The organism is Kitasatospora sp. MAA4 (assembly GCF_029893355.1).
Lineage (GTDB): Bacteria > Actinomycetota > Actinomycetes > Streptomycetales > Streptomycetaceae > Kitasatospora.
Window position 1 is genome coordinate 1 of sequence record NZ_JARZAI010000022.1, and the last position, 112,693, is coordinate 112,693.

The window sequence follows — 112,693 nt, forward strand, 5'->3', positions numbered from 1 at the left end:
GCCGGGGGGGGGGGGCGGGTGGCGGCGGGGCGGGGGCCCGTGGCGCCGGGGGCCCCCGGGGGGGGGGGGCCCGGGGGGCGGTGGGGGGCCGCCGAGACGGCGGCCGCCAACGACTGGTCCGACCTGGTGGTGCGTCCGCTCCTTGACGACCCGTTGGTCGGCCTGCTGCCGGCCGGGCACGGGCTCGCGGACCGCGACGAGCAGCGGCCGGTGGCGCTGGCCGAGCTGGCCGAGGAGCAGTGGATCGCGGGCTGCCCGCAGTGCCGCGGGCATCTGGTGGAGCTCTGTGCGGGGGCCGGGTTCGAGCCCCGGATCGACTTCGCGACCGACGACTACCCGGCGGTGGTCGGCCTGGTGGCGGCGGGGCTGGGGGTCGCGGTGCTCCCGCGGCTGGCGCTGGCGGCGGTCCGGTACGACGGGGTGGCGGCGGTCCCGGTGCACGCGGGGGCCGGCGGGTCCGCGGTCCGGGAGGTGGTCGCGCTGACCCTGCCGGATCTGGTCGAGGTGCCGGCGGTCGCGCTCATGCTCGACCGGCTCGCCGAGACGGCGGCCGGTCGCTGAGGGAGGGGGCTACTGCTGCTGGGGGAGTGGGCGTGGGAGCGGGAGCGGGAGAAACGTTTCTTCATCACTGACGGACGGTCAGTGGTACCTCGATCAGCCGGTTGCGCGAACGGCCCTGCAGCTCCTCGCGCTCGTCCTCGGTGAGGCCTCCCCACACGCCGTACGGCTCGCGGACCGCGAGTGCGTGCGCCGCGCACTCGGTGCGCACCGGGCACCGCATGCAGACCTCCTTGGCGCTCTGCTCGCGCGAACTGCGGGCGGCGCCGCGTTCGCCCTCGGGGTGGAAGAAGAGCGAACTGTCCACGCCGCGGCAGGCGGCGGAGAGCTGCCAGTCCCACAGGTCCGCGTTCGGGCCGGGGAGTCGGGAGAAATCTGCCATGGCTCATTCCCTTCGGCGAGGCATCGAGGCGTCGGGATGGACACCTGGAAATATGACTTACGAAGACCTACTGGACAAGTCACCCACAGACTTACACAACAGTCAATGATCGTACAAAAGCTGCGAAAACGGGCGTACGGGGCATGAGGTTTGATGACGCCGGTGTCGTGACCGGGCCCCGCGGCGCGTCGGGCGCGATGCGACGGCGGCTTCCCGATGCCGTACTCCGGCGTGCGCGTCGCGCGCCCACCGCGCGCCACGTGCGCAAAAGAGCGGCCGCCGACCCGCGATGCGACTGATCGGTAATGGGTCGGCCACGTACAGTGGTGGAGATGGCCCTGAAAGCCGTAACTCATTCGAGTGACGGTCGTTGGAAGTGCGGAGGCGGTTGGCGGGCGCAGGGAGACGGGAACGATCGCGGGGTGACCGGCGATCCGATCGGGTACCGGCGCCGAAGAGGCCGTGTCGGAGAGATTCGTACCAGCCAGGAGGCTCAACGTGACGCGGATCAGCTGCGGAGGACGGTCATGACATCCGTTCTCGTTTGCGACGATTCACCGCTCGCCCGGGAGGCGCTGCGCCGCGCGGTCGCGACCGTGCCCGGTGTCGACCGGGTGACCACGGCGACGAACGGTGAGGAGGTCCTCCGCCGCTGGGTGGCCGACCGCTCCGATCTCGTCCTGATGGACGTCCGGATGCCCGGACTCGGCGGGGTCGAGACGGTCCGCCGACTGCTGTCGGCCGACCCGGGCGCCCGCATCATCATGCTCACCGTCGCCGAGGACCTCGACGGCGTGGCGCTCGCGGTGGCCGCCGGGGCGCGCGGCTACCTGCACAAGGACGCCTCGCGCGCCGAGCTGCGGGCCACCGTCACGCAGGCGCTCGCGGACCCGACCTGGCGCCTGGCGCCCCGTCGGCTGCGCAGCCCGGACATGGGCGCGGCGCCCACCCTGACAGCGCGTGAGATCCAGGTGCTGGAGGGCATGAGCCACGGTCGGAGCAACGCGGAGATCGGTCGCGAGCTCTTCCTCTCCGAGGACACCGTGAAGACCCACGCCCGTCGGCTCTTCAAGAAGCTCGGCGCCTCGGACCGTGCGCACGCGGTGGCACTCGGCTTCCGCTGGGGCCTGGTCCGCTAAGACCGGAACGCCACGGCGCGCCCCTTTTCCTTCGCAACGGAGGGAGGGGCGTGCCGGGATATAGGCCGTTCCGGCCCACAGGCTGCACCATGGAGGGGTGGAACACCTCGGGGAGCAGCGGACAGGCACTGCGGCGGACCGTGCGGCCGCGATCGGGTGTACCCCGGTCGCCGGGGACGGGGGAGGTGAGACGGTGTCGGTCGTGGATAACGTTCAGGTGCACAACTCCGGACGCGGTGCGACGTTTTCCGCCGCGACCAGGCACCATGGACCGATGCGTGACGACGAGGTAGCCGACCCCGGCGAGGCAGACCCGAGCGGGGCCCTTCCCGAGGGTCCGGCCGGCGAACCGTCGTCCGGCGGTGGCCGAGGCCGCCGTCAGCGCACCTACACCGGCACGTCGCCGCTGGTCGCGGAGTTGGTGGGGGCCGCCGTGCGCGGCGAGGGTCCGGCCACTGACGCCCTGTTGGCCTACGTCCATCCGCTGGTGCTGCGCTACTGCCGAGGCCGGCTGGTCCGGCTGCCGGGCGGGGCCCGGCACCACGTGGACGACGTCGCCCAGGAGGTCTGCGTCGCCGTGCTCTGCGCGCTGCCCCGCTACCGCGACGAGGGCCGCCCGTTCGAGGCCTTCGTGTACAGCATCGCGGCGCACAAGATCGCCGATCTGCAGCGGGCCGCGATGCGCGGGCCCGGCTCGACGGTGATTCCTCCCGACGACCTGCCGGAGCTGCCCGACGAGGCGCTCGGCCCCGAGGAGCGGGCGCTGCTCAGCAGCGACGCCGCCTGGATGCGCGAGCTGCTCTCCAACCTGCCCGCCCGCCAGCGCGAGCTGGTGCTGCTGCGGATCGCCGCCGGGCTCTCCGCCGAGGAGACCGGCGAGGTGCTCGGGATGTCGCCGGGCGCGGTCCGGGTGGCCCAGCACCGGGCGCTCAGCCGCCTGCGGGCGCTCGCGGAGGAGTCCGCCTAAGCGTCGTCCCGTGGCCGGAATGGCTCACCTGGGGAGGTCGTTGTCAAGGGGGCGCGAGCTGACATTCCCGGTGCCAGTACCATGGGGTATCGGCGCCTGGACAGGTGGCCAAAGATTCGCACCCGAGCGCGGGATTTCCTTGGATGTTCCTCCAAGTGCGGTGCTTCTGGCGGCCTGGACCGGAGTCGGTGAGCGCGCGGGTTCGTCGGGCCGTCACCACGGCCGCCGACCGCCCGCACGGAGCGAGCAACGCGCCCTCCGACCCTCAGCAGGGCGCGACCAGATCGACACGGCCGGCCACGGGAAGGTGCCCCCCACATGTCTTACAACGCCGCAGGTGTACCCGAGAAGTTCGCCATGCTCGGGCTCACCTACGACGACGTCCTGCTGCTGCCCGGGGCCTCGTCGGTGCTGCCGAACCAGGTCGCGACCGCCTCGCGGGTGTCGCGCAACGTCCAGGTGAACATCCCGCTGCTCTCCGCGGCGATGGACAAGGTCACCGAGGCCCGGATGGCCATCGCGATGGCCCGCCAGGGCGGCGTCGGCGTGCTGCACCGCAACCTCTCCATCGAGGACCAGGCCAACCAGGTCGACCTGGTCAAGCGCTCCGAGTCCGGCATGGTCACCGACCCGATCACGGTGGGCCCGGAGACCACGCTCGGCGAGGCCGACGCGCTCTGCGCCAAGTTCCGGATCAGCGGTGTGCCGATCGCCGACGAGAGCGGCAAGCTGCTCGGCATCGTCACCAACCGCGACATGGCCTTCGAGTCGGACCGCAGCCGCAAGGTCCGCGAGATCATGACCCCGATGCCGCTGATCACCGGCAAGGTCGGCATCTCCGGCGAGGACGCCATCGGCCTGCTGCGCCGCCACAAGATCGAGAAGCTGCCGCTGGTCGACGACGAGGGCCGGATCAAGGGCCTGATCACCGTCAAGGACTTCGTCAAGGCGGAGAAGTACCCGATGGCCGCCAAGGACGCCGAGGGCCGGCTGCTGGTCGGCGCCGCCGTCGGTGCCAGCGCGGAGGCCTTCGACCGGGCGCAGGCGCTGGTCGAGGCCGGCGTGGACTTCCTGGTGGTGGACACCTCGCACGGCCACAACAGCAACGCGCTGGAGTGGATGGCGAAGATCAAGTCGGCCGTCCGGGTGGACGTCGTCGGCGGCAACGTCGCCACCCGGGACGGCGCGCAGGCGCTGATCGACGCCGGCGTGGACGGCGTCAAGGTCGGCGTCGGCCCGGGCTCGATCTGCACCACCCGCGTGGTGGCCGGCATCGGCGTCCCGCAGGTGACGGCGATCTACGAGGCGGCCGTGGCCTGTCGCGCGGCCGGCGTGCCGGTGATCGGCGACGGCGGCCTGCAGTACTCCGGCGACATCGGCAAGGCGCTGGCCGCCGGTGCCGACACCGTGATGCTGGGCAGCCTGCTGGCCGGCTGCGAGGAGTCGCCGGGCGAGCTGCTCTTCATCAACGGCAAGCAGTTCAAGTCCTACCGCGGCATGGGCTCGCTGGGCGCCATGCAGTCGCGCGGCCAGGGCCGCTCGTACTCCAAGGACCGCTACTTCCAGGCCGAGGTGGGCTCGGACGACAAGCTCGTCCCCGAGGGCATCGAGGGCCAGGTGCCCTACCGCGGCCCGCTCTCCGCGGTGCTGCACCAGCTGGTCGGCGGCCTGCGGCAGACCATGGGCTACGTGGGCGCGGCGACCGTGGCCGAGATGGAGAGCAAGGGCCGGTTCGTCCGGATCACCTCCGCCGGTCTCAAGGAGAGCCACCCGCACGACATCCAGATGACCGTCGAGGCGCCGAACTACCACAGCCGCTGATCGACCCGATCGACCCCGTGAAGGCCCGCCACCGTCCAGGTGGCGGGCCTTCGTGCGCAGCCGGGCCGGGCGTCCGGGATACTGGGGGGCGATTGTGAGCAGCAAGAAGCAGAGAGGCTCGAAGTGACTGAGATCGAGATCGGGCGAGGCAAGCGCGGCCGTCGGGCGTACTCCTTCGACGACATCGCCGTCGTCCCCAGCCGCCGGACCCGGGACCCGAAGGAGGTCTCGATCGCCTGGCAGATCGACGCCTACCGTTTCGAGCTGCCCTTCCTGGCGGCCCCGATGGACAGCGTGGTCTCGCCCGCGCAGGCCATCACCATCGGCAACCTGGGCGGCCTCGGGGTGCTCAACCTCGAAGGCCTGTGGACCCGTTACGAGGACCCGCAGTCGCTGCTGGACGAGATCGCCGAGATCCCCGACCAGGCCGTCGCCACCCGCCGGCTGCAGGAGATCTACGCCGCGCCGATCCAGGCCGACCTGATCGGCAAGCGGATCAAGGAGGTCCGCGACTCCGGTGTCGTCACCGCGGCCGCGCTCTCCCCGCAGCGCACCGCCGAGTTCTCCAAGGCGGTCGTGGACGCGGGCGTGGACGTCTTCGTGATCCGCGGCACCACGGTCTCCGCCGAGCACGTGTCGGGTGCGGCCGAGCCGCTGAACCTGAAGCAGTTCATCTACGAGCTGGACGTCCCGGTGATCGTCGGCGGCTGCGCCACCTACACCGCGGCGCTGCACCTGATGCGCACCGGCGCGGCCGGCGTGCTGGTCGGCTTCGGCGGCGGCGCGGCGCACACCACCCGCGCCGTGCTCGGCATCCAGGTGCCGATGGCGACCGCGGTCGCCGACGTGGCCGCGGCCCGCCGCGACTACATGGACGAGTCCGGCGGCCGCTACGTGCACGTGATCGCGGACGGCGGGGTCGGCTACAGCGGCGACATCGCCAAGGCCGTGGCCTGCGGCGCCGACGCCGTGATGATCGGTGCCGCGCTGGCGCGCGCCACCGACGCGCCCGGCCAGGGCTTCCACTGGGGCATGGAGGCCGTGCACGAGGAGGTGCCGCGCGGGAAGCGCGTCAACCTCGGCACGGTCGGCACGACCGAGGAGATCCTGACCGGTCCGTCGCACACCCCCGACGGCACGATGAACCTCTTCGGCGCGCTGCGCCGGGCGATGGCCACCACCGGCTACTCCGAGCTGAAGGAGTTCCAGCGCGTCGAGGTGACGGTCAGCCACCGCTGATGAGACGCTCCGAGTGGTGGGTCATCACTCGGGCGAACGGGTGCGAGGCCGGTGCGGTCGTCCATGGGGCGGCCGCACCGTCCTGCTTGTGGGGGCGGTTCGGGAACACGACATTCCGGCCAGAGGCGACAAACCCAGGGGCCGAGTGAACAAACGCCCCGGGTACAGGGGATGATGGAGGCTTGGCCGTCCAGGTGTCGTGTGAAAGACCCGACGGCCCGTCACCCGACCGGCAGCAGCACATGGGGGAACGCCCGAATGACCCAGCCGCAGGGCACTTCAGGACGAGTCCTGGCCGGCCGCTACCGGCTCGACTCGATCCTCGGCAGCGGAGGCATGGGGACCGTCTGGCGGGCCGAGGACGAGATGCTGGGCCGGATCGTCGCGGTGAAGGAACTGCGCATGCACGGCGGCGTCGACGACGACGAGAAGCACCGTCTGATCGTCCGTACGCTGCGCGAGGCCAAGGCCACCGCCCGGATCCGGCACGCCGCCGCCGTCACCGTCTTCGACGTGGTCGAGGAGGACGACCGGCCGTGGATCGTGATGGAACTTGTGGACGGCCGCTCGCTGGCCGAGGTGATCAAGGAGGACGGGCCGGTGGCGCCCGCCCGGGCCGCCGAGATCGCGCTCGACCTGCTCGGCGTGCTCGGCGCCGCGCACAGCCACGGGATCCTGCACCGCGACGTCAAGCCGTCCAACGTGCTGATCGGCGAGGACGGCCGGGTGGTGCTGACCGACTTCGGCATCGCCAGCGTGGAGGGGGACACCTCGGTCACCTCCACCGGGATGCTGGTCGGCGCGCCCTCGTACATCTCGCCGGAGCGCGCCCGCGGCCAGAAGCCCGGACCGCCGGCCGACCTCTGGTCGCTGGGCGGGACGCTCTACGCGATGGTCGAGGGCACCCCGCCGTACGACCGGGGCTCGGCGCTGGCCACGCTCACCGCGGTGATGACGGAGGAGCTGCCGCCGCCGGCCAACGCCGGTCCGCTGCGGGCGGTGATCGAGGGCCTGCTCGACAAGGACCCGGTGAAGCGGCTGGACGCCTCGACGACCCGGTCGATGCTGCGGCGGATCATCGCCGAGGCGACGGCCAAGGCGGAGTCGACCACGGTGCTGGCCCTGCCGGCGAAGGATGCTGAGAAGCCGTCAGCGCCCAAGGCTGCGGCTGTCGAGGTGAAGGCTGCCGCGGAGAAGCCGAAGGTGGAGAAGCCGAAGGCGGACAAGCCGGTTCCGGAGAAGCCGCGGAAGAAGGGCGTGCCCGGCCTGAGCACCGTCCGGGTGGGCAGCGCACTCGCCGCGGCGGACGCCGACCCGGCCCCCGCTCCCGCCCCCGCTGCCGTCCCGCCGGAGCTCGCCGAGACCGGGACCTGGTCACGCAGCGCGACGCTCGGACTCGGCACCCGCAGCCGGCGGCGCTGGCAGCTGCTGGCCGCGGTGCTGGCGGTGCTGCTGCTGATAGCCGGCGGCGTCTGGCTGGCGCAGGGCTCCGACGGCGCGGCCAACAGGACCGCCAAGGCCGCCACGCCGCCCTCTACCGCTCCCGCGACCACGGCCGGGGCGCCCGCCTCGGCCGCGTCCCAGGCGCCGCCGCCCGTCGCGCCGGCGACCTCCGCCGACCCCGCCGCGTCGCCCGCGGCCGGCTCGAGCCCGCCCGCCTCGCCGTCCGCGCCGCAGGCCGGGGCACAGGCCGGGTCGCCGACTCCGCCACCGACCCCGACGCCGGACGCCACGCCCGACGCTCCCGCGGGTTATCAGCTCTACAAGGACTCCTCGGGCTTCTCGATCCAGCTGCCCAGCTGGCTGGTCTTCGACGCCGGCGCCTCCAGCGCGACCAGCCATGTGTTCGACGGCAACGGCGTGCGGCTCCAGGTCGACTGGACCACCTCGCCCGGGCCCAGCGCGGTCGCCGCCTGGCAGCAGGAGGAGCCCTCGGTCCGCAACAGCGTCAGCAACTACCAGCGGGTCCAGCTCAAGGCGATCACCTACGGGCAGTGGAGCAACGCCTCCGACTGGGAGTGGACGTTCGGTTCGGGCACCCTGCGGCACTCACTCAACCGGGGCTTCGTCACCGGCAAGTACGGTTATGCGCTCTACTGGACGGCGAACGACAGCGACTGGAACTCGCCCGAGCTCAGCCAGGCCCGGGCGACCGGATTCGCCAGCTTCCAGCCCGCTCCCTAGCGAGAGGGGACAACCGTGCTCCCCAGCCCGGGACAGACGGTGGCAGGCCGCTACCAGGTGACGGACGGCCCGGAGCCGTCGGTCGCCCCGGGCGAGTGCCGGTACGCGTACGACGGCCGTACCGGCGGCCGGGTGCTCCTCGAGGGGCTTGAACTCCCCGAGGTGCTCGCCGTCGACCTCTACAAGACAGACGAACCGGCAGCCGACGGCCGCTGGCTGGACCCGGCGGGCATCCTCGCGGAGGTGGCGGCGGCGATCGCCGGCTGCCCCGAGCACCCGCGGTTGCGGCAGGCCTACGACGTGGTCGCGCAGGACGGCACGGTCTGGGTCGCCGGCGAGCTGCCGCCCGCCGTCCCGCTCGCGCAGCTGCTGGAGGACGGCCGGCTCCCGCCCTACCGGGTGGCCGAGCTGGCCTCGGACCTGGCGGGCGCGCTGCGGGCCGTGCACACCGAGGGCCGGGTGCACGGCAATCTCGGGATCGAGCAGGTAGTGGTCTGCGAGGACGGCGCCGCGCTGCTCGGCGGCCATGCGCTCGGCGTGGCGCAGGAGGCGCTGGCCCGGGCGCTCGGCGGCACCGACGGACGGCGCTGGACCCAGGCCCGCACCGAACTGGCCGGGGTCCGCGCCGAGCGCTGGCCGCCGGAGCTGCTCGGCGCGCCCGGTGTCGCCGGGGAGCCCGCCGACTGCTGGGCGCTGGGCGTGCTGGTGTACCGGCTGCTGACCGGCCGCGGGCCGTTCCCCGAGCAGAGCCCGACCGCGCTGTTCGCCGCGGTGCGGGCCGGCGTGCCGGACTCCACCGAGGGCTGCGGCTCGCTGCGGCCGCTGGTCGACCGGCTGCTCGCGACCGATCCGGCGCAGCGCCCGGACGCCGAGGGGATCCGGGTCTGGCTCACCGAGCTGCTGGCCACCGCCCCCGAGCCGTACCGGCCGGCGCCTTCGAGCCTGCCGGTGCTGCGCCCCTCCCGGCCGCTGACGATCCGCCGCCGGACATCGGCGCAGGTGGTGGCACCCGAGCACGCCGCCCGGCACGCCAGGACCGGCCCGGCCGCGCCGTCGCCCGTCCTGCTGGTCGGCGGGGTGCTGACGGCGATGCTGCTGGCGCTCGCCGCGCTGGTCCTGCTGGGTGGTTAGCGGGCGGACGGTCACGAGGGGATCACGTGGCCGGGTCGCGACGTCGACCGTTGGACAGGGCGCCTAATCTGTGGGGGAGACATTGTTCGCCCTGCTGGGTGGTTAGCGGGCGGACGGTCACGAGGGGATCACGTGGCCGGGTCGCGACGTCGACCGTTGGGCTGGGCGCCTAATCTGTGGGGGAGACATTGTTCGAACGGTGATCAGTCGCGTGGTGCACCGAAGAGGGGGAGCGGTCGCCATGAGTGGACAGGACCAGGTCGGGGCAGAGAGCGTGGCCGAGTCGGACGTATCCGTACCGGCTGCGCAGCCGTCCGCACGGCCGGCCGAACCCGCCGTCGAATCCACCCAGCGGATGCTGGCCGGCCGCTACGAGCTGGGGGAGCGGCTCGGCCGCGGCGGCATGGGGACGGTCTGGCGGGCCAAGGACCGGATGCTGGACCGCGAGGTGGCGGTCAAGGAGCTGACGGTCAGCCACCTCCCCGAGGAGGATCTGGCGATCCTGCAGTCCCGGATGAAGCAGGAGGCCCGGGCCGCGGCCCGGATCAAGCACCCTGGCGTGATCACCATTCACGACGTGCTGGAGCAGGACGGCCGGCCGTGGATCGTCATGGAGCTGGTCGACGGCCGCTCGCTGGCCGACGTGATCTCCCAGGACGGCACGCTCGCGCCGCGCGACGCCGCAGAGGTCGGCGCGCAGGTGCTCGCCGCGCTGCACCGCGGCCACCAGCTCGGCGTGCTGCACCGCGACGTCAAGCCCGCAAACGTCCTGCTGGAGCACGGCACCGGGCGGGCGGTGCTGCTGGACTTCGGCATCGCGGCCCTGGAGGGCTCCGGCGAGCTGACCCGGCCGGGCGACCTGGTCGGTTCGCCCGACTACCTGGCGCCCGAACGGGCCCAGGGCGAGCGTCCCGGTCCGGCCTCGGACATCTGGGGCCTGGGCGCCACGCTGTACGCGGCGGTGGAGGGCCAGTCCCCCTTCCGCCGCGACTCGCCGATCAGCACGTTGGCCGCGGTGGTCTCCGAGCCGCTGCCGGAGCCGAAGCGGGCGGGCGCGCTGGGACCGGTGCTGGCGGCGCTGCTGGCCCGGGAGGTGGCCGACCGGCCCAGTGCCGACGAGGCGCTGCGGATGCTGGCCGAGGTGACCGCCGGGCACACCATCGACATCAAGCGGACCCCCCGCGAGCAGCCGCGCACACCCACCCAGCAGGTGCCGGTGGTGGACCGCAACGTGGTCGAGGCCGCGCCGGGGCCGGTCGGCCCGCCGCCGCCCCGGCAGAGCGAGCTCTCCTCGACCGCGCCGACACAGGCCCGGCCCGCCGCCGAGCAGCCGGTCCGCCGCCGGCGGTCCGGCCTGCGGCTGGCGCTCGTCGGGCTGCTGGCCGCGGTGCTGGCCGGGACGGCCGCCTTCGTGGCGAACGGCGGTCTGAACCGGACCAGCACGCTCACGGCAGGTCCGCCGCCGTCCATCCCGGTCACCACGAGCAGCCCGACGGCCTCGGAGGACGTCACCGCCTCGCCCGTCCCGCTGGACTCCCCGCCGGCCGGCTACGTCTGGCAGCAGGACGAGCAGGGCTTCCGCTTCCTGCTGCCGACGACCGGCGGCACCTGGGGCCGCTCGATGCGCAACAACAACATCTACTACACCCCGGACGGCCAGCGGCACCTGATCCAGTTCGCTGTCACGGTGGGCGCGGGGGAGACGCCGCTGGCCCACCTGCAGTCCCTGGAGGGCGACAACATCCAGAAGTACAAGGACTACCACCGGGTGAGCATGGCGGCGACGCAGGTGCACGGCCACCCGGCGGCGAAGTGGGTGTGGACCTTCACCTGCCCCGCCTCGATGTGCACCAACGCCGGACCGCGCCAGGACTTCGAGGAGGAGTTCACGGACTCCGACGGCACCTCCTACGCGATGCTGTCCTCCGGGCCGCTGGGGGACGCCACGGTGACCGAGGCGCGCTTTATTGCTTTGCTCAACAACTTCACCGTTACGCACTAGTTTCCTGTTACCGACGGGTATCTAACCGTCGCTCCAGGGCCTAGGCTGCGCCCATGACGGACATCTCGGCAGAGAGCCGCGGCGGCGGCCGCAACCCTGTGGCCCCGGGCGCCGGCCGTACGGTCGCCTCGGCGGTCCCCCAGTCCCTGATCTCCCGGTTGGCCCGCGGGGTCACCGCGGGCGGTGTGGAGGGCCAGAACCCGGACACGGTGCAGACCACCGCGCCGCTGACCGGCGAGCTGCTGGCCACCCTGCCGCGGTCGACCCCGGCGGACGTCGAGACGGCGTTCGGGCTCGCCCGGCGCGCGCAGAAGGCCTGGGCGGCGCTGCCGCTGCGCCGGCGCGCGGCCGTCCTGCTGCGCTTCCACGACCTGCTGCTCAAGCGGCAGGACGAGGTGCTCGACCTGGTCCAGGCGGAGACCGGCAAGTCCCGGCTGCACGCCTTCGACGAGGTGCTCGCGGTCGTCATGGTGGCGCGCTACTACGGGCGGACCGCCCCCTCGCTGCTGCGCGACCGCCGCCGAGGCGGCGCCATCCCCGTCCTGACGCACACCATCGAGGCACGCCGGCCCAAGGGCGTGATCGGGCAGATCTCGCCGTGGAACTACCCGCTGGAGCTCTCCGTCGGCGACGCGCTGCCGGCCTTCGCGGCCGGCAACGGGGTGGTCAACAAGCCCGACACCCAGACCGCGCTGACCGCGCTCTGGGCCCGTGAGCTGCTGATCGAGGCCGGGCTGCCGGCCGACCTGTGGCAGATCGTGATCGGCGACGGACCGGTGATCGGCCCGGCCGTGGTCGAGCGGGCGGACTACGTCTCGTTCACCGGCTCCACCCGCACCGGCCGGGAGGTGGCGCAGCAGGCCGCGGCCCGCCTGGTCGGCGCCTCGCTGGAGCTGGGCGGCAAGAACGCCATGCTGGTGCTGGCAGACGCCGACCTGGACCGCGCGGTCGACGGCGCGGTGCGGGCCTGCTTCTCCTCCGCCGGGCAGCTCTGCGTCTCGGTCGAGCGGCTCTTCGTGCACCGCTCGGTGGCGGAGGTGTTCCTGGCGAAGTTCGCCGAGCGGACCCGGGCGATGCGGCTGGGCGGCGGCCTGGCGTACGGCGCGGAGATGGGCTCGCTGAGCTCCGAGCGGCAGCTGGAGGTGACCGTCCGGCACGTCGAGGAGGCGGTCAAGGCGGGCGCCACCGTGCTGGCCGGCGGGCAGGCGCGTCCGGAGCTCGGCCCGCTCTTCTTCGAGCCGACCATCCTGGACGGGGTCACCCCCGACATGGCGGTCTGCACCGAGGAGACCTTCGGCCCGGTGGTCTCGGTCTACCGGTTCGACACCGAGGACGAGGCCGTAACCGTCGCCAACTCGACGCCGTACGGCCTGAATTCGAGCGTCTGGACGAAGGACGGGCGGCGCGGGCGGGCGGTCGCGGCGCGACTGCGCACCGGCACCGTCAACGTCAACGAGGGCTATGCGGCCGCGTACGGCTCGGTGGCCTCGCCGATGGGCGGGATGGGAGACTCCGGGCTCGGCCGGCGGCACGGCGCCGAGGGCATCCTGCGCTACACCGAGGGCCAGACCATCGCCACTCAGCGGCTGATGCCGATCGCCCCCGCGTACGGCCTGGACGACGCGAAGTTCGCCATGCTGCTCAGCAAGGGGCTGCGGGCCATGAAGGCGCTCGGATTCAAGTGACCGCCGACGAGGGAGAGATGACGGCTGTGCCCGAGGACCACGCGCAGGACCCGGACGGCGGCTTCGACTACGACGTGATCGTGGTCGGGTCGGGCTTCGGCGGTTCGGTGGCCGCGCTGCGGCTGACCGAGAAGGGCTACCGGGTGGGCGTGCTGGAGGCCGGCCGGCGGTTCGCCGCGGACGAACTGCCCAGGAACTCCTGGGACGTGCGCAACTACCTGTGGGCGCCGGGCCTCGGGCTCTACGGCATCCAGCGGATCCACCTGCTGGCCAACGTGGTGGTGCTGGCCGGCGCCGGGGTCGGCGGCGGCTCGCTCAACTACGCCAACACCCTGTACGTCCCGCCGAAGGCCTTCTTCGAGGACCGGCAGTGGCAGCACATCACCAACTGGGAAGAGGAGTTGACCCCCTTCTACGACCAGGCGCAGCGGATGCTGGGGGTGCGGACGAACCCGACCACCACCCCGTCGGACGTCCACCTGAAGGCCGCCGCCGAGCGGATGGGCGTCGGCGACACCTTCCACCTCGCGCCGGTCGGGGTCTTCTTCGGAGACGGTCGGGACGCCGACGGCAGCGCGAAGGCCGCGCCGGGCACCGAGGTCGAGGACCCGTACTTCGGCGGTGCCGGGCCGCGCCGCAAGGCCTGCGTGGAGTGCGGCGAGTGCATGACGGGCTGCCGGCACGGCGCCAAGAACATGCTCACCGAGAACTACCTCTACCTGGCCGAGGCCAACGGCGCCGAGATCCACCCGCTCACCACGGTGGCCCGGATCCGCGAGCAGGGCGAGGGCTTTGCGGTGGACGTGCGGCGCACCAACGCCCGTTCCCGCAGCGCCGAGCAGGCCGGGGCGCGCACCCTGACCGCTGCCAGGGTGGTGGTCGCGGCCGGCACCTACGGGACCCAGACGCTGCTGCACACGATGCGCGAGCAGGGCCGGCTGCCCGGGATCTCGGCCAAGCTCGGCGAGCTCACCCGCACCAACTCCGAGGCCCTGGTGGGTGCGCAGACCACCGACCGGCGGTACGGCCGGCCGGTGGACTTCACCAAGGGCGTGGCGATCACCTCGTCCATCCACCCGGACGCGAACACCCACATCGAGCCGGTGCGCTACGGCAAGGGCTCGAACGCGATGGGCTTCCTGTCGATCATCCAGGTGCCGGGCGCCGGGCGCGGTCCGCGCTGGCTGCGGGCCGGTGTCACCGCGGTCAAGCAACCCACGGTGTTCGCCCGCTCGTTGAGCAACCGGAAGTGGTCCGAGCGGACCATCATCGGACTGGTGATGCAGTCGCTGGACAACTCCATCACCGTCTCGCTGAAGCAGAAGGGCTTCGGCAAGGGCAAGTTGACGTCGAGTCAGGGGCACGGAACGCCGAACCCGACCTGGATCCCGGCTGCCGAGGAGGGCGCCAAGGCGCTCGCCGCGGAGATCAACGGCTTCGCCGGCGGGACCGTCGGGGACGTCTTCGACATCCCGATGACCGCGCACTTCATCGGCGGCTGCCCGATCGCCGACAGCCCGCAGGACGGCGTGATCGACCCGTACCACCGCCTCTACGGCCACCCGGGGATCAGCGTGGTGGACGGCTCGGCGATCTCCGCCAACCTCGGGGTCAACCCCTCGCTGACGATCACCGCGCAGGCCGAGCGGGCGATGTCGATGTGGCCCAACAAGGGTGCGGTGGACCGGCGTCCGGCGCAGGGCGAGCCGTACCGCCGGGTGGCGGCGGTGGAGCCGGTGCGCGCGGCCGTGCCGGCCGGGGCGTTCGGGGAGCTGCGGCTGCCGCTGCTGGCCGTCCCGAAGGTGCCGAAGAAAAAGTAACAGCCAGGGTGATCAGGGTTGTTACAGAGTCGGCCGACAGGTGTTACAGCGTCGGCGGAGCACCGAGTCGGGCGCTTCCTACCGTAGGCGATGTCAACCCCCGGCCAGTCGGGCCGGGGTGACGATCTCTCGGAGGACTCCCCATGTCAGGTGCTACGACTGTCCGACGCGGCCTGTGTCTCGCGCTGGTCTCCCTCGGTGTCGCCGCCGCGGTGGCCGGCTCCGGGTCGGTCGCCTTCGCGGACGGCCCGAGCCCGACGCCCAGCGCTGCCGTCGCCCCGGCCGTCAGCACCCCGACCGCCAGCGCCTCGGCTTCCAGCGCGCCGAGCGTCGGCGGAAGTGTCGCGCCCGGTGTCGTCGCCAGCAGCACGCCCAGTGTCAAGCCGAGCGGCCCCGCCGCGACCCCCTCGGCCGGTGGCCAGGTGCGCGTGGTCCCCAAGGGTGGCGCGCAGACCGGTGAGGGCACCACCGGCAACTCCAGCACCACTTGGGCGGCCGGTGGCGCGCTGGCCGCCGTGGGCGTGGCCGGTGTCGGCATCGCCGTCGTGCGTCGCCGTGCCGGCGCACGCGGCTAGTACACGTCGCCGCCGGCGCCCCTCGTGGGTGCCGGCGGCGACGGCCGGACTGCTCGCGCTGGTACTGAGCGGGGTGGTGCTGGACCAGAGCCCTGCCAACCCCCCGGTGCGGATCAGCGCCGCAGCCCAGCTGCCCGCAGACGACCCGGCTTCCGCAGCAGAACCCCCGCCCTCCTCCCCGCCTCCCCCGGCGTCCGGTCCCGTCTCGCCGCCGGTGCGGCTCTCCGTCCCGCGGATCGGGGTGGACGCCCCGGTGGCCGCAGGCGGCCTGAACGCCGACGGCACCGTCGAGACCCCGCCGATGAACCAGCCGGGGCAGGTCGACTGGTACGGCAACGGTCCGGCGCCGGGCCAGGTCGGCCCGGCCGTGCTGCTCGGCCACATCAACACCACCAAGGGCCCGGCGGTCTTCGCGCGCCTGCTGGACCTGAGGCAGGGCGACCGGATCGACATCCGGCGCCAGGACGGCAGCACCGTCTCCTACCGGGTGCGCGGGCTCGGACAGTACGCGAAGACCGCGTTCCCGACCGCGCTGGTCTACGGCAACACCAGCACCCCGCAACTGCGCCTGATCACCTGCGGCGGGACGCTGGCGAGCAACGGGCACTACACCGACAACATCGTCGTCTACGCGGACCTGATCACCGGGTAGCCCAGGGGGCGCCGACGGGGGCGGGGGAGCCGGGCGTGCAGACTTTGATCCCTGCCCCGACCTGAAAGGCGCTCATCCGCGTGAGGACCTGGCCCAGCCGTGCCGCCCTGATCGCCGTGTCCGCCCTGCTGGCCGCAGCCGCCACGGGCTGCGCCGACGCCGGAGGGCTGCACGACTCCGGGCTGACCCCCGCGATCACCGCCCGGCCGTCCCCGTCGCTGCTCTGGCCGGCCGAGGCGCCGTCCTCCTCCTCGCCGTCCGCGACGGCGAAGAGCCAGCCGCCGCCCGTGCCGCTGCCCGGGATCACCGCGGCGAGCGACCGGATCGAGGACCTGCCGGTCCCCACCGTGCTGAAGCAGGACCCTTCGCTGCGCCCGGAGGAGCGCAGCGCGCTGGCCGACTGCGCGAGCTGCGTCCGGCCCGCGCAGTACCGCGATCTGACCGGGGACGGCCGCACCGAGCTGATCACCGCGGTGCTGCCCGGCGACCAGCAGGCCTATCTGCGCGTCTACACGCTGCACGACCGCCAGGTGCTGCAGATCCTGGACCTCGCGGTGCTGCCCGGCTTCACCGCGGACACCGTCGGTACCGACCTGGTGGTCCATCAGCAGACCAGCCAGGCGACCGAGATCATCAGCACCTACGCCTGGAACTCGGTGCGCCTGGCGTTCCAGGGCCAGCAGGTCGTGGCGACCGGTCCGGCCGCCGACGCCCCGCTCTGCACGCCCAACCGGACGGCGCCCTCGGCCACCCCGGAGCCGTCCGTGGGGTTCCTCCCACCGGGCCGGGTGCTGCCGCAGAAGAGCAGTGGGCCGGTCGCGCCGGTCGCGCCGGTCGCGCCGGTCGCGTCGGCCGTTCCGACGCCTGACCCGATGAGGACCCGATGAGCGCCCCCGTGCCCGGCACCCCGCGGATCCTGCTGGTGGAGGACGACGAGGTGATCCGGGAGGCCACCCAGATAGCGCTGGAGCGCTACGGCTTCCCGGTCGACACCGCCTGCGACGGCCTGGAGGCGCTGGAGCGGTTCCGCGAGCAGCCGCCGGACCTGCTGCTGCTCGACGTGATGCTGCCGCTGCTCGACGGGGTCGGGCTGTGCCGGCGGATCCGCGAGGAGAGCCAGCTGCCGATCCTGATGATGTCGGCGCGCACCGAGCCGATCGACGTGATCTCCGGCCTGGAGGCCGGCGCCGACGACTACATCGTCAAGCCCTTCGAGATCGCCGTCCTGGTGGCGCGGATCCGCACGGTGCTGCGGCGCACCGGGCTGCCCGCGCAGCCGGCGGCCCCCGTCGCGCGGACCCCCGCTACCGACGCCGTGCCGCGCAGCGTCCGGGAGATCGACGGCCTGGAGGTCGACACCGACGCGATGGAGGTCCGGGTCGCGGGCCGGCAGGTGCCGCTGACGCCGACCGAGCTGCGGCTGCTGCTGGAGTTCACGGCCGCGCCCGGCATCCTGCTGGAGCGCCAGACCCTGCTCGAACGGGTCTGGGACTACTCCTGGGGCGCGGACACCCGGGTGGTCGACGTCCATGTGCAGCGACTGCGGGCCAAGATCGGCGCGGACCGGATCGAGACCGTGCGCGGTTTCGGCTACAAGCTGCGGCAGCTGCGGTGAACCTGCGCCGCCAGATCGCCACCACCGTCGCGGTGGTCTCCATCCTGCTCGCACTCGCGGTCGGCCTGCTGGTCCATCAGGCCTCGGTCCGTCAGCACACCGAGCAGGCCCGCAAGTCGGCGATGACGGCGCTGGCCGCCGTGATCGCCAGCTACAACAAGAACGGCGAGCTGCCTGGCTGGAACTCCGAGGTCGACGACGCGCAGCTGCCCCCGCGGCTGCACCGGCTGGCCGAGGAGGGACACCAGGGCTCGATGCTCGGCCCGGGCCCGCACGGCATCGCCATGTGGGCGGCGGCCGGGGCCGGGGGCGGGACCGGTAGCCAGGTGTTCTCGGTCCGGGTGGACTTCGCCGACGACGAGCGGGCGATCGCCGACTTCGACCGCTCGATCCTGCTCTCCGCCGCGCTCGCGGTCGCCGTCACGGTGCTCGCGGGCGTGCTGGCCGCCGACCGGATCAGCAAGCGGCTGCGTACCGCGGCCCGCACCGCGCGGACCATCGCGCAGGGCGACCTGGACGCCCGGATCGGACCACTGGGCGGCGCGCGCGACGAGGTGGCGGAGCTGGCAGCCGCCGTCGACTCGATGTCGGCCGTGCTGCGCAGCAAGCTGCGGCACGAGCAGCGCTTCACCGCCGACGTGGCGCACGAGTTGCGCACCCCGCTGACCGGGCTGCTGACCGCCGCCGAGCTGCTCCCGCCCGGCCGGCCCACCGAGCTGGTGCGCAACCGGGTTCGGGTGCTGTGCAGCCTGACCGAGGACCTGCTGGAGGTCTCCCGGCTGGACGCGCGGGCCGAGTCGGCGGAGCTGTCGGTCGTGCCGCTCGGCGCGGTGGTCGCGCGGATCGTGTCGGGAGCGGGAGCGGGAGCGGGAGCGGGCGTCGGCGCTGAGCTGGTGGTCGAGCGGGACGCGCGGGTCAGCACCGACGTCCGCAGGCTCGACCGGATCCTCTCCAACCTCGTCGCCAATGCCCACCGGCACGGCGCCGGGCCGGTGCTGATCCGGGTCGACGCCACCACCGTGACCATCCGCGACCACGGGCCCGGCTACCCCGAGGACGTCCTGCGGGACGGCCCGCAGCGTTTCCGCACCGGGGCCCGCGAGCGCGGCCACGGGCACGGCCTGGGCCTGACCATCGCGCAGGGCCACGCCGAGGCGATCGGGATCGTGCTGCGGCTGAGCAACCACCCGGAGGGCGGCGCGGTGGCCGAGCTGCTGCTCCCGGACGCCGACGGCGGCAAGGCAAAGGGCCCCGCGGGGGAACGGGGCCCTTTGTCGCTCAGCACACGGCGTCAGGGCTGCGCCGGTGCTGGGGCGACGGCGCCGGGGGAAGAGCGCCGTCTATTCCGTTGGCTCTGATGGGGGCGCAGCGGGGCGCGCCTGATGGGCGCGGCGACCCGGGTCTGTTCACCGGCTGCTCACTGAGCGTGAGGTGATAATCGTTGCCAACGTCGGTGGACGGCGGCAACGAGCCGGATGGCCCGCCGGTCTGCCGAAGCCCCCGGTGAACCCCCCTGACAGCATCGTCCTTGACAGAGCACGTGATCTGCAACCGATTCGGCCGAGTTCGGCACAGTCCATTTTCCGCGGGCCCGCTCCTGACAGCTTGTCAGCACCTTGCGGGGTGACTCCCCGGGTCGACACGGAGTGTCACGTTCAGTAGCGCCCGGGCGGTGCGACGACGGTCCCGGGCGTCCCCGGAACCCCCGCCGCACCTCCTGGCGCAGTCGTGGGCCGGCGGCTGTCCCCTGCCGCCGGTCCACCGCACCCGCGCACGGTCCCACGGCGCGCCGAGCCCCCGGGCTGACCGGGAGCGGCGGAGCGCCACGCGCGCGAGTGGACTGGAAAACCTCCACATGTGGTCCTGCCGAGCCGTACGCGTCGAGAGCCCAGGCGCCGGGCCGGTGCGGCGCGGCTGGCTGCTGCGGCGCGTTCGTACGGTCGCTGGGTGCAACGAGCCCGCGCCGCCGCCGGACACGGCCGGGGCGCGCGGCAAGCGGGTGAAACCGGGCAGTACGTACCCCCGGTAGACTTCCAGATGACACCCCCACCCGTCACCCGCCACCACCCTTCCAGGGTCGCGCTGCGCGCGGCACCCCTGGACTCGCTGCCGGAAGGCCGTCCGTGTCCTCTGCTACCCCCGACCAGTCCGTACCGCCGGTCGACACCGTCCTGGTGGTCGACTTCGGCGCCCAGTACGCCCAGCTCATCGCCCGCCGGGTGCGTGAGGCACGGGTCTACAGCGAGGTCGTCCCGCACACCATGCCGGTGGCGGAGATCCTCGCCAAGAACCCGAAGGCGATCATCCTCTCCGGAGGTCCGTCCTCCGTCTACGCCGAGGGCGCGCCCTCGATCGAGCGGGAGATCTTCGAGTCCGGCATCCCGGTCTTCGGCATGTGCTACGGCTTCCAGCTGATGGCCGTGGCGCTCGGCGGCACCGTCGACAACAACGGCAGCCGCGAGTACGGCCGCACGCCGATGACCGTGACGCAGCCCGGCTCCTCCCTCTTCGAGGGCACCCCGGTCGACCAGTCGGTGTGGATGTCGCACGGCGACGCCTGCTCCGCCGCTCCGGCGGGCTTCACGGTCACCGCGAGCACCGAGGGCGTGCCGGTCGCCGCCTTCGAGGACGACGAGCGCAGGCTCTACGGCGTCCAGTACCACCCCGAGGTGATGCACAGCACCCACGGCCAGCAGGTGCTGGAGCACTTCCTGTACCGCGGCGCGGGCCTGGCACCGTCCTGGACCGCCGCCAACGTCGCCGAGGAGTCGATCGAGGCGGTCCGCGCCCAGATCGGCAACAAGCGCGTGATCTGCGGGCTGTCCGGCGGCGTGGACTCCGCGGTCGCGGCTGCTCTCGTCCAGAAGGCCGTCGGCGACCAGCTGACCTGTGTCTTCGTCGACCACGGGCTGCTGCGCAAGGGCGAGGCCGAGCAGGTCGAGAAGGACTTCGTGGCCGCCACCGGCGTCAAGCTCAAGGTGGTCGACGCCCAGCAGCGCTTCCTGGACGCGCTGGCCGGGGTCAGCGACCCCGAGGAGAAGCGCAAGATCATCGGCCGGGAGTTCATCCGGGTCTTCGAGCAGGCCGCCCGCGAGGTGGTCGAGGAGGCCGGCGCGACCGGCGAGCCGGTGGAGTTCCTGGTCCAGGGCACCCTGTACCCGGACGTGGTGGAGTCCGGCGGCGGCGCCGGCACCGCCAACATCAAGTCGCACCACAACGTCGGCGGGCTCCCCGACGACATGCAGTTCAAGCTCGTCGAGCCGCTGCGCCGGCTCTTCAAGGACGAGGTCCGGATGGTCGGCCTGGAGCTCGGCCTGCCCGGCGAGATCGTCTGGCGCCAGCCGTTCCCGGGCCCCGGCCTGGGCATCCGGATCGTCGGCGACGTGACGAAGGAGCGCCTGGACCTGCTCCGCGAGGCCGACGCGATCGCCCGCGCCGAGCTGTCCGCGGCGGGCCTGGACCGCGACATCTGGCAGTGCCCCGTGGTGCTGCTCGCCGACGTCCGCTCGGTGGGCGTGCAGGGTGACGGCCGCACCTACGGCCACCCGATCGTGCTGCGCCCGGTCTCCTCCGAGGACGCGATGACCGCCGACTGGTCGCGCGTGCCGTACGAGGTGCTGGCGAAGATCTCGACCCGGATCACCAACGAGGTCCCGGACGTCAACCGCGTCGTGCTCGACGTCACCAGCAAGCCCCCGGGCACCATCGAGTGGGAGTAGTCACTCGCCTCCCCACCGATTGAACGACCGCACCGCCATCCGCGTATCCGTGGGTGGCGGTGCGGCCGTTCGCGGCGGAATCCGGGTGAGGATCTGCCGTGCGGTGATCAGGATGCCGCCGAAACCGTCTCGGAACGGGCAGAATGCGGACCAGTCCCGTCGGAGCTGACGGGCCGTACGGGAAGGTGGCGACATGATGGAGGGGACCAAGGACCCGGTCGAGGCCGGAGGCTCCGCCTCGGCGCCATCCGCCGCGGGTCCGGGGCCGACCGGTCGCGCCGCCCGCTCGGCGCAGCGCAGGGCACTCGCCGGGCGCTACGCCCTGCTGCCACTGCGCCTCTTCCTGGGCGTCACCTTCGTCTACGCGGGCCTGGACAAGCTCGCCGACAGCCACTACCTGGCGGGCAAGAGCGACCCGCTCTCCTTCTACGCGCAGACCGTGGCGGCCAAGGGCGGCAGCCCGATCGGCTGGGCGCTGGAGCCGGCCCTGCACGCGCCGACCGTCTTCGGGCTGCTGATCGCCTTCGGCGAGCTCGCGGTCGGGCTCGGCACGCTCTTCGGGCTGATCGGCCGGGTGGCCGCGCTCGGCGGGGCCCTGCTCAGCCTGACGCTCTTCCTCACCATCAGCTGGAACGTCTCGCCCTACTACCTCGGCAACGACCTGCCCTACCTGCTGGCCTGGACGGCGCTGCTGCTGGCCGGCACCCCCTACCTGTCGGTGGACGGCTACCTGGCCCGGCGGGCCGAGCGCGACCGGGAACGCGGGCTGACCGAGGAGGCGGTGCGCCGGCGGACCGTGCTGGACAGCGGCATCGCCGCCGTCGCGCTCGGTGGCGGCGGGCTGCTGGCCGGGTCGCTGACCGCCACCTTCGTCCGCCGCAAGCCCAAGCCGGCCGGCACCCCGTCCCCCGCGCAGGGCGGTGCCAAGGTCTCGGTGGCCGTCGCGGACGTCCCGGTGGGCGGCTCGGCCACCGTCAAGGACCCGTCCAGCGGCGACGCCGTCTACATCGTCCAGCCGACCGCCGGGCAGTACTGCGGCCTCTCCTCGATCTGCACCCACGCCGGGTGCACCGTGGACCCGCCGAAGAACGGTCAGCTCTCCTGCCCCTGCCACGGCTCGCGCTTCGACGCCGGCACCGGCGCGGTGCTGAACGGACCGGCGGTCAAGCCGCTGCCGAAGTACACCGTCACCAAGGACGGCGACCGCCTCGACCTGGGCGCGGTCCAGTCCTAGCCGTGTCCTAACTGTGGTCCGGCGGTTCGGGTTCGCGGCCGCGGCGGGACATCGCGGCCACCGCGCCCGCCAGCCCCGCGCCGCCGAGCACGATGAAGGTGACCGGCAGGACGATCCGCCCGTTCACGTGGAAGCCGTTCAGTGAGGCCGCCAGGTAGAGCGCGCCGATCGCGGTGAAGAGCAGCCCCGCGACGAGCGAGAAGAGGTCGATCCGATGCCGCTTCATCACTGCTCCACCTGTACGTCGCCGAGGCCGACCTCGATGTCGAGGATGATCGTCCCCTTGGAGTGCTGTCCCTGCAACGGGCTCAGCAGAACGGTCCGGTCGGTGCCGAGCCCGCCGTCGAACGTGCGGTCCGGCAGGCTCATGTTGCCGACCATGCTGCGCACGGTCAGCATGACGTCCACGTCGGGCGGCAGGGTCACGTGCACGTCGCCGACGGCGAGTTTGGCCGTGGTGCTCACCGAGCCGCCGGCCGGGTCCACCGACCGCAGGTCCAGCGCCAGGTCGCCGGCTCCCAGGGAGTAGTCGTGGTGCAGGTCGGCCGCGCTGGCGGGTGTCCAACTGCGGTCGCCGAAAGCCGAGTTGACCGAGGTTCCAGAGTTGCCGAGGGCGGCCAGCAGCATGGTCAGCAGCAGCGCCGGAATCGCCAGCACCCGGGCCCGGCCGAACTTGGCGCCCAGCAGGACGGTCAGGCCCAGACCGACCAGCGCGACGGCCAGCACGGTGGAGAGCAGCACCGTGGTGCTGTGCCGGCCGAAGCCGCCGGACCAGACCAGGGCGGCGGCGCCCACCGAGAGCACCAGGCCGAGCGGGGCCAGGAAGGAGCGCGGCCGGTGGTGGACGTGGACCACCGGTGGTACGGGCGGCGCGGGCCGGGGGGCGTCGGACTTGCGCAGCGGGTCGCCGCTCGGCAGGTCGGACCGCTGCCACCAGGGCTGCGCGGCGGCCGGCCCCGGCGGCGGGTACGGGCCCTGGTACGGGTTGCGCTCGGGGTGCCGGGGGTCCCACAGGTAGCCGCTGGGCCCGGGCGGCGGGGTGTCCGACGCGGCGGCGCCGTCACTGCGGGCCTGCTGGGCGGTGGCCTGCGCGATGTCCTCCTTGACGAGGTTGATCCGCTCCCTGATCTCGTCCTTGATCTCCCCGCGGCGGGCCGTCCACTCGGTGTGGAAGTCCTGTCGCCAGGTCTTCCAGTCGGCCAGCGCGGACGGCGGTCCGGCTTCGCCGACGGGCGGCGCGGTCGGGCGGTCGTACGGTCCGCCCGGGCGCTCCGGCCGGCCCTGCCCGTAGGCCCGGCGGCGGCGCTCGGGGTCGTAGCGCACCGCGAGGAAGATCATCGCGCCGAGCAGCAGCAGCGGGAACGCGGAGTCGCCGCTGCCCATCCAGGAGAAGAAGACCCCGGTGCCGATCACGGTCAGCAGCACGGCGCCGATCGACTGCCCGTCCACCCGCCCGGTCAGCACCCGCTGGAGCTCGGTCCGGCTGTGCTTCTCCTGGGGGGACTCGATCGGGATGATCAGCCAGGCCAGGCCGTAGAGGAAGAGCCCGAGCCCGCCGGTGAGGCAGAGCACCGCGACGACCACCCGGAAGATCACCGGGTCGATGTCCAGGTGGCGGCCGAGCCCGCCGCAGACCCCGGCCAGCACGCGGTGCTGCTCGCTGCGGGTCAGCGGGGGGCGGCCGTCGTCGGCCTCCGGCTGGGCGGGGTCGCCCGGTCCGTCCTGTGCGGCCTGCTGGTCCTCCGCCGCGGTCTGCTCGTCCGTCATGGCTCCATCCTGCTGGCTGCCGCCGCCGGGCGGGAGCCGTGGGGGCCCTGTCCCGACCCTGATCTGTCCCTGAGAAGCGATCAGGGCCCTACCCTGATGCGCCGACGGGCGCGCGCGTGTGACCATCGGTGGCGTGGCAGTCCCCGGTACCGATCCGAACGCAGTGCCCCCGGTCTCCGACGGTGTGTCGGCGCCGGGCGGCGAGCCGACCCCGCAGCCCGGCAGGCCGCCCTACCGCAAGCTCTACCGCACCCCGCAGGGGCGGATGCTCGGCGGTGTGGCGCACGGCCTCGCGGTCCATCTCGGGCTGCCGCTGGCCTGGGTGCGGATCGCCTTCGTGCTGCTGTTCTTCGCCAACGGGATAGGCGGGCTGCTGTACGCGGCGTTCTGGTTCGTGGTGCCGATCGGCATCGGCGAGCCGGCCCGCGGCAGCGGACTGGGCGTCACCTATGTCTGGCTGAACGGCGCGTTCGTCCCGGCGGGCGCCTCCGGCGTGAGCCCCGAGCCGCTGCTCAAGGGCCGCCGCGGCCGGCTCGGACGGCTGCGCGACCTGCTCCAGCGCACCTTCCAGGGCGAGCCCGCCCCGGCCCCCGCCACGGACGGCACCGCGCCCTCCTCGGGCGCCGCCAGCCGGCAGAACCTCGGCCAGCTGGCCGCGCTGCTGATGCTGGTGATCGGCGTCATGGCGCTGCTGAACGCGCTGCACATCCAGTCCTCGCAGCCGTACGCCTGGCCGCTGCTGGCGATCGGCGTCGGGGTGGCGCTGGTCTGGCGGCAGGCCGACGACTCGCGCTGGCAGCGCTGGTTCGGCCTGGACGCCGGCAGCAAGCGCAGCAGTGCCTTCGTCCGGGTCGGCGCCGGTGTGCTGCTGGTGACGGTCGGCATCATCGGCTTCCTGGTGCTTCAGGGCGCCGGGTCCACGCTCGCCTCGGTGGTGGAGGCCTCGCTCGCGGTGCTGGCCGGGGTGCTGGTGCTGACCGGCCCGTACGCGCTGCGGATGTGGCAGGACCTGGGCGCCGAGCGGACCGCCCGGATCCGCGCCCAGGAGCGGGCCGAGATCGCCGCGCACGTGCACGACTCGGTGCTGCACACGCTGACCCTGATCCAGCGCAACGCCGAGGACTCCAAGGAGGTGCTGCGCCTGGCCCGGGCCCAGGAGCGCGAGCTGCGCCTCTGGCTCTACCGTCCCGAGGCCGCCGCGGAGGCCGCGCCCGACACCCTGGCCGAGCGGATCCGCGAGGTGGTCGCCGAGGTCGAGGACCGGCACGGGGTCCCGGTCGAGCTGGTCTGTGTCGGCGACTGCCCGATGGACGAGCGGATCTCCGCCCAGATCCAGGCCGCGAGGGAGGCCATGGTCAACGCGGCCAAGTACGGTGGCGGGGGACCGGTGCAGGTCTACGCCGAGGTGGAGGGGAGGACGGTGTCGGTGTTCGTACGCGATCACGGGCCCGGCTTCGACCCGGACACCGTGCCGGAGGACCGGATGGGCGTACGGGAGTCGATCATCGGCCGGATGAAGCGCAACGGGGGCATCGCACGCGTGCGCCCGGCGCCCGACGGCGGCACCGAGGTCGAGCTGGAGATGGAGAGAGCGGATGACTGATCCTGTGTCGACCGAGGGGGCCGCGGCCGGACGCGTGGCGCGGGTCGTGCTGGTGGACGACCACCGGATGTTCCGTACCGGGGTCCGGGCCGAGATCGGCCGGACCGAGGTCACCGGCATCGACGTGGTGGGGGAGGCCGACGACGTCGAGTCGGCGGTCCGGGTGGTCGCCGAGACCCGCCCGGACGTGGTGCTGCTCGACGTCCACCTGCCCGGCGGCGGCGGGGTGGAGGTGCTGCGCCGCTCGGTTGCCGTGATGGGCGAGCCCGGCGGCGTGAAGTTCCTCGCGCTCTCGGTCTCCGACGCGGCCGAGGACGTGATCGGCGTGATCCGCGGCGGGGCGCGCGGCTACGTCACCAAGACCATCACCGGCACCGATCTGGTCGACGCGATCTTCCGGATCGGCGACGGCGACGCGGTCTTCTCGCCCCGGCTGGCGGGTTTCGTGCTGGACGCGTTCGCCGCCACCGACACCCCGCCGGTGGACGAGGATCTCGACCGCCTCACCCAGCGCGAGCGCGAGGTGCTGCGCCTGATCGCCCGGGGCTACGCCTACAAGGAGATCGCCAAGCAGCTCTTCATCTCGGTGAAGACGGTCGAGAGCCACGTTTCGGCGGTGCTGCGCAAGCTCCAGCTGAGCAACCGGCACGAGCTGACCCGCTGGGCGACGGCCCGCCGCCTGGTCTGAGCCTGAAATGCCTGAGGCCGGCCCGGTGTCATCCGGGCCGGCCTCAGGCATTTGCAGACGGCTATGGGGCCTTGACCGCGGCCTCGGCCTGCTCGCCGGCGAACTTGGGCCCGGTCTGCGGCAGGCGGCGGTCCAGCATCTTGGCGACCTTCTTGCCGAGGTTCTGGCCGGGCATCTCGATCAGCTTGTAGGTGAGCTGGCTGAAGACCAGCACGCCGGCCAGGAAGATCAGCGCGGGGACGAACTTCGCGGCGCCGTGCTTGGCGAAGTGGACGTACTTCTCCAGCCAGAAGACGCTCCACAGCACCGGGATGTGCACCACGTAGACCGAGTAGCTGATCGCGCCGAGCCAGGTGAGCGGGCGCGGCCAGCGGCGGTTGCGCAGCAGCATGCCGAAGCCGAAGGTCAGCCAGGCGCCGAGGTAGGGAGCGGAGAAGCCGATCCACTCGCTGGTCCAGGTGCGGTTGAGGGCGTCCCCGTGGTTGTACAGGTAGCCGACCAGGAAGCCCGAGGTCAGCACGAAGCCGCAGGTGATCACGGCGACCATCGGGTCGATCTGCTTCTTCTCGGCCCGGAAGATCGCGGTGCCCGCGAACATCGTGGCCAGGATCATCATGCTCTCGAAGAACGTCGACCGGGCGTTGAGGAAGAGCAGCACCGCACCGAGTCCGCCGAGCACCATGGCGCCGATCCGGACCAGCTCCGGGCGGCCGGTGAACACGCAGAGCAGGCCGGTGGCCATCACCACGACGGTCGCCATGATCAGGTGCTGGGTGGTGGCGGTGTTGGTGGTGATCATCGCCGGGGTGACGAAGGCGCCGAGCAGCAGGGCCGCGCCTGCGAAGAAGACCGAGATCCCGGCGCTCTGCCGGTGCCAGCCCTTCACGAAGAGCGCACTCACGAAGAAGTAGAAGACCATCTCGTAGCAGAGCGTCCACATCGCACCCAGCGCGCTGGGGATGTTCAGCATCTCGTGCAGCAGTGTCAGGTTGGCGAGGTAGGACCGCAGCGGGTGGCTGGTGACCACGCCCGGCACCGCGGAGAAGTCCTTCGGCAGGATCAGCAGCGAGAGCGTGATGACGATCAGGAGCAGCGGGTAGATCCGGAAGACCCGGCCGACCCAGAAGCCCCGGACGTCACCGCGGCGCTCCAGCGAGGCCGGCACGATGTAGCCGCTGACCAGGAAGAAGAGCATCACGGCGTAGATGCCGAGGTCGAAGTGCTTCTCGATCCACGGGCCGGCCGGCGGGAACATGGCCAGCAGCCCGAAGTGGTGGACAGCGACCAGCAGGGCCGCAATCCCGCGCAGGGCGTCGAGCCAGCCGAGCCGGACTGCGGGCCGGGCGGCGCGGGCTGTCTGGGAGGCGCCGACGGACTGTTCGGCCGGCTGCTGTTCAATCACGGTCACACGCTGGAGGCTAACCTATGCACGGCTGCTTTTGGGTAAATACTCGGTATGCATGCCCGTACGGGCAACCGGGTGAGTTCTGGCTAGCATGGGCCGCTGGCGTTGCCCAGGCGCCGAGCCGTTTCGGACCAGTCCGACCCCGATCATTGGAAGGCCGACGGTAGTGGCACCCCTCCTGAAGAACAGAGAGCCCGCCGGTGCGTCCACGGTGGGCTCTTCTCCTGAGCACGACTCCAGCGGCGGCCGGCGCCTCCTCTCCCGGCTGAGCACCTCGGCCCGCTACGCCGCCCCCGCGCTGCTCGGCTACGTCGCCGTCCGGGCCATCGGCCTCGCCGTCCTGATGCTCTGGGAGGGCCAGCACGGGATGAGCAGCCTGAACCGGCTGAGCACGCTGTGGGACGCCTCCTGGTACCAGAACATCGCCCAGCACGGCTACGCGGGCACCGCGCCGCGGCCCGGTCCGTTCGGCCTCTACCAGCCGTACGCGTTCTTCCCGGTCTACCCGATGCTGATCCGGGTGGTCTGGTGGGTGGGCCCGCTGGCGGTGAACTACGCCGCGCTGCTGGTCGCCTGGATATCGGCTCTGGCGGCCGCCTGGGGCGTCTTCGCGGTGGGCGAGCGGCTCTACAACCGCCGCACGGGCGTGATCGCCGCGGTGCTGTGGGGCGTCACGCCGTACGCGGTGGTCGAGAGCATGGCCTACTCCGAGCTGGCGTTCAGCGCGCTGGCCGTCTGGGCGATGTACGCCGCGCTGACGCGGCGCTGGGTGTGGGCCGGCGTGCTGGCCTCGCTGGCCGGGCTGACCCGTCCGACCGGTGTCGCGGTGGCCGCCGCGATCGGGATCGGCGGGGTCGCCGCGCTGGCCGTCCAGTGGTGGCAGGACCGCCGCGGGGTGCTGCCGGAGGAGGAGCGGCTGGCCTGGTGGCGCCCGCTGCTCGGGGCGGCGATCGCGCCGCTCGGCTTCGTCGGCTTCATCGCCTGGGTCGGCTGGCAGAAGGGCAGCCCGAACGCCTACTTCAAGATCCAGGAGGCCTGGCAGTCGAAGTTCGACTTCGGTCACTCCACGCTGCACTCCTTTCGGGTGATGCTCACCGTCCCCGGCGCGGTGTGGATGACGGACGTGGTGGTCGCCGCGACGATCACCGTCTCGGTGCTGCTCTTCGTCATCTCGGTGCTCCAGCGCCAGCCGCTGACCCTGCTCGTCTACAGCGGCATGATCCTTCTTCTGGCGCTGGGAGATGCGGCATACTTCAACTCTCGTGCGCGATTCCTGATTCCGGCGTTCGCTCTGCTGTTTCCACTGGCGGGCAATCTGGCGCGGGCGCGCACTCGGGGGTTGGTGCCAACGGTCCTGGTGACCGCCGCGCTCTGCTCCGCCGCGTACGGCGGGTATGTGGTCTTCGTCTACACGAACTCGCCGTGACCATCTGACGAGAAAGCCGAGAGGGTCCGTCGCCATGAGCGTCAGTGCGAGAAGCAGCGCTGTCCCGACCGAGGCGCCCGGCGCCCACTCCGCTGGGCCCGCGCGCGGGTCGGTGGGCGCGCTGCTCGCCGTGGTGGCTCGGCTGGTCTGGCTCTGGCCCGCGTTGCTGACGCTCGGCCTCGCCGTGTACGGCGGCGGCCGTCCGCTGCTCTGGCCGGACGAGTTGGCCACCTGGGAGGCGGTCAACCGCAGTCCCGCGCAGATCTGGGGCATGCTGCACCACGTCGACGCGGTCGTCGGGTTGTACTACTTCCTTCTGCACTACTGGACGTCCGCCTTCGGGCACAGCCTGACGATGTTCCGGCTGCCCTCGGCGCTGGCCATGGCCGGCGCCGCGGCCTTCGTCGCGCTGATCGGCCGCAAGGTCTTCGGCAACCGCGCCGCGATCACCGCCGGGGTGCTCTTCGCGCTGACGCCGTCGGTCTCGCGCTACGGGCAGGAGGCGCGCGGGTACGCGTTCGTGGTGCTCGCCGCCGCGGCGGCGACCTTCCTGCTGCTGCGGGCGCTGGAGCGGCCGGGCGTGCTGCGCTGGGTGTTCTACAGCGTCGCGGTGGTGCTGACCGGTCTGTTCCACATGATCGCGCTGGTCTTCCTCGGCAGCCACGCGCTGATCGTCGCCTGGCGCTGGTGGACCCGGCGCGAGCGGCGGCTGCTGATCGGGTTCCCGCTGGCCGTCCTGGTGGCGCTGGCGGCGCTGGCACCGCTGGTGATCACCGGCCAGCGGCAGGTGGACCGGCAGCTCAACTGGATTCCCAAGCCCAAGATCACGGACGTCGGGAACAGTCTGTGGCCGGGCATGTTCGGCTCGACCGGTGTCGCGCTCTGCATCCTCGCGATGGCCGTGCTGCCGCTGGCCTGGGCGAAGGGACGGCGCGGGGCGGCCGAGCTGGGCCTGGTCGCGGTGCTGCCGATCCCCGCCATCGGGATCATCTCGATGGGCTCGACCTCGTACTTCCTGGACCGCTACCTGCTCTTCACCGTGCCGATCTGGGCGGTGCTGGCCGGCGCCGGGCTGGCCGCGCTGCGGCCCAGGGTGCTGCTGCCGGTCGGCCTGGCCGCGGTGGTGCTGCTCGGCTACCACGAGCAGAAGGCCGAGCGTGAGCCGTACGCCTTCGTGAACTGGGACGGCAAGGCCGCGGCGGCGGTGATCGCCCAGGGCTACCGGCCCGGGGACGGCATCGCGCCGGCACGCGGCGGCGCCATCCTGCAAGGGGTGCCCACCGCGATGGACTTCTACCTGCCGCAGAACGACAAGCTCAAGGACGTCTTCGTCGCGAAGAGTGCGCCCGAGGTGGACGACCTCTACCCGCTGATGTGCACCGACCCCGCCGCGTGCCTCGGGGACACCCCGCGGGTGTGGGTGGTGGCTCAGGGGACGCCGGGCCAGCAGTTCGGCACCTTCTCGCCGGCCGAGCTGGCGGCGCTCAAGGCGGCCTACCCGAAACAGACCGTGACGGCGGTGCCGGGCGCGACCGTGACGCTGATGGAGCGTTAGGTCGCTGGTAGCGGGCCGAAGCGGGCGCGGAGGTCCTCTTCGAGGGCGGCGGCCTGGTCGAGCCGTCCGGCCCCCTGCAGGACGGCCTGCGGGTCCTGCGCGGGGTCCAGGAGCAGCGGGGCGTAGCTCTGGCGGGGTGCCGCGGGTGTCGCCGCGGGCGTGACGGGTGGTCCCGTCCGGTCCGCCTCCTGGTCGAGCAGGTCGGCCCGGGTGGGGGCGGACGGCGCGGCGGCGCTGCTGACCACCGGCCCGGGCTCGGGAGCCGGCTCGGGGCGGCCCACCGCCGTGAGGTGGGTGAGCGAGACCGCGCCGGCCATCGTGACGCCGGCGACACCGGCCGCCGTGCGGGCGGCCCGGGTGACCCGCGGCGAGAACAGCGCAGGCCGGGAGCGGGGTTTGCGGTGCTTGCGGTGCGAGGCCATGACAGGGACGCTAGCCCGGCGACGTGCCGGGCGGGCGGGAGTTACGGCTCTGGCCGGAAGAATTCGGAAGCGACCGTTCCGGATGTCCCGATGTCGGTTTCGGTACGAACCCATGGCGTGCTGTGACCGTTGCGGCGAGAGTTCCGATCCGGCCTGTGCTGTCAGTGCCGGGTCATAGACTCGGAGGGCCATGAGTAGCCTCTTTGACGACCTCCCGCTCCCCGGCTTCGAGCTGAAGCCCTCCTTCGCGACGCCCGCGGACCACGCCGAGGAGCCTCCACCGGAGGACCACTACGGCCACGAGGGCGGCTACGAGGAGGAGATCCCGCACGATCTCTTCCAGACCGACTACGCCGCGGCTGCCGCCCGCGACGCCTACCACCGCAACGGCGCCCACCGGACGGTGGTCGACCCCGCCCAGCTGCTGGAGGGGATGAACGACCCGCAGCGCGAGGCGGTGCTGCACGCGGGCTCCCCGCTGCTCATCGTGGCCGGCGCCGGGTCGGGCAAGACCCGGGTGCTGACGCACCGGATCGCCTACCTGCTCGGCGCACGCGGAGTGCAGCCCGGCGAGATCCTGGCGATCACCTTCACCAACAAGGCGGCCGGCGAGATGCGCGAGCGCGTCGAGCAGCTGGTCGGGCCGCGCGCCCGGGCCATGTGGGTGTCGACGTTCCACAGCGCCTGCGTGCGGATCCTGCGCCGGGAGAGCAAGCGGCTCGGGTTCACCTCCAGCTTCTCGATCTACGACTCGGCGGACTCGCAGCGGCTGATGTCGCTGGTCTGCCGGGATCTGGACCTGGACCCCAAGCAGTTCCCGCCGAAGTCGTTCACGGCCAAGGTCTCCAACCTCAAGAACGAGCTGATCGACGAGGAGACCTACGCGGCGCAGGCCGCGAACCCGATGGAGCGCAAGCTCGCCGAGGCGTACGCGCTCTACCAGCGCCGCCTGCGGGAGGCCAACGCGCTCGACTTCGACGACATCATCATGACCACCGTCAACCTGCTGCAGGCCTTCCCCGACGCGGCCGAGCACTACCGGCGGCGGTTCCGGCACATCCTGGTCGACGAGTACCAGGACACCAACCACGCCCAGTACACCCTGGTGCGCGAGCTGAGCGGCGGCGCGGCCGGATCCGCGCCCAAGCGCACGGTGGACGGCGACTTCGTCAACCCGGCCGCGGCCGGCCTGGCGTCCGTGCCGCCCGCCGAGCTGTGCGTGGTGGGTGACGCGGACCAGTCGATCTACGCCTTCCGCGGCGCGACGATCCGCAACATCCTCCAGTTCGAGGAGGACTACCCCGACGCCGTGACGATCCTGCTGGAGCAGAACTACCGCTCCACGCAGACCATCCTCAGCGCCGCCAACGCCGTCATCGAGCGCAATACCAGCCGCCGCGAGAAGAAGCTCTGGACGGCCGGCGAGCACGGCGAGAAGGTCATCGGCTACGTCGCGGACGACGAGCACGGCGAGGCGCAGTTCATCGCCGAGGAGATCGACCGGCTCACCGACGCCGGCGACGCCCGCCCCGGCGATGTGGCGATCTTCTACCGGACGAACGCCCAGTCCCGGGTCTTCGAGGAGGTGTTCATCCGGGTCGGCCTGCCGTACAAGGTGGTCGGCGGGGTGCGCTTCTACGAGCGCAAGGAGGTCCGGGACGTCCTGGCCTACCTGCGGGTGCTCTCCAACCCCGAGGACACCGTGCCGCTGCGCCGGATCCTCAACGTGCCCAAGCGCGGGATCGGCGACCGCGCCGAGGCGATGATCGACGCGCTGTCGGCCCGTGAGCGGATCAGCTTCGCCCAGGCGCTGCTGCGCGTGGACGAGGCGTACGGGATGGCCGCGCGCTCGGCCAACGCGGTGCGCAAGTTCAACGAACTGCTCGCCGGGCTGCGCCAGATCGTGGAGTCCGGCGCCGGGCCGGCCGCCGTCCTGGAGGCCGTCCTGGAGGAGACCGGGTACCTGGCCGAACTCCAGTCCTCCACCGACCCGCAGGACGAGACCCGGGTGGAGAACCTCCAGGAACTCGCCTCGGTGGCCCTGGAGTACGAGCAGGACCCGGGCGAGCGCCCGGACGGCGAGGGCGAGGGCACTCCGCCGATCGGCTCGCTGGCCGACTTCCTGGAGCGGGTCGCGCTGGTGGCCGACTCCGACCAGATCCCGGACGACGAGGACGGGTCGGGCGTCATCACGATGATGACCCTGCACACCGCCAAGGGCCTGGAGTTCCCGGTGGTCTTCCTGACCGGCATGGAGGACGGGATCTTCCCGCACATGCGGGCGCTCAGCCAGGTCAAGGAGCTGGAGGAGGAGCGCCGACTCGCGTACGTCGGCCTGACTCGGGCGCGCGAGCGGCTCTACCTGACCCGCTCGGTGCTGCGCAGCGCCTGGGGCCAGCCCTCGTACAACCCGGCCTCGCGCTTCCTGGACGAGATCCCGGGCGAGCTGGTGCAGTGGAAGCGCACCGGCGCGGCCGCGATGCCGGGCTCGCGCGGGGTGGGCTCCGGCTCCTCGCGGGGGTCGTCGTCGTTCTCGTCGCCCTTGTCCTCGGCTTCGGCTTCGGCTTCGCCGAAGGCGGGTTGGGGCAAGTCGGCGCGCAAGGTCACCGAGCGCGAGGTGGTCGCACTCGCCGTCGGCGACCGGGTCAGCCACGACACCTTCGGGCTCGGCACGGTGGCCGGGACGGAAGGCGTCGGCGACAAGGCCAAGGCGACGATCGACTTCGGCAGCTCGGGCCGCAAGGTGCTGCTGCTGCGGTACGCGCCGGTCGAGAAGTTGTAGCTGGAGCCCCCCGGGGTTGTGATTTTCCCCTCCTCTTGAGGGGTGGCACCGTCCCGGGGCTCCAGTGACGCTAACCTCCCCTCAGGCTTGTTATCGGTGGTTAACGTGGAGGCAGTGATGGGTGTGTCAGGCCCGATCCGGGTCGTGGTCGCCAAGCCGGGGCTCGACGGTCACGACCGGGGCGCCAAGGTGATCGCGCGCGCCCTGCGGGACGCCGGTATGGAGGTGATCTACACCGGGCTGCACCAGACGCCCGAGCAGATCGTGGACACCGCCATCCAGGAGGACGCCGACGGCATCGGCCTGTCGATCCTCTCCGGCGCGCACATGACGCTCTGCGCCCGGGTGATCGCGCTGCTCAAGGAGCGCGACGCGGCGGACATCAAGGTGTTCTGCGGCGGCATCGTGCCGGACGAGGACATCATCGAGCTGAAGGCGATGGGGGTCGCGGACATCTTCACGCCCGGCACCCCGACCCGGGACGTGGTGGCCTGGGTCGAGGCCAACCTGCGCGCGGCGGGCTGATCGCTCTACGTCGGCTTCGGTCCTTCGGCCAGCTCGGCGAGCATCGCGGCGCGGAAGCGCAGTGTGCCCGCGAGCCGGCCGAAGGTCTCGGCCCACGCGCTGTCCGGCGTGGCGTCGGCGGCCAGCGCCTCGACGGCCGGTGCCGTCGCGGGCGAGAGCGAGCGCTCCGTCATGCCCAGCACCCCGCTGTGGCTCCACGGGTACGCCCCGGAGGTGGCCGCCCGCTCCAGGGCCGCGACCACCGCGGTGCTCAGCGGCGGCGTCCACGGTGTGGCGCAGGCGCCGAGCAGCTGGAAGGCGTCGCCCAGGCCGTGCGTCTGCAGGAACGCGGCCGTCCAGGCGGCCCGTTCGGCCGGCGGCAGGACGGCGAGCAGCTTGGCGGGCGAGCCCGCGGTCTGCGTCCGGTTCGTCCGTGCCGACCCGGTCCGGCGCGGGGCCGGGCCGAGCAGTGCGCGCGCCCAGGCGGCGTCCTGCTGCCGTACGGCGGCCCGGGCCCAGGCCTCCCGCAGGTCGTCGCGCCAGCCGTCGTCGCTCTCCTCGTTCTCCCCGCTCTCCTCTGTGGTGACCGGCAGGGCGAGCAGCTCGGCGTGGGTCAGGCCGAACCCCGTCGTCCAGCAGTCCAGCGGGGTGGCGGCCACCAACTCGCCGAGCCACCAGGCCCGCTCGCCGCGGCCGGTCGGCGACTTGGGTGCGATGCCGTCGCGCTGCATCGCTGCGTCGCAGGCGGTAGGCGGGCTGACCCGCAGCCGGCCGTCCACCAGCCGCACGGCCGACCGGGCCCGCTCGGCCATCCGCGCGCCCAGCGCCGAGCCGGGCAGGGTGGAGAGCAGCTCGGCGGCCGTGGTCCGGACGTTCTTGCTGCGGTCGCCGAGTGCGGCCTCCAGGAACGGTTCGTCGGCCTGCGAGAGGCCCTCCTGAAGGGCGTCCAGGAAGAGCAGCCGGTCCTCGGCGCGCTCGGTGGACCAGGTGCCGCGCAACAGCTCCAGACCGGCGGCCGGGTCGCTGCGGCGCAGCCGGGTCAGGTGGGTGACGCGCTCGGCGAACAGGCCCTCGTGCCAGGTCCGTTCCTCGCCGGCGCTCTGGTTCTCCGTCACCGTCCGCCGTACGTAGCTCCAGTCCGGGTTCTGCTCCGCCAGCCAGCGGCCGAGCGGGCCGGCCAGCGCCACGGCGTCGCCGCGCAGCTCGCTGCGCGCCCGCGCAGCGTCCAGCAGGGACGGGACCAGGGCGGGCGGCAGTCGGTACCCCGACTCCCGTGCGGTGGACAGCCACTGCGGCAGCAGCTCGGCCAGGTTGGCGAGCGCGCCGCTCGCTGCACTGGAGCTTGCTGCGCCCGCGGCCCGTCCGGAGAGCAGCACCGCGAGGCGGCGGGCCGCCGCGGCCGGCAGCGCCGGGCGCTCGTCCGGGTCGGCCGCTGCCTGGGCGGGCTGCGCGGCCCTGGCCGGCAGCAGCCCCGCCCGGCGCCGCACGGTGACCAGCGCGGCCAGCTCCAGCAGGGCCGCCGCCGGATCCGTCCGGTCCACCGCGCCGGCCGCCGCCGCCAGAGCCGGGGTGCCGGCGGCGGTCGGCAGCGGGCGGCGGTCGGTGCCGAGCAGCGCGGTGGTCCGCAGCTCCTCCCACAGGTCGCCTCGGATGTCCGTCACTGGCTCACTCCCGTCGCGCGACCGTTCTCGTCCCACACCGTGACCGGGGTGAACCCCCGGTGTCCGCACTCGCCGAAGACCGTCACCGGACGGCCCGCCGACACCGCCGCGAGCTTCCAGAGCCCCGGGCCGGGTGCGGTTTTGATGGTCAACGCCTCACTCCCGTCGGTCAGTTGCCAGCGTCCTTGGCCGGGCACCGGGATCACCGCGGTCAGCACGGTCGGCCAGGACTCCACCCACGGATCGTCCGCGACCGCCTCGCCGTACCCGGCCAGCGCCTGCGCCGGGGACACCCCGGGCGGCACGGCCTCGCCGGCGTCCGCCGGCGCGGGGGCGGTGTGCCTGGTCCCGAGTACGGCGCGCAGCGGTCGGGCGCCCGGGTGGAAGGCCAGCTCGGCCTCCAGCAACTGCCCGGTGGGCAGCGCGAGATCGGGCGCCTGGCCGGGTCGGCCGAAGGCCAGCAGCAGCGCCGGGCGGCCGGTCTTGGCCCCGCGCAGCCAGAGCCGGCGGGTGGTCAGCCGCTCGTCGGCGCTGTCGCGTACGCCGAGCACCAGCCAGCGGTCCCGTACGGTCGGACCGGCCAGCAACTCGGCGCTGTCGGTGCTGAATCCGACCCGCGCGCGGACGGTGGCGGCCAGCTCGGCAGGCAGCGCGTCGACCCGTTCGTAGGCGGTGGCCAGCAGGTGCAGCAGGGCGTACTCGGCGAGCAGCTCCTCGTCCTTCTGCTCCTCCAACTCCCTTACTCTGGACGCCAGCCCGGGAGCCTGGGCGTCCACCATCCGGGCCGCAACCTCCTCCCACGGGCTGGGCGCGGTGCTCAGGTCGGCCAGCCCGTGCCGTACCCGGTCGGCCAGTCGCAGCCGCAACTCCTGTGCCCCGGCGGCAACTCGGGACGCCCGCCGGTCGGCCCGCCGCCGCGTCGCCACCGGATCCGCCTCGACCCTGGGCGCCTGCTTCTGCGCGGCCCGCTCCTGGCGACCCGTCAACCACGCACCCGCCCACTCGGGCGGCTCGCCCCCGTCCGGCACCGCCTGCGCGCCGCCGCTCCACAGCAGCAGCAGCCCCAGCGCGTGCTTGCACGGGAACTTCCGGCTCGGGCAACTGCACTGGTACGCGGGCGTGGCAAGCTCCACCACCGTCCGGTACGGGGTACTCCCACTGCCCTTGCACGCCCCCCACAGCGCTGTCTCGTTGCACCCGGCCCCCGACCACGGCCCGGGCCCGGACAACTTCCCGGCCGCCTTCGACGACGCGGCGTCGGGGGAGAGGGACAGGACATGCTCGGTGCTCCAGCGTTCCTCCATGCCTCGAACGCTAGGCCGGGGGACTGACAGCGCACACGAATCCGTGTCCGTGCGTACGGAATGCGTCAAGATCGTCGGCAGCGGCAACCCGGTGGGCTGGAATAACCGTCAGTATGAGGGAACACATGGGGGAACGTTCATGGCACAGCTGCTCATCGAAGAGAACTTCCAGCACCTCGACGGCCAGGACGTCGAGTCGCTGATCGAGGCCCTCGCCGAGCTCGGCCTCCGTGCGGAGCCCACCCAGCCCCGCGCGGGGACCCGAGGTGGCGACTGGGCGCTGGTCCTGCACTGGCTCGGGGACGACATCGGGCAGATCGCCGAGGATGCTGTGGCGGCGGCGCTCGTCGTGGCGGTGACGGAGGTCATGGGCCAGGTGCACTCGGTGGGGCCTGGTGGGACCAGTGTGCAGGGCCGCACGCTGCCGGTCCGGATCGAAATCCGCGGGCGCGCGGGAGAGTTGATCAGGTCCATCGCGATGCCGGGTGCGGTGGCGAAGCCGGTGGCTGCGCCGTGGTGGCGGGCGCGGTCGGGCGTCAGCCCGGTCGGTGGCTGAGGGCGGCGGCCTGGCGTGCGCGTAGGACGTCGGCGATGCGTCGGCACCAGTCGCGGTTGTCCCGTTCGAAGGCGAGGCCGCGCAGGCAGGTGAGGTAGGGGCCGATCCGTTCGCCGTCGAGCAGGAACTCGTCCTCGGACTCATCGCCGCGCATCTGGTGCAGCAGGGCGCTGAACAGCTCGATCTTGGCCTCGGCGGCGGTCGCCCGCTCGCCGAGTTGCTCGATCAGCTGGCCGGAGTCGACGTGGTCGGCCCCCTGGACCTTGACCAGCAGGTCGTCGCGGATGAACGAGGGCTTCGAGGCGGCCGCCGTGAACTCCCGCAGCTCGGCGAGTCCGGCCTCGGTGGCCTGGAACACCCGCTTGTTGGGCCGGGTCTCCTGGACCACCTCCCGGCCCGCGACCAGGCCCTCGCGCTCCAGCTTGGTCAGCTCGGCGTACAGCTGCTGCGGCAGCGCGTGCCAGAAGTTGGCCACGCCGACGTCGAACGCCTTGGCCAGCTGGTAGCCGCTGCGCTCCTCGTCCAGGAGTGCGGCGAGTACGGCGTGTCGCAGGGCCATCGAGGCAGCCTCTTCCCATTTCGCGTTGGTAGCGGCATCATCCTAGTCAATTATCAGAATAGTCAGATTCTTGACTAGAAGGAGGAGTCGTGACGGATTCGACGACCGCCCAGCGCTTCCGCACAGCCGTGGAGACCCGCGACCTCGCCGCGCTGGACGACCTGTTCACCGAGGACGTCCGCTTCTACAGCCCGGTGAAGTTCGTCCCGTTCGAGGGAAAGGCGATGGTGGTCGGCCTGCTCGGCGTCCTCCTGGGCATCTTCGAGGACTTCCACTACATCGGGGACTTCGACGGCCGCGCCGAGACCAGCACGGACGGCTCCGAAGCCCCGTCGGCGATCCTGCTCTTCCGCACCACCGTGCAGGGCAAGGCGATCCACGGCATCGACATGCTGCAGTTCGACGAGGCGGGCCGGATCAAGGAGTTCACCGTGATGGTCCGCCCGCAGTCGGCCGTCCACGCCCTGGGCGAGGCGGTCCTGGCGGGCCTGGTCGCCGCCGGCCTGGTCCCGGCCGCCGAGCACTGAGGGGGTGCGGTCATTCCTGCGCGGTTACCACCCGGTCGGGGGCCCCCGACCGGGACCCGTCGGCGCCCGGGTCCGGAACCGGTCGCTGCGGCAGGGCCTGGTCGCAGTGCCTGATGTAGGAGCGCTGGACGTTCAGGAACTCGGTGTCGAGGTCGATCGGTTCGGTGACGGTCACCCCGTCCGGCCGGGCCACCTCCGCCTGCAGGGTGCCGGACGTCAGCCACGGAACGACGTAGGTGTAGACGGTGAGGGGCCGACCGTCGGGGCTGCTGATCTGTCCGACCCTGCTCAGCTCGGTGCGGACGCCGTCGCAGGTCAGGCTGTGCACCTCCTGGTTGGCGGCGATGAACACGGTCAGCCAGTCGCCCCCCGCCGCAGACCCGGAGAACACGGCCTCCAGCGCGGGCGCCGGGCCGGTCGGCAGATTCGGACTCGATGCGCAGCCGACGGTGGAGGGCGCCACGTCGTACGTCGCGTCACAGAGGGCCTGGGTGGTGGTCTGCCAGAGGAACGTCTCGTACGTGCCGCGCCAGTACGCCAGGATCGCGTCGCCGACCGGGATCTCCCCGCTGTCGACGACCATCTGTCGCATCAGCTGTTCGGGGATGACGGTCGGATCGCCCCACGGTGTGCGGTCAAGACCGGGCGCGGGTGCCGGGGTGCTGACGAGCGGAGCCGAGCCCGTCGTCCGAGCGGCCGGGTGCGCACTCGCGGGCAGTGCCAGGCATATCAACGCCAGCACGGCCGCGGCGATCCGGCCAGGCGCGCGCACCACTGAGCCTCGTTCCACGGTTCCCCCCGTCACCGTCCGACAGACTCGATGCTACGCCTGGCCGTCGGCCGTGCAAGGGATCTGACGACCCGGCGTTGTCAGTGGGGTGGGGCAGGGTGGTTGTTGCAGGTCGGGGGCGTTCGAAGGTGGCCCGCGGTCTGTCATCTGCGCCTGTTGTGGCCGACCTAGGAGCCGTCCTATGACCACCACCACTCCCGAGGTTCTCCGGCAGCATGCCGAGGACGCGTTTGCCGCCGAACTCGCCGCGCTGGCCGCGCAGGACGAGCGGCCGCGTCCGGAACGCTGGCGGTTGTCGCCGTGGGCCGTGGCCACCTATCTGCTCGGCGGCGAGCTGCCGGACGGCACGGTGATCACGCCCAAGTACGTCGGGCCGCGCCGGATCGTCGAGGTGGCGGTGACGACGCTGGCCACCGACCGGGCGCTGCTGCTGCTCGGGGTGCCGGGGACGGCGAAGACCTGGGTGTCCGAGCACTTGGCAGCCGCGATCAGTGGGGATTCCACGCTGCTCGTGCAGGGCACCGCCGGGACGCCCGAGGAGGCGGTCCGATACGGCTGGAACTACGCGCAGTTGCTCGCCCACGGGCCCAGCCGGGACGCCCTGGTCCCGTCTCCGGTGATGCGGGCGATGGCGGACGGGAAGATCGCCCGGGTCGAGGAGTTGACCCGCATTCCGGCCGACGTGCAGGACAGTCTGATCACCATCCTGTCCGAGAAGACGCTCCCCATACCGGAGTTGGGCAGCGAGACGCAGGCCGTCCGCGGTTTCAACCTGATCGCCACCGCCAACGACCGCGACCGCGGCGTCAACGAACTCTCCAGCGCGCTGCGCCGCCGGTTCAACACCGTGGTGCTGCCGCTGCCGGCCTCCCTGGACGAGGAGGTCGACATCGTCACCCGCCGGGTCGAGCAGCTCGGCCGCTCCCTCGACCTGCCCGAACTGCCGGGCGGCGCCGAGGAGATCCGCCGCGTGGTCACGGTCTTCCGCGAACTGCGCGACGGCATCACGGCGGACGGCCGCACCAAGGTCAAGTCGCCCACCGGCACGCTCTCCACCGCCGAGGCGATCTCGGTGGTCACCAACGGGCGGGCGCTGGCGGCCCACTTCGGCGACGGCGTGCTGCGCGCGGGGGACGTCGCGACCGGCATTCTCGGCGCGGTCGTCCGCGACCCGGTGGCCGACCAGGTGGTCTGGCGCGAGTACGTCGAGGGCGTGGTCCGCGAGCGGGACGGGTGGAAGGACTTCTACCGGGCCGCGCGCGAACTCTCCCGCTGAGACAGACCGGAGGGCAGGAGGAGGGCTGAGATGAGTGACAACGACGTGACCCTGCTGGGCATCCGGCACCACGGGCCCGGCTCGGCCCGCGCGGTGGAGGCCGCGCTGGCGCGGCTGCGGCCGGACGCGGTGCTGATCGAGGGGCCTGCCGAGGCCGATCCGATCATCGCTCTGGCGGCGGACAAGGAGATGGTCCCGCCGGTCGCGCTGCTCGCGCACGCCGTGGACGACCCGGCCCGGGCCGGCTTCTGGCCGTTCGCCTCCTTCTCCCCGGAGTGGGTGGCGATCCAGTACGGGCTGGCGCAGGAGCTGCCCGTCCGGTTCATCGACCTGCCGGCGGCGTACGGCTTCGCGCTGGCAACCGAAGGAAGTGAGCAAGGGGAACAGCGTCTGGATCCGATCGCCGTCCTCGCCGAGGCGGCCGGCCAGGACGACGCCGAGCGCTGGTGGGAGGACGTGGTCGAGCACCGCACCCCCGGCGCGGGCGACGACCCGCTCGCGCCGTTCGAGGCGCTGGCGGAGGCGATGACGGCACTGCGCGAGCAGCCGCCCGGCGCCCCGGCGCTCACCACCCGGCGCGACGACCTGCGCGAGGCGCACATGCGCCAGCAGATCCGTGCCGCCCGCCGCGCCGGACACCGCCGGATCGCCGTGGTCTGCGGCGCCTGGCACGTCCCGGCGCTGAGCGCGGCGCCCGCAGCGATGCCGACCGTCGCCGCCGACCGCGCGCTGCTCGCCACGCTGCCGAAGAAGCTGAAGACCGAGATCACCTGGGTCCCCTGGACGCACCGCAGGCTCGCCCAGCACACCGGCTACGGCGCCGGCATCGAGTCGCCCGGCTGGTACCACCACCTCTTCAGCACCCAGCGCGACGCGTCGGCCCGCTGGATGACCCGGGCCGCCGAGCTGCTGCGGGCCGAGGACCACCCGGTCTCCTCCGCGCACGTGATCGAGGCGGTTCGGCTCGCCGACACGCTGGCCGCCCTGCGCGGGCGGCCGATCCCCGGGCTGAGCGAGACGCTGGACGCCGTCCGTTCCGTCCTGTGCGACGGCTCCGACGTGGCGCTCGCGCTGGTCCACGACCGGCTGGTGGTCGGCGAGGCGCTCGGCGAGGTGCCGTCCGCCACCCCGACCGTGCCGTTGCAGCGGGACCTGACGCGGCTTCAGCGCAGCCTGCGGCTCAAGCCGGAGACGGAGACCCGCGAGCTGGTCCTGGACCTGCGCAAGGAGCTGGACGCGTCCCGCTCGCTGCTGCTGCACCGGCTGCTGCTGCTCGGCATCGGCTGGGGCACCGAGACCCGCTCCGCCGTCCAGTCGACCGGCACGTTCCGGGAGAGCTGGCAGCTGCGCTGGGACCCGGAGTACGCCGTCCGGGTGGTGGAGGCCGCGCAGTGGGGGACCACGGTGGAGCAGGCCGCCACCGGCAAGGTGGCCGAACTCGCCGCGAAGGCCGCCGAGCTGGCCGACCTCACCCGGTTGGCGGAGCACTGCCTGGTGGCCCGGCTGCCGGACGCGCTGCCCGCGGTGATGCGCGCGCTGGCCGACCGCGCGGCGCTGGACACCGACGCGGGGCACCTGGCCGAGGCGCTCCCGGCGCTGGTCCGGGCGCTGCGCTACGGGGACGTCCGGGGCACCGACAGCAGCGCGCTGGACGGCGTGGCGCGCGGGCTCGCCGAGCGGATCTGCGTCGGCCTGCCACCCGCCTGCACCGGGCTGGACGCGGACGGCGCGAGCGCGATGCGCACCCGCCTCGACGCGGTGCACGCCGCGGTGGGCCTGCTCGAACAGGGCACCGGAACGTCGGACTCGCTCGCTGACCGCTGGGCCGCCGCCCTCCAGTCGCTCGCCCGCCGTGAGCCCTCGTCCGGGCCGGCCACCGGCGTGCCGGGTCTGCTGCGCGGCCGGGCCGTCCGGCTGCTGCTGGACGACGCCCGGCTCGACTCGGCCGAGGCGGGCCGCCGGATGCGCCTGGTGCTCTCGACGGCCAGCGCCCCGGCCGACGCGGCCGGCTGGATCGAGGGCTTCCTCTCCGGCGGCGGGGCCCTGCTGCTGCACGACCCGCAGCTGCTGGAGATGCTCGACCAGTGGCTGACGGGCGTGTCGCCGGAGACCTTCACCGACGTCCTGCCGCTGCTGCGCCGGACCTTCTCGGCGCTGGAGGCAGGCGTCCGGCAGACCGTCGGCTCGCGGGTCGCCGCCGGTCCGCTCGGCGCCGCCGGCCCCGGGCAGTCGACGGGCCCGGCCGGCGAGGAGTCACTCGACGCCGACCGCGCCGATGCCGCGCTGCCGACCGTGGCCCTGCTGCTCGGCCTGCGCCTGCCCGAGGCCGTACCCCGCCCGCAGATCCCCCGCCAGCCCGACCGAGGGAGCAACCGATGAGCACGCCGACCGCCGACACCACCCCGGAGAGCGCCGAGCGCCTGCGCCGCTGGCGGCTGGTCCTGGGCGGCGAGGCCGACGGCACGGGCTGCCGGCTGACCGGTCAGGACGCCGGCATGGACCGCGCACTGGCCGCCCTCTATCGCGGTGCGCCGGAGCCCGGGCGCGCTGCGGCCCCCGGCAGCGCCCGCAGCGCCGGGCTGGGCGGCTCGGCCCCGCAGGTGGCCCGCTGGCTGGGCGACATCCGCACGTACTTCCCGACCTCGGTCGTCCAGCTGATGCAGCAGGACGCGATCTCCCGGCTCGGCCTGGACCGGCTGCTGCTCGAACCGGAGATGCTGGAGGCGGTGGAGCCGGATGTCCACCTGGTCGGCACGCTGCTCTCGCTCAAGCACGCGCTGCCCGAGACGACCCGGCAGACCGCGCGGATGGTGGTCGGCAAGGTGGTGGCCGAGCTGGAGCGCCGGCTCGCCGACCGGACCAGGGCCACCCTGGGCGGCGCGCTGGACCGCAGCGCCCGGGTGAACCGCCCGCGCCACCGCGACATCGACTGGGACCGGACGATCCGGGCCAACCTGAAGAACTACCTGCCCGAGGAGCGCACGATCGTCCCCGAGCACCTGGTCGGCTACGCCCGCGCCCAGCGTGCGGTGAAGAAGGACGTCATCCTCTGCATCGACCAGTCCGGGTCGATGGCCGCCTCGGTCGTCCACTCGGCGGTCTTCGGCGCGGTGCTCGCCTCGATGCGCAGCCTGGACACCCGGCTGGTCGTCTTCGACACCTCGGTGGTCGATCTGACGGAGCAACTGGCCGATCCGGTGGACGTCCTCTTCGCCACCCAGCTCGGCGGCGGCACCGACATCAACCGCGCGCTCGCCTACTGCCAGTCGAAGATCACCCGTCCGGCGGAAACCGTCGTCGTCCTGATCAGTGATCTCTACGAGGGCGGGATCCGCCACGAGATGCTGCGGCGGGTGGCCGCGATGAAGGCGGCGGGCGTGCAGTTCATCGCCCTGCTCGCGCTCTCCGACGAGGGCGCCCCGGCCTACGACCACGCGCACGCGGCCGCCCTGGCGGCACTCGGTGCACCGGCCTTCGCCTGCACCCCGGACGCCTTCCCGGACATCATGGCCGCCGCGATCGAGAAGCGTCCGCTGCCGGTCCCCGAGCGCCCCTGAGCACCAGCGCCCGACGGGGCGTGCGGCACGCCGCCGTACGCCCGTTGTGACGGTTCTCACCAAAGCGGAGCGGGCCCGCGGCGAATCACGCCCGCCGGTCGGGGATAACCTGCCAGACGGACGTGACGCGCGTGTTGATTGACGTGTGCGCCCGTGGCTGTGTGGGCCGCAAGGCCACAAACTCTGCGTACCCGCACCGCCCCGACGACCCGCAGCGAAGATCCTGCCGTGGCACGCTCGTAGAGACACAATCCGCGACCACGAACAAGGACGAACACACGTGGACCTGTTCGAGTACCAGGCGAGGGACCTCTTCGAAAAGCACGGCGTACCCGTGCTCGCCGGCGAGGTCATCGAGACCCCCGAGGCCGCCCGCGAGATCGCGACCCGCTTCGGCGGGCGTGCTGTCGTCAAGGCCCAGGTGAAGGTCGGTGGGCGAGGCAAGGCCGGTGGCGTGAAGCTCGCCTCGGACCCCGAGGACGCCGTCGCCAAGTCCGCCGCCATCCTCGGCATGGACATCAAGGGCCACACCGTTCACAAGGTGATGCTGGCCGCCACCGCGGACATCAAGGACGAGTACTACGTCTCGTTCCTGCTGGACCGCACCAACCGCACCTTCCTGGCGATGGCCAGCGTCGAGGGCGGCGTGGAGATCGAGGTCGTCGCCGAGGAGAACCCCGACGCGCTCGCCAAGATCCCGGTCGACGCCAACGAGGGCTGCACCCCGGAGAAGGCCCGCGAGATCGTCGCCGCGGCCAAGTTCCCGGCCGAGGTCGCCGACCAGGTGGCCGACGTCCTGGTCAGCCTGTGGAAGGTCTTCATCGCCGAGGACGCCCTCCTCGTCGAGGTCAACCCGCTGATCAAGTCCGGCGACGGCAAGATCATCGCGCTCGACGGCAAGGTCTCGCTGGACGAGAACGCCGAGTTCCGCCAGCCGGAGCACGAGGCGCTCGAGGACAAGGCCGCGGCCAACCCCCTCGAGGCGGCCGCCAAGGCCAAGGGCCTGAACTACGTCAAGCTCGACGGCGAGGTCGGCATCATCGGCAACGGCGCGGGTCTCGTGATGAGCACCCTCGACGTGGTCGCCTACGCCGGTGAGGCGCACGGCAACGTGAAGCCCGCCAACTTCCTCGACATCGGCGGCGGCGCGTCCGCCGAGGTGATGGCGAACGGCCTGGAGATCATCCTGGGCGACCCCGACGTCAAGTCGGTCTTCGTCAACGTCTTCGGCGGCATCACCGCGTGCGACGCGGTCGCCAACGGCATCGTCCAGGCGCTGGAGCTGCTCAAGGCCAAGGGCGACGAGGTCACCAAGCCGCTGGTCGTCCGCCTGGACGGCAACAACGCCGAGCTGGGTCGCAAGATCCTGACCGACGCCAACCACCCGCTCGTTGAGCAGGTGGACACCATGGACGGTGCCGCTGAGCGCGCCGCCGAGCTGGCGAACGCCAAGTAAGGAAGAGGGACTAACTAGCATGGCTATCTTCCTTACCAAGGACAGCAAGGTCATCGTCCAGGGCATGACCGGCTCCGAGGGCATGAAGCACACCCGCCGCATGCTCGCCTCCGGCACCCAGATCGTCGGCGGCGTGAACCCGCGCAAGGCCGGCACCACGGTCGACGTCGACGGCACCGAGGTCCCGGTCTTCGGCTCCGTCGCCGAGGCCATCGAGAAGACCGGCGCCGACGTCACGGTGATCTTCGTTCCGCCGAAGTTCACCAAGGACGCCGTCGTCGAGGCGATCGACGCCGAGATCGGCCTCGCGGTCGTCATCACCGAGGGTGTCCCGGTCCACGACTCGGCCGCCTTCTGGGCGTACGCCGGTGCCAAGGGCAACAAGACCCAGATCATCGGCCCGAACTGCCCCGGCCTGATCTCCCCCGGACAGTCCAACGCGGGCATCATCCCGGCGGACATCACCACCACCGGCCCGATCGGTCTGGTGTCGAAGTCCGGCACGCTGACCTACCAGCTCATGTACGAGCTGCGCGACCTCGGCTTCTCCTCGGCCGTGGGCATCGGCGGCGACCCGGTCATCGGCACCACGCACATCGACGCCCTCGCGGCGTTCGAGGCGGACCCGGAGACCAAGGTCATCGTGATGATCGGTGAGATCGGTGGCGACGCCGAGGAGCGTGCCGCGGCCTACATCGCCGAGCACGTCACCAAGCCGGTCGTCGGCTACGTCGCGGGCTTCACCGCCCCCGAGGGCAAGACCATGGGCCACGCCGGCGCCATCGTCTCGGGCTCCTCGGGCACCGCGTCCGCGAAGAAGGAGGCCCTTGAGGCCGCCGGCGTCAAGGTCGGCAAGACGCCGTCCGAGACCGCCCGCCTGGCGCGTGAGCTGATCGGCTCGCTCGGCCTGTAAGGCTCGAAAACGCCTCACCCCGGACCGGGTTCCCGGTCCGGGGTGAGGCGTTTCTGCGTTCAGTGCGCCGGACGGTACGGCGGCCAGGGTGCGGGCGGTGTGCTGCGGGCGGTGGTGGCGTGGCAGGGGCGCGGGAGGACCGGCAGGCAGCTGGCCAAGGCGGCGCCCGTCGGCGCCACCAGGGGCAGCGGTGCGTCGGCCGCCACCGTGGCCGGCGCCTGCGGGCTGGGAACGGCGCTGGGCGCGCCGCTGTCGGCCGGGCTCGTGAGCGCGGGGGAGGCGAGCACGGTGGAGGCGGGCGCGGACCCGCACCACGCGCTCCGCACACCGGGCCCGCCCGCTCCGCCGAACGCGGCGGGACCCGCGCTGCCGCTCCAGGCCCGGGTGCACACCGGCAGCGGGTGCGAGCGGGCGAAGAACGTCGACGGCCCGTTCCCGTCCAGCGAGGCCCCCACCGCGACCGCGGTGGCCAGCACCAGCAGCCCGCAGGCCACCGGCAGCGCCGCGGCGCGCAGCCGTCCGGTGGTCCGCACCAGGGCGGCGGCCGGCTGCGGGGGAGCCGGGCAGCCGCGCACCGCCGCCCGGTACAGCAGCCCGCCGAGCCGCCGCCCGAAGCCGGCCACCTGCGGATCGGCGCCGACCAGCTCGGGGACGCTGCGGGCCAGCTCGGCCCGGGCGGCCCGGACCCGGTCCTCGACGCCCGCCGTGGTGGACTGCACCTCGGCGGCCACCGCCGCGGGCGGTAGGCCCAGCGCGTCGTGCAGCACCAGGTCGCGGCGGCGCGGGCGGGAGAGCCGCAGCAGCGCCCTGAGCAGCGCCCGGTCACGCTCCGTCAGCTGTTCCTCGGACGCGTCGACCCGGATGCGCCGGTGCGGCAGGTGCCGGGCGCGGGTGCGTTGCGGGCCGACGCGGTGCCGGGGGGAGAGCGCGGCGTCGAACGCGCGGGCCCGCACCCAGGACTCCGGATCCGGCGCGGCGCAGACCTCGGGCCAGCGGTTCCAGGCGGAGCCGAAGGCCGCCCGGACGGCCTGCGCCGCGCTGCGCCGGCCCGCGGTGAGCAGGAACGTCTGCTGCACCAGGTCGTCGTGGCACTGCGCGTAGAGCGACTCGAAGCCCTCCCGGGTCGGCGGGAGGGCTTCGATCGCGGGCGGGGCCAGCAGCGCGGCGGCCTCGGCGCGGGTCCGCACCCCGAGCTTGCGCATCGCCCGGTGCAGATGGGTGCGCGCGGTGCTCGGCGCGACGTCCAGGGCCTCGGCGATGGCACGGGTGTCGTCACCGGCCACCAGTCGTGCGAGCGCCTGCGCCTCGCGCGGGGAGAGCAGTCGCAGTAGCCGCGAGGTTTCCGCGCCCGGCTGCGCACCTTCTCGAAAGTGACACATAAGCAGATAATCCGGGACACGGCGACCGCATGCTTCCTCACAGAGCAGGACGGGTGACGTTGGCACCATGAGGGACCATGACGCACCACCTGATGGACCGTCCGATCCCGCGCGGCGTCGGCTCGCTCAGTTCCGGCCCGGCGCTCGCGGGCTTCACCGCGGCGCTGGTCGGGCTTGCGACGACTGCCGCTCCCGTGCTCGTCCTCTGGGTCCTCTCGCCGTACCCGCAGGACACCGCGGGTGACGCGGGAAAACTGGTCGGCGGCGTCTGGCTGCTGGCCCACGGCGGGCCGCTGACCCGGGGTGCGGCCGAGGCGCCGCTCTCGCTGACACCGCTGCTCGCCACCGTGCTGATGGTCGTACTGGTGTACCGGGCGGGCGCGCGGGTGGTCCGGCGGACGGGGGCTCGCACCGGGGGCGTGCCGGCCGCGGTCTGCGCCGGCTACCTCGCGGTGGCGCTGCCGGTCGCCCTGGAGTGCTCGATGGCCGCCGCCGCCCTGCGCGCCCGGGTGCTGCCCGACCTGCTGGCGGTGGCCGCGCTGACGTACCTGTCCGCCGCCGCCGGGGCCCGGGCCGTCCCCGTCCCGCGCTGGTGGCCGGCCCAGGGGGCGCGGCTGCGGGCCTGGTCCGAGCGGTGGGCCGGACCGCTGCCCGACGGTGCCGAACTCGGCGCCGCCGTCCGGAGGTCCGTGGCGGGCGGCCTGCTGGCGCTGCTCGCCGGCAGTGCGCTGCTCTTCGCCCTCGCGGTGCTGCTGGGCTCGGACGGCACCGACCCGGTGGTCCGCGCGCTCACCGGCGGCAGCGTCTCCGGCGCGGCCGGCCTGCTGCTGACCTGCCTGCTCCTGGTGCCCAACGCGGTGGTCTGGTGCGCCTCGTACACCCTGGGCGCGGGCTTCCTGCTGGGGACGGGGACGGCGGTGGCGCCCGGGCGGGTGGTGCTCGGGGCGGTGCCGGACTTCCCGCTGTTCGCGCTGGTGCCGGACGCGGGCGCGGGTTGGCAGTACGCGGTGTTCGTGGTCCCGGTGCTGGCCGGCGCGGCCTGTGCCGGGCTGCTCGGCCGCGCCGCCGCCGGGTGCGCCGCGGGTCGCGCTCCGGGTGCGGACGAGGTGCCGGTGTCGGACCCGTGGGAACTCGGCGCGACCGCGCTGGCGGCCCTCGGGGCCGCGCTGGGCTCGGGCCTGCTGGTCGCGCTCGCCGCCTGGTTGGCGGGCGGCGAGCTCGGCGCGGGCCGGATGGCCGCGCTCGGACCGACGCCCTGGTGGGCGGGGGTGCTGGCGGCCGGGTGGTTCGCGGTGCTGACCGTGCCGGGTGCCCTCGGGGTGCGCTGGTGGCTGCTGCGCCCGGAGCGCGATCAGTTGGGGGAGCCGTGGCGCGACCGTTGGAGCGATCGGGCGGCCGGCTGGTGGCGGGCGGCGCGCGACGCCCCCGCCCTGCTCCGCCGTCGGCGCGGCGACGGCGGTGAGGGTGAGGGTGAGGGCGATGGTGTCGAAGAGAACTGACCGGCGATCAGTTCGGCGGGTTGGTGTACGAGACCAGCCACTGCGGTGCCAGGGTCGAGCAGCTCTGCTCGGCGGTGGTGGTCAACGCGTCGTTCAGGCAGGTGAAGTAGGGCTTGTAGGCGACGTTGAGCGCGAACGAGCCCATCACCAGCGCGACCGCGACACCACCGGTGAGCAGGCCGCCGAGCGCGGCCGGTGCCTGCGGACGGGTGCGCTGGCCGTACGGCCAGGCGACGGGGGCGCCGGCGTCCCCGGTGCTGGCGGTGCTGGTGGTGGTGGCGTCCGGGGCGGTCGCCGGGGCTGCGTCCTTGCCGGCCGCGCGGAGTGCGCTGACACCCCAGTACAGCGCCAGCACGCCGAGCAGCAGCGCGACGTACTGGATGCCGGCCAGCCCGCAGAACATGCTGGCCATGCCGCTCGCCAGCGCGTACCGCGAGCGGCGGTGCACCGGGTCGTTGGGGTCGAAGCGCGGCTGCTGCGGGGCCTGCGGGCGCTCCGGCCAGCCCGGGCCGCCGCCGCCCTGCCAGTTCGGGCTCCACGGGTGCGGCGGCGGCACCGGGGGCCGTCCCGGCTGTCCCTGCTCGCCACTTTCCTGACCGCCCTGCTCACCCTCGGCGCCGGGACGGCCCCCGGCCGCCGGCCTCTGCGGAATGCGCGGCCGCCACGGCTGGTCCGGGGCATCCTCCGGCGGCGGCGCGAAGGGGTTGCGCTCGTCGCTGTTCTTGCCGCTGCTCATGGTCGTCGGGGTCCTCATCGTTGTCGGGCGTCGGCAGGGCCGGGGTGGAGCTGCGGCGGGGTCGGCCCGACCCCGCCACCGGCGGGACGGTACTCCGCGCGCGGGGCACTGCCACCCATGATCTCGCAGGCCGCAGCTCGGCAGCGGGCGGCCTGCCGTTCGATGCGAAACCGCGTCCCGTGGCCCTGGACGCGCCCGGGATGCGCCCGGGAGGAGATCCCGCTCTCATCTCCCGGGATCTACGCGCGTGGAGCGGAATCCCAGGTGCGGGAGCTGTTCAACCAGCCGTTATCGTGGTGACGGTCAGCAGCTCCCCCAGGTTCCCCGGGGCCCGCAGCGCAGCGGGGTGTCCCGGCGTACCCGTCCGACCGCTCGACCTGCCGTCTGTCCGTAGTGGCCCCACCGCCGGTGGACGTACCAGCGGGCAGGCACCCCGACATACGGAGACTCGCGCAGTGGCCGCCGCTTCCACGCTCGCCTTCCCGCCTCCTTCCGATCGCCCGGCCCGGCTGGTGGTCCTGGTCTCCGGATCCGGCACCAACCTCCAGGCGCTGATCGACGCCGCCGCGGACCCCGCCTACGGCGCCGAGATCGTCGCGGTCGGGGCCGACCGCGGCGGCATCGCCGGCCTGGAGCGCGCCGAGCGCGCCGGCATCCCGAGCTTCGTCCACCGGGTCAAGGACTACCCCGGCCGCGCCGACTGGGACGCCGCGCTGACCGCCTCCGTCCAGGCGTACCAGCCCGACCTGGTGGTCACCGCCGGCTTCATGAAGATCCTCGGCGCCGGTTTCATGGCCGCGTACACCGGACGGATCGTCAACACCCACCCCGCCCTGCTGCCCGCCTTCCCCGGCGCCCACGGCGTCACCGACGCCCTCGCGTACGGGGTGAAGGTCACCGGCTGCACCGTCCACCTGGTCGACTCCGGCGTGGACACCGGGCCGATCATCGCGCAGGGCGTCGTGGAGGTCACCGACGCCGACCACGCCGATGGCGGCGACGCACTGCACGAACGCATCAAGGCTGTCGAGCGCACCCTGCTCGTCGACGTCGTGGGCCGCCTCGCCCGCGAAGGCCACCGTATTGAAGACCGAAAGGTATGGATTCCGGCATGAGCGCCGCCCCCAGCACCACTCCTCCCGTCTCCGAGAACGTCCGCCCGATCCGGCGCGCGCTGGTCAGCGTGTACGACAAGACCGGCCTGGAGGAGCTGGCCCAGGGCCTGCACGCCGCCGGGGTCGAGCTGGTCTCCACCGGCTCCACCGCCGCCCGGATCGCCGCCGCCGGCGTCCCGGTGACCGAGGTCTCCGAGCTCACCGGGTTCCCGGAGTGCCTGGACGGGCGCGTGAAGACGCTGCACCCCCGCGTGCACGCCGGTGTGCTCGCCGACCTGCGCCTGGAGTCGCACCGCGCGCAGCTGGCCGAGCTGGGCATCGAGCCGTTCGACCTGGTCGTGGTGAACCTCTACCCGTTCAAGGCCACCGTCGCCTCCGGCGCCACCCCGGACGAGTGCGTGGAGCAGATCGACATCGGCGGCCCGTCGATGGTGCGCGCTGCCGCCAAGAACCACCCCTCGGTCGCCGTCGTGGTCGACCCGGCCCGCTACGCCGACGTCCTGGCGGCCGTGAAGTCCGGCGGCTTCGACCTGCTGACCCGCAAGCGGCTGGCCGGCACGGCCTTCGCGCACACCGCCGCGTACGACGTCGCGGTGGCGCAGTGGTTCGAGACCTCGGGCTACACCGAGAGCGAGGAGGCCTTCCCGGCGTTCCTCGGCGCCACCTGGGAGCGCTCGAACGTCCTGCGCTACGGCGAGAACCCGCACCAGAGCGCGGCGCTGTACGTGGACGGCACCGGCGGCCTGGCCGGCGCCGAGCAGCTGCACGGCAAGGAGATGTCGTACAACAACTACGTCGACACCGACGCCGCCCGCCGTGCCGCCTACGACCACGACGGCCCGGCTGTGGCGATCATCAAGCACGCCAACCCGTGCGGCATCGCGACCGCTGACGACGTCGTCGAGGCGCACCGCAAGGCGCACGAGTGCGACCCGGTCTCGGCCTACGGCGGCGTGATCGCCGTCAACCGCCCGGTGACGGTCGCGCTGGCCGAGCAGATCGCGCCGATCTTCACCGAGGTCGTCGTCGCCCCCGCGTTCGAGGACGGCGCCGTCGAGGTGCTGGCCCGCAAGAAGAACCTCCGCGTGCTGCGCGCCCCCGAGGCGCCCTGCGAGCGGCGCGAGGCGCGCCGGATCAGCGGCGGCCTGCTGTTCCAGGAAGTCGACCGGATCGACGCTGAGGGCGACGACCCGGCCAACTGGACGCTGGCCACCGGCGAGGCCCTGTCGGAGACCGACCTCGCCGACCTGTCCTTCGCCTGGCGCGCCTGCCGTGCCGTCAAGTCCAACGCGATCCTGCTCGCCAAGGACGGCGCCTCGGTCGGCGTCGGCATGGGCCAGGTCAACCGCGTCGACTCGGCGAAGCTCGCGGTCGAGCGGGCCGGCGAGCGCGCGGTGGGGTCGTTCGCGGCCTCGGACGCGTTCTTCCCGTTCGCGGACGGCCTGCAGATCCTGATCGACGGCGGCGTCAAGGCCGTTGTCCAGCCGGGCGGTTCGATCCGTGACGAGGAGGTCGTCGCGGCTGCGGCGGCTGCCGGGGTGACGATGTACTTCACCGGGACGCGGCACTTCTTCCACTGAGACGAAAGGACAGGCACAGGTCCCGGAGACCTGTGCCTGTCCTGCTCTCACAGCTGATCGAATTCCCTTCCCGCCCCGGCAGTTGAGGTTCTACGATGGCTCGATGCCGTCGATCAAGCAGGTTCAGATCACCTTCGACTGCGCGGAACCTGAGCGCGTCGCCCGCTTCTGGCGCGAGGTGCTGGGGTACGAAGTACCGCCGGTGCCGGAGGGCTTCGCCACCTGGGCCGATTACGATCGCTCACTGCCGCCCGAGCACGAGGGCCCGGCGTACGCCTGGATCAACCCCGTGGATGGGGCCCCGCGACTGTTCTTCCAGCGCGTTCCCGAAGGCAAGGTCGTGAAGAACCGGCTGCACCTCGACGTGCGGGTCGGCACCGGACTCGTGGGCGAGGAGCGGCTGGCCGTGCTGGAGGCCGAGTGCGCACGGCTGATCGCGCTCGGCGCGGCGCGGGTGCAGCTGCTGCTTGCCGATGACGAGAACGAGTCGTGCCTGGTGATGCAGGACGTCGAGGGCAACGAGTTCTGCCTCGACTGAGCGGTCGCTGCTCGGGCTAGGACTCCGAGTCCGAACTGCCTTGTTCGATCTGCCGGATGAGCCGCTTGAGCTGGGTGACCTCGTCCTGCAGGGCGCGGCCGCCGGCGGGGGTGAGGGAGAGCCAGGTGCGGGCGCGTTTGCCCTCGTAGCCCTTCTCGATGCGGACCAGTTCGGCCTTCTCCAGGACGGCCAGGTGCTGGCTGAGGTTTCCGGCGGTGAGGCCGAGGGCCGTGCGCAGGAAGCCGAACTCGACCCTGCGCCCCTGGTGGGCGACGGTGAGGATGCCGAGACGGACGCGCTGGTGGACCACGTCGTCGAGGCCGTTGACGGGGTGCTGGTCGGCCGGGGGAGTCTGTTCGGTCTGCTTGCTCTGCTCGCTCTGCTTGCTCATGAGGAATCAGCGCGCCTTCCGGACAGCTCGGCCAGGCCGAAACCGAGGGCGCCGAGCAGGAGCAGCATGCCGGGGACACCGAAGCAGGGCAGCTCGGACCAGGGTGAGGTCACGGCGATCCCGGCCCACCCGGTGGTCAACGGCACCAGCTCGACGGCCAGGTACACCACGGTGAGCAGCAGCAGCGCGCGGTTCCGTTCCACCCAGGCCAGCACCAGCAGCGGGAGCCCGACGGCCATGGCGTTCCCGGCGAGTCGTTCGAGGAACATCGTCACCCCGGAGCCAGGGTCGAGGTGCAGGCCCCAGAAGTCGACCCGGCTGCCGGGCTGACCCGGCCCCTGGTGGAGGATCCAGAACGCGGTGGCCGTCGCCAGGCCGACCAGGGCGATCCCGGTGAGAACGTACGGCCGGACCGGGGTGCCCACTCCGCGGTTGCGGGAGCGGCGGATGTAGAAGTACGCCGTCGCGGCGTAGGCGAGGGCAAGCCCGACCGGCCAGTAGATCGGCGAGCCCTGCTTGATCAGGGTGCAGTCGCTGCCTGTCGCGGGGCCGCTCGCCGGGCAGGGGAGGGTCTCGACGTTGAAGGTTAAGCGGCTGACCAGGATGCCGCCCAGCGTGAGCGCGCCGAGCAGCAGGAGCGGGAACCAGGTCCCGCGTTGGGCCGAGCGGACTCGGCGGGTCAAGTCGCCGAGCCGGGCCAGGACTTCGTGGGGGGTGGCCGACGACGGCACCGATGCATCTGTCATGCCGTCAGCTTTGCATCGCAAACCAGTTGTGGCAAGAGACCGTGATGCCGAGGCCGCGCACCCGTGTCGTCCGACCCACGGGTGTCGCGGTTGCACCCGGAGGCGAGACATGCCTGTTAGGGCATGAATTCCGCACATGTGGTCGCTTCCTCTTACTTTGCAGAGATCGTGCGGACTACGCTGCGGATTCCGTCAAGACCGGATGTTCTGCAAGGATTCTCTGTCTCAAGAGTTGAGGAACAACGCCATGAGTGCTTCCCGTCGTGATCTGCTCAAGTGGGGTGTCGGAGTGGGCGGAGCTGCCGCTGTCGCGAGCCTCCTCAACTCGCCCTCCGCGCAGGCGAATCCCGCAGTCCCGTCCATGACGAGCTGGATGTCGGCGCTGTCCGGCAGTATCACGCTGAACAATCTCACCATTCCCGGCACCCACGATTCGTGCTGCGACGGTAACGGCAGCGGAGCGGCCTTCGCTAAGACGCAGGGGCTGGGAATCACCGACCAGCTCTTCGGCCTGGGTATCCGCTTCCTCGACATTCGCTGCAACGGGCTTCAGGGAACGGCGAGCCAGCTGGGTATCTACCACGACAAGTACTACCAGAACCTCCGACTCGAAGACGTCCTCAACCAGTGTCGTGCTTTTCTGTCGCAGCACCCCGGGGAGACGCTGATCATGCGTCTGCGCAACGAGTCGGCCGGTGGCCAGGCCCTCGCCCGGGAGGAGTTCAAGCGCCGCGTCAACTACTACTTCAATGAGCTGGGATTCCGCAGCCTGTTCTGGCTCAACCCCAACTCCGCCTCCACCTGGCCGACGCTCAGCGCCGCACGCGGCCGGATCGTGCTGCTCAACGACTTCGACGACAGCAACGAGTGGCAGCAGATCACCTGGGGCAGCGACACCTGGTTCCGCACCCAGGACAATTATCAGTACGGAAACCCGGACGATCGCGTCGGCCTGGCAGCGAAGGCCAAGGCCATCGTCGCGCAGTTCGACCAGGCGTTCCTCAACCCGGGCGCACAGCAGATGTACGTCAACTTCACCAGCTTCGCGGGTCACTTGGGCATCCCCTACACCAACGCCGAGCACCTGATGCCCGGGGTCCGCGCGTACCTGAGTGCGCGGACGAGCCAGCGGGCGCGTTTCGGCATCGTGCCGATGGACTTCCCGGACGCGTACTCGGACATCCCGACGATGCTGGTGCAGAAGAACTTCGTCTAGCAGTGGGGTAGGCCTGCTGGGCGGTTGGACGACTGACGGGCCGTGGGCATCGCCCACGGCCCGTCAGGTGTTTTACGCGACGAAGTGGTCGAACTCGCCGGCCCTGTCCGGCCTCCCGCCTCCGTTTGCCCCGCGCCACCGGATCGGGCACGCCGCCGGCCCCGGCCCGCTCACCGCCCGCCCGGGCCCGGCTCCGCCGGCGGTCCGCCCCGGCCGCCGAAGGTCAACCGTGAGAAGTCGCGCCCCTGGACCACGACGTTCTGGCGCCCACCCGAGACCTCGTTGTGCACCACCTCGTACCGGCCCTCGTCTCGGGGTGGAGCCAACTCATCTAGCAATGCGCGCAGTTCGGCCGCCGCACCTGGGTCCGCGGCCAGCAGGCGCCGCAGCCGGATCCGCCACTGCGCCTCCACGTCACGCGCCAGCCCGTTATCCCCGTCCGCCCGGGCCGTGGTCAACTCGGCTCGGGAGCTCTCAAGTTCACCGAGTACCGTCTCATTCTCATCGTCGCCCTCGGCACTGCGGCTCAAGAACCGGGCCATCCGGCCCCGCACTGCAGTCCAGGCATCCGACACCATCAGCCCTACCAGGGTCGTCGCCCCCGATGAGGCCAGCCCCACCAGTTCCGCTTCCACCACACCCACCCCGTCCCGTATGCCTGCCCCTGCTGCTAGCCGTAGTTCCTCGTCCAGGTGGTCAGCACGGGCCGGTAGCCCACCCGCGCCCACAGGGGTGCGGCGAGCGGGTTGTGCAGGCTGTGGTGGAGCAGCACGGCCTGCGCGCCACGTGCCCGGAGCTTCGCATGTGCGGCGGCGACCAGCGCCTGCCCCACCGACTTCCGCCTCGCCTCCGGTTCGACGAACAGCCGGGACAGGTACCCCGTGGGCTCCGTGGTGACCTGCTGTTCGATCCACGCGCCGTGCGGGAACGTCCCGTGCAGGAATCCGGCCGGTACGCCGTCGATCAGCGCGGTCAGCACGAAGGAGGGCTCGCCCGCCAGGGCACCGGCCAGCTCATCCGCCAGCAGGGTCCGGAGGGCCGCCCGCCGAGGCAGCACCCCTAGTTGGGTCTCGAACAGGTGCAGCCGCTCCGCCTGCCCGACAAGCCGCTCCAGGTCGTCCGGCCGGGCGGGACGTACAGTCGTTCCGCCCGGCGGATCCGTCCGCTGCGCCAGCCGCTTGAGGACCAGGGAGGTCAGCGGGGCGAAGCCGTGCCGGACGAGCGGAGCGGCGCAGGCTGTGTCCAGGCTGGGCCAAGTGAGCACCGTGGACCGGTCGGTGTCTAGCTGGGCATCCGGCCCAGCGCCGAGCTGGCTGAGCAGTCCGGCCAGTACCTCGTCGAAGGCCGCTGCGGGGTCCGGTCCGAAGACGCGTACCTGCAACACGTGGCGGCGCAGCGCACCCCAGAGGGCCTCGAACGTGTCCTTGCCGAATCGGTACTCTTCGATCCGGCCAGCCGCGACTGACCCGTTCCTGCTGGAGACGGCGAGTTCTTGGTCCTCCGCCAGCGGGGGCGCGGGGGCTATCCGGGGGTCGATCTGGGCCACTCTGCGGTCGTGACGTTCCATCAGAAGAGCGATGGGGTCGGCTCCGAGGCTGGCCGCGAGGCGCTTGTTCACGGGAACAGCCCCGCGATCCGCTCGCGCTGGGCCGTCGCGCGCGCGTCATCGAAGCCGCTCAGGACCGCCGCGGCCTCCGCGGCGCAGCCCGCGGCCCCCTCTCCGTCACCGGCACCGGACAGTGCCGGCGCCAGGTTGACCAGGGCATTGGCGAGGGCCCACTGATCCCGGGTGTCGCGGTAGGTGACGACGGCCATGCGGTGGAATCCGGCCGCCTCGGTGAAGCGGCCGAGGTCACGGTAGGCCTCGCCCGCGCAGTCGTGCGCCGCGGCCTCGCGGTTGCGGTCGCCGATCTGCCGCTGGGTCACGGCTGATTCCTGACAGGACACCAGGGCCTCGCCCGGCTCCCCAAGGGCGCGTTGGATCCGCGCGAGTTCCAGGAGCCAGAAGGCTCCCGCGGCCGTGAGTCGGTCCGTCCGAGCGATGTCGAGGGCTTGCCGGATGGTGGACAGGGCGGCCTCTGGCTCGCCCCGCTCCCGTTGCGTCATCGACAAGTAGAACAGGGCGTTCCCCTCGTTGGCCCGGTCGCCCGCCTCCTGGCAGAGCCGGACCGCCTCGGTGAGGTCCGCCGCCGCGGCATCAAGCTGCAGCCCGTCGAACCGGGTCATTCCCAGGTTGGACAGGAGCAGGGCCTCCCAGCGCAGATCCGCGAGGCCGCGGAAGATCTCCCGTCCTTCCTGGAACCGCGCCTCGGCGGTCGCAAGCCGACGGCGCCGCCAATCGACCAGGCCGAGGGCGTTGACGGCGATGCCCTCGCCGTAGCGGTCGCCGGTCTCCCTGCGCAGCCGCAGCGCCTCGCGGTGGTGCAGCTCGGCCTCGTCCAGCCGCTGCGACTGCAAGTACGCCTTGCCCAGGCTGTCGCGCATCTCCGCCTGCCCCTGCCGGTCGCCGATGGCGGTGGCTGAAGCGAGACCGGTTTCGGATACGGCGATCCATTCCTGGAACGGGTTGCGGTGCATGTAGACGTCGCGCAGCAGGGCGGCGATCCGCCACGCCACCTCGTGTTGGCCGCTGGCCGCGGCTGTGCGGACGGCGGACACCACGTTGGCCCGTTCCAGCTCGAACCACTGCAACGCCGCAGCGCGGTCCGTGAACTCCTCCACGACCACATCGGGATACGGCTCGGGCAGCGGGACGGGCCGCTCCAGCAGGGCCATGCGCGAGATCGCGCGGGCCAGGGCGAAGAGGTAGTGGCTCAGTATCCTCGCCAGGGCGCTGTCCCTGGCCTCCTCGCCCTCGTGCTGCGCCGCCTGCTGAGCGGCGTAGATTCGCAAGAGGTCGTGGAACTGGAACCGCCCGTACGCGGCCTGTTCGAGGACGTGCGCGCCCGTGAGGACGTCGAGCAACTGGCGGGCCACCGGGACAGTAGTGCCGGCGAGCGAGGCCGCAGCGGAGGCGCCGAACTCGGGGCCGGGGTGCAGACCCAACAGTCGGAACAGCCGCGCGGCTGGCTCCGACAGGGCTCGGTAGGACCAGGCGAAAACGGTCCGCACGGCGTCGGACTCGTCGTCCTCCTCGGCCGTCAGCGCATCCCACAGCGCCGACTCGTCCCGCAGGTCGGCGATCAGGTCGTTCAGGGGCATCAGTGGTCTGCTCGACGCGCGTTCGGCGGCGATCCGCAGGGCGAGCGGCAGCCGGGCGCACAGGCGGGCCAGCTCGGACAGGTCGGTGTCGGTGTCGGGCAGGGCACGGTACTCCGCCGTGACGGTGTGCAGCAGCCGCACCGCGTCCCGCTCGGAGAACACGTCCAGTGTGAGCCGGTGCGCGCCGTCCCTGGCGACCAGGCCAGAGAAGCGGTGCCGGCTGGTCACCAGCACCAGGCAGTCCGGGTTCCCAGGCAGCAGCGGCCGGACCTGGCTGACCGTCGCCGCGTTGTCCAGGATCACGAGCGCGCGCTGATCGGCCAGGAGCGACCGGAACAGTGCGGAGCGGTCCTCCAGGCGTGCCGGAATCGAGGACGGGGTGACGCCCAGGGCCCGCAGGAAGTGGTCGAGGGCCTGCTCCGCGGTGACCGGTTCGCCCGGGTCGTAGCCGCGCAGGTTCACGTAGAGCTGGCCGCCGGGGAACCGGTCGCGCACCCCGTGCGCCCAATGCAGGGCCAGCGAGGTCTTGCCCACGCCTGCGGTCCCGGTGATGACGTAGACCCCGTTGGCCCCCGAATCGCCGCCCCGCTCCGACCCTAGGACCGCGTCGAGCGCCTGGATCTCATTGTGGCGATTGACGAAGCTCCCCACGTCTCCGGGTAGTTGACGAGGGGGAGCGGGACGACCCGGGTCCGTCCCCTGGTGGAAGTGGACTCCGCCGTGCACGTTCCCGGCCTGCACCACGTCGTGCGCGGAGCCGGACAGGTCGGAATGGGACTCGAGGTGAGGGGGCTCGTCGGACGAGCGCGCCATCAGTGCTGCTCTTGCGCTGACAGGATCCCCTCGCGGGCGAGGTACTCCCCGATGCTCTCGCCCTTGCCGTAGAGCCCTTGCACGAACTCCCGGCAGCGAACGACCAGATCGCGCCCGGTATAGCGGACGCCACCCTCCTGGAGCCCGTTCTCGTCGTAGAGCAGGCGGTACATCACGTCATCGCCGAGCGTGATCAACTCGGGCAGTACGCCGCCCACTTCGTACGGGCGGACCCGCCCGGCGTCGATCACCCGGATGTGGTCGCCGAGTTCGTCCCGCATGAGCAGCACGCGCAGCGACCAGCGCATGTAATCGGTGAGCGGCTGCTCCACCACCCGGATCCGCCAGGTGTCGAACCCGTTGGCCCGCTGCTTGGCGTACTCCTGGGCGAGTACCTCGCGGCTGCTCTCCATCAGGGCCAGGGCCCCCGGCCAGTCTCCCCTGGAGAATGCGACCCAGCTGTCGTTCGTGGGCTCCTGGAATACCTGGAGGCGCTCCAGCTTCCAGAACCCCGGCTCACCGGTCCGCCAGAAGCGTTCATCGACGTCCGTCCAGTAGGCGTCGCCGATCAGCCGTTCACCCGGCGCGCCCGCCAGTTCCTCAAGCATCCGGGACGTCCATCCGTACCGCCCTGGCCATCCCCCGGGGGATCACCACGAGCCGCTCGTCCGCACCGACACTGACCCCACTGGGCAAGAGCCCGGCGTAGTTCTCGGTCAGGTCGCGCCCGATGACGACGACGTCCCCGTTGTCCAGCTCCCAAACGTCCGGGCAGCCGGTCTGGCCAGTGCTGCCGCTCTCTCCCGGTTCACGACCGCTGCCAGGATCCGTCGGCGCGATACCGAGTCGACGGACGAACGATGCCTGGGGGTCGGGACTCCAAACGCTCATAGTCACCCTCCGTGCCCAGTTGAACCCTTGGAGTGCCAGGCTAGCGCAACGGAGGTCTCGTGCCTACGGATTCGCCGCGCACGGGCGGCGCGGGCGCGAATCCTGGTCCGCCAACGCGCTAGCCGTGTTGTTCGGGGAGGTTGGTGCCGCGGCTGGCGCAGGGGCGTTGCAGCGTCCTGATGATCATGTGAGCCTGCGGCGCGCAGTGCTTCAGGGTGCTGAGGGCGGCCTGTCGCGGAAGCACCGAATCTCAGGTTGAACGGGGTGGCCTTCCCAAGTCACCTTGCCCTGCCGGAGTTTCGACGTGTTGTTCAGTCCGCCACCGTGTGTCTGGTCAAGCCACCCAGCCTGGCGGGTGTCGCGGCGGTGCTGCTGGCCAAGGACGTCACCACGCGCCGCCACGACCGCGAGACCGGCCGCGGCAGTAAGAAGACCTGCGTCACCAGGGTCCTCGCAGGGACGCGGCACTTCTTCCACTGATGCACCACCCCTGAGGGCCGCCGGGCGAAACCCGGCGGCCCTCAGGGCGTTTCTATGCGGGAGTTAGACGGCGAAGTGGTCGAACTCGCCGGCCTTGGCACCCTTGAGGAAGACCGCGAGGTTGGCCACGGTGGTGGTGACGACCTGGTCGGGGTCGTCGCTCTCGCGTACGAGGATGGTGTCGCCGTCGCGGGAGATCTCCAGGCAGTTGGCCTGATCGCTGCTGAACGACGACTTCTGCCAGTCGAGAGTAGTCATGTGTGCCTTCTCTAAAGGGTGTACAGGATGTGCTGAATCAGGCCCCAGGAGTCCCGTTCTGCGTGGACTCGTGAGGACGGACTCGAGTTCACTGGTGGAAGTGCCAACTCGGTGAGGCGATTGAACCGGCTGCGATAGACGGACACGGCAGCCGGATCAGCCAAGTAGACCGAACCGACTGGATGCTCCATCAGGACCGTGTCCAAGGCTGAGTGCTCCGCTGTCATCACCATGAAGGGCGTGTCGGTGGAGGCGTACTCCTGGCAGGTGAACGGCAGGATCTGAAGGGTGACTTGCGGAAGATCGCTTACTTCCAGGAGATGGAGTAGCTGCTCCCGCATGACCTGCTTTCCACCGTAGTGTTGATGTAGCGCGCTCTCGTGGATGACGGCATGAAGAGGTGTTGGATCGTGGGCTTCAAGAATTCTTTGACGGTCGATCCGGAAGCGCAAGGAATGTTCGCGGCTGCTGCTATTCGCCAGAATGACGCGGGCGTAGTCCGCGATCTGCAGTAGCCCGGGAATAAGCAGCGTCTCGTAACTGGCGAGGCTCCTGGTGTTATCCTCGGACTCCGCCAGATCGAGCGCGGATGGTGTGACGACGCCGTGGTAGGCCGTCCACCAGCCCTTCCCGGTGCGCCGACTCATCGTGGTCAGTGCCTCGCGGAACAGTGAGTCGCTGCAGCCGTAGAGGTCGAGCCAGGCGGTCAACCGTTCAAGGTTGATACCGAGACGACCGGCCTCTATATGACTCACTGCCGGTCCGCGAATGCCGATTCGCGCCCCGGCTTCAGGGGCGGACAGTCCCGCGTTCTCACGTAGTCGGCGCAGCTCGGCGCCCACGCGGCGCTGTCGCTCACTGATCTCGGTCCGCAGTCCCACGCCCTTCCTTTCGTTGCGCACGCAGTCTCGCGCGACTTGCTCCAGGCGCGCTACCTGCTTGATGGGCGTCAACCTTGCGAGCGGACGACCAGTCTAGGCGACTGTGCCAAGTAGGTTGCAACGTTGGCACTGTAGCCCTACTCTCGGTAGCACATCGCTTAGCCGACGGACCGTCAGTAATCGTCCCCGACAACCGAAGAGCACCTGCACGCCCACGCCCGGGCCTTGCTTCACGCTCACGGTGCCGGCCCCGACGCGAGCACCCCCCTATCCTGCGGAGCACCCATGTGCGTCCTCAAGCCCCCTGGGCAGATCCCCAGTTGGGACCTTCACCGCGAACTCCTCGGCAACACCCTGACCGCTGCCGGATGGCAGCGCGACGACCGGCGTGACGCCGAGACCGTCCTCTACGAACTGCTCGCCAACGCCTACCGCCACGGCGAGGGCACCCCGACCGTGGTCCTCGTCCTCCTCACGGCCCGCGCTCTGCGAGTCATCGTCGCCGACGAATCCCCCCGCGTTCCCGTTCCCCAACTCATCAGCAGCGAAGCCGAGTTCGAGCGGGGGCTGCTGATGGTCACCGGGCTGGCCGACGCCTGGGGCGTCGAGCGCCGGACGTACGGCAAGGCCGTGTGGGCGCACCTGAGCAAGGGGGCGGCCGCGTGAGCGACGCCTGGAAGCCCAACCGGCCCGGCGATGCCGAGACTCGCGCTCTGAGCGTGGATCAGGTGCGCGGCCTGCTCGACCAACTGCATGCCCTCGGCAAGCCGCTCGGTGTCGTCTTCCCCAGTGCGGAGACCGGCGGCCGGGCGATCGACGGAGACCTGCTGGTCGTCTTCGGCGGCGGCCCGGTCTCGACCGTCACCAACCTCCTCCATCTGCTGCGCGAGCACGTGCGCCGCGCCGACGAGTAGGGCTGACCTGCGTCACAGCCCGTACGCCGAAGGAGGGCCCCGGCCTGGATGGCTGGGGCCTCCGCCCGGGGGTTCCCAGTGGCCGCCCCACGAGTCCGTCGCGGTGCGTCGCAGCATCAGGGGGCGGCCGTTGCGCAGGGTGCATCGTCGGTGGCCGACCGGTCAGCGAGTCAACAGCTTCCGGACGGCGTCGCTGACGCCGGGTAGTTCGCTGCGGTCGGCCCAGGTGTGGTCGTCGTGCTCGGTGAGGGTGATCGGCTCGGCCTTCTCGACGGTGACCTCGAAGGTGAGTTGGCGGGTGAGGGCGCCGCTCTTGGAGGTGTAGTCGAACTGCCCGAGGTAGGCGGTGACCTGGTCGATCGTCAGGCCGGTCTCTTCCTCGGTCTCCCGCAGCAGCGCGTTCTCGAACTCCTCGCCGGGCTCGACCTTCCCGGAGGGCAGCTCCCACAGGCCCGGCATGAAGTCGTCGGCGGGCCGGCGGAGGAGCAGCACGCGGCCCCCGTCCGCAATGACCGCGGCGACGACGAATCGGGTGATCCCGGCCTCCTGGGCGTCGAAGAGCAGGCCGGGGGCGAAAGCGGGATCTGCGAAGGGGGACGTCACGGCAGCAGCTCCTTGTGGTGGTCGCTCACCTTGATGGCCGCGCGGACGTATTGCCCGGCCGGCGGACGATCCTCCTTGCGATGTCAGACGGTTGGCGTGATATTCCGAGCGGTGCTTGGGGTGTCTGACTATCCTGGCGGGCGTGGCCGGTAACGAGAACGATCTTGAAGTTCTGCGCGCTGCGGCGCTCCTGGACCCGGACGAGCATGAATATTGGGATGTCGTAGGTGAGTTCCAGCGCCGTGCGGATCGGTCGGCGTTCGAGGCCGCGGGCGTGGTGGCCCGGGCCGGGGACATGCGCGAGCGGATCATCGGCCTGAACGTTCTGGGTCAGCTCGGTGAGGGTGCCGAGCGCCCGTTCCTGGAGGAGACCCTGCCGATCGCCATCGAGGCCTGCGCCGACCGGCGGTCCGACGTGATCCAGGCAGGGGTGGTCGCGCTGGCTCATCTCGCCGACCGTCGAGGCCTTGCCGCCGTGTTGGGGCAGGAGGGGCACGACGACGAGGATGTGCGCCAGGCGGTGGCGTTCACGCTGCCGTCGGTCGCGGGAGATCCCGCCTGCCCGGAAGCCGTCGCCGCCTTGATTCGGCTCAGCGGCGATCGGTCGGACTATGTCCGTGACTGGGCGACTTTCGGTCTGGGGCTGGAATCGACGGGTGACGGCGAGCAGATCCGTCGCGCCCTGCTGGAGCGGGTGGGCGATCCCGACCCGGACGCGGCCGCGGAGGCGTTGCGCGGCCTGGCCCGGCGCGGTGATCGGCGCATGCTGGCGGCGCTGGGCGCGGCGCTGGAAGGCAGCGACCCCGCCGACAACGTCATCGAGGCCGCGTTCGAGTTGGCCGCGCCGGAGCTGCTTCCCGCCCTGCGCCGGCTCAAGCAGCGGGAGACGCTCGGCGACGACGCTGCGCAGACGTCGAGACTCGACGAGGCCATCACCGCGTGTTCCACCGCGGTACACAGCAGTGTCGGCCTGGATGCGACGCCTGGGGTGTCGGGTGCCGGACGTACGGCAGGGCCGTAGGGCTCTCTTCCAGCGGGTGACGAACGGCTCGGCTCCCGTCGTGGGAGCCGAGCCGTCAGGCGTGCCGGGGTGCGGGGGACTACTAGGCGCGGATCACCAGGCTGCTGACGATCTTGTCGGCCAGGGTCTGGCCCTTGTCGTCCCAGAGCGGCCAGAGGTAGCCGATGCCGCAGAGCGCGGAGTCGACGACGTGCGCCAGGCGGCGGACGAAGCACATGCCGAAGCCCAGCGGCTGGCCGTCGATCTCGCGGACCAGGCGGATGCCGACGGCCTTCTTGCCGATGGTCTGGCCGGTCTTGCCCTCACGGATCAGCTGCCAGATGCCGAGGATGAAGGTCAGCAGGGCGCCGACGCCGATGATCGCGAGGCCGGCTCCGGCGGAGCTGGAGGAGGAGTTGGCGCAGACCGTGAGGCCGGTGTCCGGGTCGACGGAGCAGCTCTTGACGGCGCTGAACAGCATCGAGAAGCCGATGGCGTAGCTGATGGTCAGCGGGATGAAGATGACCAGGCTGTCGATGATCGAGCCGCCGACGCGCGCACCCCAGCTGGCCAGCACCGGCGGGGCCGGGGCGTAGCCGCCGTACGGGGCCTGCGGCGGCACGCCGTAGCCGGCGGGCGGCTGCTGCGGGTAGCCGTAGCCCGGCTGCGGCTGCTGCGGCTGGCCGTACGGGTTCTGCTGCGGCGGGACGCCGTACGGGGCCTGCTGCGGCTGGCCGTAGGGGTTGTTGGGGTCGGGCGGGTAGGACACAGGTGCCTCCGGGCGGTGTGACGTACGGACTTCGGGACGGTGGGGACAGCGGGTGAGATTAGCGGAGCGCGCTGACGGTCAGACACCCAGGCGGTTCAGCTGCCACAGCCAGGCGGTGACGGCGGCTCCGGCGATCAGCGCGTTGCGGGTGCGCGGTGCCTGCCGCCACCACCAGGCGCCGCCGCCGAGCGGTGCGGTCAGCAGGGCGATCACGCCCACCACGGTGACCGGGTTGGCGGTCAGGGCGGCGAGCCAGTGGCCGTGGCCGGCCTCGATGAAGACGGTGGTGCTGCCGCAGGCGGGACACGGGATCCCGGTGAGCCGGCGCAGCGGGCAGAGTACCCCGGGGTCGTGCGCGTCGTGCAGTGCGGCGACCGCCAGTGCGGCGCCCGCCGCCAGGCCGCAGCGCAGCGCCGTACGGGCCAGCCGGCCGGCCGGCGTGGCCGTGGCCGGCGCGGCGCGGACCGGGGTGATCACGGGATCTGGCTGAAGGCGTTGGCGTAGAAGACCACCATGGCGATCAGGATCAGCGTGGCGACCGAGCCGATCACCACGCCGCCGATCGCCAGGCTGCGGCCGACGCCGGTCTTCCTGGCCCGGCCCAGCGCGCCGATGCCCAGGCCCAGGCTGACCGGTCCGAGCACGACGGCGAACGGGACGCACATGCCCAGGACGCTGACGAAGCCGAGCACCACCGAGGCGACGGCCAGGTTGTTGGGCGGCTGCACGGCGGCGGGGTAGGGCTGGTGCTGCTGCGGATAGCCGTAGGGGGCCTGCTGCGGGGGGTACGGCTGCTGACCGTACGTCGGGGCGGGCTGCTGCTGCGGGTAGCCGTAGGGGGCCTGCTGTCCGTAGCCGGTCTGCTGGCCGTACGGATCGTAGGGCCCCTGCGGCTGTTGGTACGGATTGCTCATGGTGCTCTTCCCCCGGGGTCGGACATGTGCTCGGGGCCTATCGTCGGGCGTCGCGCGGCGGGCTGTCCAGCCGCTGAGCATGCGTCGGGCGCAACTGTGGCGCAAACGCAACTGGATCCACACGTTCCGTTAAGGCTGGCGGGTGCGTGCGGGAGCAGTGCCGCCGATCCGGGAGGATAGGACCATGACTGCCCAGATTCTCGATGGCAAGGCCACCGCAGCCGCGATCAAGTCCGAACTCGCCGTCCGCGTGGCGGCCCTCAGGGAGCGGGGCATCGTCCCCGGCCTCGGTACCGTCCTGGTCGGCGACGACCCGGGCAGCCACTCCTACGTGCGCGGCAAGCACCGCGACTGCGCGCAGGTCGGGATCGCCTCGATCCAGCGCGAACTGCCCGCCACCGCAAGCCAGGCGGACGTCGAGGCCGTGGTCCGCGAGCTCAACGAGGACCCGTCCTGCACCGGCTACATCGTCCAGCTGCCGCTACCCAAGGGCCTGGACGCCAACCCGGTCCTGGAGCTGATGGACCCCGACAAGGACGCCGACGGCCTGCACCCCACCTCGCTGGGGCGGCTCGCGCTCGGCATCGAGGGCCCGCTGCCCTGCACCCCGTTCGGCATCGTCGAGCTGCTGCGCCGGCACGACGTGGAGCTCAACGGCGCCGACGTGGTGGTGGTCGGCCGCGGCGTGACGGTCGGCCGCTCGATCGGTCTGCTGCTCACCCGCAAGAGCGAGAACGCCACCGTGACGCTCTGCCACACCGGCACCCGCAACCTCTCCGAGCACCTGCGCCGGGCCGACATCATCGTCGCCGCGGCCGGTGTGCCGTACCTGGTCAAGGCCGAGGACGTCCGCCCGGGCGCGGCCGTGCTGGACGTCGGCGTCAGCCGGACCGAGAACGGCCTGGTCGGCGACGTGCACCCGGCGGTGGCCGAGGTGGCCGGCTGGCTGTCGCCCAACCCGGGTGGTGTCGGCCCGATGACCCGCGCCATGCTGCTCAACAACATCGTCGAGGCGGCCGAGCGCCAGGCCGCTCGCTAGTTCGAGGGACGCCCCATGAACGCGGTACGAGTGGGCCGGTCGCGCCGCCGGCCGGACAGGACCACGGGCACGCTGCCGCCGGAGGGCTCCGGCGCGGCCATGGACCGCGGGCACACGCTGCCGATACGGCAGTGGCCGATAACGCTGGTGCTCGCCGTGGTCGGGCTCGGCCTGGTCATCACGATCTACAGCGGCTTCCGGTACGGCCTGCTGACGATAGGGGCCGGGCTGGTGCTCGGCGCGGCGCTGCGCGCGCTGGTGCCGGAAGTCGGCCTGCTCGCGGTGCGCAGCCGCTTCACCGACGTGCTGGTCCTGCTGTTCCTGGGGACGGTGATCATCCTGCTCGCCCTGATCGCCCAGCCGGACCCGTGGTTGCAGGCCGACGTCCTGGAGAACCTCGGCAAGCTCATCGGCCGGCGCCACTGAGCAGGCCCCTCTGAGCAGTCCCGGAGCCCGTCCCTGCCGGGGGCGGGCTCCGGGTCTGTGACGTACCAGCCACCGAGGCGCGCGGTAAGTCCGGCTTCCTTGCGATAGCCTGACGCGGGGTCTCTCGATGTCGAGAGATCCTCCTCGGCTCCAGTGCGTCGGCCAGCCCTGTGTCGCTGCTGTGGAGCGTGGCACCTGGCGATCGCAGGAGTAGGAAAAATGACTCGCACCCCCGTCAACGTCACCGTCACCGGAGCGGCCGGCCAGATCGGCTATGCGCTGCTGTTCCGCATCGCCTCCGGCCACCTGCTCGGCGCGGACGTGCCGGTGAACCTCCGCCTGCTGGAGATCCCGCAGGGCCTCAAGGCCGCCGAGGGCGTCGCCATGGAGCTCGACGACTGCGCCTTCCCGCTGCTGCGTGACATCACCATCACGGACAACGCCGCCACCGCCTTCTCCGGCGCCAACGTCGCGCTGCTGGTCGGCGCCCGTCCGCGCACCGCGGGCATGGAGCGCGCGGACCTGCTGAGCGCCAACGGCGGCATCTTCGGCCCGCAGGGCAAGGCCATCAACGACAACGCCGCGGACGACATCAAGGTCCTGGTGGTCGGCAACCCGGCCAACACCAACGCCCTGATCGCCCAGCGCAACGCCCCCGACGTGCCGGCCGAGCGGTTCACCGCGATGACCCGCCTGGACCACAACCGCGCCATCGCGCAGCTCGCCAAGAAGTCCGGTGCCGCCGTCGCCGACATCACCAAGGCGATCATCTGGGGCAACCACTCCGCCAGCCAGTACCCGGACCTCTTCCACGCCCAGATCGCCGGCAAGAGCGCCTTCGAGGCGACCGGCAGCGACCTGGCCTGGGTCGAGAAGGACTTCATCCCGACCGTCGCCAAGCGCGGCGCGGCGATCATCGACGCCCGTGGCCTGTCCTCGGCCGCCTCGGCCGCGAACGCCGCCATCGACCACGTGCACACCTGGGTCAACGGCACCCCGGCCGGCGACTGGACCTCGATGGGCATCGTCTCGGACGGCTCGTACGGCGTGGAGCCGGGCATCATCTCGTCCTTCCCGGTCACCACCAAGGACGGCAAGTACGAGATCGTCCAGGGCCTGGAGATCTCCGACTTCTCGCGCGCCCGGATCGACGCCTCGGTCGCCGAGCTGGTCGAGGAGCGCGACGCGGTGCAGGCGCTCGGCCTGATCTGACAGCGACAGCGGCCGGCCACCTCCGACGGGAGGTGGTCGGCCGTGGCCGTTGGATACAGCCTCTAAACTCTCCGACCGTGAACGAAACCCTCGAAGACGCCGCGCTCGTCCTCGTCTTCATCGTCCTCGGTGGGCTGTTCAACATCGCCGAGATCTCGCTGATCTCGCTGCGTGAGGGCCAGATCCGCGCGCTCGCCGAGCGGGGCACCAAGCGGGCCTCGCGCGCCGCCCACCTGGCGGCCGACCCCAACCGGTTCCTGGCCGCCGTGCAGGTCGGGGTGACCTGCATGGGCTTCCTGTCGGCCGCCTTCGGCGCGGACACGCTGGCCGGCAAGCTCGCCCCGGTCTTCGTTCGGATGGGCCTCTCCAGCGGCGTGGCGGACGCCGTCGCGCTGGTCGGCCTCACCCTGCTGATCTCGTACATCTCGCTCGTCCTCGGCGAGCTGACCCCCAAGCGGATCGGCCTCCAGCGCACCGAGTCGATCGCGCTGCTCGCGGCGCCGGTGGTCGACGTGATGTCGGTGGCGCTGCGCCCGGTCATCTGGCTGCTCGGCCACTCCACCAACCTGATGGTCCGCCTCCTCGGCGGCGACCCCAAGGCGGGCCGCGGCAGCATGAGCTCCGAGGAGCTGCGCGGCCTGGTGGCCGCCAACACCGAGCTGGGCAGCGACGAACGGGCGCTGATCGCCGACGTCTTCGCGGCCGGCGAGCGCCAGGTGATCGAGGTGATGGTGCCGCGCACCGAGGTCACCTTCCTGGACGCCGACCAGCTGCTCACCGAGGTCCGCGAGGAGACCAGCTCCTCGCCGCACTCGCGCTACCCCGTGATCGAGGGCAGCTACGACGCGGTGGTCGGCTTCGTGCACGTCCGCGACCTCTACCGGGCGCTCGGCCAGCAGGCCGTCCGGGTCCGCGACATCACCCGCCCGGTGAAGCTGCTGCCCGCCACCAAGCGGGTGCTGGAGGCGATGAGCGAGATGCGCCGCGAGGGCCACCACCTGGCGATGATCGTCGACGAGTACGGCGGCACTGCGGGCATCGTCAGCCTGGAGGACCTGGTGGAGGAGGTGATCGGCGAGATCCGGGACGAGTACGACGCCCAGGAGACCACCACCACCCGGCAGTTGGCCGGCGGCGGGATGGAGGTCGACGGCCTGCTCAACCTGCCCGACTTCGCCGAGGAGGCCGGCGTCGCACTGCCCGAGGGCCCGTACGAGACGGTGGCCGGCTACGTGGTCGCCGAGCTCGGCGAGCTGCCGTCGGTGGGGGACATGGTGGTGACCGCCGAGGGCGTGGTGCTGACCGTCGCGGCGCTGGACGGGCGGCGGATCGACCGGGTCCGGGTCAGCGCCGTACGACTGGCAGAACCTCCAAACGAAGAGGTGTCCTGACCGCTCTCCGGAGCTGGAAGAATGGTGGGTATGGTCAACGCAGCGGTCAACGGTCCGGTGAAGGACCGCCCCCGGGTGCTCTCCGGCATCCAGCCCACCTCCGGCTCGTTCCACCTGGGCAACTACCTCGGCGCGGTACGCCAGTGGGTGGACCTCCAGGAGTCCAGCGACGCCTTCTACATGGTGGTCGACCTGCACGCGATCACCGTGCAGCAGGATCCCCGCACGCTCCGCGAGAACACCAGGATCTCCGTCGCGCAGCTGCTCGGCGCGGGCCTGGACCCGGAGCGCAGCACCCTCTTCATCCAGTCCCACGTGCCCGAGCACGCGCAGCTCGCCTGGGTGATGAACTGCCTCACCGGCTTCGGCGAGGCCGCCCGGATGACGCAGTTCAAGGACAAGTCCGCCAAGCAGGGCAGCGACCACACCTCGGTCGGCCTCTTCACCTACCCGATCCTGCAGATCGCCGACATCCTGCTCTACCAGGCCGACGCCGTGCCGGTCGGTGAGGACCAGCGCCAGCACCTGGAGCTCACCCGCGACCTGGCCGAGCGCTTCAACAGCCGCTACGAGCCCACCTTCACGCTGCCCAAGCCGTACATCCTCAAGGAGACCGCGAAGATCCTGGACCTCCAGGACCCGACGGCCAAGATGAGCAAGTCGGCCTCCTCGGCCAAGGGCCTGGTCAACCTGCTGGACGAGGCGAAGGTCAGCGCCAAGAAGATCAAGAGCGCGGTGACCGACACCGACACCGTGGTGAGCTACGACGAGGAGAAGAAGGCGGGCGTCTCCAACCTGCTGCGAATCCACTCGGCGCTCAGCGGGCAGAGCGTCGACCAGCTGGTGGCGCACTTCGAGGGCAAGATGTACGGCGCCCTGAAGACCGAGCTGGCCGAGGTCTTCAGCGAGTGGGTCGCGCCGTTCCAGGCACGCACCCAGGAGTACCTGGACGACCCGGCCGAGTTGGACCGGGTGCTCGCGGTGGGCGCCGAGAAGGCCCGCGCGGTGGCCTCCCAGACGCTGGCCACGGTCTACGACCGAATGGGGTTCCTGGCGCCGGCCGGCCTCCCGGCCGCCGAGCGCTGATGCCCCCCGCCCCCAGCACCGCCGATGGTGGCGGCCTCGCCGAGGCCGTCACCATCGGCGTGTCCGTCTCCGTTCCCGAGCCCTTCGGCTCGGCGATCCAGGACGCCCGGGCGGCGTACGGCGATCCGCTCGCGCGGGCGATACCCACGCACGTCACGCTGCTGCCGCCGACCGAGGTCCCGGCCGCCCGGCTGCCCGAGGTGCGCGCGCACCTGGCGGCGGTGGCCCGCGGCTACCGGTCCTTCCGGGTGCTGTTGCAGGGCGGCGGCAGCTTCCGCCCGGTCTCCCCGGTGGTGTTCGTCCGGGTCGAGGAGGGCGCCCAGGAGTGCCGGGAGCTGGAGGCGGCGATCCGCTCCGGGCCGCTGGCCCGCGAGCTGGCCTTCCCGTACCACCCGCACGTGACGGTGGCGCACGGGCTGAGCGAGGCGGTGCTGGACACCGCGTTCGCGGACGTCCGCAGTTTCCGGGCGTCCTTCGCGGTGCCCGGCTTCAGCCTCTCCCGGTTCTGCGCGGACGAGATCTGGCGCCCGTGGGAGACGTTCTCCTTCGGAGCCTGAGGAGCTTGAGGAACCTGATCGGGGCGCGGCCGGCGGCGAGCAGGCCCAGGCAGAGCGGGCCGACGAAGAGCGGCACCACGTTGTAGCGGAACAGCTCCGCCGGATTGGCCGCGATCAGCGTCAGTTGCAGCCCCAGCAGGATCCCGCCGAGCGCGAGCACGCCGCCGCGCCGCCGTCCGGCCGCGTACAGGGCCAGCGCCGCGTAGGCGAGGTAGCACCAGGTCGCGCCGCGCCAGAGCAGCCAGTCCAGCCGGCTGACCCTGCTCGCGGTGTGCAGCCAGATCCCGGCCTCGTGCAGCGTGCTGGAGAGCGGACGGCTGGCCAGCGCGGGCAGGTGCGGGCTGCCGACCATCTTCCCGTTCGGCGCCAGGTGCCCGGCGCCGAGGTCGGCGGCGGCGACCGGGGCGGTCCAGCCCCACAGGTCGGGCGAGCGGTCCAGCGGCGAGACGATCGTGCTGGCGCCGGACCGGGTGGGGTCGGAGAACGGCGCCCAGCCGATGTGCCCCCGGCAGATCCGGGCACCGATCACCAGGTCGGGCCTGGCTTCGAGCAGCGCCGTCCACAGCGCCAGCAGCTGCCCGTTCACCCGGTCGGCGGCGGCCCGGTCGAACGGCGCCGAGCTGTTGGTCAGCGCGTCGCCGGAGTGGCAGTTCGCACCCGCCTGCCAGGTGCTGAGCGGTGCCACCTCGGTCAGCAGCCGCTGGTCGGCCGCGCTGAAGAGGCCCGGCGCCTTCTGGTAGGCCACCGCGATGTCCGAGTAGTTGAGCGCGAAGACGGCGTTCGCGGGCGGCTGCCTGATGCCGACGGCGGGGTACAGCCAGAGCTGGCCGGCCAGCGGCACCAGCACGGCCGCCGCCGTCAGCACGGCGAGCGCTCTGCGCAGGCCGGGCAGGACGACCAGCAGGGCGACCCCGGCGATCAGGACCATCCCTTCGTTCGCGTTGCGGAACAGGCCGACGCCGAACAGGCCCACCCCCAGCACCATCAGGTCGAACCGGCGGCCGCCGGCCCCGCGGTGCGCCAGCAGCCGCGCCCCGGCCGCGAACACCAGCACCGCGCTGATGGTGAACGGCACGTCCTTCCAGACGAAGACCACGAAGGTCCCGGTCGGCGGCAGCGCGGCCACCGCGAGCGCCGCCCCCGCACTCCAGCGGGCGCGCACCCCCAGCCCGCGCAGCGCGACGCAGGCGTAGCCGAGGACGGCCGACATCGCGGTGGTCTGCAGCAGCGTGAGCAGCGCGAACCGCCCGGGCAGGTGCAGGGCCAGCCAGACCAGGCAGTCGTAGAGGACGGAGTGGTCCGAGGCCCAGTGCCCGGTGCTGACCTGCCAGGTGTACATCACCGAGTCGAAGCTGATCAGGCCCGGGTGGAAGGCGGCCCACCAGCACAGCCAGACCGCCTGCGTGCCGGCCATGACCGCCAGCGGCAGCCGCCACGGACGGGCGGGGACGAGCTTCGGCATGGCGCGCTCTCCGTGGCTGGCCCGACGGGCCCTCTCGGTGGGGTGGGTGATACGGTCGCACAGCCGTGCTATACGTCTAACGGAAGTTCCCGGGTGTGCGACCTTCGATGAGCTCTCTTGACCACGTGCCACAGCCGGACGGAGGCGGCCACGTCGGTGAGACCGTCGAATCGCCCCTGCCGGACACCGGCTGGCACCGGCTCTCGGCCGCGCTGGACGGCAGGCGGTGGGTCTGGCCGGCGCTGCTGGCGCTCGGCTACCTGGCGCAGCTCGCGGTCCGCCTGCTGCTGGCCCGCCCGCAGAGCTTCCCGGCGGTCATCCCGGACGAGCCCTCCTACCTGGTGCTCGCCCGCGCGCTGGGCGGCGGACCGGTCACCGAGATCCCGGTCGGCCACCTGCTGCCCGCGGGCTATCCGCTGCTGGCCGCCCCGGCGCTGGCCGTCACCGACAGCGCCGGCACCGGCTACCACCTGGTCCTGCTGACCAACGCCCTGGTCACCGCGCTGGTGCTGCCGCTGGGCTTCCTGCTGCTCCGCCGACTGCGGGTCCCGGCGCTGCCGGCCTACGGCTTCGCGACCGCGGCCGGACTGCTCTCGCCGGTGCTCTTCTACGGCCAGTTCGCGATGACCGACAGCGTCCTCGCCGTGGTGCTGCTCGGCTGGCTGCTGGCGCTGCACGGCCTGCTGGCCGAGGGCACGCTGCGCCGCCGGACACTGAGCGGAGTGCTGCTGGGCCTGCTGACGGGCTACGCCTACTCCCTGCACGACCGCGGCAGCGTGGTCATCGTGATCACCGCGCTGCTGCTGCTCGGCGTGCTGGCCCTGAAGTGGGCGCCGCGCCGGGCGACGCTGGCGGCACTCGCGGCGCTGGCCGTCGCGGCGGCGGGGGTGCAGCTGGTCAACGCCTACCTCGCGGCCAAGTTCCCCGGCAGCACCGCGGGCGACGTGAACAGCCTCTTCTTCGACTCGCTCACCAACCCGCACCTGCTGGGCCGCACGGTGGCCCGCAGCTTCGGCCAGACCTGGTACTTCGTGCTGTCCAGCTTCGGCCTGGGCGGCCTGGGCATCGTCAGCTGCGTGCTGGCGCTGTTCCGACCGGCCCTGCCGCGCGCCGCGCGGGTCAGCGCCGGAGCGCTGCTGGCGGTGCTCTTCGGGATCATCGTCGCCTCCGCGGTGACCCTGCCGGACGACGGCCGGATCGACGACTACGTCTACGCCCGCTACGCCGCGCCGCTGGTCGCGCCGATGTTCCTGGTCGGCGCCGCGGGTCTGTGCCTGCTGGGCGTCAGGGCGCTGCTGCTGCGCGCGGGCGCGGTGGTGCTGCTGGTGGCGCTCTGCGCTGGCGTGGTCACCGAGCTGGCCGGCCGCAAGCTGCGCACGGGCGGCTTCGAGCTCTGGGGCCTGCCCGACGTCTCCTTCCTGGCCGGGCACTGGACCTCGCTGCGGGTGTTCCGCTCGACCGCGGTCGGGCTGGCGATCCTCGTCGCGGTGGTGCTGCTGACCGTGCTGGCCCGCCGGGCGCTGCCGCTGCTCGCGGTGGCGCTGTCCGCCCTGGCCCTGGTCTCCAGCCTGGTGATCACCCAGCACGTGGTCCGGCCGTACGTCGCCGCGCACGAGTCCGACGCCGTCCGGATGACCCGGACCGGCCAGGTGCGGCCGGACGACAAGCTGGTGATGGACCAGAACCTCGGCTGGCCGATCCAGGCCGGCCAGATGTACGAGGTCAACCTCGGACGGGTGTGGACCGAGAACCTGTACGGCGGGCAGCTCCCGCCGGCCGGCGCCACCGTGGCGGTGCTGCCGGTGGACTGGCACAACCCCTCGCCGCAGGCCAGCTGGCCGCACGCGCCGGCCGGCTGGTCCGTCGTGGTGGACGACCACGCGCACGGCTACGTGGTCTGGCGCCCGACGAACTGACGTCACTGCGCGAGCATCCAGTCCACCACCCGGGCCGAGGCCTGCCCGTCGTCCTGGCCGCAGAACGTCCGGCGAAAGGCCCGGTAGCGCTGCGCGTAGCCCTCGGTGGCGGCGGGCAGGTCGCGCAGGGCGGCGATCAGCTGGTCGGAGGTCTCCAGCAGTGGACCCGGGGCGTGCTCCTCGAAGTCCAGGTAGAAGCCGCGCAGGTCGTCCCGGTAGTGCTCCAGGTCGTAGGTGAAGAAGAGCATCGGGCGGCCGGTGATGGCGAAGTCGAACAGGATCGAGGAGTAGTCGGTCACCAGCACGTCGGCGATCAGCAGCAGGTCGCGGACGTCCGGGTAGTCGCCGACGTTGTAGAGGAAGCCGTCGCCGGCGCCCGGCAGCGGGTCCTGGACGTGGGCGTGCGGGCGGACCAGCAGTACGTGGTCGGCGCCGAGCGCGCGGCGGGCGGCGTACAGGTCGATCCGCAGGTCGAGCCGGTAGCCGGTGCCGCCCCGGTGGTCGTCGCGCCAGGTCGGGGCGTAGAGCACCACCCGCTTGCCGGCCGGGATGCCCAGGCGCGCGCGGATCCGGGCGGCCTCGGCCGGGTCGCCGGTCACCAGTGAGTCGTCACGCGGGTAGCCGGACTCCAGCACCTCCCCGGCGAACCGGAAGGCCCGGCGCATGATCGGGGTGGCGAACGGGCTGGGGGAGAGCAGCACGCTCCAGTTCGGCGCCTCGCGGTCCAGCTGGTCGAGGTACCCGCTGTCGGCCAGCCAGGCGTTCTCGACGTCGTAGGCGATCCGCTTGAGCGGGCCGCCGTGCCAGGTCTGCACCACGGTCTGGCCCGCACGCCGGTGCAGGAAGTCCGGGAAGTGCGTGTTGCCCACCAGGTAGCGGCTGGTGCCCAGCGCCTCGTACCACTCGGGGCTGTACGCGCGCACGGTGCGCAGCCCGGGCGGCAGTTCGGCCTGTGCGTCGTCGACCACCCAGAGGTGCTCCAACGGCGCGCCGCGGCGCACCAGTTCCTCGTGGACGGCGCGCGGCGAGTCGGCGTAGCCGCGGCCGCCGAAGACGTCGTACAGCACGCACTGGCGCAGCGGGCGGCGGCGGGCCTCCCGGTAGTCCTCGGTGCGCAGCCGGGCCTGCGCCCAGCCGCTGCGTTCGGCGGGGGACAGCACCGGGTGCGAGTCCAGGATCAGGGTCTCGTGCCAACGGCGTTGCAGGGTGACGCTCTTGCCGCCGGCCCTGGCGGTCGCGGGCAGGTCGTCCAGGGCCTCGGGGGCGAGCGTGAGGTGCTGCTCCTCGCCGGGGCGGTCCACCGGGCGCAGCAGCAGGTCCCAGACCCCGCGCCGCAGCGGGAGCCGACCGCCGTAGGAGGTGGCGACGGTGCTGGGGACGGACAGCCGGAAGCGGCCGTCCGCGCCGCTGTGCACCGGGCGGTGGAACTCGGCGCTGCCGTCGGAGTGCCGCAGCACGAGTTCCAGCGGTTCGGGCGAGCGCCGGCCACGGCTGCCGGCGAGCTCGAAGCCGTCCGGGCCGGTGGTCACCCGGTCCACGATCGGGATCGGCCGCTGGTCGCAGAACTGCATCCGGCCGTCGGCCAACCGCTTGAGCCGCAGCACCCGTTCACCGCCCGGCAGCGGGTACTGGCCGGCGAGCTGCTGCCCGTCGACCACCGGGCGCACCGGCCGTCCGTCGGCCGTCGTCAGCTCGGCGTCCCAGTACCCGATGCCCTGGTGCCCCTCCAGGCGGGCGGCCGCGAGCTCGGTGAGCGGGACCCGGGTCGAGAACGAGCCGTCGCCGCACGGCCGGACGGGGCAGGCGAGTTCGGTGGGGGTCTGCCGGTGGTGCAGCCGCAGGAGGTCGAGCGCGACGTCGGGGTGGGCGTGGCCGGTGAGTTCCAGCTGGTCCCCGACGGCGCGGGCCGTGGTGATCCGCGCCCGTACGGTGGTCAGCCGCAGGTGCAGCTCGCCGTCGGTGAAGAAGGGCTCGGCCAGCACGTCGGGGGCCGGCCAACCGAGCGGCGGGTACTCGCCGGAGCCGCACCAGTGCGGGGCCAGCGTCCCGATGCGGCGCCGCAGGCCGCTCCAGAGCGTGGCCGTGACGGTCCATACGCCGTCCTGCCAGTGCTCGCCGTCGCGCAGCCGGCGCGGGTCGATGACGGCGGTGAAGCCGGACCAGTCGTGGTTGAGGAGCTGCTGACCGCTCTCCTCGGTGGCCTCGGGCAGCCGCAGCGGCCGGGTGAACACGCGGACCGGTCGCCGACCGTCGGCGCGGGTCAGGGTGAGCACGGTCAGCGCGCTGCCGCGCCGGGCGCAGCCGCGGTCCTGGCGGTGCGCGAAGCCGGTGAGGACGAGCTTGCCGTCCTGCCAGCGGGCTTCCCGGATCCCCATCCTGGTGGCATCCGGGAGGGCCCTCGCGGCGGGGGAGACCGTGCGGGTGCCGGCGGCGGCGAAGTCGATCTGGGCGGCGACAGGCATCAGGGGGAGGCCCTTCATGGCGGCAATCCACGGCTATCTCATACCGCCGTGCTTAACCCCGTCAATTGCCCTGAAGTGTCGCCGAAGTGTCGCCGAAGTGGCGCCGCACAAATGAAAACTGCTCTGCGATCCCGTGCAATGGCACGGAATCGCAGAGCAGTTCGGAAAAGCGGATCAGCGTTCGGTGTTGAGCAGTGCGTCGACCACCCGGGCGGCGGCCTGGCCGTCGTCCAGGTCGCAGTACGTGGCGCGGAAGCTCTCGTACTTCCCGGCGAACTCCGCGGTGCTGCTCTCGACCGAGCCCAGGGCGGCGACCAGCTCCTCGGAGGTCTCCAGCAGCGGGCCCGGGGCCTGCTCCTCGAAGTCGAACGTGAAGCCCCGCAGGTTGTCGCGGTAGTGCTCCAGGTCGTAGGTGAAGAACAGGATCGGCCGACCGGTGTTGGCGAAGTCGAACATCGCCGAGGAGTAGTCGGTGACCAGCACGTCGGCCACGAGCAGGAGTTCGGCCATGTCGGGGTAGGTGGAGACGTCCCAGACGTAGCCGTTGCCGGCGCCCGGCACCTGCCCGTGCACGATCGAGTGGGCCCGGACCAGCAGCACCTGGTCCTCGCCCAGCGCCTGCCGGGCGGCGTCCAGGTCGATCCGCAGGTCCAGCTGGTAGCCGTCCTGCGGGCGCTTGCGGTCCTCGCGGAAGGTCGGCGCGTAGAGCACCACCTGCTTGCCCTCCGGCAGACCGAGCCGCTCGCGCACCTGTGCGGCCTTCTTGTCCCGATCGGGGGAGAAGAGCACGTCGTTCCGCGGATATCCGGACTCGACGATTTCACCCGAATAGCGGAATGCGCGTCGCAGAACGGGCGTCGAGAACGTGTTCGGCGATACCAGGAGATCCCACACCGGAACCTCGCGGTCCAGCTGGTTGAGGTACTCGCTGTCGATGAACCAGATCTTTTCGAAATCGTGCCCGATTCGCTTCAGCGGCGTCCCGTGCCAGGTCTGCAGAATGATCTGCCCGGGCCGGCGGGTGACGAAGTTCGGCAGGTGCGTGCTGGTCACGATGTACTTCGAGGTGGCCATCGCCTCGTACCACTCCGGGCTCCACTGGCGCACCGGCTCGGCACTCTGCGGCAGGTCGGCCTGGAGGTCGTCCACCGTCCAGAGGTGCTCCAGCGGCAGACCGCGGCGCACCAGCTCCTTGTGCACGGCCCGCGGCGAGCCCGCGTAGTGGGCGCCGAGCGCCTCGTTGTAGAGCACCGTGTCGCGCAGCGGGCGCCGCTGGGCGGCCGGGTACGCGAACAGCCGCTGCTGGCGCTGGCGGTAGCCGCTGCGCTCCTCGGGCAGCAGGTCGGTGTGCGACTCCAGGGCGAGGGTGTCGTAGTAGCGACGCTGAAGGGTGATCAGCTTGCCGCGCGAGTCCACCTCCAGGGGCAGTGCCGGGTGGCACTCGGGGGCGAGTATGACCGCGGGCCAGGCGATCTCGGCGGAGCCGTTCTCGGGCCGGAAGAAGAGCTCCCAGGTGCCCTTGTGCAGCGGCACCGAGCCGGCGAACGAACCGGTCGGCACGGTCGGCAGCTCGACCTCGAACCGCCCGTCGCTGATCACCATCGGGTAGACGTGGTCCTCCTCGCGGAAGACGTGCCGCAGCACCAGCTCGTAGCGGTGCTCGCCGGGCAGCGGGTAGCGGCCCTTCAGCACGAACGAGTCCTTCAGACCCGCCTCCAGCTCGTCCACCACGGGCTGGAGCACCTGGTCGGCGAACTGCAGGTAGCCGTCGGTGTCCGGCTTGGAGGTGATCGAGCGCGCGGTGCCCAGCGGGGCCTCGGGCGACAGCGCCATGTCGAAGTGGGTCGGCGGCTGCCGGTCGTCCACCACGATCGGCACCACCGAGCCGTCGGCCAGCAGCAGCGAGGCGTCCCAGTGGTCGGAGGGGCGCTCGGCGGCGGCCGGGTCGAGCGCGGCCCAGGACTCGCGCACCGCGACCAGCTCGGCGACCGGGGCCGTCGCGCTGAACGGCACCGCCCGGCCGGCCGGGATGCCGAACTCGACCGGGAAGGTCAGCACGGTGTCGGACTCGGCGTGGTTCAGCCGCAGCCGCACGCCGGCCAGGTCGGAGACCGCCCGCACCGTCCCGGTGACCTGCACCTCGCCGTCCGCACCGCGCAGCTCGGTGACCTTGGCCCGCAGGGTCTCCACCCGCAGGTGCAGGAAGGTGTCCTTGAGGGTCGGGATCACCCGGACGTTGTCGTCCACCCAGTGCGAGGGGAAGCTCTGCGCGGAGTCGTGCCAGCCGCCGGAGATCCGGCCCTTGTAGAGGCCGGCCTTGCCTACACCGGCGATCAGCACCCGCCAGGTGCCGTCCTGCCACTGCCCGCGCCGCTTGAGCCTGGCCGGGTCGACGGCCGCGTGGAAGCCGGCCCAGTCGCAGCTGTAGAGGTCGTGCGGGGAGCTGGCGGTGGCCTCGGGGCGGTACTGCGCCTTGGTGGGGATCGCGAGCACGCGGCGGCCCTTGGCCTCGCGCAGCACGAGCACCTTGACCATGTCGTGCTTGTTCTCGGCGCCCAGGTGCTCGGGGAAGGCGTGCCCGGTGAGCTGGAACTTGCCGTCCTGCCAGGCCGACGCGTACACCCGGCTGCGCATCACCAGCGCGTTGTCCAGCCGCAGCACCTCGGCCGGCACGCTCTTGCGCCCGCCGCGCAGGAACGGGTAGTCGGCGTACGGGCGCAGCAGGCCGCGGGCCGGGGCGGCGCCGTTGCTGTCCTGCTCGAAGCGCAGCTGCTCGATGAACTCGTCCATCCGGTTCTGCAGCGTCAGGTGGTACTTCAGCCGCAGCGGCGCGCGCAGCTTGCGGACCGGCTCGGGGCCGATCGCCCGCAGCAGCCGGCTGACGCAGCTCTGGTAGGCGGCGCGGAACTCCTGGTCGCCCTCCAGGGTGTCCCAGAAGAACATCGGGATCTCCTCGACGAGGTTGTTCTCGTCGTAGGAGCGCAGGTACTCCTTGTACTTCGGGTCGGTCTGCTTCAGCAGCCAGGTCCGGACCAGCTCCATCGAGGTGACCCGGTCGATCAGCCCGCGCGGGTTGGTGCGCATCTGGGTGATCGACATCTCGCCGACCTCGCGCTCGCGCCAGTGGTAGATCGGCTCGGAGAGCACGTCCACGCTGCGCGCCATGTAGTGGTGCGGCACGCTGACCGGCGCGTCCTCGTACAGGATGCCCTCGGGGTAGATGATCCCGGCCGCGTCCCAGAAGGAGCGCCGGTAGACCTTGTTCCACGCCGTACGGTCGGTGACCAGCGCCGGGATCTCGGTGATGTGGGTCTGCAGCCGGGTTTCCTTGAACGGCTTGCGGTGCCCGCCCGACTGGTAGTGGCCCACCGCCCGGAAGCGCAGCACGTTGCCGGTGGCGAAGTCCGAGCCGGTCTTGTCGAGCGTGGTGATCATCAGCTCGTACGCGCTCGGCGGCAGGGTGTCGTCACTGTCCACGAAGGCGATGAACTCGGTGCCCTCGGTCAGGTGCAGCAGGCCGGTGTTGCGGGCCGCACCGAGGCCCGCGTTCTTCTTGCGGACCAGTCGGAAGCGGGAGTCCTTGGCCGCGAACGCCTCCGCGAGAGCCGCACTGCCGTCCTTGGAACCGTCGTCGACCATGATGCACTCAAGGTCACTCATGGTCTGGTCGGCGATCGACTCCAGGCACTCCTCCAGGTACCGCTCGACGTTGTAGATAGGGACAACGACAGAGAGACGGGGGGCCATCAGCTGTGCGGGCCTTTCATCGGGGACGGTCGACCGGCCTGCTGTTTCGACGCGCTACGCAGAGCAACGGGCAGGCGGTACGCGGCGATCCTACCCTCCGTCGATGAGCCATCCGGGGCGTCGCTATGCCCGGTTCCGGTCGGTTGAGCCCTCCAGGGGCAAAGCGGCTCGAACGGGACTCTTCGACACGCCGCAAGGGTAGTCGTCGCCCATGGGATTCCTGACCAGGCTGCCGCTGATCGGCCCGCTCGCGGGCGCCGCGCTGCGCAGCCGCCCGTACCGCACCTACGAGCACTTCACCGCGGCCAAGGGCAACCGGCTGGCCGGCGCCGTGACCTTCTTCGGCTTCCTGGCGCTCTTCCCGCTACTCACCGTCGCGCTGGCGATCGCGGTGGCGACGCTGACGACCACCCGGGTGGACGAGATCAAGCAGAAGATCGGCGACCAGGTCCCGGGCCTGGCCACCTCGCTCGGCCTCGACTCGCTGATCGCCAACGCCGGAGCCGTCGGCCTGGTCAGCGGCGTGCTGCTGCTGCTCTCCGGCCTCGGCTGGGTGAACACCATGCGCGGCTCGATCCGCGACATCTGGCAGCTGCCGCAGGAGGACGGCAACGTCTTCCTGCGCAAGGGCTGGGACTGCCTGGTGCTGGCCGGCCTCGGCCTGGTCTCGGCGCTCTCGCTGGCTGCCTCGGCGGTGGGCAGCCTGCTGGCCGGCAAGCTCGCCAGGGGCCTTGGGCTCGCCGACCACGGTCCCGCCCACTACCTGCTGGCCGCCGCGGGCTTCGTGATCGCGGTCGGCGCGGACATGCTGCTCTTCAGCTACCTGCTCGCCCCGTTCCCCCGGATCACCGACCAGCGCCGCCGCGAGGTGCTGATCGGTGCGCTGATCGGCTCGGTCGGGTTCGAACTGCTCAAACTGCTGCTCGCCTCCTACCTGGGCTCGGTGTCCGGGAAGAGTCTGTACGGAGCGTTCGGGGTGCCGATCGCACTGCTGCTGTGGATCAACTTCGTCTGCCGGCTGCTGATGTACTGCGTCTCCTGGACGGCGCTGGCCGATCCGGCGGCGGCCCGGGACCGGGCGCTGGCCAGTGCGGAGGCGGCCCGCCTGGTTGCTTTGGGTGCTCACACGAACGAGTGAGAGGTCGCCGTCAACCCTCTTCTCAGCCATCATCAGAGTGGTTAGGATCACGTCCGATCCGGGGCCCGGCACAGTCCCCGGCTGGCTCTTGCCAGCGGTGCCCGGGCACCGGCCTGCCGTAGGAGGCACCCGTGGTCACCCTTGACTCCCGCCCCGAAGTCCAGGCCGCACCGCAGAGCCCGGACGACGTCCCCGGCTGGTTCTGGCCGCTGGACCAGCAGCTCTTCGGCTGGCTGCTGGAACGCCAGACCGCCGCCGGCATGCGCGGCGACCTGCTGGAAATGGGCAGCTACCTGGGACGCAGCGCGATCCTGATCGGGCGCCACCGGCAACCGGGTGAGGCGTTCACGATCTGCGACCTGTTCGACTCCGACGCCCCGGACGGCGACAACGCCGCCGAGATGACGATGTCCTACCGCGAGACGCTCACCCGGGCCGCCTTCGAACGCAACTACCTGGCCTTCCACGCCGAGCTGCCCACCATCGTGCAGGCGCCGACCTCGGCGCTGGCCGGCGGCGTGCTGCCGGCGGGCAGCTGCCGCTTCGCCCACATCGACGCCTCCCACCTCTACGAGCACGTCGCCGGCGACATCCAGACCGCCCGGGCGGCGCTGGCCGACGGCGGCATCGTGGTGCTGGACGACTTCCGCTCGCCGCACACCCCCGGCGTCGCCGCCGCCACCTGGGAGGCCGTCTTCGCCCACGGGCTGCGCCCGATCTGCGTGACGCCGGAGAAGCTCTACGGCAGCTGGGCGGACCCGGAACCCCTGCAACGCGAGCTGCGCCTGCTGGACGGGGACGTCGACGGCTGCAACCTGGACGTCGACGTGATAGCCGGGCAGCCGGTGCTGCGGTTCTCCGGGCCCGGGGTGGCGCGGCTGATGCCCCCGAGCAGCTGCACCGCCCCGACGCCACCCGCCGCGCGCAGCACGGCCCGCAGCACGGCCCGCCGGCTGGCGCTGGACCTGCTGCCGCCGGTGGCCGCCCGGGCCGTGCGACGCGGCCTGCGCAGCGTCCGCGAGCACGCGGCGTAAACGCGCCGAAGGGCGGGGGCCCGAGCCCCCGCCCTTCTTCCTCTGCTTTCTCAGTCGCGGTGGCCGATCGCCGTCGCGCCGGCCGGGCCCGGCTCGCCGGCGCCGAGGGCGGTGGCGCCGCCGGTGGCGGGGACGGCCACGACCGTCCGGCGCGACCACCGCCGCCGCCGGGCCGCCACCCAGAGGCCCGCGGCCACCGCGCACCCGACCGCGGCACCGACGGCCGACCAGTTCCGGACCCCCTGCGCCGCCAACTCGCTCCGAGGCGGCCCGGCCTCCTTCTTGGGGGGTTCCAGCGCGGGCTTCGCCGCAGCGACGGCCGCCGGACTCGCCGGACTCGCCGGGGCCGCCGCGTCACCGCCGCCGCCCGTCTTCGGCTGCACCAGCACGCCGACCGGCGCCACCTTGTCCGCCGCCGCGAAGCCCCAGTCCAGCAGCGCCGCGGTCTCGTCGTACACCTTCATGTACGTCGCCGGATGCATCACGGCGACCAGCAGCGTCCGCCCGTCGCGCTCGGCCGCGCCGACGAAGGTGCTGCCCGCGTTGGTGGTGTAGCCGTTCTTGACGCCGAGCAGTCCCGGGTACTTCCCGAGCAGCCGGTCGGTGTTCTGGATGCCGAAGGTGGCGCGCTGCCCGGTGTTCTTGTCCACCGCCCCGGGGAACTGGGCGTCCCGGGTCGCGCAGTAGGAGCGGAAGTCGGGATTGCGCAGCCCGTCCCGGGCGAACAGCGTCAGGTCGTAGGCCGAGGTGAGCTGCCCGTCCTCGTCGTACCCGTCCGGCGAGACCACGTGGGTGTCGGCGGCGCCCAGCACCCCGGCCCGCTCCTGCATCTGGCGGACCGTCTGCTCGATGCCGCCGTTCATGTTCGCGAGCACGTGCACCGCGTCGTTGCCCGAGCTCAGGAAGACGCCGCGCCAGAGGTCCTCGACCTTGTAGTCCAGGTCCTCCTTGACGCCCACCAGGCTGCTGCCCGCCCCGAGCCCCGCCAGCTCGGACGGCGTCACCCGGTGCACGGTCGACCGGTCGAACTTGGGCAGGACGGTGTCGGCGAAGAGCATCTTGAGGGTGCTGGCGGGCGGCAGCCGCAGGTGCGGGTTGTACGCGGCCAGCACGTTGCCCGTCCCGGCGTCGGCGACCAGCCAGGACATCCCGGTCAGCCCGGTGGGCAGCCGGGGCGTCCCCCCGGTGGGGGTCACCTGCACCCCCTGCTGCCCCAGCCGTTCGCCGCCCACCACCGACCCGCCGGGCGGCGGCTCCGCGAGCGGCGCGGCCGACGCGAGCGGAGCCGCCGCGAGAGGGGCCGCGCACCACACCAGGGCGGCTGCCAGCGCGACGGCCCGTCGGCCAGAACCAGTACGACACATCAGGTGATCAGCTGAACGCACCTGGCGACCGTACCCACCCCGCCACCCCCGCCCCCGGGCTCGCCGCCCACGTCCCCCGAACGGGTACCGCCGCTTCCGCCACCCGGCCCCGCACCCATACTGGAACGCCAGCCCCGCCCGCCCCGCTAAGGAACGCCTGCCATGAAGCTCAGCCGCCGCACCTCCTGGTTCCTCACCGCCTTCGGCGTCTGGTCCGTCATCATCTGGACGACTTTCGTGAAGAACCTCTGGGCGGACTCCGCCGGCCAGGCCTTCACCAACCACGACCACGCGCACCCCACCGCCTTCTTCTGGATCCACCTCACCCTGGCCATCACCTCCTTCATCCTCGGCGCCATCGTCGGCCTCATCGGCCTCCGAGGCCTCGGCGGCCTGCGCGGCCTGCGGGGCGCGCCCGCTGCGGAGAAGAGCTGACAGCACTGTGCCCCGCCGGTCGTCGACCGGCGGGGCACAGTGGGCTGAGCTGCTAGAAGCGGCGCGTCACCAGGGCGCGCTTGACTTCCTGGATCGCCTTGGTGACCTCGATGCCGCGGGGGCAGGCCTCCGAGCAGTTGAAGGTGGTGCGGCAGCGCCACACGCCCTCACGGTCGTTGAGGATCTCCAGGCGCTGCTCGGCGCCCTCGTCACGCGAGTCGAAGATGAAGCGGTGCGCGTTGACGATGGCGGCCGGGCCGAAGTACTGGCCGTCGTTCCAGAAGACCGGGCAGGACGACGTGCACGCGGCGCACAGGATGCACTTGGTGGTGTCGTCGAAGCGCTCGCGGTCCTCGGCGGACTGCAGGCGCTCGCGGGTCGGCTCGTTCCCGTTGGAGATCAGGAACGGCATGACGTCCTTGTACGCCTGGAAGAACGGGTCCATGTCCACGACCAGGTCCTTGAGGACCGCGAGGCCCTTGATGGCCTCGATCGTGATCGGCTTCTCCGGGTTGACGTCCTTCAGCAGGGTCTTGCAGGCCAGCCGGTTGCGGCCGTTGATCCGCATCGCGTCCGAGCCGCAGATCCCGTGCGCGCAGGAGCGCCGGTACGTCAGGGTGCCGTCCTGCTCCCACTTGACCTTGTTGAGGGCGTCCAGGACGCGCTCCTTCGGGTCCATGGTGAGCTGGTAGTCCACCCACACCGGCTCCGGGTGCTCCTCCGGGTTGAACCGGCGGATGCGGAGGGTGAAGGTGATCATCTGCACGCCGCCGGCCTCGGCCGCGTCCAGCGCCGCCGAGTGCGGTGCGTCGATCGTGGGGGCGCTCATCAGTACTTACGCTCCATCGGCTGGTAGCGGGTCGTGACGACCGGCTTGTAGTCAAGGCGGATGGAGGTGCTGCCGTCATCGGCGACCTCCTGGTACGCCATGGTGTGCTGCATGAACTTCACGTCGTCACGGGTCGGGAAGTCCTCGCGGAAGTGACCGCCGCGCGACTCCTCGCGGGCCAGCGCCGAGACGACCAGCACCTCGGCCAGGTCGAGCAGGTTGCCCAGCTCGACGGCCTCCAGGAGGTCCGTGTTGTAGCGGAAGCCCTTGTCCATGATCGCGACGTGCTTGTACCGCTCGCGCAGCGCCGCGATGTCCTCGGACGCCTGCTTCAGGGTCGCGCCGGTGCGGTAGACCATGGCGTTGACGTCCATGGTCTCCTGCAGCTCCTTGCGGATCTGCGCGACGGACTCGGTGCCGGTGGAGTCGCGCAGGCCGTCGACCAGCGCCTGCACCTTCTCGGCCGGGTTCTCGGGGAGCGGCGTGTAGTCCACCGTCGACGAGTAGTTGGCGGCGGCGATGCCGGCCCGCTTGCCGAACACGTTGATGTCCAGCAGCGAGTTGGTGCCGAGCCGGTTGGCGCCGTGGACCGAGACGCAGGCGACCTCGCCGGCCGCGTAGAGGCCGGGGACCACGTCGGTGTTGTTGCGCAGCACCTCGCCCTCGACGTTGGTCGGGATGCCGCCCATCGCGTAGTGCGCGGTGGGCTGGATCGGGATCGGGTCCGTGTAGGGCTCGATCCCGAGGTAGGTGCGCGCGAACTCGGTGATGTCCGGGAGCTTGGCGTCCAGCTGCTCCGGCGGAAGGTGCGTCAGGTCCAGGTAGACGTGGTCGCCCTCGGGGCCGCAGCCGCGACCCTCGCGGATCTCGGTGTAGATCGCGCGCGAGCAGACGTCACGGGACGCGAGGTCCTTCATGACCGGGGCGTAGCGCTCCATGAAGCGCTCGCCGTCCTTGTTGCGCAGGATGCCGCCCTCGCCGCGGGCGCCCTCGGTGAGCAGGATGCCCATCCGCCAGATGCCCGTCGGGTGGAACTGGAAGAACTCCATGTCCTCCAGCGGCAGGCCGCGGCGGTAGACCAGCGCCTGGCCGTCACCGGTGAGGGTGTGGGCGTTGGAGGTCACCTTGAAGAACTTGCCGGTGCCGCCGGAGGCGAACACCACCGACTTGGCCTGGAAGACGTGGATCTCGCCGGTGGCCAGCTCGTACGCGACCACGCCGGCGGTCTTGCCGTCGTTGATCAGCAGGTCGAGCACGTAGAACTCGTTGAAGAACTCGACGCCGTGCTTGACGCAGTTCTGGAACAGCGTCTGCAGGATCATGTGACCGGTGCGGTCCGCGGCGTAGCAGGAGCGGCGGACGGCCGCCTCGCCGTGGTTGCGGGTGTGTCCGCCGAAGCGGCGCTGGTCGATCCGGCCGGCCTCGGTGCGGGAGAAGGGCAGGCCCATCTTCTCCAGGTCGAGGACCGCGTCGATGGCCTCCTTGCACATGATCTCGGCGGCGTCCTGGTCGACCAGGTAGTCACCACCCTTGACCGTGTCGAAGGTGTGCCACTCCCAGTTGTCCTCCTCGACGTTGGCGAGGGCGGCGCACATGCCGCCCTGGGCCGCGCCGGTGTGGGACCGGGTGGGGTAGAGCTTGGTCAGCACGGCGGTACGGCTGCGCTGGGTCGACTCGATGGCCGCGCGCATGCCGGCGCCGCCCGCGCCGACGATGACGGTGTCGTACTTGTGAATCTGCATGGGGTGTCAGTCGCCTCTGGCTCTGGCCGAGTTAGATGTTCGGGTCGAAGGTGAAGATCACCAGAGTGCCGAGCAGCACGGTGAACACCGTGGCGGCACCCATCAGGGTCTTCAGCCAGAGACGCGTCGAGTCCTTCTCGGCGTAGTCGTTGATGACCGTGCGCATGCCGTTGGAGCCGTGCAGCATGGCGAGCCAGAGCATCAGCAGGTCCCAGCCCTGCCAGAACGGCGAGGCCCAGCGGCCGGCCACGAAGGCGAAGCCGATCTTGGAGACGCCGCCGTCGAGCACCAGCATGATCAGCAGGTGGCCGAGGATCAGCACCACCAGCACGACACCCGACAGGCGCATGAAGAGCCAGGCGAGCATCTCGAAGTTGGTACGGGTGCGACGAGGGGTCTTCGTCGAACGCGTCCGCGGCGGCTGGATCACGAACTCGTCGGCCGGGTTACCGGTGCCGAGTCCCTTGCCGGTGTGGGCCTGCGAAGAGGAGACCAGCTCGATGTCAGAGGTATCAGTCGACATGCCGGATCACTTCCCGAACCAGGAGAGCAGGGTGTGCTGGAGGATCGGGTAGAACGCGCCGGCCATCAGGACGACCCAGACGCCGACGACGCTCCAGAGCATCTGCTTCTGGTACTTCGGGCCCTTCGACCAGAAGTCCACCGCGATGACCCGTAGGCCGTTCAGGGCGTGGAACAGGATGGCGGCGGTCAGGCCGTACTCCATCAGGTTCACCAGGGGCGTCTTGTACGTCTGAATGACGGAGTCGTACGCCTGAGGCGACACGCGCACCAGCGCGGTGTCAAGGACATGAGCGAACAGGAAGAAGAAAATGAGGACGCCGGTGACTCGATGAGCCACCCAACTCCACATGCCTTCCCGGCCGCGGTACAGCGTTCCAGCCGGCACGGAAAACCCTCCGGAAGCGGATGAAGGGCTCGGCCGGCTTCGGTGTCGGTCAGCCCGGCCGGGTACGGTCCACCGGCCGCGGACATCCTATCGACGCCGTGTCGGGAACCGCCTCCGGGGGGCCTTCGCGGGGTTTGATTGTGATCAATCAGGCACGTGCGGCGTAATGTGGCGCCCAACTGTGACGCTGAGTCACGGTGACGCTCCGGTACGGTGACGGATTCCCCGCCGTCGATCCTCCCGAGGGCCCCATGCCTGCCCGTTTCGCTCCGCCCCTGCTGCTGTCGCTCGCGCTCGCGTTGGCCGGCTGTACGACCGTGGGCCCCGCCGGGTCCGCCGACCGGGCCGTGTCGGCCACCCCGTCAGCGGCCGTGCCGTCAGCCACCGGTCCGTCAGCGGCCGCGCCGCGCGCGCTCACGGCGGCCGCGCTGCGGGCCGCCGCGCTGGCGGGCCCGGATCTCGCCCCCGGCTGGACCGTCACCGTCGTGACCCCTGGTCAGAGCTCCGCGGCGCCGACCGCGGCGGACCACGAGGTCTCCGACGTGCCGGCCTGCCAACCGGTGCTGGACGCGATCGGTCCGGCGAACCCGACGGGTGAGCCGACCGCCGAGACCGACCTGAGCCTGACCCGGGCCGCGTCCCCGGGCGCCGACGTCTACGCCGCGCTGCTCGCCTACCCGGTCGGCCGGGCGGCGCTGCTCCAGTCGGCGCTGGACCAGGTGCTGGCCCGCTGCGGCAGCTTCACCTCCACCGCGACGGGCACCGGCAGCCGCAAGGGCGCGAAGACCCAGCACCGGCTGGCGCGGACCGACACGCCCACCCCGGAGGGAGCGGACGGCGCCACCGCCTTCACCCTTACGAGTGGCAGCGCCACGCCGGGCGACCCGGGCGCGGCGGCGCTCTCCCAGGACGCGACGGTGGTCCGGGTCGGCACGGCGCTGGCCGTCTTCTCCACCGTGGGCACGGGGAAGGAGCCGGCCGCCGCGCCCGACCCGGCGGTGGTGCAGGCGCAGACCCGCAAGCTGCGGGCCGCACAGAAATGACCTAGTGGGCCCCGGCGGTGTGACTGGCCACCAGGTGCTCCAGCCGGTTCAGGGCGATCCGGCGGAGTTCGTCGGAGGCGACCAGCCGCTCCTCGTCGGGGTCGTTGGCGAGCCGGGTGCGGATCGAGGTGAGCACGGCGTCGAGCATCTCCTCGGGGTCGATGCCGTCCAGGCAGACCACGAAGACGTGCCCGAACCGTGCCTCGTACGCGGCGTGGGCGGCGCGCAGCGCGGTGTGCGCCGCCTGGCTGCCGGGCGCGCGCATGCCGAGCAGCGGCTGGGGCATCCAGCTCTCGTCGGCCAGCGCCTCGGCGAGATCGCTCGGCCGCAGGTCGTACGAGGCCTCGCTGGCGGCCGCGAGCAGGGACTCCAGATCGGGGTACGGGCGGTGCAGGGTCAGCCGCAGCGCCCAGCGGTGGCTGCCGCAGCAGGCGAGCAGGGCCTCCTCGGCGGCGCCGGGGTCGGCCTCGTTGAAGCGGTGCAGCCCGACGGCTGCTGCCGGTGTCGCGACGGCTGCTGCGGGGGTGTCGGGCCGCTGCGGAGGAATGCCGGTCGAGGGCTGTTCGACGTTTCGGTCCGTCGAACTGTCGGCCGGAGAGTCGCTGGCCAGCGGGTCCTCCTCGTGAGGGCGGGAAGGGGGCGAGCGGCGCACGGGGGAGAGGGTGTTCGTCGCGCCGCGCCTGGGGAGCGATGGGGAATTGCCGGGTCGGTGGGACAAGCATGGATCACGTGGGATCCATGACGGCGATGACGAATGCCCGCGGGCGCTGGTTGCGTGCGAGGCGTGCGACGGCTGGCCCGGGCGTGCCTGCCCGGCTGCTGCTGCGGGTCTCCCAGGCAGCGGGACCACGGTAGTTGAGCTCTCATCAGTTGGGGAGAGTGCTCGCAGAATTCACCCTGACGAGCTATCAAGTTGTGACCCGCACACCATCGGACCATCCGTTCGGATGACCGCGCTAGGGGGCGCAGCTGGTCTGCGGGGCGGGCATCGTGCCGTTGACCAGGTACGCATCAAGTGCCTGGTTCACGCACGCGTTGCCGCTGCCGAAGGCGGCGTGCCCCTCACCCTCACGGGTGAGCAGCGTCGCGTTCGCGAAGCCCTTGGCGAGGTTCTGCGCCGCCGCGTACGGGGTGGCCGGGTCGTCGGTGGTGCCGATCACCAGGATCGGCGCGCTGCCCTCGGCGCGGATGGTGTGCGGCTTCTCGGTGCTCTGGAACGGCCAGCCGGCGCAGCTCGCGCTGCTGAGGTCCTCGGCGGCGGTGTCGCTGTTGAGCAGCGGCGCGCCCTGCTTGAGCTGGGCCAGCACCTGCTGGACCCGGGCCGGCGAGGGCGCGGGGCTCGCGCCGTCCGCGCAGGAGATGGCCACCTGGGCGTCGTCGCTGGCGTTGTAGTGGCCGTCCTGGTCGCGGCCGTTGTAGGAGTCGGCCGCCTCCAGCAGGCCACTGCCGTCGCCCTGCTGCATCGCGGCCGCCAGCGAGTGGCGCAGCTGCGGCCAGGAGGACTGCTCGTCGCCGTAGAGGAAGAGCAGCGCACCGGTCCAGCCGAGCGTGGAGGTGAGCAGCCGGGGACCGCCGGTCTTCACCGGCTTCTCGCGCAGCCCGTCCAGGAAGTCGGCGGCCTTCTTCCCGGCGGTGGCCGGGTCGCTGCCCAGCGGGCATTCGGAGGCGTGGTTGGTGACACAGTCGGCGGCGAACCGTTCGAACGACTTCTCGAAGCCGATCTGCTGCTGGACGTTGCTGTCCAGCTTGTCGGCGGCCGGGTCGATCGCGCCGTCCAGTACCAGGCGGCCGGTCCGGCCGGGGAACTCCTCCGCGTAGAGCGCGCCGAGGTAGGTGCCGTAGGAGATGCCGAGGTAGTCGAGCCGGTCCTGGCCCAGGGCCTGGCGCAGGACGTCCATGTCCCGGGCGGTGTTCCGGGTGCCGACGAAGGGGAGCAGTTTGCCGGCGGCGGCCTCGCAGGCCGCCGCGTAGTCCTTGGCCCGCTGGTCGCTCTGGGCCTTGCGGGCGGTCGGGTCGGCCGGCGGGTCCTGCTGGTCCAGCGCGTCGCGCTGCTGGTCGGTGAGGCAGTGGATCGGCGAGCTGGCGCCGGTGCCGCGCGGGTCGAAGCCGACCACGTCGTAGTGGTCGTGCAGCGGGCCCTCGAAGTCGCCGTGGGCGTTCTTCACCAGATCGACCCCGGACTCGCCGGGACCTCCCGGGTTGACCACCAGCGAGCCGACCTTGTGGCCGGGGTCGGCGGCAGGCTCGCGGATCAGCGCCAGGTCGAGCGCGTCGGCGGCCGGGTGGGCGTAGTCCAGCGGGACGTGCAGCCTGCCGCACTGGAGGGTGCTCCCGTCGGGGCAGGGGGACCAGGCGATCTGCTGGCCGTAGAAGGACGCCAGCGCCGGATCCGTGCCGCTCGGGGAGGCCGCAGCCGCCGCCGGGCTCGTCGCGGACGGCGTCTGCGACCTCGCAGCGCCCGCACCGCCGCCGGTACACCCGGCCAACAGCAGCGAACCGAGCGTCACGGGTACGGCGAGGCGGGGGAGCCAGGAGGTCGTCACCGGAACATGTCTAGCATCTGGTTTCCCCCGCCCGAACCGCGGTGTCAGTCCCGGTGGATCTTGTAGTTGGACGCCTGCGCCCGCGGCCGGACCACCAGCAGGTCGATGTTCACGTGCGAGGGCCGGGTGACCGCCCAGGCCACCGTGTCCGCGATGTCCTCCGAGCTGAGCGGGTGCGACACCCCGGAGTAGACGGCGGCGGCCTTGGCCTCGTCGCCGCGGAACCGGGTCACCGCGAAGCCCTCCGACTTGACCATGCCCGGGGCGATCTCGATCACCCGGATCGGCTCGCCGACCAGTTCGAGGCGGAGCGTGGCGGCGATGGTGTGCGCGGCGTGCTTGGCGGCCACGTACCCGCCGCCGCCCTCGTAGGCGGCCAGCGCGGCGGTGGAGGAGAGGATCAGCACCGTGCCGTCGCCGCTCGCCCGCAGGGTCGGCAGCAGGGCCTGCGTCACGTTCAGCACGCCGAGCACGTTGACCTGGTACATCGCCAGCCAGTCGGCCGGGTCGCCCGCTTCCACCGACTCGGAGCCGATCGCCCCGCCGGCGTTGTTCACCAGGACGTCCACCCGCTCCAGCGAGGCGGCGAAGGCGTCCACGGCCGCGCGGTCGGTGACGTCCAGGGTGTACGCCCGGCCGTCGATCTCCTTGGCGAGCGCCTCGATCCGCTCGGTGCGGCGAGCCGTCAGGACCACCGAGAAGCCCTCGGCGGCGAGCCGCCGTGCGGTCGCCGCGCCGATCCCGCTGCTCGCCCCGGTGACCACGGCCACCTTCTGCTGCTCGGTCCCCATGTCGCTGGCCCTTCTGTTCTGCCGTCCGATCGTGCGTGCGAGGTCATCATCTCAGCCGGGCCTGCGGCAGGTCCGGCGGACGCAGGCGGGGCCCGGAGTCCAGTGGACTCCGGGCCCCGCGCTACCGCAGGTGGTTCAGTGCTTGAACGACTTCAGGAAGCCCAGGCCCGGGCTGCCGAGACCGGTCGCGGTGTCGTAGCCCTCACCGGCCCGCAGACCGTAGTCCGAGCCGATCTTGTACAGGCGGACCTTCAGCGAGCCGCCGACCATGCCGAGGTCCACGACGTTGCCGAGCGGGCCGTGGTTCGGGTTGTCGTCCACGTCGTTGAAGATGCGGTCGTTGTTGGCCCGGTTGTACAGCGCCGGGTTGGCGAAGCCGATCGCCTTGCCGCCGCGCTCCTGGATGGCGTTGGCCAGCATGGCCGCGGTCTCCGGGGAGGAGACCGAGGTGCCGCCGTAGCCGCCCTCGCTGTAGGCGCCGCCGGCCGGGGTGTACCCGACCAGCGTCGAGGCCACCAGGTCACCGCTCATCGCGATGTCCGGGGTGGCGCGCAGCGGGGTCGCGGACTTGGTGCCGTTCGCGGCCACGCGGGAGATCGAGTCCGGGACGACGTCCTTCTGGTACCACGGCTGCGCGAAGTCGGCCGAAACGCCGCCGCCGCCACCGAAGTAGAACGCACCGGGCATCGGGGTCCAGGACTTCTGGTCCGCCGAGAGCACCGAGCGCTGGTCACCCATGCTGACCTCGTCGGCGTAGGTGCCCTTCTTGTTCATCAGCTCCAGGGCGGTGCCGCCGACCGCGGTGACCCACGGGGAGGAGGACGGCCACTGGGCCTGCGCCTGGTTGGTGTCGGCCTGGCAGTTCACGCCGGTGGCCGCGGCACCCGGCGAGTTGTCGCCGCAGTCGCCCGCGGAGACCGTGAAGCCGATGCCCTCGGCGGCGCCGAGCTGGAAGATCTGGTTGTCGGCCGCGATCACGGCCGGGTCCAGGTCGCCGCTCTTGCCGTGCATGATCTCGCCCCACGAGTTGGAGACGACATCGGCCAGGTGGTTGTCGACGATGTTCGCCAGCGCGGCGTCCAGGTCGGCGTCCTGGCAGGAGTTGGCACCGACGTAGACGACGTTGGCGTCCGGCGCGAGGCCGTGCACCATCTCGACGTCCAGCGCCTCCTCGCCCGACCAGTCACCGCAGTCGGCCTGGCTGTTCCACTGGGCGGGAGTCACGACCTCCTTGTACTGACCGGGCGCGAACGGCTTGTCGCCGTGGGCGGTCGCGAAGGTGTTGGCGTCGGCCTGCATGCTGGCGAAGCCGTACGCGTCGATGATCGCCACGGTGGCGCCCTTGCCGGACACCTTCGAGTCGGTCACGCCGTACGCCTTGCGCAGCTGGCTCGGCACGTACGCGCAGGGCGCGAACGGCTCGTTCTTCTCGTAGCCGGCCGGGGCACCCTTGGCGATGTCCGAGTCGTAGCCGTCGGCCGAGCAGGTCGGCACGGTCGGCAGCGTGGCCGGCGCCTTCTTGTCGGGGGCGGCCACGTCCGGGGCGGCGGCGCGGGCGGCGCGGGTGGCCGCGTCCTGCGCCTTGGCCTCGGCGGCGGCGACCGAGACGGCGTCCGAGGTCGCCTTCTGGGTGGCGGCGGCGTCGGTCAGGTTGCCGACCGCGAGGACGTCGTCGGCGACGGCGGCCGGGACCACCGCGTCCTTCGCGGGGGCCTTGCGCAGGCCGCTCGCGGTACGGAAGTTGTGGAACTCGGTGCCGAGCGCCTTGGCCAGCGCGCCGGTCGAGCCGGAGACCTCGAGGTAGTGCGTGGTGGTCGTGGTGACCTTCAGGCCGGCGCCGGTCAGCCAGGCGGTGACGGCCTTGACCTGCGCGTCGCTGGCGTCGAACTTCGCCTTGGCGTCCGCGGCGGAGAGGTACTTGCCGTACTGCGGGGAGTTCTCGTCCGAGACGGCCTGCGCGAACGCGGCGAGGCCGCTCGGGTCCTGACCGGCGAAGTAGACGCGGGCGGTCGTCGGGGTGCCGTCGGGCACCGCACCGGCGTCGGCCTGCGGGGTGGCCCAGGCCGGGCTGGAGCCGGCGAGGTCCTTGGCGACGCTCTGGTCGGCCGCCATCGCGGGATTGGCGACGGCGAACGTCCCCAGAACGAGCGCGGCGGCGGCCGGAGCCGCCACCGCTATCCGGGAGAGCCGGCTGCGAACAGCTGCTGGCACGTGGGTTCCCCACTCTCATGACGGGCCACATCGCCTGCGGTGCAGGGATGTTGACTGCGTATCGGGATCGCCTTGTAAGGCGACCGGACGCGGGCATGACGGATCGCCCCACAGAAACAGCTCCCTGACGGGGCGTTCGGAGGGTGCGAAAATCTGCCTGTGCGGTCGTTGTCTATTCGCTCAGACGGTCGAACCTCAAGACTTCGTCTGAATTTTTTACCTGCGCATGACCTTTTTCGGCCTGACGTGACCTGCGGGCGTCCTGGTCGTTGCACAGGTTCATCGCCCACGGCGGCGGCATCGGGGAAGGCGGCCGAAACGAGATGTCATACCCACCCTCCGGCTCACTATGCGCCAATCCGGGTAGTTCTTCGCCGGAAGCCAGGCCAAACTCGCGCAACGGCCATACCCTTGTTGGGGTGAACCATCCTCAGCCCGCCGAGCAGGCGACCCAGCAGGCACGTCCCGCCGCCGACCGCCGTCCCGCCGTCCTCGGCCGGCCGGGTTTCGACCTCCGCGCGCTGCGCGCGCAGGTCCGGGCCTTCGACGCGGAGCTGATCGCCTTCCGGCGCGACCTGCACAGCCACCCGGAGCTCGGCCGGCAGGAGTTCCGCACCACCAAGCTGCTGGTCGACCGCCTGGCGCTGGCGGGTCTGTCACCCCGGGTGCTGCCCGGCGGCACCGGTCTGATCGTCGACCTGGTCCCGCCCGGCACGCCGGCCGGCACCAAACTGCTGGCCTTCCGCGCGGACATCGACGCGCTGCCGATCGACGACGCCAAGACCGACGTCCCCTACCGCTCCACCGTGCCCGGCCGGGCCCACGCCTGCGGCCACGACGTGCACACCTCCATCGCGCTCGGCACCGCCCTGGTGCTGGCGGACGCGATGCGTGCGGGCAGGCTGCGGCAGCCGGTGCGGCTGATCTTCCAGCCCGCCGAGGAGGTCATGCCCGGCGGGGCGCTGGACGTGATCAAGGCGGACGGGATGGTCGGGGTCGGCCGGATCTTCGCGGTGCACTGCGACCCCAAGGTGCTGGTCGGCAAGGTCGGCCTGAAGGTCGGCGCGATCACCTCGGCCTGCGACCGCCTGGTGCTGAGCCTGGACGGCCCCGGCGGGCACACCGCCCGTCCGCACCTGACCACCGACCTGGTCACCGTGATCGCCCGGCTCGCCGCCGACCTGCCCGGCGCGATGGCCCGCCGGATGGACCCGCGCTGGGGTGTCAGCCTGGTCTGGGGGCGGATCGCCGCGGGCTCGGCGCCCAACGTCATCCCGCAGCACGCCGAGCTGGAGGGCACCGTGCGCTGCCTGGAGCTCCCCGGCTGGCGCGAGGCGCCGGACGTGCTGCACGAGCTGATCGCCAAGATGGCCGAAACCGGTCGGGCCAAGTGGAGCCTGGACTACCACCGCGGTGTGCCGCCGGTGGTCAACGAGGTCGCCTCGATCGCGCAGCTGGAGAAGGCGATGATCCGTCAGTTCGGTTCCGGCGGTGAAGAGGTGGTGGAGGAGACGGAGCAGAGCCTGGGAGGCGAGGACTTCTCCTGGTACCTGGAGCACGCGCCGGGCGCGCTGGCCCGGCTCGGCGTCCGGGCTCCGGACGAGACCGCGGTGCGCGACCTCCATCAGGGACGATTCGACGTGGACGAGCGCGCGATCGCGGTCGGCGTCGAACTCTTCGCCTCGCTCGCCCTGGAGCACGCTCAGATCTAGCGTCAGATCTGATTCGGCGTCACCTATTTCATTGTCAGATGAGCCGGCTTGGTAGAGTGCGCTGCCTGGAACGCGGAGGGTGGCACTTCAGAAAAGCGGCGGTCGCGAAAAGGGGTGGCGGGGGCCTCTTATTCGCGCTACTTCGCCTCGGCGGGCGGTCGGCGGGTGCGGCGGGTTGCCGTACCAAGGGGAAGGGCGGTCGGGGCGGGGCAGAGGGTCGGGAGTGGGGCGGGATGTCCTGCAACCGGGTGGATTGGTCAGCCATCGGGATATGTCCTAGTTTGGTGGGCCGAAGCGCCACGGTTTGATAACAACCCGATTGGCCTGGCGGCCCGTGACCCAACCGTGTTCTACGCGCGTTACGGTCGGTCCGACCACGCCAAACGGGTGTGTGAGAAGGAGATACTCCCTTGCGCCGTACAGTAAAGCTCGCCGCGGTCGTGCTCTCGGGTTCCCTGGGCATTGCCTCGCTCGCCGCTTGCGGCGCAAAGAGCACCGACACCACCTCCGCCGGCTCCTCGGGCGGCTCCGGCATCAAGGTCGGCATGGCCTACGACGTCGGCGGCCGTGGAGACCAGGGCTTCAACGACTCGGCCGCGGCCGGTCTCGACAAGGCCAAGACCGACTTCGGCATCCAGACCACCGAGGCCGAGGCCAAGACCGGTGAGGCGGACTCCGACAAGCAGACCCGCCTGGAGACCCTGGTCACCGCCGGCTACAACCCGATCATCGCGGTGGGCTTCGTCTACCAGGCCGCGGTCGAGAAGGTCGCCAAGGAGCACCCGAACACCAAGTTCGCGATCATCGACTCCGACTCGCCGACCCAGCCGAGCAACGTCACCTCGCTGGAGTTCACCGAGCAGCAGAGCTCGTACCTGGCCGGCATCGCCGCCGCCAGCAAGACCAAGACCAAGCACGTCGGCTTCATCGGCGGTGTGCAGTCCGAGCTGATCAAGAAGTTCGAGGCCGGCTACCGTGCGGGCGTCGCCTCCGTCGACTCCAGCATCAGCGTCGACGTGACCTACCTGACCACCCCGCCGGACTTCAGCGGCTTCAGCGACCCGGCCAAGGGCAAGGAAGCCGCCCAGGGCCAGCTCGACAAGAACGACGACGTCATCTACGCCGCGGCCGGTGCCTCCGGTACCGGTGCGATCCAGGCCGTCGCGTCCAAGCCCGGCGCCTGGGTGATCGGTGTCGACACCGACCAGGCCAAGCAGCCGGCGCTGGCGAAGTACCAGGGCTCGATCCTGACCTCGGCGCTCAAGAACGTGAACACCGCGGTGTACGCGTACATCCAGAGCGTCAAGAACAACGCGCCGCTGACCGGCGTGCAGCGCTTCGACCTCAAGTCGGGCGGTGTCGGCCTGGCCACCACCGGCGGCCACATCGACGACCTGAAGGCGAAGCTGGACGCCGCCACCCAGCAGATCACCTCGGGTGCGATCACCGTCCCGACCGCTCCCACGGGCGGCTGACCCTTCGCACCGCAGTAGGTAAGTAAGCATGGGGAGGGGCCCGGTGGGTCGTGCGTGAGCGCACTCCACCGGGCCCCTGCCTTCCCCCGGAGGGGTTGGAACGCCGTTCGAGGCGTCCACCCGTACCCCCCGAACCTCCGGGCGTCCCACAGCGCCCCTCGCAGAACCTCGGCCTCCCCAGCGCAACGATGCGCCTGCCACCCCCAGGAGATCGCCATCACCGCTTCCGAACCCTCCCTCAGCAAGGGGGGTAGCCCCAGCGTGGGGACGGCGAACGCGGCCGTCGAACTGCGCGGCATCACCAAGCGCTTCCCCGGCGTCGTGGCCAACCACGACATCGACATCACCGTCCGCAGCGGCACCGTGCACGCCCTGATGGGCGAGAACGGCGCCGGCAAGTCGACGCTGATGAAGATCCTCTACGGGATGCAGCGCCCCGACGAGGGCACCATCGCCGTCAACGGTGAGCAGGTGGAGTTCAGCACCCCCGGTGACGCCATCGCGCGCGGCATCGGCATGGTCCACCAGCACTTCATGCTGGCCGACAACTTCACCGTGCTGGAGAACGTCGTCCTGGGCGGCGAGAGCCTGTACGGCATCGGCGCCAGGGCCAAGGCGAAGATCAAGGAGATCTCCGACCAGTACGGGCTGAACGTCCGCCCGGACGCCCTGGTCGAGGACCTCGGCGTGGCCGAGCGCCAGCGGGTCGAGATCCTCAAGGTGCTCTACCGCGGCGCCCGGATCCTGATCCTGGACGAGCCGACCGCCGTGCTGGTCCCGCAGGAGGTCGACGCGCTCTTCGGCAACCTGCGCGAGCTCAAGTCCGAGGGCGTCACGGTCATCTTCATCTCGCACAAGCTGCACGAGGTGCTGTCGGTCGCCGACGCGATCACCGTGATCCGCCGCGGCACGACGGTCGGCGACGCCGACCCGAAGAAGGTCACCGCCCGCGAGCTCGCCGAGCTGATGGTCGGCAGCGAACTGCCGTCGCCGCAGAGCCGCGAGAGCACCGTGACCGACGTCGAGATGCTCAAGGTGGACGCCCTGCGGATCGCCAAGCGCGACGCCGAGGGCATCGAGCGGGTCGTCCTGGACGACATCTCGCTCACCATCCGCAAGGGCGAGATCCTCGGCATCGCCGGCGTCGAGGGCAACGGCCAGGCCGAACTGGTCGAAGCCATCATGGGCATGCTGCCGCTGGACTCCGGCACCGTGACGCTGGACGGCACCGACGTGAGCCGCGAGCTCACCCGGGCCCGCCGCGAGGCCGGCATCGGCTACATCCCCGAGGACCGCCACCGGCACGGCCTGCTGCTGGAGGCCCCGCTCTGGGAGAACCGGATCCTGGGCCACGTCACCGAGGCGCCGAACTCCAAGGGCTTCCGGCTCGACCCGGCCGCCGCCCGGCAGGACACCCTGCGGATCGTCCAGGAGTACGACGTCCGCACCCCCGGCATCGAGGTCACCGCGGCCTCGCTCTCCGGCGGCAACCAGCAGAAGCTGATCATCGGCCGCGAGATGAGCCACAAGCCCAAGCTGCTGATCGCCGCGCACCCCACCCGCGGTGTCGACGTCGGCGCGCAGGCGCAGATCTGGGAGCAGATCCGCTCCGCGCAGCGCGAGGGCCTGGCCGTCCTGCTGATCTCCGCCGACCTGGACGAGCTGATCGGCCTGTCCGACGCGATCCGGGTGATCTACCGCGGCAAGCTGGTCGCCGACGCCGACCCGGCCACCGTGACCGCCGAGGACCTCGGCACCGCGATGACCGGCGCCGCGCGCGGGCACATCGAGTCCGACGAGGACGCGCTGGCCGAGGCCGCCGTCATCGTCGCCGAGGACCTCGGCCGGTCCGACACCCCGCCGTCCGACGCCCAGCCGTCCGACACCCCGCTCGGGGACACCGACACCACCGACACCGCTGCGGACGACGCGCAGGCGGGGGAGTGACCCACATGACCACGACCCAACCCGCCGCCAAGCGCGGGTTCCTGCAGCGGATCGACCGTGAGCGGCTGATCCTGGGGCTGGCGGCGCCCGTTCTCGCCGTCGTCATCTCGGTGCTGATCTGCTCGGTGCTGCTGCTGACTTCGGGCAAGAACCCGATCGACGCGTTCCACATCATGACGAACTACGCCTCGGCCTCCGACGGGCAGGTGTCGATCCTCAACAAGGCGACCACCTACTACCTCGCCGGTGTCGCGGTGGCCTTCGGTTTCCGGATGAACCTGTTCAACATCGGCGCGGACGGCCAGTACCGTCTCGCGGCGCTGTTCGCGGCGTACGTCGGCGGCGTGGTGAACCTGCCGTCGTTCATCGAGATCCCGCTGCTGCTGATCGTCGCGATGCTGGTCGGCGGGCTCTGGGCGGCCATCGCCGGCATCCTCAAGGTGACCCGCGGCGTCAGCGAGGTCATCTCGACGATCATGCTGAACGCCATCACCACCGGCGTGATCGGCGTGCTGCTGGTCCCCGGGATCTTCGCGCCGGGCAACGCCGGTGGGGTCAGCAACAGCGTCCAGACGAAGTTGATGGCGCCCTCCAGCGACTTCTTCTCGATCACCACCCAGGGCGGTTCGCTCTACGGGTTCATCATCATCGCGGTGATCGTCGGCGTGGCGTTCCAGCTGGTGCTCAGCCGCACCCGCTTCGGCTTCGACCTGCGGGCCACCGGCCGTTCCGAGTCGGCGGCGGGCGCCAGCGGCGTCAACGTCAAGCGCATGGTGCTGACCAGCATGTGCGTCTCCGGCGCGCTGGCCGGTCTGATCGGCATGCCCGACCTGCTGACCAACTCGCACTACTTCGGCCAGAACTTCCAGCCGGGCCTCGGCTTCACCGGTATCGCGATCGCGCTGCTCGGCCGCAACACCCCGATCGGGATCGGCTTCGCGGCGCTGCTGTGGGCCTTCCTGGACGCGACCGCCGTGATGCTGCCGCTTCAGGGCAACTTCCCGCCGGAGATCGTCAACGTCATGCAGGGCACCATCGTCATCTGCGTGGTCGTCGCCTACGAGCTGGTGCGCCGCTACGGCCTCAAGCGCCAGCAGCAGAAGGTCGGCGCCCAGCTTGCCGCTCAGGCCGCCTCGGCCGAGAAGAAGGAGGTGGCGGCATGAGCACCGCGACTTCGGCACAGTCCAAGCCGGCCGCCAAGGCGCCGGGCAAGAACGGCAAGAAGCTCTCGCTGCCGGTCGTCCTCCTGCTGATCGCCGGCGCCCTGCTGCTCTTCTCGGCAGTCGGCGCGGCGACCGGCAACCACGGTCTGACCTCGGCCGGCCAGATCGCCGCGGCGCTCGGTGCCGCGGTGCCGATCGGCATGGCCGGTCTGGGCGGCCTCTGGGCCGAGCGGGCCGGTGTGGTCAACATCGGCCTCGAAGGCATGATGGTGGCCGGCACCTTCGCCGGCGCCTGGGTCGGTTACCTGGTCAACCCCTGGGTCGGCCTGCTGGCCGGCATCGCGGCCGGTGCGGTGGGCGGCCTGCTGCACGCGGTGATCACCGTCGGCTTCGGCGTGGACCACATCGTCTCCGGTGTCGGTATCAACCTGCTGATCCCGGGCATCTGCCTGTACGTCAACCGGATCTACTTCCCGGACTACGTCACGGCCGGCGCCGGCGCCTCGCAGTCCCCGCCGACCAACTCGCTGCCGTCCATCACCGTCCCCGGGCTCTCCAGCGGGCTGGCGGGCATCGAGAAGCACCACTGGTTCTTCGTCTCGGACGTCGCCGGCGTGCTCGGCGGCCTGGTCACCAACCTCTCCGTGGTGACGCTGCTGGCGGTCGCGCTGCTGGTCGGGAGCTACTTCCTGCTCTGGCGCACCACCTTCGGCCTGCGGCTGCGCTCCTGCGGTGAGAACCCGATCGCGGCCGAGTCGCTGGGCGTGAACGTCTACAAGTACAAGTACCTCGCGGTGATCGCCTCCGGCGGCTTCGCGGGCCTGGGCGGGGCGTACCTCTCCATGGTCGCCTCGAACGTCTTCCGGGACGGCCAGACCGGCGGCCGCGGCTTCATCGGCCTGGCGGCGATGATCTTCGGCAACTGGATGCCGGGCGGTCTCGCGATCGGTGCCGGACTCTTCGGCTTCACCGACAGCCTCCAGCTGCGCGACCCCGACTCGGTGCACGTCCTGCTGCTGGTCGTCGCCATCGTGATGGCCCTGCTGGCCGCCTGGCACGGCTACCGGCGCAAGCTGGTGCCGGCGCTCGTCAGCCTGGTCGCGGCGGGTGGCCTGGCGGCCTGGTACGCGGCCTCGGACGCGGTGCCGCGCCCGCTGATCGTGACCACCCCGTACGTGATCACGCTCGTCGTGCTGGCGCTCTCCGCGCAGCGGCTGCGGCCGCCGAAGGCCGACGGCCAGGTCTACCGCAAGGGCCAGGGCAAGTGACGGCCCTGGCTCCTGACTGGGAGGCGCTGCGCGCGGCGGCCCGGGACGCGATGTCCCGGGCGTACGCCCCGTACAGCAAGTTCCCGGTCGGTGCGGCCGCGCTGGTCGACGACGGGCGCGTGGTGACCGGCTGCAACGTGGAGAACGCCTCGTACGGGCTGGCGTTGTGCGCCGAGTGCGGGCTGGTCTCCGCGCTGCACGCGGGCGGCGGCGGCCGGCTGGTCGCCTTCACCTGCTGCGACGGCGCGGGCGAGCTGCTGATGCCCTGCGGGCGCTGCCGCCAGCTGCTGTGGGAGCACGGCGGGCCCGAACTGCTGGTGGATCTGCCGTCGGGGATCAAGCCCATGACGGAGGTCCTGCCGGACGCGTTCGGCCCGGAGCGTTTGTGACCGCATGAGTAGTGACGCGCGTAGACCAACGCGCGTAGAGTGAGGTGGGGGCGGCCCTGAGCAGTGGCCGCCCCCACATCTTTTTTCCCCTTCCGTCCCCAGCAGTTCCGTCCCACCAGGAGCACCTCATGGACGCCATCTCCGTCATCCGGGCCAAGCGCGACCGCCACGAACTGACCGATGATCAGATCGACTGGGTGATCGACGCCTACACCAGGGGTGAGGTGGCCGACGAGCAGATGTCCGCGCTGGCGATGGCCATCCTGCTGAACGGGATGAACCTGCGCGAGATCAGCCGCTGGACCGACGCGATGATCCGCTCCGGCGTCCGGATGGACTTCTCCGCGCTCGGCGTCCCGACCTCCGACAAGCACTCCACCGGCGGCGTCGGCGACAAGATCACGCTGCCGCTGGCCCCGCTGGTCGCCGCCTGCGGTGCGGCCGTCCCGCAGCTCTCCGGCCGGGGCCTCGGCCACACCGGCGGCACCCTGGACAAGCTGGAGTCCATCCCCGGCTGGCGCGCCCTGCTCAGCAACGACGAGATGATGCACGTGCTGCACTCCGCCGGCGCGGTCATCTGCGCGGCGGGCGACGGCCTGGCCCCCGCCGACAAGAAGCTCTATGCCCTGCGCGACGTCACCGGCACGGTCGAGGCGATCCCGCTGATCGCCAGCTCGATCATGTCGAAGAAGATCGCCGAGGGGACCGGCGCGCTGGTCCTGGACGTCAAGGTCGGCTCCGGCGCCTTCATGAAGAACCTGGACGACGCCCGCGAACTGGCCCGCACCATGGTGGGTCTGGGCCGCGGCGCCGGCGTCAACACCGTCGCGCTGCTCACCGACATGTCCACCCCGCTCGGCCTGACCGCAGGCAACGCGCTGGAGGTGCGCGAGTCGGTGGAGGTGCTGGCCGGCGGCGGCCCGGCCGACGTCGTCGAGCTGACCATCGCGCTGGCCCGCGAGATGCTCGCGGCCGCCGGCGTGCACGGCAAGGACCCGGCCGAGGCGCTCAAGGACGGCTCCGCGATGGACCACTGGCGCCGCATGATCAGCGCCCAGGGCGGCGACGTTGACGCCCCGCTCCCGGTCGCCCGCGAGCAGCACATCGTCACCGCCCCCGCCTCCGGCGTGCTCACCGCGCTGGACGCGTACGCGGTCGGCGTCTGCGCCTGGCGCCTGGGCGCCGGCCGGGCCCGCAAGGAGGACCCGGTCCAGGCCGGCGCGGGCGTCGAGATGCACGCCAAGCCCGGCGACACCGTGGTGGCGGGCCAGCCCCTCCTCACCCTGCACACCGACACCCCCGAGCGCTACGACTACGCCCTCGCGGCGCTGGCGGGCGGTATCGAGGTCTCCCCGGCGGGCACGGAGTTCACCCCGGCCCCGATCATCCTGGACCGCATCGCCTGACGGTCCCCGCCGATCCGGCGCCGCGCTCGCCCCCTCGCCGTGGGCGGGCGCGGCGTCCTGCTGTGCGGGGTCCTGCCGACTCCCAGAAGTCGGACGGGCCGGCCCGATGGTGACCGTAGGTGATCGCCGGCGGCGTACTGGCTCCAGGTGGTGCCCGGTGCGCAGGGGTTGCGCACTGCGGTCGGGGCCAGGGTGCCGCGGGTTCAAGGCGAACGGGGCGTCAAAAGTTTTGACAGTAAACCGGGCTCTTCGGTCCGTTCCTGCCGGACCCCGGGTACGCCCCGGGTGAGCCAGGTCTCGACTGAGGGATCTTGAAGGGGTGTGACCCAGATACGTCAGAAACCCGCCAGAACTTGATCTTGGCCTGCTGAGTGCCTGACGCTGTCGGGGATCTTGGCGATGACGGTCGGCCATGCCCTCGACATCGCAGTCTTCAAGATCCCCGACCTCGCCACCCGCGATCAGCTCTGCGTCTCCTCGCGGCGTCCAATAGCGGCCGCGTCGGGTACGACGAGCAGCTTGCCGGTGGTACGCCGAGCCTCCAGATCGCTGTGGGCCTGGGCGGCCTCGGACAATGCGTAGCGGCCCGTTACGGTGACCTCAAGCGCCTTGGAGCGCACCCACTCGAACACATCGGCGGCCCGTCGGAGCAGTTCGGACCGATCGGCGATGAAGTCCCCGAGGCTGGGCCGGATCAGGGTCAGCGAACCGCCGTGGGCGAGCCGAATCGGATCAAACGGAGGCACGGCACCACTTGCCGCGCCGAAGAGCACGAGATGGCCGCGGGTTCGCAGGCTGGCGAGGCTCGCATCGAAGGTGTGCGCGCCGACGCCGTCGAAGACAACCGGCAGTCCCTGACCGCCGTTGAGCCGCCTCACCTCGGCTGCGAGATCGTCGACTGCGGAGGAAAGGATCACCTCAGCGGCCCCGGCACGCTTCGCCAGCTCGGCCTTCGCCGTGGTCGACGTCGTGCCGATCACCCTGCCGCCGAGATGGGTGATGAGCTGGGTCAAAAGCAGCCCCATGCCACCAGCAGCCGCATGCACGAGCACCGTGTCGCCCCCCTGAACCGGGTAGGCGTCCTTGACGAGATAGTGCGCGGTCATGCCTTGGAGGAGCACGGCGGCGGCTGTCTCGAAGCCGATATCGTCGGGCAGCGGCACCAGCCGGGAGGAGTCCACGACGGCCCGCTCGGCATACGTGCCGGGAATCTCCACCCAACCGACCCGGTCCCCGACTGCGACGTCAGCGACGCCGGGTCCAACTTCGACGACCGTGCCGGCGCCCTCAGCGCCCGGGGTGAAGGGCAGCGGGAGGCTGTACCGGCCTTCGCGGTGGTAGACGTCGAGGAAATTGACCCCGGATGCGGCGACCTCCACGATCGCCTCGCCCGGACCCGGCCGCGGCTGGTCCACCTCGGCCTCCTGCAGCACCTCGGGACCGCCCACTTCGTACACCTGAATCGCTCGCATGGCCCCACCAACCCCGTTGATGGCGATCCGATTCCCGGCGCGCAGACCAGCCCGCCGCCCCCGCCGAGAGCTGAGACGCCTGCTTTGCACCAGGGTCTGGACAGGAGACCGAGGCCGTCAAGGGTGGACGAAGGCACCACCCGCCGCTTCCGCACCGCCGTACGGCCACCCACCAGGCGGGCAGTTCAAGGAGTTGCTGTCGGATGGCGGCGCCGCGGGCGGCGGCAACCGGGATGCCGATCTCGCGCAGGAGCGCGGAGAGGTGGTCCGGGCGGGCCGGCTGGCCGGCTCGGCGGCCTGGGGAAGAGCCAGCGGGATGCCTGGTTGGTGGCGGTGTTCATGCTGTCGCGGTCCGCGATGTAGGCCAGCAGCAGGGCCGCGACTGGTGCGGGGACGGGTGAAGCGGGCTCCCCGAGCCGCAGAAGCGTGGTCTCTCCGTCGTGGAGCACGTCGTCGACCGTCAACTGGACGATTCGGGTGCCGACAGGAGGGCGACGCGTCCGGGTGTTGTAGTCGGGACAGACTGCTGTCTGCCATCGGTGAACACCACCCCGAGCGGGCGCAACGGTCAGTACCGTCCAGACTCATGACGACGATTACGACGCGTACGGTCGAGTATCCGGCCGACGGTTTGACGATGATCGGGCACCTCGCGCTCCCGGCCGGTGTCGACCGCCGCCCCGCGGTGCTGCTCGGACCAGAGGGCACGGGGCTCAGCGACGTCGAGCGCCGCAGGGCCGATGCTCTCGCCGAGCTGGGATATGTAGCGCTGGCCTTCGACCTTCACGGTGGGCGCTATTTGGGGGACCCCGAGGAGATGCTGGCCCGCTGCATGCCGCTGCTCGCCGACCCCGACCGGATGCGAGGTATCGGCCACGCGGCGCTCGACGTGTTGCGCACCGAACCGCGAACCGACCCCGACCGGATAGCCGCCGTCGGCTACGGCACCGGGGGCGCCATCGCGCTGGAACTCGGGCGCGACGGCGTCAGCCTGCGCGCGATCGCGACAGTCAACGGGCTGATCACGGGCCGACCCGGCGAGGCGGCGCACATCCGCTGCCCGGTATGGGCCGGGGTCGGGTCGGAAGACCCGATCATGGCGCCCGCACAACGGGACGCGTTCACCGCCGAGATGCAGGCCGCGGGCGTCGACTGGCGCCTCGTGGTCTACGGCGGCGCCCTGCACGCCTTCCACCATCCAACGGTCGACCACACCGTGCGTCCCGGCGTCGGCTACCACCCACGGCACGCACAGCGAGCCTGGCGTGACGTCGTCGCTCTGCTCGCCGAGTGCCTGCCCGTCACGGATTGATCCGATCGGCTCCTGATACTCACTCCTGCCCGCCGTCGTCGTCTTCGTCCAGCTCTGGGGCATCCGGGTCGCGCACCAGGTCCGCGAGGTCTCGGCGACGAGCATGTCCAGGCTCAGCCCGGTGGCGGACCGGGCTGGCATGGCGCACCACCAGATCGCGGAGATCGAGGGCGGTGACACCGTGCCGACCTTGCCGCTGCTGGAGCGCCTGGCGCCGGCCCTGGAGGCCGAGTTGGACATCCACCTGGCGCCGGGCGTCGATCTCTTATGACAGCGCGTGCCGCTCATCGAACTCGCCGGCCCGGATACCCTGGGTGAAGGCGGCCCAGGCGGTGGGGGTGAAGGTGAGGGCGGGTCCGTCGGGGTCCTTGGAGTCACGGACGGGGACGGCGCCGCGGGATGCGAACGCGGGGGCCCACTCGATGCAGTTGCCGCTGTTGCCACCGGAGTGGCTGCTCTTCGTCCAGGTCGCGCCTGACAGGTTCAGGGGTTGGGTCATGGTCGTCAAGTCCCTTCAGAACGCGCCGAATCAGCTCAGCGGACTCCGTCTGTGACAGAGCCTGCGCGCGCGACCGATCATAGTCAGCGAGGTATCGGCTCATCTGCTCGGCGTCCTCCACGAAGTGGCCCCGCGAAAGACTTTCGGAGTAGATCGATCTCTGACCGTTCGGTAGCTCCAGGATGACCATTCCTGACATGGGCATCTGAGCGCTCTCCCCGTCTCCGAAGGGGACGACCTGGATGATCACGTTCGACCTGCCGCCCATGACCAGGAGATGTTCCAACTGGTCTCGCATTGCGGCACGAGAGCCGACCACTCGCCTGAGAGTTGACTCGTCGAGAATGCTCACGAGTAGCGGCGCGTCAGCAGTGAAGAGTCGGGCCTGTCGATCGCGTCTGGCACGGACGCGCTCGTCAATCTGCTCTTCGGTCTCCTGAGGGTTGGAGGCGACGAACAATGCGCGCATGTAGACCTCGGTCTGCAACAGACCTGAGATGCGGCCGGTTTGGAGTTCATAGATTCGCCGCGCCTGCGCCTCGGCCTTGGTGAAGCCCTCGGTCGGGTAGCCGGGTCACGTTGCCGTGACCCGGCCCCCTCAGAACCGGACGTGCCACTTTCACGGCATCCGGCTCAAGCAGACAGTACGGCCACTAGTAAAGGCCCTTCTTCCGGTCTCCAGCGTGCTGGAGTCGATGACATTCCGTGTGGATGACTTCCAAGTTGCTCAGGCGGTCGGAGCCGCCCTGACTGCGGTAAACGATGTGGTGCACGTTGACGCCCCGATATCTGGCAGAGAACCACTTCGCCCAATCGTTGACGTCCTCGGGGTCGTACCCCGCGCCCTCGATCAGGTCGGTACCGCACTTGGTGCACAGCCCCTTCTGGCGAGCGGCCAGCGAGACGATGGTCTTCGTCTCGGTCTCCGGCAGCCGCTTCCGGGCTCGCATCGCCCAGTACTCGACGAGCTCTGGATCGTCCCTAGAAGCTTCTCCCCTGACGGGGATGTGCCGGACGATCTTCGTCCAGGAGAAATGCGGCAGATGGCGTTCGGGAGTGCCGAACACCCATTTTGCCGCTCTTCCGCGCCTGAACTGACCCCAATACCGCTGAGCGATCCACTTGCCGGGCTTGCTGCGGTGTTGCCGCGTAGCCCAGCGCCAGAGGCACTCGTAGGTGTAGGAATCGAGCGTCTTGAACATGACCTTTGCGACGACATGCCGATAGTACGTTGACCATCCACGTACGAACGGGCCGAGGGCGCTGATCAGATTCTCGGCCGGTGAGCCGTAGTGTTCCCTGATCGTGTCCCTGATCCGCTTCCGTGCACGTCGAACTGCGTCCTCACTCGGTTTGATGATCAGCTTGTCCCGGTACCGGCGGACGTTGAACCCCAAGAAGTCGAACCCGTCGTTGAGGTGTCGGACTTGCGTCTTCTCCTCATTGAAGGTCAGGCCACGCGGGGCCAGCCAATCGGCCAGCCTGTCTTTAAGTTGCCAGGCTTCCTCCTCCGTGGCGCACAGCACCACGAAGTCGTCGGCGTATCGAATGAGGGTCGGTGAGTGCGTGCGGGTGCCTCTCTGGCTGTGATTGGCCCCGATCGCCTCACCCATTCCATGCAGCGCTACGTTCAGCAGCAGAGGACTGATGACACCGCCTTGCGGTGTGCCCTCGGTCGTCATTGCGAACCTGCCCTGCTCAAGGACCCCAGCCTTGAGCCACCCATTGATGTGTCGCCGGCCTGGGAACAGGCCGACGGCGCTCATCAGGTGGTCATGGCTGATCCGGTCGAAGGCCGCCGCGAGGTCTGCGTCGAGAACGACGAGCTTCTTGGCACCCTTCTGGGCTGTCACTTGGAAGATCGCTTGGATCGCGTCATGACAGCCCCGACCCGGCCGGAACCCGTAGCTCCGTCCTTCGAACCGTGCCTCCCACTCCGGTTCGAGTGCGTTCTTCACTCTTGCCTGGTTGGCGCGGTCACGAATGACAGGGATGCCCAGTGGTCGGGTCTTGCCGTTTGCCTTGGGAATGAACACACGTTTGACGGGCGATGCTGGGATCTCCGGGCTGACAAGAAGCTGTCGTGCCAGTCGTCCCCGGGTCGTCGGGGTCAGCGCAGTAGCCCCATCGACCCCCGCCGTCTCTTTACCGGTGCTCATCTGGGCCACCCGTCGGACACTTGTCACAGTGTTCGCGCGGGATCGCAGCATGAGCTTTTGCAGGTTGCGCACCTGCTTCAGGTTTCCTTCCCTTGTGGCCCTGAAGATCCGCTGACGCAGCCTCTCTACGGTCTGGTATTCCGCCTTCCAGTCGATACTGGCCCAGAATTCGGAATCGCTCAGGTCGCCGCTGGGTCCGTTCAGAAGGGGGCCTTGAGCATCTGTCTCCATCTGCGGTTCCCTCCTGTCTAACTTGTGCCAACGTGCGAGGATTTGCTCATTGTTGCTTCAGAGTCCACCTGGTTCGCGTGGGCTCCCTTTTGGGTCCGACCATGTGGCCGGTATCCGCCGGGTTATAGGAAGGTCAGGAGTGAGGACCCTGAGCGACCATCCCTTTCCCCTGGACTTTCGCCCAGGCGGCATTCGCTTCTCGAACCATCCTGTCCCGCACAGGGATTAGGCCTTCGTTGCCTCCGGCTTACCGGCTGACTAGGCCGGACCCGTACGGGGTTTCCATGTTCCGCTGTGATGAGTTGCGTCCGGGGTGGGTGCCTTCTCTGAGCCGACTCCTGCGGTGACCTACGCGCGGGCTAGCTACGGCCCATGACCCTAGGTTCTGGGTCCACGTCGCATGACGCCATTCCAACGTCGGGAGCTTCCATCACCGCTAACAGACCATTGACGCGATGTCTTGGGTAACGACTCTTTATGTTGAAGGTTCACATGTGTTCACCCGTCCGGACTTCCCCTTCGCTTGTTGCTCCGCGATGGCCCGCAGAACTCTTGAGCTTGACCACCTCCGCTTAGCACCTCGGATTACTCCTCGGCACCGGAGGCTGGGGACTGACCGTCGGTCACAGGTCAGAGAATCAGCTTCTCACTAGCTCATTCCTCTCATTCACGGCGACTTTCATGTCGCACAACCAGTCCCAGTTCGGGTGCGGCGCGGACAGGTACGGCGACACCAGCTCGAAGGCGGTGAGCAGATGGCCACCGCTTCCCAGGGCTTCGTCAAGCAGCTTGGCCCACTTTCGAGTTGGGGCCGTGCGCCCGCTCTCCAGGTGGCTGATCGTCGTCTGGTGCGTGACCACCATGTCGGCCAGCTCGGCCTGGGTCAGTCCGGCCCTTTCCCGGTGCTCCTTGAGCACTTCGCCC

98 protein-coding genes and 1 pseudogene (1 of these 99 cut by a window edge) are annotated in these 112,693 nt (G+C 71.5%); 59 read left to right on the forward strand and 40 right to left on the reverse strand.

The window, feature by feature from the left end:
- Window positions 1-102: 102 nt before the first annotated feature.
- Window positions 103-561: pseudogene (locus P3T37_RS26310) on the forward strand (LysR substrate-binding domain-containing protein); the annotation flags it as partial.
- A 64-nt stretch (window positions 562-625) separates the two neighbouring features.
- Here the strand turns inward: P3T37_RS26310 and P3T37_RS26315 are convergent.
- Window positions 626-940 (reverse strand): WhiB family transcriptional regulator, encoded by a 315-nt coding sequence (locus P3T37_RS26315; RefSeq protein ID WP_035800907.1) that lies wholly within the window; start codon window positions 938-940, stop codon window positions 626-628.
- Window positions 941-1,467: 527 nt separating this feature from the next.
- Between P3T37_RS26315 and P3T37_RS26320 the strand changes: the two genes are divergently transcribed.
- The 16 genes from P3T37_RS26320 to P3T37_RS37095 all read left to right on the forward strand — a co-directional run bounded on the left by P3T37_RS26320 (window position 1,468) and on the right by P3T37_RS37095 (window position 22,723).
- Window positions 1,468-2,079, forward strand: coding sequence for a response regulator transcription factor (locus P3T37_RS26320; protein WP_014136228.1), 612 nt, complete (start codon window positions 1,468-1,470; stop codon window positions 2,077-2,079).
- Window positions 2,080-2,353: 274 nt separating this feature from the next.
- Window positions 2,354-3,046: an RNA polymerase sigma factor ShbA gene (gene shbA / locus P3T37_RS26325; RefSeq protein ID WP_280726364.1), complete on the forward strand. Its 693-nt coding sequence runs from the start codon at window positions 2,354-2,356 to the stop codon at window positions 3,044-3,046.
- A gap of 318 nt (window positions 3,047-3,364) precedes the next feature.
- Window positions 3,365-4,867 (forward strand): IMP dehydrogenase, encoded by a 1,503-nt coding sequence (guaB, locus tag P3T37_RS26330; RefSeq protein ID WP_280726365.1) that lies wholly within the window; start codon window positions 3,365-3,367, stop codon window positions 4,865-4,867.
- A gap of 123 nt (window positions 4,868-4,990) precedes the next feature.
- Window positions 4,991-6,106 carry a GuaB3 family IMP dehydrogenase-related protein gene (locus P3T37_RS26335; RefSeq protein WP_280726366.1) on the forward strand — a complete coding sequence of 372 codons (1,116 nt, stop codon included), beginning with the start codon at window positions 4,991-4,993 and terminating at the stop codon, window positions 6,104-6,106.
- A gap of 258 nt (window positions 6,107-6,364) precedes the next feature.
- Window positions 6,365-8,290: a serine/threonine-protein kinase gene (locus tag P3T37_RS26340; protein ID WP_280726367.1), complete on the forward strand. Its 1,926-nt coding sequence runs from the start codon at window positions 6,365-6,367 to the stop codon at window positions 8,288-8,290.
- A gap of 15 nt (window positions 8,291-8,305) precedes the next feature.
- Entirely contained in the window at window positions 8,306-9,421 is a 1,116-nt protein-coding gene (locus P3T37_RS26345; protein ID WP_280726368.1) for a protein kinase, read from the forward strand.
- A gap of 241 nt (window positions 9,422-9,662) precedes the next feature.
- Entirely contained in the window at window positions 9,663-11,423 is a 1,761-nt protein-coding gene (locus tag P3T37_RS26350; protein ID WP_280726369.1) for a serine/threonine-protein kinase, read from the forward strand.
- A 53-nt stretch (window positions 11,424-11,476) separates the two neighbouring features.
- Window positions 11,477-13,108, forward strand: coding sequence for a succinic semialdehyde dehydrogenase (locus P3T37_RS26355; protein WP_280726370.1), 1,632 nt, complete (start codon window positions 11,477-11,479; stop codon window positions 13,106-13,108).
- A gap of 17 nt (window positions 13,109-13,125) precedes the next feature.
- Complete coding sequence (locus tag P3T37_RS26360) at window positions 13,126-14,928, forward strand: GMC family oxidoreductase (RefSeq protein WP_280726371.1); 1,803 nt, start codon at window positions 13,126-13,128, stop codon at window positions 14,926-14,928.
- A 143-nt stretch (window positions 14,929-15,071) separates the two neighbouring features.
- The gene (locus P3T37_RS26365) at window positions 15,072-15,503 is read left to right on the forward strand and encodes a sortase-dependent protein (RefSeq protein ID WP_280726372.1); all 432 of its coding nucleotides are present in this window, start codon (window positions 15,072-15,074) and stop codon (window positions 15,501-15,503) included.
- Between the two features lie 28 nt (window positions 15,504-15,531).
- A complete protein-coding gene (locus tag P3T37_RS26370) occupies window positions 15,532-16,155 on the forward strand; it encodes a class F sortase (protein ID WP_280726373.1) in 624 nt (207 codons plus the stop codon).
- Between the two features lie 80 nt (window positions 16,156-16,235).
- Window positions 16,236-17,042 (forward strand): hypothetical protein, encoded by an 807-nt coding sequence (locus tag P3T37_RS26375; protein ID WP_280726374.1) that lies wholly within the window; start codon window positions 16,236-16,238, stop codon window positions 17,040-17,042.
- Complete coding sequence (gene cseB / locus P3T37_RS26380) at window positions 17,039-17,770, forward strand: two-component system response regulator CseB (RefSeq protein WP_280726375.1); 732 nt, start codon at window positions 17,039-17,041, stop codon at window positions 17,768-17,770. Before P3T37_RS26375 ends, cseB begins: the two co-directional genes overlap by 4 nt.
- The gene (locus tag P3T37_RS26385; protein ID WP_280726376.1) at window positions 17,767-19,128 is read left to right on the forward strand and encodes a HAMP domain-containing sensor histidine kinase; all 1,362 of its coding nucleotides are present in this window, start codon (window positions 17,767-17,769) and stop codon (window positions 19,126-19,128) included. The genes cseB and P3T37_RS26385 overlap by 4 nt, the downstream gene beginning before the upstream one ends.
- Before the next feature lie 765 nt (window positions 19,129-19,893).
- Complete coding sequence (guaA, locus tag P3T37_RS26390; RefSeq protein ID WP_280726377.1) at window positions 19,894-21,489, forward strand: glutamine-hydrolyzing GMP synthase; 1,596 nt, start codon at window positions 19,894-19,896, stop codon at window positions 21,487-21,489.
- Window positions 21,490-21,682: 193 nt separating this feature from the next.
- Entirely contained in the window at window positions 21,683-22,723 is a 1,041-nt protein-coding gene (locus P3T37_RS37095; RefSeq protein WP_348533284.1) for a Rieske 2Fe-2S domain-containing protein, read from the forward strand.
- Window positions 22,724-22,730: 7 nt separating this feature from the next.
- On the opposite strand, the gene P3T37_RS26405 is transcribed toward P3T37_RS37095, so the two are convergent.
- Together P3T37_RS26405 and P3T37_RS26410 are read right to left on the reverse strand one after the other, a co-directional pair.
- Window positions 22,731-22,949, reverse strand: coding sequence for a hypothetical protein (locus P3T37_RS26405; RefSeq protein ID WP_280726378.1), 219 nt, complete (start codon window positions 22,947-22,949; stop codon window positions 22,731-22,733).
- Window positions 22,949-24,490: a PspC domain-containing protein gene (locus P3T37_RS26410; protein ID WP_280726379.1), complete on the reverse strand. Its 1,542-nt coding sequence runs from the start codon at window positions 24,488-24,490 to the stop codon at window positions 22,949-22,951. The genes P3T37_RS26405 and P3T37_RS26410 overlap by 1 nt, the downstream gene beginning before the upstream one ends.
- Before the next feature lie 184 nt (window positions 24,491-24,674).
- Here P3T37_RS26410 and P3T37_RS26415 point away from each other — a divergent pair, with 184 nt between their 5' ends.
- Together P3T37_RS26415 and P3T37_RS26420 are read left to right on the forward strand one after the other, a co-directional pair.
- Window positions 24,675-26,093, forward strand: coding sequence for an ATP-binding protein (locus tag P3T37_RS26415; RefSeq protein ID WP_280726487.1), 1,419 nt, complete (start codon window positions 24,675-24,677; stop codon window positions 26,091-26,093).
- The gene (locus P3T37_RS26420) at window positions 26,086-26,781 is read left to right on the forward strand and encodes a response regulator transcription factor (RefSeq protein ID WP_280726380.1); all 696 of its coding nucleotides are present in this window, start codon (window positions 26,086-26,088) and stop codon (window positions 26,779-26,781) included. The genes P3T37_RS26415 and P3T37_RS26420 overlap by 8 nt, the downstream gene beginning before the upstream one ends.
- Before the next feature lie 61 nt (window positions 26,782-26,842).
- On the opposite strand, the gene P3T37_RS26425 is transcribed toward P3T37_RS26420, so the two are convergent.
- Entirely contained in the window at window positions 26,843-28,189 is a 1,347-nt protein-coding gene (locus P3T37_RS26425; protein WP_280726381.1) for an acyltransferase, read from the reverse strand.
- A 208-nt stretch (window positions 28,190-28,397) separates the two neighbouring features.
- Between P3T37_RS26425 and P3T37_RS26430 the strand changes: the two genes are divergently transcribed.
- A complete protein-coding gene (locus P3T37_RS26430; protein ID WP_280726382.1) occupies window positions 28,398-29,612 on the forward strand; it encodes a glycosyltransferase family 39 protein in 1,215 nt (404 codons plus the stop codon).
- 34 nt (window positions 29,613-29,646) lie between these two features.
- Window positions 29,647-31,167 (forward strand): glycosyltransferase family 39 protein, encoded by a 1,521-nt coding sequence (locus P3T37_RS26435; protein ID WP_280726383.1) that lies wholly within the window; start codon window positions 29,647-29,649, stop codon window positions 31,165-31,167.
- On the opposite strand, the gene P3T37_RS26440 is transcribed toward P3T37_RS26435, so the two are convergent.
- The gene (locus P3T37_RS26440; protein ID WP_280726384.1) at window positions 31,164-31,589 is read right to left on the reverse strand and encodes a hypothetical protein; all 426 of its coding nucleotides are present in this window, start codon (window positions 31,587-31,589) and stop codon (window positions 31,164-31,166) included. The two genes, P3T37_RS26435 and P3T37_RS26440, sit on opposite strands and share 4 nt — an antisense overlap.
- A 190-nt stretch (window positions 31,590-31,779) precedes the next feature.
- Here P3T37_RS26440 and pcrA point away from each other — a divergent pair, with 190 nt between their 5' ends.
- Both pcrA and P3T37_RS26450 read left to right on the forward strand, forming a co-directional pair.
- Complete coding sequence (pcrA, locus tag P3T37_RS26445) at window positions 31,780-34,371, forward strand: DNA helicase PcrA (RefSeq protein ID WP_280726385.1); 2,592 nt, start codon at window positions 31,780-31,782, stop codon at window positions 34,369-34,371.
- Between the two features lie 117 nt (window positions 34,372-34,488).
- Window positions 34,489-34,896: a cobalamin B12-binding domain-containing protein gene (locus P3T37_RS26450; RefSeq protein WP_035800938.1), complete on the forward strand. Its 408-nt coding sequence runs from the start codon at window positions 34,489-34,491 to the stop codon at window positions 34,894-34,896.
- A 5-nt stretch (window positions 34,897-34,901) separates the two neighbouring features.
- Here P3T37_RS26450 and P3T37_RS26455 read toward each other — a convergent pair whose 3' ends face one another.
- Both P3T37_RS26455 and P3T37_RS26460 read right to left on the reverse strand, forming a co-directional pair.
- Window positions 34,902-36,536 carry a DUF5691 domain-containing protein gene (locus P3T37_RS26455; RefSeq protein WP_280726386.1) on the reverse strand — a complete coding sequence of 545 codons (1,635 nt, stop codon included), beginning with the start codon at window positions 36,534-36,536 and terminating at the stop codon, window positions 34,902-34,904.
- A complete protein-coding gene (locus P3T37_RS26460; protein WP_280726387.1) occupies window positions 36,533-37,840 on the reverse strand; it encodes an SWIM zinc finger family protein in 1,308 nt (435 codons plus the stop codon). The genes P3T37_RS26455 and P3T37_RS26460 overlap by 4 nt, the downstream gene beginning before the upstream one ends.
- Window positions 37,841-37,979: 139 nt before the next feature.
- On the opposite strand from P3T37_RS26460, the gene P3T37_RS26465 reads away from it, so the two are divergent.
- Window positions 37,980-38,396, forward strand: a complete 417-nt coding sequence (locus P3T37_RS26465; RefSeq protein ID WP_280726388.1) for a hypothetical protein — start codon at window positions 37,980-37,982, stop codon at window positions 38,394-38,396.
- Here the strand turns inward: P3T37_RS26465 and P3T37_RS26470 are convergent.
- A complete protein-coding gene (locus P3T37_RS26470; protein ID WP_280726389.1) occupies window positions 38,377-38,955 on the reverse strand; it encodes a PadR family transcriptional regulator in 579 nt (192 codons plus the stop codon). The genes P3T37_RS26465 and P3T37_RS26470 overlap by 20 nt on opposite strands.
- A gap of 89 nt (window positions 38,956-39,044) precedes the next feature.
- Here P3T37_RS26470 and P3T37_RS26475 point away from each other — a divergent pair, with 89 nt between their 5' ends.
- Window positions 39,045-39,482, forward strand: a complete 438-nt coding sequence (locus tag P3T37_RS26475; protein ID WP_280726390.1) for a nuclear transport factor 2 family protein — start codon at window positions 39,045-39,047, stop codon at window positions 39,480-39,482.
- 10 nt (window positions 39,483-39,492) lie between these two features.
- Here the strand turns inward: P3T37_RS26475 and P3T37_RS26480 are convergent, their stop codons facing one another.
- Window positions 39,493-40,272, reverse strand: a complete 780-nt coding sequence (locus P3T37_RS26480) for a hypothetical protein (protein WP_280726391.1) — start codon at window positions 40,270-40,272, stop codon at window positions 39,493-39,495.
- 181 nt (window positions 40,273-40,453) lie between these two features.
- On the opposite strand from P3T37_RS26480, the gene P3T37_RS26485 reads away from it, so the two are divergent.
- From P3T37_RS26485 to sucD, 5 genes are all read left to right on the forward strand, one after another.
- Window positions 40,454-41,548 (forward strand): AAA family ATPase, encoded by a 1,095-nt coding sequence (locus P3T37_RS26485; RefSeq protein WP_280726392.1) that lies wholly within the window; start codon window positions 40,454-40,456, stop codon window positions 41,546-41,548.
- A 30-nt stretch (window positions 41,549-41,578) separates the two neighbouring features.
- Window positions 41,579-43,927, forward strand: a complete 2,349-nt coding sequence (locus P3T37_RS26490) for a DUF5682 family protein (protein WP_280726393.1) — start codon at window positions 41,579-41,581, stop codon at window positions 43,925-43,927.
- Entirely contained in the window at window positions 43,924-45,105 is a 1,182-nt protein-coding gene (locus P3T37_RS26495; protein WP_280726394.1) for a VWA domain-containing protein, read from the forward strand. The genes P3T37_RS26490 and P3T37_RS26495 overlap by 4 nt, the downstream gene beginning before the upstream one ends.
- Window positions 45,106-45,385: 280 nt before the next feature.
- Window positions 45,386-46,561, forward strand: a complete 1,176-nt coding sequence (gene sucC, locus P3T37_RS26500) for an ADP-forming succinate--CoA ligase subunit beta (RefSeq protein ID WP_280726395.1) — start codon at window positions 45,386-45,388, stop codon at window positions 46,559-46,561.
- 19 nt (window positions 46,562-46,580) lie between these two features.
- Window positions 46,581-47,474 (forward strand): succinate--CoA ligase subunit alpha, encoded by an 894-nt coding sequence (gene sucD, locus P3T37_RS26505; protein ID WP_280726396.1) that lies wholly within the window; start codon window positions 46,581-46,583, stop codon window positions 47,472-47,474.
- A 59-nt stretch (window positions 47,475-47,533) separates the two neighbouring features.
- Here the strand turns inward: sucD and P3T37_RS26510 are convergent, their stop codons facing one another.
- The gene (locus P3T37_RS26510; RefSeq protein WP_280726397.1) at window positions 47,534-48,853 is read right to left on the reverse strand and encodes a helix-turn-helix transcriptional regulator; all 1,320 of its coding nucleotides are present in this window, start codon (window positions 48,851-48,853) and stop codon (window positions 47,534-47,536) included.
- 77 nt (window positions 48,854-48,930) lie between these two features.
- Between P3T37_RS26510 and P3T37_RS26515 the strand changes: the two genes are divergently transcribed.
- On the forward strand, window positions 48,931-50,352 hold the full coding sequence (locus tag P3T37_RS26515) for a DUF6350 family protein (RefSeq protein ID WP_280726398.1): 1,422 nt from the start codon (window positions 48,931-48,933) through the stop codon (window positions 50,350-50,352).
- Window positions 50,353-50,359: 7 nt separating this feature from the next.
- On the opposite strand, the gene P3T37_RS26520 is transcribed toward P3T37_RS26515, so the two are convergent.
- The gene (locus P3T37_RS26520) at window positions 50,360-51,088 is read right to left on the reverse strand and encodes a hypothetical protein (RefSeq protein ID WP_280726399.1); all 729 of its coding nucleotides are present in this window, start codon (window positions 51,086-51,088) and stop codon (window positions 50,360-50,362) included.
- A 455-nt stretch (window positions 51,089-51,543) separates the two neighbouring features.
- Between P3T37_RS26520 and purN the strand changes: the two genes are divergently transcribed.
- From purN to P3T37_RS26535, 3 genes are all read left to right on the forward strand, one after another.
- Window positions 51,544-52,203 (forward strand): phosphoribosylglycinamide formyltransferase, encoded by a 660-nt coding sequence (gene purN / locus P3T37_RS26525; RefSeq protein ID WP_280726400.1) that lies wholly within the window; start codon window positions 51,544-51,546, stop codon window positions 52,201-52,203.
- Window positions 52,200-53,783 (forward strand): bifunctional phosphoribosylaminoimidazolecarboxamide formyltransferase/IMP cyclohydrolase, encoded by a 1,584-nt coding sequence (purH, locus tag P3T37_RS26530; protein ID WP_280726401.1) that lies wholly within the window; start codon window positions 52,200-52,202, stop codon window positions 53,781-53,783. The genes purN and purH overlap by 4 nt, the downstream gene beginning before the upstream one ends.
- A gap of 103 nt (window positions 53,784-53,886) precedes the next feature.
- Window positions 53,887-54,321, forward strand: a complete 435-nt coding sequence (locus P3T37_RS26535; protein WP_280726402.1) for a VOC family protein — start codon at window positions 53,887-53,889, stop codon at window positions 54,319-54,321.
- A 16-nt stretch (window positions 54,322-54,337) separates the two neighbouring features.
- On the opposite strand, the gene P3T37_RS26540 is transcribed toward P3T37_RS26535, so the two are convergent.
- The gene (locus P3T37_RS26540; RefSeq protein WP_280726403.1) at window positions 54,338-54,712 is read right to left on the reverse strand and encodes a transcriptional regulator; all 375 of its coding nucleotides are present in this window, start codon (window positions 54,710-54,712) and stop codon (window positions 54,338-54,340) included.
- Complete coding sequence (locus P3T37_RS26545; RefSeq protein WP_280726404.1) at window positions 54,709-55,458, reverse strand: hypothetical protein; 750 nt, start codon at window positions 55,456-55,458, stop codon at window positions 54,709-54,711. Before P3T37_RS26545 ends, P3T37_RS26540 begins: the two co-directional genes overlap by 4 nt.
- A gap of 373 nt (window positions 55,459-55,831) precedes the next feature.
- Here P3T37_RS26545 and P3T37_RS26550 point away from each other — a divergent pair, with 373 nt between their 5' ends.
- Window positions 55,832-56,674, forward strand: coding sequence for a phosphatidylinositol-specific phospholipase C (locus P3T37_RS26550; RefSeq protein WP_280726405.1), 843 nt, complete (start codon window positions 55,832-55,834; stop codon window positions 56,672-56,674).
- Between the two features lie 170 nt (window positions 56,675-56,844).
- On the opposite strand, the gene P3T37_RS26555 is transcribed toward P3T37_RS26550, so the two are convergent.
- From P3T37_RS26555 to P3T37_RS26575, 5 genes are read right to left on the reverse strand one after another with little or no spacing between them, the layout of a single operon-like run.
- On the reverse strand, window positions 56,845-57,309 hold the full coding sequence (locus tag P3T37_RS26555; protein WP_280726406.1) for a hypothetical protein: 465 nt from the start codon (window positions 57,307-57,309) through the stop codon (window positions 56,845-56,847).
- Between the two features lie 35 nt (window positions 57,310-57,344).
- Window positions 57,345-58,241, reverse strand: coding sequence for a GNAT family N-acetyltransferase (locus tag P3T37_RS26560; RefSeq protein ID WP_280726407.1), 897 nt, complete (start codon window positions 58,239-58,241; stop codon window positions 57,345-57,347).
- Window positions 58,242-58,288: 47 nt separating this feature from the next.
- Complete coding sequence (locus P3T37_RS26565) at window positions 58,289-60,688, reverse strand: tetratricopeptide repeat protein (protein ID WP_280726408.1); 2,400 nt, start codon at window positions 60,686-60,688, stop codon at window positions 58,289-58,291.
- Window positions 60,688-61,296 carry a DUF6879 family protein gene (locus P3T37_RS26570; RefSeq protein ID WP_280726409.1) on the reverse strand — a complete coding sequence of 203 codons (609 nt, stop codon included), beginning with the start codon at window positions 61,294-61,296 and terminating at the stop codon, window positions 60,688-60,690. Before P3T37_RS26570 ends, P3T37_RS26565 begins: the two co-directional genes overlap by 1 nt.
- On the reverse strand, window positions 61,289-61,579 hold the full coding sequence (locus tag P3T37_RS26575) for a hypothetical protein (protein ID WP_280726410.1): 291 nt from the start codon (window positions 61,577-61,579) through the stop codon (window positions 61,289-61,291). The genes P3T37_RS26570 and P3T37_RS26575 overlap by 8 nt, the downstream gene beginning before the upstream one ends.
- Before the next feature lie 324 nt (window positions 61,580-61,903).
- Between P3T37_RS26575 and P3T37_RS26580 the strand changes: the two genes are divergently transcribed.
- Window positions 61,904-62,059 (forward strand): hypothetical protein, encoded by a 156-nt coding sequence (locus P3T37_RS26580; RefSeq protein WP_280726411.1) that lies wholly within the window; start codon window positions 61,904-61,906, stop codon window positions 62,057-62,059.
- A gap of 63 nt (window positions 62,060-62,122) precedes the next feature.
- Here the strand turns inward: P3T37_RS26580 and P3T37_RS26585 are convergent, their stop codons facing one another.
- Window positions 62,123-62,317 (reverse strand): DUF397 domain-containing protein, encoded by a 195-nt coding sequence (locus P3T37_RS26585; protein ID WP_280726412.1) that lies wholly within the window; start codon window positions 62,315-62,317, stop codon window positions 62,123-62,125.
- Window positions 62,318-62,328: 11 nt separating this feature from the next.
- Complete coding sequence (locus P3T37_RS26590; RefSeq protein WP_280726413.1) at window positions 62,329-63,270, reverse strand: helix-turn-helix transcriptional regulator; 942 nt, start codon at window positions 63,268-63,270, stop codon at window positions 62,329-62,331.
- Between the two features lie 213 nt (window positions 63,271-63,483).
- On the opposite strand from P3T37_RS26590, the gene P3T37_RS26595 reads away from it, so the two are divergent.
- Together P3T37_RS26595 and P3T37_RS26600 are read left to right on the forward strand one after the other, a co-directional pair.
- The gene (locus tag P3T37_RS26595; protein ID WP_280726414.1) at window positions 63,484-63,864 is read left to right on the forward strand and encodes an ATP-binding protein; all 381 of its coding nucleotides are present in this window, start codon (window positions 63,484-63,486) and stop codon (window positions 63,862-63,864) included.
- Window positions 63,861-64,112, forward strand: a complete 252-nt coding sequence (locus tag P3T37_RS26600; protein ID WP_280726415.1) for a hypothetical protein — start codon at window positions 63,861-63,863, stop codon at window positions 64,110-64,112. Before P3T37_RS26595 ends, P3T37_RS26600 begins: the two co-directional genes overlap by 4 nt.
- Before the next feature lie 162 nt (window positions 64,113-64,274).
- Here the strand turns inward: P3T37_RS26600 and P3T37_RS26605 are convergent, their stop codons facing one another.
- On the reverse strand, window positions 64,275-64,715 hold the full coding sequence (locus P3T37_RS26605; RefSeq protein ID WP_280726416.1) for an NUDIX domain-containing protein: 441 nt from the start codon (window positions 64,713-64,715) through the stop codon (window positions 64,275-64,277).
- Between the two features lie 142 nt (window positions 64,716-64,857).
- On the opposite strand from P3T37_RS26605, the gene P3T37_RS26610 reads away from it, so the two are divergent.
- Complete coding sequence (locus tag P3T37_RS26610; RefSeq protein WP_280726417.1) at window positions 64,858-65,736, forward strand: HEAT repeat domain-containing protein; 879 nt, start codon at window positions 64,858-64,860, stop codon at window positions 65,734-65,736.
- An 82-nt stretch (window positions 65,737-65,818) separates the two neighbouring features.
- On the opposite strand, the gene P3T37_RS26615 is transcribed toward P3T37_RS26610, so the two are convergent.
- The 3 genes from P3T37_RS26615 to P3T37_RS26625 form a co-directional block, all read right to left on the reverse strand.
- Window positions 65,819-66,484, reverse strand: coding sequence for an RDD family protein (locus tag P3T37_RS26615; protein WP_280726418.1), 666 nt, complete (start codon window positions 66,482-66,484; stop codon window positions 65,819-65,821).
- Between the two features lie 78 nt (window positions 66,485-66,562).
- Complete coding sequence (locus P3T37_RS26620; RefSeq protein WP_280726419.1) at window positions 66,563-66,961, reverse strand: DUF2752 domain-containing protein; 399 nt, start codon at window positions 66,959-66,961, stop codon at window positions 66,563-66,565.
- A complete protein-coding gene (locus P3T37_RS26625) occupies window positions 66,958-67,398 on the reverse strand; it encodes a hypothetical protein (RefSeq protein ID WP_280726420.1) in 441 nt (146 codons plus the stop codon). The genes P3T37_RS26620 and P3T37_RS26625 overlap by 4 nt, the downstream gene beginning before the upstream one ends.
- A 184-nt stretch (window positions 67,399-67,582) precedes the next feature.
- Between P3T37_RS26625 and P3T37_RS26630 the strand changes: the two genes are divergently transcribed.
- The 6 genes from P3T37_RS26630 to P3T37_RS26655 all read left to right on the forward strand — a co-directional run bounded on the left by P3T37_RS26630 (window position 67,583) and on the right by P3T37_RS26655 (window position 73,109).
- The gene (locus tag P3T37_RS26630; protein ID WP_280726421.1) at window positions 67,583-68,437 is read left to right on the forward strand and encodes a bifunctional methylenetetrahydrofolate dehydrogenase/methenyltetrahydrofolate cyclohydrolase; all 855 of its coding nucleotides are present in this window, start codon (window positions 67,583-67,585) and stop codon (window positions 68,435-68,437) included.
- A gap of 15 nt (window positions 68,438-68,452) precedes the next feature.
- Entirely contained in the window at window positions 68,453-68,863 is a 411-nt protein-coding gene (locus P3T37_RS26635; protein WP_280726423.1) for a DUF3017 domain-containing protein, read from the forward strand.
- Between the two features lie 219 nt (window positions 68,864-69,082).
- Window positions 69,083-70,075: a malate dehydrogenase gene (locus tag P3T37_RS26640; RefSeq protein WP_280726424.1), complete on the forward strand. Its 993-nt coding sequence runs from the start codon at window positions 69,083-69,085 to the stop codon at window positions 70,073-70,075.
- Window positions 70,076-70,152: 77 nt separating this feature from the next.
- Window positions 70,153-71,466 (forward strand): hemolysin family protein, encoded by a 1,314-nt coding sequence (locus tag P3T37_RS26645; RefSeq protein ID WP_280726425.1) that lies wholly within the window; start codon window positions 70,153-70,155, stop codon window positions 71,464-71,466.
- A 75-nt stretch (window positions 71,467-71,541) separates the two neighbouring features.
- Entirely contained in the window at window positions 71,542-72,552 is a 1,011-nt protein-coding gene (gene trpS / locus P3T37_RS26650; RefSeq protein WP_280726488.1) for a tryptophan--tRNA ligase, read from the forward strand.
- A complete protein-coding gene (locus P3T37_RS26655) occupies window positions 72,552-73,109 on the forward strand; it encodes a 2'-5' RNA ligase family protein (protein ID WP_280726426.1) in 558 nt (185 codons plus the stop codon). The genes trpS and P3T37_RS26655 overlap by 1 nt, the downstream gene beginning before the upstream one ends.
- Here the strand turns inward: P3T37_RS26655 and P3T37_RS26660 are convergent.
- Window positions 73,042-74,571 carry a hypothetical protein gene (locus P3T37_RS26660; protein WP_280726427.1) on the reverse strand — a complete coding sequence of 510 codons (1,530 nt, stop codon included), beginning with the start codon at window positions 74,569-74,571 and terminating at the stop codon, window positions 73,042-73,044. The two genes, P3T37_RS26655 and P3T37_RS26660, sit on opposite strands and share 68 nt — an antisense overlap.
- Before the next feature lie 107 nt (window positions 74,572-74,678).
- Between P3T37_RS26660 and P3T37_RS26665 the strand changes: the two genes are divergently transcribed.
- Entirely contained in the window at window positions 74,679-76,487 is a 1,809-nt protein-coding gene (locus P3T37_RS26665) for a hypothetical protein (RefSeq protein ID WP_280726428.1), read from the forward strand.
- 2 nt (window positions 76,488-76,489) lie between these two features.
- Here the strand turns inward: P3T37_RS26665 and P3T37_RS26670 are convergent, their stop codons facing one another.
- Both P3T37_RS26670 and P3T37_RS26675 read right to left on the reverse strand, forming a co-directional pair.
- A complete protein-coding gene (locus P3T37_RS26670; RefSeq protein ID WP_280726429.1) occupies window positions 76,490-78,967 on the reverse strand; it encodes a CDP-glycerol glycerophosphotransferase family protein in 2,478 nt (825 codons plus the stop codon).
- A 156-nt stretch (window positions 78,968-79,123) separates the two neighbouring features.
- Window positions 79,124-82,696 carry a bifunctional glycosyltransferase/CDP-glycerol:glycerophosphate glycerophosphotransferase gene (locus P3T37_RS26675; RefSeq protein ID WP_280726430.1) on the reverse strand — a complete coding sequence of 1,191 codons (3,573 nt, stop codon included), beginning with the start codon at window positions 82,694-82,696 and terminating at the stop codon, window positions 79,124-79,126.
- A gap of 211 nt (window positions 82,697-82,907) precedes the next feature.
- Here P3T37_RS26675 and P3T37_RS26680 point away from each other — a divergent pair, with 211 nt between their 5' ends.
- Both P3T37_RS26680 and P3T37_RS26685 read left to right on the forward strand, forming a co-directional pair.
- The gene (locus tag P3T37_RS26680; RefSeq protein ID WP_280726431.1) at window positions 82,908-83,834 is read left to right on the forward strand and encodes a YhjD/YihY/BrkB family envelope integrity protein; all 927 of its coding nucleotides are present in this window, start codon (window positions 82,908-82,910) and stop codon (window positions 83,832-83,834) included.
- 131 nt (window positions 83,835-83,965) lie between these two features.
- Window positions 83,966-84,868, forward strand: a complete 903-nt coding sequence (locus P3T37_RS26685; RefSeq protein ID WP_280726432.1) for a class I SAM-dependent methyltransferase — start codon at window positions 83,966-83,968, stop codon at window positions 84,866-84,868.
- A 50-nt stretch (window positions 84,869-84,918) separates the two neighbouring features.
- Here P3T37_RS26685 and P3T37_RS26690 read toward each other — a convergent pair whose 3' ends face one another.
- The gene (locus tag P3T37_RS26690; protein WP_348533285.1) at window positions 84,919-86,253 is read right to left on the reverse strand and encodes a D-alanyl-D-alanine carboxypeptidase; all 1,335 of its coding nucleotides are present in this window, start codon (window positions 86,251-86,253) and stop codon (window positions 84,919-84,921) included.
- A 141-nt stretch (window positions 86,254-86,394) separates the two neighbouring features.
- Between P3T37_RS26690 and P3T37_RS26695 the strand changes: the two genes are divergently transcribed.
- A complete protein-coding gene (locus P3T37_RS26695; protein WP_280726433.1) occupies window positions 86,395-86,667 on the forward strand; it encodes a hypothetical protein in 273 nt (90 codons plus the stop codon).
- A gap of 52 nt (window positions 86,668-86,719) precedes the next feature.
- Here the strand turns inward: P3T37_RS26695 and P3T37_RS26700 are convergent, their stop codons facing one another.
- From P3T37_RS26700 to sdhC, 4 genes are read right to left on the reverse strand one after another with little or no spacing between them, the layout of a single operon-like run.
- Window positions 86,720-87,496: a succinate dehydrogenase iron-sulfur subunit gene (locus P3T37_RS26700; protein WP_280726434.1), complete on the reverse strand. Its 777-nt coding sequence runs from the start codon at window positions 87,494-87,496 to the stop codon at window positions 86,720-86,722.
- On the reverse strand, window positions 87,496-89,238 hold the full coding sequence (gene sdhA, locus P3T37_RS26705; RefSeq protein WP_280726435.1) for a succinate dehydrogenase flavoprotein subunit: 1,743 nt from the start codon (window positions 89,236-89,238) through the stop codon (window positions 87,496-87,498). Before sdhA ends, P3T37_RS26700 begins: the two co-directional genes overlap by 1 nt.
- A gap of 31 nt (window positions 89,239-89,269) precedes the next feature.
- A complete protein-coding gene (gene sdhD, locus P3T37_RS26710; RefSeq protein ID WP_035800989.1) occupies window positions 89,270-89,761 on the reverse strand; it encodes a succinate dehydrogenase, hydrophobic membrane anchor protein in 492 nt (163 codons plus the stop codon).
- Between the two features lie 6 nt (window positions 89,762-89,767).
- The gene (gene sdhC, locus P3T37_RS26715) at window positions 89,768-90,148 is read right to left on the reverse strand and encodes a succinate dehydrogenase, cytochrome b556 subunit (RefSeq protein WP_035800990.1); all 381 of its coding nucleotides are present in this window, start codon (window positions 90,146-90,148) and stop codon (window positions 89,768-89,770) included.
- Window positions 90,149-90,399: 251 nt separating this feature from the next.
- Between sdhC and P3T37_RS26720 the strand changes: the two genes are divergently transcribed.
- A complete protein-coding gene (locus P3T37_RS26720) occupies window positions 90,400-91,191 on the forward strand; it encodes a hypothetical protein (protein ID WP_280726436.1) in 792 nt (263 codons plus the stop codon).
- 1 nt (window position 91,192) lies between these two features.
- Here the strand turns inward: P3T37_RS26720 and P3T37_RS26725 are convergent, their stop codons facing one another.
- From P3T37_RS26725 to P3T37_RS26740, 4 genes are all read right to left on the reverse strand, one after another.
- Window positions 91,193-91,843 (reverse strand): 2-oxo-4-hydroxy-4-carboxy-5-ureidoimidazoline decarboxylase, encoded by a 651-nt coding sequence (locus P3T37_RS26725; protein WP_280726437.1) that lies wholly within the window; start codon window positions 91,841-91,843, stop codon window positions 91,193-91,195.
- Between the two features lie 304 nt (window positions 91,844-92,147).
- Window positions 92,148-93,734: an alpha/beta hydrolase gene (locus tag P3T37_RS26730; protein WP_280726438.1), complete on the reverse strand. Its 1,587-nt coding sequence runs from the start codon at window positions 93,732-93,734 to the stop codon at window positions 92,148-92,150.
- Window positions 93,735-93,778: 44 nt separating this feature from the next.
- Entirely contained in the window at window positions 93,779-94,525 is a 747-nt protein-coding gene (locus tag P3T37_RS26735; RefSeq protein ID WP_280726439.1) for an SDR family oxidoreductase, read from the reverse strand.
- 135 nt (window positions 94,526-94,660) lie between these two features.
- A complete protein-coding gene (locus P3T37_RS26740; RefSeq protein WP_280726440.1) occupies window positions 94,661-96,736 on the reverse strand; it encodes a S53 family peptidase in 2,076 nt (691 codons plus the stop codon).
- A gap of 521 nt (window positions 96,737-97,257) precedes the next feature.
- Here P3T37_RS26740 and P3T37_RS26745 point away from each other — a divergent pair.
- From P3T37_RS26745 to P3T37_RS26775, 7 genes are all read left to right on the forward strand, one after another.
- Window positions 97,258-98,448, forward strand: coding sequence for an amidohydrolase (locus tag P3T37_RS26745; protein WP_280726490.1), 1,191 nt, complete (start codon window positions 97,258-97,260; stop codon window positions 98,446-98,448).
- 410 nt (window positions 98,449-98,858) lie between these two features.
- Window positions 98,859-99,923 carry a BMP family ABC transporter substrate-binding protein gene (locus P3T37_RS26750; protein ID WP_280726441.1) on the forward strand — a complete coding sequence of 355 codons (1,065 nt, stop codon included), beginning with the start codon at window positions 98,859-98,861 and terminating at the stop codon, window positions 99,921-99,923.
- A 261-nt stretch (window positions 99,924-100,184) separates the two neighbouring features.
- Window positions 100,185-101,870 carry an ABC transporter ATP-binding protein gene (locus P3T37_RS26755; RefSeq protein ID WP_280726442.1) on the forward strand — a complete coding sequence of 562 codons (1,686 nt, stop codon included), beginning with the start codon at window positions 100,185-100,187 and terminating at the stop codon, window positions 101,868-101,870.
- Between the two features lie 5 nt (window positions 101,871-101,875).
- Window positions 101,876-103,033, forward strand: a complete 1,158-nt coding sequence (locus P3T37_RS26760) for an ABC transporter permease (protein WP_280726443.1) — start codon at window positions 101,876-101,878, stop codon at window positions 103,031-103,033.
- Window positions 103,030-104,301, forward strand: coding sequence for an ABC transporter permease (locus tag P3T37_RS26765; RefSeq protein ID WP_280726444.1), 1,272 nt, complete (start codon window positions 103,030-103,032; stop codon window positions 104,299-104,301). Before P3T37_RS26760 ends, P3T37_RS26765 begins: the two co-directional genes overlap by 4 nt.
- The gene (locus tag P3T37_RS26770) at window positions 104,298-104,690 is read left to right on the forward strand and encodes a cytidine deaminase (RefSeq protein ID WP_280726445.1); all 393 of its coding nucleotides are present in this window, start codon (window positions 104,298-104,300) and stop codon (window positions 104,688-104,690) included. Before P3T37_RS26765 ends, P3T37_RS26770 begins: the two co-directional genes overlap by 4 nt.
- 128 nt (window positions 104,691-104,818) lie before the next feature.
- Window positions 104,819-106,096 (forward strand): thymidine phosphorylase, encoded by a 1,278-nt coding sequence (locus tag P3T37_RS26775; RefSeq protein WP_280726446.1) that lies wholly within the window; start codon window positions 104,819-104,821, stop codon window positions 106,094-106,096.
- 461 nt (window positions 106,097-106,557) lie between these two features.
- Here P3T37_RS26775 and P3T37_RS26780 read toward each other — a convergent pair whose 3' ends face one another.
- Window positions 106,558-107,568, reverse strand: a complete 1,011-nt coding sequence (locus P3T37_RS26780) for a quinone oxidoreductase (protein WP_026058724.1) — start codon at window positions 107,566-107,568, stop codon at window positions 106,558-106,560.
- 586 nt (window positions 107,569-108,154) lie between these two features.
- On the opposite strand from P3T37_RS26780, the gene P3T37_RS26785 reads away from it, so the two are divergent.
- On the forward strand, window positions 108,155-108,880 hold the full coding sequence (locus P3T37_RS26785) for a dienelactone hydrolase family protein (RefSeq protein ID WP_280726447.1): 726 nt from the start codon (window positions 108,155-108,157) through the stop codon (window positions 108,878-108,880).
- Between the two features lie 103 nt (window positions 108,881-108,983).
- Window positions 108,984-109,151, forward strand: a complete 168-nt coding sequence (locus P3T37_RS26790) for a hypothetical protein (protein ID WP_280726448.1) — start codon at window positions 108,984-108,986, stop codon at window positions 109,149-109,151.
- Here the strand turns inward: P3T37_RS26790 and P3T37_RS26795 are convergent.
- The 3 genes from P3T37_RS26795 to P3T37_RS26805 all read right to left on the reverse strand — a co-directional run.
- The gene (locus P3T37_RS26795) at window positions 109,146-109,379 is read right to left on the reverse strand and encodes a DUF397 domain-containing protein (protein WP_280726449.1); all 234 of its coding nucleotides are present in this window, start codon (window positions 109,377-109,379) and stop codon (window positions 109,146-109,148) included. The genes P3T37_RS26790 and P3T37_RS26795 overlap by 6 nt on opposite strands.
- 653 nt (window positions 109,380-110,032) lie before the next feature.
- Window positions 110,033-111,769: a group II intron reverse transcriptase/maturase gene (gene ltrA / locus P3T37_RS26800; RefSeq protein ID WP_280726450.1), complete on the reverse strand. Its 1,737-nt coding sequence runs from the start codon at window positions 111,767-111,769 to the stop codon at window positions 110,033-110,035.
- Window positions 111,770-112,407: 638 nt separating this feature from the next.
- A protein-coding gene (locus tag P3T37_RS26805) for a helix-turn-helix transcriptional regulator (protein WP_280726451.1) crosses the window boundary here: on the reverse strand, window positions 112,408-112,693 show its 3' portion. 65 nt of this gene lie beyond the right edge of the window; only the last 286 of its 351 coding nucleotides appear in the window; its start codon lies off the right edge, out of view — the gene reads right to left on this strand; it ends in the stop codon at window positions 112,408-112,410.

Excerpts from the sequence above, each read along its gene's own strand:
- P3T37_RS26315 (WP_035800907.1), bottom strand. The coding sequence starts at position 940 with ATGGCAGATTTCTCCCGACTCCCCGGCCCGAACGCGGACCTGTGGGAC.
- P3T37_RS26320 (WP_014136228.1), top strand. The coding sequence starts at position 1,468 with ATGACATCCGTTCTCGTTTGCGACGATTCACCGCTCGCCCGGGAGGCG.
- shbA (WP_280726364.1), top strand. The coding sequence starts at position 2,354 with ATGCGTGACGACGAGGTAGCCGACCCCGGCGAGGCAGACCCGAGCGGG.
- guaB (WP_280726365.1), top strand. The coding sequence starts at position 3,365 with ATGTCTTACAACGCCGCAGGTGTACCCGAGAAGTTCGCCATGCTCGGG.
- P3T37_RS26340 (WP_280726367.1), top strand. The coding sequence starts at position 6,365 with ATGACCCAGCCGCAGGGCACTTCAGGACGAGTCCTGGCCGGCCGCTAC.
- P3T37_RS26350 (WP_280726369.1), top strand. The coding sequence starts at position 9,663 with ATGAGTGGACAGGACCAGGTCGGGGCAGAGAGCGTGGCCGAGTCGGAC.
- P3T37_RS26355 (WP_280726370.1), top strand. The coding sequence starts at position 11,477 with ATGACGGACATCTCGGCAGAGAGCCGCGGCGGCGGCCGCAACCCTGTG.
- P3T37_RS26360 (WP_280726371.1), top strand. The coding sequence starts at position 13,126 with ATGACGGCTGTGCCCGAGGACCACGCGCAGGACCCGGACGGCGGCTTC.
- P3T37_RS26365 (WP_280726372.1), top strand. The coding sequence starts at position 15,072 with ATGTCAGGTGCTACGACTGTCCGACGCGGCCTGTGTCTCGCGCTGGTC.
- cseB (WP_280726375.1), top strand. The coding sequence starts at position 17,039 with ATGAGCGCCCCCGTGCCCGGCACCCCGCGGATCCTGCTGGTGGAGGAC.
- P3T37_RS37095 (WP_348533284.1), top strand. The coding sequence starts at position 21,683 with ATGATGGAGGGGACCAAGGACCCGGTCGAGGCCGGAGGCTCCGCCTCG.
- P3T37_RS26405 (WP_280726378.1), bottom strand. The coding sequence starts at position 22,949 with ATGAAGCGGCATCGGATCGACCTCTTCTCGCTCGTCGCGGGGCTGCTC.
- P3T37_RS26410 (WP_280726379.1), bottom strand. The coding sequence starts at position 24,490 with ATGACGGACGAGCAGACCGCGGCGGAGGACCAGCAGGCCGCACAGGAC.
- P3T37_RS26420 (WP_280726380.1), top strand. The coding sequence starts at position 26,086 with ATGACTGATCCTGTGTCGACCGAGGGGGCCGCGGCCGGACGCGTGGCG.
- P3T37_RS26435 (WP_280726383.1), top strand. The coding sequence starts at position 29,647 with ATGAGCGTCAGTGCGAGAAGCAGCGCTGTCCCGACCGAGGCGCCCGGC.
- P3T37_RS26440 (WP_280726384.1), bottom strand. The coding sequence starts at position 31,589 with ATGGCCTCGCACCGCAAGCACCGCAAACCCCGCTCCCGGCCTGCGCTG.
- pcrA (WP_280726385.1), top strand. The coding sequence starts at position 31,780 with ATGAGTAGCCTCTTTGACGACCTCCCGCTCCCCGGCTTCGAGCTGAAG.
- P3T37_RS26450 (WP_035800938.1), top strand. The coding sequence starts at position 34,489 with ATGGGTGTGTCAGGCCCGATCCGGGTCGTGGTCGCCAAGCCGGGGCTC.
- P3T37_RS26460 (WP_280726387.1), bottom strand. The coding sequence starts at position 37,840 with ATGGAGGAACGCTGGAGCACCGAGCATGTCCTGTCCCTCTCCCCCGAC.
- P3T37_RS26465 (WP_280726388.1), top strand. The coding sequence starts at position 37,980 with ATGGCACAGCTGCTCATCGAAGAGAACTTCCAGCACCTCGACGGCCAG.
- P3T37_RS26470 (WP_280726389.1), bottom strand. The coding sequence starts at position 38,955 with ATGGCCCTGCGACACGCCGTACTCGCCGCACTCCTGGACGAGGAGCGC.
- P3T37_RS26485 (WP_280726392.1), top strand. The coding sequence starts at position 40,454 with ATGACCACCACCACTCCCGAGGTTCTCCGGCAGCATGCCGAGGACGCG.
- P3T37_RS26490 (WP_280726393.1), top strand. The coding sequence starts at position 41,579 with ATGAGTGACAACGACGTGACCCTGCTGGGCATCCGGCACCACGGGCCC.
- P3T37_RS26495 (WP_280726394.1), top strand. The coding sequence starts at position 43,924 with ATGAGCACGCCGACCGCCGACACCACCCCGGAGAGCGCCGAGCGCCTG.
- sucD (WP_280726396.1), top strand. The coding sequence starts at position 46,581 with ATGGCTATCTTCCTTACCAAGGACAGCAAGGTCATCGTCCAGGGCATG.
- P3T37_RS26510 (WP_280726397.1), bottom strand. The coding sequence starts at position 48,853 with ATGTGTCACTTTCGAGAAGGTGCGCAGCCGGGCGCGGAAACCTCGCGG.
- P3T37_RS26515 (WP_280726398.1), top strand. The coding sequence starts at position 48,931 with ATGACGCACCACCTGATGGACCGTCCGATCCCGCGCGGCGTCGGCTCG.
- P3T37_RS26520 (WP_280726399.1), bottom strand. The coding sequence starts at position 51,088 with ATGAGCAGCGGCAAGAACAGCGACGAGCGCAACCCCTTCGCGCCGCCG.
- purH (WP_280726401.1), top strand. The coding sequence starts at position 52,200 with ATGAGCGCCGCCCCCAGCACCACTCCTCCCGTCTCCGAGAACGTCCGC.
- P3T37_RS26535 (WP_280726402.1), top strand. The coding sequence starts at position 53,887 with ATGCCGTCGATCAAGCAGGTTCAGATCACCTTCGACTGCGCGGAACCT.
- P3T37_RS26540 (WP_280726403.1), bottom strand. The coding sequence starts at position 54,712 with ATGAGCAAGCAGAGCGAGCAGAGCAAGCAGACCGAACAGACTCCCCCG.
- P3T37_RS26545 (WP_280726404.1), bottom strand. The coding sequence starts at position 55,458 with ATGACAGATGCATCGGTGCCGTCGTCGGCCACCCCCCACGAAGTCCTG.
- P3T37_RS26550 (WP_280726405.1), top strand. The coding sequence starts at position 55,832 with ATGTCGGCGCTGTCCGGCAGTATCACGCTGAACAATCTCACCATTCCC.
- P3T37_RS26560 (WP_280726407.1), bottom strand. The coding sequence starts at position 58,241 with ATGGAACGTCACGACCGCAGAGTGGCCCAGATCGACCCCCGGATAGCC.
- P3T37_RS26565 (WP_280726408.1), bottom strand. The coding sequence starts at position 60,688 with ATGGCGCGCTCGTCCGACGAGCCCCCTCACCTCGAGTCCCATTCCGAC.
- P3T37_RS26570 (WP_280726409.1), bottom strand. The coding sequence starts at position 61,296 with ATGCTTGAGGAACTGGCGGGCGCGCCGGGTGAACGGCTGATCGGCGAC.
- P3T37_RS26575 (WP_280726410.1), bottom strand. The coding sequence starts at position 61,579 with ATGAGCGTTTGGAGTCCCGACCCCCAGGCATCGTTCGTCCGTCGACTC.
- P3T37_RS26585 (WP_280726412.1), bottom strand. The coding sequence starts at position 62,317 with ATGACTACTCTCGACTGGCAGAAGTCGTCGTTCAGCAGCGATCAGGCC.
- P3T37_RS26595 (WP_280726414.1), top strand. The coding sequence starts at position 63,484 with ATGTGCGTCCTCAAGCCCCCTGGGCAGATCCCCAGTTGGGACCTTCAC.
- P3T37_RS26625 (WP_280726420.1), bottom strand. The coding sequence starts at position 67,398 with ATGAGCAATCCGTACCAACAGCCGCAGGGGCCCTACGATCCGTACGGC.
- P3T37_RS26630 (WP_280726421.1), top strand. The coding sequence starts at position 67,583 with ATGACTGCCCAGATTCTCGATGGCAAGGCCACCGCAGCCGCGATCAAG.
- P3T37_RS26635 (WP_280726423.1), top strand. The coding sequence starts at position 68,453 with ATGAACGCGGTACGAGTGGGCCGGTCGCGCCGCCGGCCGGACAGGACC.
- P3T37_RS26640 (WP_280726424.1), top strand. The coding sequence starts at position 69,083 with ATGACTCGCACCCCCGTCAACGTCACCGTCACCGGAGCGGCCGGCCAG.
- P3T37_RS26655 (WP_280726426.1), top strand. The coding sequence starts at position 72,552 with ATGCCCCCCGCCCCCAGCACCGCCGATGGTGGCGGCCTCGCCGAGGCC.
- P3T37_RS26660 (WP_280726427.1), bottom strand. The coding sequence starts at position 74,571 with ATGCCGAAGCTCGTCCCCGCCCGTCCGTGGCGGCTGCCGCTGGCGGTC.
- P3T37_RS26665 (WP_280726428.1), top strand. The coding sequence starts at position 74,679 with ATGAGCTCTCTTGACCACGTGCCACAGCCGGACGGAGGCGGCCACGTC.
- P3T37_RS26670 (WP_280726429.1), bottom strand. The coding sequence starts at position 78,967 with ATGAAGGGCCTCCCCCTGATGCCTGTCGCCGCCCAGATCGACTTCGCC.
- P3T37_RS26675 (WP_280726430.1), bottom strand. The coding sequence starts at position 82,696 with ATGGCCCCCCGTCTCTCTGTCGTTGTCCCTATCTACAACGTCGAGCGG.
- P3T37_RS26680 (WP_280726431.1), top strand. The coding sequence starts at position 82,908 with ATGGGATTCCTGACCAGGCTGCCGCTGATCGGCCCGCTCGCGGGCGCC.
- P3T37_RS26695 (WP_280726433.1), top strand. The coding sequence starts at position 86,395 with ATGAAGCTCAGCCGCCGCACCTCCTGGTTCCTCACCGCCTTCGGCGTC.
- P3T37_RS26700 (WP_280726434.1), bottom strand. The coding sequence starts at position 87,496 with ATGAGCGCCCCCACGATCGACGCACCGCACTCGGCGGCGCTGGACGCG.
- sdhA (WP_280726435.1), bottom strand. The coding sequence starts at position 89,238 with ATGCAGATTCACAAGTACGACACCGTCATCGTCGGCGCGGGCGGCGCC.
- sdhD (WP_035800989.1), bottom strand. The coding sequence starts at position 89,761 with ATGTCGACTGATACCTCTGACATCGAGCTGGTCTCCTCTTCGCAGGCC.
- P3T37_RS26720 (WP_280726436.1), top strand. The coding sequence starts at position 90,400 with ATGCCTGCCCGTTTCGCTCCGCCCCTGCTGCTGTCGCTCGCGCTCGCG.
- P3T37_RS26735 (WP_280726439.1), bottom strand. The coding sequence starts at position 94,525 with ATGGGGACCGAGCAGCAGAAGGTGGCCGTGGTCACCGGGGCGAGCAGC.
- P3T37_RS26760 (WP_280726443.1), top strand. The coding sequence starts at position 101,876 with ATGACCACGACCCAACCCGCCGCCAAGCGCGGGTTCCTGCAGCGGATC.
- P3T37_RS26765 (WP_280726444.1), top strand. The coding sequence starts at position 103,030 with ATGAGCACCGCGACTTCGGCACAGTCCAAGCCGGCCGCCAAGGCGCCG.
- P3T37_RS26775 (WP_280726446.1), top strand. The coding sequence starts at position 104,819 with ATGGACGCCATCTCCGTCATCCGGGCCAAGCGCGACCGCCACGAACTG.
- P3T37_RS26780 (WP_026058724.1), bottom strand. The coding sequence starts at position 107,568 with ATGCGAGCGATTCAGGTGTACGAAGTGGGCGGTCCCGAGGTGCTGCAG.
- P3T37_RS26785 (WP_280726447.1), top strand. The coding sequence starts at position 108,155 with ATGACGACGATTACGACGCGTACGGTCGAGTATCCGGCCGACGGTTTG.
- P3T37_RS26790 (WP_280726448.1), top strand. The coding sequence starts at position 108,984 with ATGTCCAGGCTCAGCCCGGTGGCGGACCGGGCTGGCATGGCGCACCAC.
- P3T37_RS26795 (WP_280726449.1), bottom strand. The coding sequence starts at position 109,379 with ATGACCCAACCCCTGAACCTGTCAGGCGCGACCTGGACGAAGAGCAGC.
- ltrA (WP_280726450.1), bottom strand. The coding sequence starts at position 111,769 with ATGGAGACAGATGCTCAAGGCCCCCTTCTGAACGGACCCAGCGGCGAC.